This is a genomic window from Streptomyces sparsogenes (assembly GCF_001704635.1).
In the GTDB taxonomy this organism is placed as follows: Bacteria; Actinomycetota; Actinomycetes; order Streptomycetales; family Streptomycetaceae; genus Streptomyces; species Streptomyces sparsogenes.
The window spans coordinates 1-88,984 of the sequence record NZ_MAXF01000156.1 but is presented as its reverse complement, the minus strand read 5'-3'; the positions used below and the strand labels follow the sequence as shown (position 1 = coordinate 88,984).

General features: G+C 70.1%; 81 protein-coding genes and 14 pseudogenes. 49 read left to right on the top strand and 46 right to left on the bottom strand.

Features of this window, described 5'->3' with window-relative positions:
- The first annotated feature begins 395 nt into the window (after positions 1-395).
- Positions 396-1,817, top strand: coding sequence for a non-reducing end alpha-L-arabinofuranosidase family hydrolase (locus tag BBH68_RS31585; protein ID WP_174589117.1), 1,422 nt, complete (start codon positions 396-398; stop codon positions 1,815-1,817).
- 144 nt (positions 1,818-1,961) lie between these two features.
- On the opposite strand, the gene BBH68_RS31580 is transcribed toward BBH68_RS31585, so the two are convergent.
- Both BBH68_RS31580 and BBH68_RS31575 read right to left on the bottom strand, forming a co-directional pair.
- A complete protein-coding gene (locus tag BBH68_RS31580) occupies positions 1,962-2,489 on the bottom strand; it encodes a hypothetical protein (protein WP_065967149.1) in 528 nt (175 codons plus the stop codon).
- On the bottom strand, positions 2,486-3,400 hold the full coding sequence (locus BBH68_RS31575; protein ID WP_065967148.1) for an arginase family protein: 915 nt from the start codon (positions 3,398-3,400) through the stop codon (positions 2,486-2,488). Before BBH68_RS31575 ends, BBH68_RS31580 begins: the two co-directional genes overlap by 4 nt.
- Positions 3,401-3,507: 107 nt before the next feature.
- On the opposite strand from BBH68_RS31575, the gene BBH68_RS31570 reads away from it, so the two are divergent.
- Positions 3,508-4,170, top strand: coding sequence for a CGNR zinc finger domain-containing protein (locus BBH68_RS31570; protein WP_079151322.1), 663 nt, complete (start codon positions 3,508-3,510; stop codon positions 4,168-4,170).
- On the opposite strand, the gene BBH68_RS42300 is transcribed toward BBH68_RS31570, so the two are convergent.
- The 3 genes and pseudogenes from BBH68_RS42300 to folE form a co-directional block, all read right to left on the bottom strand.
- Positions 4,167-4,331 carry a hypothetical protein gene (locus BBH68_RS42300; protein ID WP_170066615.1) on the bottom strand — a complete coding sequence of 55 codons (165 nt, stop codon included), beginning with the start codon at positions 4,329-4,331 and terminating at the stop codon, positions 4,167-4,169. The two genes, BBH68_RS31570 and BBH68_RS42300, sit on opposite strands and share 4 nt — an antisense overlap.
- A gap of 643 nt (positions 4,332-4,974) precedes the next feature.
- A pseudogene (locus BBH68_RS43600) lies at positions 4,975-5,270 on the bottom strand (hydantoinase/oxoprolinase family protein); the annotation flags it as partial.
- Positions 5,271-5,323: 53 nt separating this feature from the next.
- Positions 5,324-5,980: a GTP cyclohydrolase I FolE gene (gene folE, locus BBH68_RS31565; protein ID WP_079151321.1), complete on the bottom strand. Its 657-nt coding sequence runs from the start codon at positions 5,978-5,980 to the stop codon at positions 5,324-5,326.
- Between the two features lie 266 nt (positions 5,981-6,246).
- On the opposite strand from folE, the gene BBH68_RS31560 reads away from it, so the two are divergent.
- A complete protein-coding gene (locus BBH68_RS31560; RefSeq protein ID WP_065967147.1) occupies positions 6,247-7,002 on the top strand; it encodes a helix-turn-helix transcriptional regulator in 756 nt (251 codons plus the stop codon).
- 486 nt (positions 7,003-7,488) lie between these two features.
- On the opposite strand, the gene BBH68_RS31550 is transcribed toward BBH68_RS31560, so the two are convergent.
- Complete coding sequence (locus BBH68_RS31550) at positions 7,489-8,088, bottom strand: TetR/AcrR family transcriptional regulator (RefSeq protein ID WP_065967145.1); 600 nt, start codon at positions 8,086-8,088, stop codon at positions 7,489-7,491.
- A gap of 118 nt (positions 8,089-8,206) precedes the next feature.
- On the opposite strand from BBH68_RS31550, the gene BBH68_RS31545 reads away from it, so the two are divergent.
- From BBH68_RS31545 to BBH68_RS31515, 6 genes are all read left to right on the top strand, one after another.
- Positions 8,207-8,956 carry an SDR family NAD(P)-dependent oxidoreductase gene (locus BBH68_RS31545; protein WP_065967144.1) on the top strand — a complete coding sequence of 250 codons (750 nt, stop codon included), beginning with the start codon at positions 8,207-8,209 and terminating at the stop codon, positions 8,954-8,956.
- Between the two features lie 14 nt (positions 8,957-8,970).
- Positions 8,971-9,720, top strand: a complete 750-nt coding sequence (locus BBH68_RS31540; RefSeq protein WP_065967143.1) for an SDR family oxidoreductase — start codon at positions 8,971-8,973, stop codon at positions 9,718-9,720.
- A 372-nt stretch (positions 9,721-10,092) separates the two neighbouring features.
- Positions 10,093-10,311: a ferredoxin gene (locus tag BBH68_RS31535; RefSeq protein ID WP_065967142.1), complete on the top strand. Its 219-nt coding sequence runs from the start codon at positions 10,093-10,095 to the stop codon at positions 10,309-10,311.
- On the top strand, positions 10,308-11,711 hold the full coding sequence (locus BBH68_RS31530) for an NAD(P)/FAD-dependent oxidoreductase (protein ID WP_065967141.1): 1,404 nt from the start codon (positions 10,308-10,310) through the stop codon (positions 11,709-11,711). The genes BBH68_RS31535 and BBH68_RS31530 overlap by 4 nt, the downstream gene beginning before the upstream one ends.
- 62 nt (positions 11,712-11,773) lie before the next feature.
- Entirely contained in the window at positions 11,774-13,042 is a 1,269-nt protein-coding gene (locus BBH68_RS31525; protein ID WP_065967140.1) for a cytochrome P450, read from the top strand.
- Positions 13,043-13,579: 537 nt separating this feature from the next.
- Positions 13,580-13,792: a hypothetical protein gene (locus tag BBH68_RS31515; protein ID WP_065967138.1), complete on the top strand. Its 213-nt coding sequence runs from the start codon at positions 13,580-13,582 to the stop codon at positions 13,790-13,792.
- Between the two features lie 30 nt (positions 13,793-13,822).
- Here the strand turns inward: BBH68_RS31515 and BBH68_RS44620 are convergent.
- From BBH68_RS44620 to BBH68_RS31500, 4 genes and pseudogenes are all read right to left on the bottom strand, one after another.
- Positions 13,823-13,957, bottom strand: a pseudogene (locus BBH68_RS44620) (SHOCT domain-containing protein); the annotation flags it as partial.
- Between the two features lie 34 nt (positions 13,958-13,991).
- Positions 13,992-14,264 (bottom strand): annotated as a pseudogene (locus BBH68_RS31510) (permease); the annotation flags it as partial.
- 60 nt (positions 14,265-14,324) lie between these two features.
- Complete coding sequence (locus BBH68_RS31505) at positions 14,325-15,263, bottom strand: hypothetical protein (RefSeq protein ID WP_065967136.1); 939 nt, start codon at positions 15,261-15,263, stop codon at positions 14,325-14,327.
- 105 nt (positions 15,264-15,368) lie between these two features.
- Positions 15,369-15,797 carry a hypothetical protein gene (locus BBH68_RS31500; RefSeq protein WP_065967135.1) on the bottom strand — a complete coding sequence of 143 codons (429 nt, stop codon included), beginning with the start codon at positions 15,795-15,797 and terminating at the stop codon, positions 15,369-15,371.
- Positions 15,798-15,980: 183 nt separating this feature from the next.
- Between BBH68_RS31500 and BBH68_RS31495 the strand changes: the two genes are divergently transcribed.
- Together BBH68_RS31495 and BBH68_RS31490 are read left to right on the top strand one after the other, a co-directional pair.
- Positions 15,981-16,316: an ArsR/SmtB family transcription factor gene (locus tag BBH68_RS31495; RefSeq protein WP_065967157.1), complete on the top strand. Its 336-nt coding sequence runs from the start codon at positions 15,981-15,983 to the stop codon at positions 16,314-16,316.
- A gap of 2 nt (positions 16,317-16,318) precedes the next feature.
- Entirely contained in the window at positions 16,319-17,035 is a 717-nt protein-coding gene (locus tag BBH68_RS31490) for a cation efflux transmembrane domain-containing protein (RefSeq protein WP_065967134.1), read from the top strand.
- A 151-nt stretch (positions 17,036-17,186) separates the two neighbouring features.
- On the opposite strand, the gene BBH68_RS31485 is transcribed toward BBH68_RS31490, so the two are convergent.
- Positions 17,187-17,627, bottom strand: a complete 441-nt coding sequence (locus BBH68_RS31485; RefSeq protein ID WP_065967133.1) for a GNAT family N-acetyltransferase — start codon at positions 17,625-17,627, stop codon at positions 17,187-17,189.
- A 254-nt stretch (positions 17,628-17,881) separates the two neighbouring features.
- Here BBH68_RS31485 and BBH68_RS31480 point away from each other — a divergent pair, with 254 nt between their 5' ends.
- Complete coding sequence (locus tag BBH68_RS31480; protein ID WP_245738402.1) at positions 17,882-18,388, top strand: DUF3995 domain-containing protein; 507 nt, start codon at positions 17,882-17,884, stop codon at positions 18,386-18,388.
- 148 nt (positions 18,389-18,536) lie between these two features.
- Here BBH68_RS31480 and BBH68_RS31475 read toward each other — a convergent pair whose 3' ends face one another.
- From BBH68_RS31475 to BBH68_RS31465, 3 genes are all read right to left on the bottom strand, one after another.
- Positions 18,537-19,871, bottom strand: a complete 1,335-nt coding sequence (locus BBH68_RS31475) for an NAD-dependent succinate-semialdehyde dehydrogenase (protein WP_065967132.1) — start codon at positions 19,869-19,871, stop codon at positions 18,537-18,539.
- A gap of 125 nt (positions 19,872-19,996) precedes the next feature.
- On the bottom strand, positions 19,997-21,097 hold the full coding sequence (locus BBH68_RS31470) for an alcohol dehydrogenase catalytic domain-containing protein (protein ID WP_065967131.1): 1,101 nt from the start codon (positions 21,095-21,097) through the stop codon (positions 19,997-19,999).
- On the bottom strand, positions 21,097-22,590 hold the full coding sequence (locus BBH68_RS31465; protein ID WP_065967130.1) for an APC family permease: 1,494 nt from the start codon (positions 22,588-22,590) through the stop codon (positions 21,097-21,099). Before BBH68_RS31465 ends, BBH68_RS31470 begins: the two co-directional genes overlap by 1 nt.
- A 191-nt stretch (positions 22,591-22,781) precedes the next feature.
- Here BBH68_RS31465 and BBH68_RS31460 point away from each other — a divergent pair, with 191 nt between their 5' ends.
- Positions 22,782-23,447, top strand: a complete 666-nt coding sequence (locus BBH68_RS31460; protein WP_065967129.1) for a TetR/AcrR family transcriptional regulator — start codon at positions 22,782-22,784, stop codon at positions 23,445-23,447.
- A gap of 106 nt (positions 23,448-23,553) precedes the next feature.
- Here BBH68_RS31460 and BBH68_RS31455 read toward each other — a convergent pair whose 3' ends face one another.
- The 4 genes from BBH68_RS31455 to hisD all read right to left on the bottom strand — a co-directional run bounded on the left by BBH68_RS31455 (position 23,554) and on the right by hisD (position 29,074).
- Positions 23,554-25,341 (bottom strand): thiamine pyrophosphate-binding protein, encoded by a 1,788-nt coding sequence (locus BBH68_RS31455; RefSeq protein WP_065967128.1) that lies wholly within the window; start codon positions 25,339-25,341, stop codon positions 23,554-23,556.
- Positions 25,342-25,377: 36 nt separating this feature from the next.
- Positions 25,378-26,046, bottom strand: coding sequence for a ThuA domain-containing protein (locus BBH68_RS31450; RefSeq protein ID WP_065967127.1), 669 nt, complete (start codon positions 26,044-26,046; stop codon positions 25,378-25,380).
- Positions 26,043-27,653 (bottom strand): APC family permease, encoded by a 1,611-nt coding sequence (locus tag BBH68_RS31445; RefSeq protein ID WP_079151320.1) that lies wholly within the window; start codon positions 27,651-27,653, stop codon positions 26,043-26,045. Before BBH68_RS31445 ends, BBH68_RS31450 begins: the two co-directional genes overlap by 4 nt.
- 95 nt (positions 27,654-27,748) lie before the next feature.
- Positions 27,749-29,074, bottom strand: coding sequence for a histidinol dehydrogenase (gene hisD / locus BBH68_RS31440; RefSeq protein WP_065967126.1), 1,326 nt, complete (start codon positions 29,072-29,074; stop codon positions 27,749-27,751).
- A gap of 126 nt (positions 29,075-29,200) precedes the next feature.
- On the opposite strand from hisD, the gene BBH68_RS31435 reads away from it, so the two are divergent.
- Positions 29,201-30,808, top strand: a complete 1,608-nt coding sequence (locus tag BBH68_RS31435; protein ID WP_065967125.1) for a PucR family transcriptional regulator — start codon at positions 29,201-29,203, stop codon at positions 30,806-30,808.
- Between the two features lie 20 nt (positions 30,809-30,828).
- Here BBH68_RS31435 and BBH68_RS31430 read toward each other — a convergent pair whose 3' ends face one another.
- Positions 30,829-32,412 carry a GMC oxidoreductase gene (locus tag BBH68_RS31430; protein WP_065967124.1) on the bottom strand — a complete coding sequence of 528 codons (1,584 nt, stop codon included), beginning with the start codon at positions 32,410-32,412 and terminating at the stop codon, positions 30,829-30,831.
- Between the two features lie 196 nt (positions 32,413-32,608).
- Between BBH68_RS31430 and BBH68_RS31425 the strand changes: the two genes are divergently transcribed.
- Positions 32,609-34,189 (top strand): GMC family oxidoreductase, encoded by a 1,581-nt coding sequence (locus BBH68_RS31425; protein WP_065967123.1) that lies wholly within the window; start codon positions 32,609-32,611, stop codon positions 34,187-34,189.
- A 28-nt stretch (positions 34,190-34,217) separates the two neighbouring features.
- Here BBH68_RS31425 and BBH68_RS31420 read toward each other — a convergent pair whose 3' ends face one another.
- On the bottom strand, positions 34,218-34,979 hold the full coding sequence (locus BBH68_RS31420) for a DeoR/GlpR family DNA-binding transcription regulator (RefSeq protein WP_065967122.1): 762 nt from the start codon (positions 34,977-34,979) through the stop codon (positions 34,218-34,220).
- Positions 34,980-35,069: 90 nt separating this feature from the next.
- On the opposite strand from BBH68_RS31420, the gene BBH68_RS31415 reads away from it, so the two are divergent.
- From BBH68_RS31415 to BBH68_RS31405, 3 genes are all read left to right on the top strand, one after another.
- A complete protein-coding gene (locus BBH68_RS31415; RefSeq protein WP_141713100.1) occupies positions 35,070-35,273 on the top strand; it encodes a hypothetical protein in 204 nt (67 codons plus the stop codon).
- A gap of 103 nt (positions 35,274-35,376) precedes the next feature.
- The gene (locus BBH68_RS31410; RefSeq protein WP_065967120.1) at positions 35,377-36,363 is read left to right on the top strand and encodes an LLM class flavin-dependent oxidoreductase; all 987 of its coding nucleotides are present in this window, start codon (positions 35,377-35,379) and stop codon (positions 36,361-36,363) included.
- Positions 36,364-36,398: 35 nt separating this feature from the next.
- The gene (locus tag BBH68_RS31405) at positions 36,399-37,010 is read left to right on the top strand and encodes an HAD family hydrolase (protein WP_065967119.1); all 612 of its coding nucleotides are present in this window, start codon (positions 36,399-36,401) and stop codon (positions 37,008-37,010) included.
- Positions 37,011-37,088: 78 nt separating this feature from the next.
- On the opposite strand, the pseudogene BBH68_RS43590 reads toward BBH68_RS31405, so the two are convergent.
- Positions 37,089-37,270, bottom strand: a pseudogene (locus BBH68_RS43590) (NF041680 family putative transposase); the annotation flags it as partial.
- A 213-nt stretch (positions 37,271-37,483) separates the two neighbouring features.
- Here BBH68_RS43590 and BBH68_RS31400 point away from each other — a divergent pair.
- From BBH68_RS31400 to BBH68_RS44615, 5 genes and pseudogenes are all read left to right on the top strand, one after another.
- Complete coding sequence (locus BBH68_RS31400) at positions 37,484-38,191, top strand: GNAT family N-acetyltransferase (RefSeq protein ID WP_065967118.1); 708 nt, start codon at positions 37,484-37,486, stop codon at positions 38,189-38,191.
- 159 nt (positions 38,192-38,350) lie between these two features.
- Positions 38,351-38,752 (top strand): annotated as a pseudogene (locus BBH68_RS43585) (transposase); the annotation flags it as partial.
- Positions 38,659-38,928: pseudogene (locus tag BBH68_RS43580) on the top strand (hypothetical protein); the annotation flags it as partial. The pseudogenes BBH68_RS43585 and BBH68_RS43580, both read left to right, overlap by 94 nt.
- A gap of 207 nt (positions 38,929-39,135) precedes the next feature.
- Entirely contained in the window at positions 39,136-39,435 is a 300-nt protein-coding gene (locus BBH68_RS43575) for a hypothetical protein (protein WP_065967116.1), read from the top strand.
- A 252-nt stretch (positions 39,436-39,687) separates the two neighbouring features.
- Positions 39,688-40,014, top strand: a pseudogene (locus BBH68_RS44615) (site-specific integrase); the annotation flags it as partial.
- Positions 40,015-40,242: 228 nt separating this feature from the next.
- Here BBH68_RS44615 and BBH68_RS43565 read toward each other — a convergent pair.
- On the bottom strand, positions 40,243-40,968 hold the full coding sequence (locus BBH68_RS43565; RefSeq protein WP_281182504.1) for a DUF6232 family protein: 726 nt from the start codon (positions 40,966-40,968) through the stop codon (positions 40,243-40,245).
- 487 nt (positions 40,969-41,455) lie between these two features.
- Between BBH68_RS43565 and BBH68_RS31375 the strand changes: the two genes are divergently transcribed.
- Positions 41,456-42,487, top strand: coding sequence for a protein kinase family protein (locus BBH68_RS31375; protein ID WP_065967115.1), 1,032 nt, complete (start codon positions 41,456-41,458; stop codon positions 42,485-42,487).
- Positions 42,488-42,513: 26 nt separating this feature from the next.
- Here BBH68_RS31375 and BBH68_RS41640 read toward each other — a convergent pair whose 3' ends face one another.
- Positions 42,514-42,702, bottom strand: a complete 189-nt coding sequence (locus tag BBH68_RS41640) for a hypothetical protein (protein ID WP_141713099.1) — start codon at positions 42,700-42,702, stop codon at positions 42,514-42,516.
- A 356-nt stretch (positions 42,703-43,058) separates the two neighbouring features.
- Between BBH68_RS41640 and BBH68_RS42285 the strand changes: the two genes are divergently transcribed.
- Positions 43,059-43,205: a hypothetical protein gene (locus BBH68_RS42285; protein ID WP_158080354.1), complete on the top strand. Its 147-nt coding sequence runs from the start codon at positions 43,059-43,061 to the stop codon at positions 43,203-43,205.
- 71 nt (positions 43,206-43,276) lie between these two features.
- Here the strand turns inward: BBH68_RS42285 and BBH68_RS31370 are convergent, their stop codons facing one another.
- Complete coding sequence (locus tag BBH68_RS31370; protein ID WP_065967114.1) at positions 43,277-43,645, bottom strand: DoxX family protein; 369 nt, start codon at positions 43,643-43,645, stop codon at positions 43,277-43,279.
- Positions 43,646-43,740: 95 nt separating this feature from the next.
- On the opposite strand from BBH68_RS31370, the gene BBH68_RS31365 reads away from it, so the two are divergent.
- Positions 43,741-44,391: a TetR/AcrR family transcriptional regulator gene (locus tag BBH68_RS31365; protein ID WP_065967113.1), complete on the top strand. Its 651-nt coding sequence runs from the start codon at positions 43,741-43,743 to the stop codon at positions 44,389-44,391.
- A gap of 288 nt (positions 44,392-44,679) precedes the next feature.
- Here BBH68_RS31365 and BBH68_RS31360 read toward each other — a convergent pair whose 3' ends face one another.
- Together BBH68_RS31360 and BBH68_RS31355 are read right to left on the bottom strand one after the other, a co-directional pair.
- Positions 44,680-45,597 carry an amidohydrolase family protein gene (locus BBH68_RS31360; RefSeq protein WP_245738399.1) on the bottom strand — a complete coding sequence of 306 codons (918 nt, stop codon included), beginning with the start codon at positions 45,595-45,597 and terminating at the stop codon, positions 44,680-44,682.
- 134 nt (positions 45,598-45,731) lie between these two features.
- Positions 45,732-46,421, bottom strand: a complete 690-nt coding sequence (locus BBH68_RS31355) for a nitroreductase (protein WP_065967112.1) — start codon at positions 46,419-46,421, stop codon at positions 45,732-45,734.
- A 108-nt stretch (positions 46,422-46,529) separates the two neighbouring features.
- Here BBH68_RS31355 and BBH68_RS31350 point away from each other — a divergent pair, with 108 nt between their 5' ends.
- Together BBH68_RS31350 and BBH68_RS31345 are read left to right on the top strand one after the other, a co-directional pair.
- Positions 46,530-47,117, top strand: coding sequence for a TetR/AcrR family transcriptional regulator (locus tag BBH68_RS31350; protein WP_065967111.1), 588 nt, complete (start codon positions 46,530-46,532; stop codon positions 47,115-47,117).
- On the top strand, positions 47,114-47,431 hold the full coding sequence (locus tag BBH68_RS31345) for a hypothetical protein (RefSeq protein WP_141713098.1): 318 nt from the start codon (positions 47,114-47,116) through the stop codon (positions 47,429-47,431). Before BBH68_RS31350 ends, BBH68_RS31345 begins: the two co-directional genes overlap by 4 nt.
- 265 nt (positions 47,432-47,696) lie before the next feature.
- On the opposite strand, the gene BBH68_RS31340 is transcribed toward BBH68_RS31345, so the two are convergent.
- A complete protein-coding gene (locus tag BBH68_RS31340; protein WP_065967109.1) occupies positions 47,697-49,013 on the bottom strand; it encodes a phytase in 1,317 nt (438 codons plus the stop codon).
- 392 nt (positions 49,014-49,405) lie between these two features.
- Between BBH68_RS31340 and BBH68_RS31335 the strand changes: the two genes are divergently transcribed.
- The 6 genes from BBH68_RS31335 to BBH68_RS31310 all read left to right on the top strand — a co-directional run bounded on the left by BBH68_RS31335 (position 49,406) and on the right by BBH68_RS31310 (position 56,076).
- Positions 49,406-51,163 (top strand): ABC transporter permease, encoded by a 1,758-nt coding sequence (locus BBH68_RS31335; protein WP_211301864.1) that lies wholly within the window; start codon positions 49,406-49,408, stop codon positions 51,161-51,163.
- A gap of 3 nt (positions 51,164-51,166) precedes the next feature.
- Entirely contained in the window at positions 51,167-52,273 is a 1,107-nt protein-coding gene (locus BBH68_RS31330) for an ABC transporter ATP-binding protein (protein WP_065967108.1), read from the top strand.
- Positions 52,257-53,120 (top strand): HAD family hydrolase, encoded by an 864-nt coding sequence (locus BBH68_RS31325; protein WP_342673158.1) that lies wholly within the window; start codon positions 52,257-52,259, stop codon positions 53,118-53,120. Before BBH68_RS31330 ends, BBH68_RS31325 begins: the two co-directional genes overlap by 17 nt.
- Positions 53,121-53,131: 11 nt before the next feature.
- Positions 53,132-53,956, top strand: a complete 825-nt coding sequence (locus tag BBH68_RS31320) for an inositol monophosphatase family protein (protein WP_065967106.1) — start codon at positions 53,132-53,134, stop codon at positions 53,954-53,956.
- Between the two features lie 37 nt (positions 53,957-53,993).
- Positions 53,994-55,184, top strand: coding sequence for an ABC transporter substrate-binding protein (locus BBH68_RS31315; RefSeq protein WP_065967105.1), 1,191 nt, complete (start codon positions 53,994-53,996; stop codon positions 55,182-55,184).
- A 118-nt stretch (positions 55,185-55,302) separates the two neighbouring features.
- Positions 55,303-56,076 carry a GntR family transcriptional regulator gene (locus BBH68_RS31310; protein ID WP_065967104.1) on the top strand — a complete coding sequence of 258 codons (774 nt, stop codon included), beginning with the start codon at positions 55,303-55,305 and terminating at the stop codon, positions 56,074-56,076.
- Between the two features lie 222 nt (positions 56,077-56,298).
- On the opposite strand, the pseudogene BBH68_RS44610 reads toward BBH68_RS31310, so the two are convergent.
- Positions 56,299-56,751, bottom strand: a pseudogene (locus BBH68_RS44610) (FAD-linked oxidase C-terminal domain-containing protein); the annotation flags it as partial.
- Between the two features lie 228 nt (positions 56,752-56,979).
- Positions 56,980-57,357, bottom strand: a pseudogene (locus tag BBH68_RS39945) (FAD-binding oxidoreductase); the annotation flags it as partial.
- Between the two features lie 357 nt (positions 57,358-57,714).
- On the opposite strand from BBH68_RS39945, the gene BBH68_RS31295 reads away from it, so the two are divergent.
- Together BBH68_RS31295 and BBH68_RS31290 are read left to right on the top strand one after the other, a co-directional pair.
- Positions 57,715-58,353 carry a VOC family protein gene (locus BBH68_RS31295; RefSeq protein ID WP_065967152.1) on the top strand — a complete coding sequence of 213 codons (639 nt, stop codon included), beginning with the start codon at positions 57,715-57,717 and terminating at the stop codon, positions 58,351-58,353.
- Positions 58,354-59,010: 657 nt separating this feature from the next.
- Entirely contained in the window at positions 59,011-59,499 is a 489-nt protein-coding gene (locus tag BBH68_RS31290; protein WP_141713097.1) for a DUF5959 family protein, read from the top strand.
- Here BBH68_RS31290 and BBH68_RS43560 read toward each other — a convergent pair.
- Both BBH68_RS43560 and BBH68_RS31280 read right to left on the bottom strand, forming a co-directional pair.
- A pseudogene (locus tag BBH68_RS43560) lies at positions 59,491-60,106 on the bottom strand (IS5 family transposase); the annotation flags it as partial. The gene BBH68_RS31290 and the pseudogene BBH68_RS43560 sit on opposite strands and share 9 nt — an antisense overlap.
- A 189-nt stretch (positions 60,107-60,295) precedes the next feature.
- Positions 60,296-61,234, bottom strand: a complete 939-nt coding sequence (locus BBH68_RS31280) for a LysR family transcriptional regulator (protein WP_079151317.1) — start codon at positions 61,232-61,234, stop codon at positions 60,296-60,298.
- Positions 61,235-61,404: 170 nt separating this feature from the next.
- Here BBH68_RS31280 and BBH68_RS31275 point away from each other — a divergent pair, with 170 nt between their 5' ends.
- The 3 genes from BBH68_RS31275 to BBH68_RS31265 all read left to right on the top strand — a co-directional run bounded on the left by BBH68_RS31275 (position 61,405) and on the right by BBH68_RS31265 (position 64,653).
- Positions 61,405-62,298: an oxidoreductase gene (locus BBH68_RS31275; protein WP_065967100.1), complete on the top strand. Its 894-nt coding sequence runs from the start codon at positions 61,405-61,407 to the stop codon at positions 62,296-62,298.
- A 431-nt stretch (positions 62,299-62,729) separates the two neighbouring features.
- Entirely contained in the window at positions 62,730-63,698 is a 969-nt protein-coding gene (locus BBH68_RS31270) for a type 1 glutamine amidotransferase domain-containing protein (RefSeq protein WP_065967099.1), read from the top strand.
- A gap of 43 nt (positions 63,699-63,741) precedes the next feature.
- A complete protein-coding gene (locus BBH68_RS31265) occupies positions 63,742-64,653 on the top strand; it encodes a phosphotransferase family protein (RefSeq protein ID WP_245738398.1) in 912 nt (303 codons plus the stop codon).
- A 419-nt stretch (positions 64,654-65,072) separates the two neighbouring features.
- On the opposite strand, the pseudogene BBH68_RS43555 reads toward BBH68_RS31265, so the two are convergent.
- Positions 65,073-65,574 (bottom strand): annotated as a pseudogene (locus tag BBH68_RS43555) (hypothetical protein).
- A gap of 841 nt (positions 65,575-66,415) precedes the next feature.
- Here BBH68_RS43555 and BBH68_RS31255 point away from each other — a divergent pair.
- Positions 66,416-67,354 (top strand): MerR family transcriptional regulator, encoded by a 939-nt coding sequence (locus tag BBH68_RS31255; protein ID WP_065967097.1) that lies wholly within the window; start codon positions 66,416-66,418, stop codon positions 67,352-67,354.
- An 812-nt stretch (positions 67,355-68,166) separates the two neighbouring features.
- Here the strand turns inward: BBH68_RS31255 and BBH68_RS31250 are convergent.
- Positions 68,167-69,042, bottom strand: coding sequence for a diacylglycerol kinase family protein (locus BBH68_RS31250; RefSeq protein WP_065967096.1), 876 nt, complete (start codon positions 69,040-69,042; stop codon positions 68,167-68,169).
- Between the two features lie 2 nt (positions 69,043-69,044).
- Positions 69,045-70,658, bottom strand: a complete 1,614-nt coding sequence (locus BBH68_RS31245; protein WP_245738397.1) for an FAD-binding oxidoreductase — start codon at positions 70,656-70,658, stop codon at positions 69,045-69,047.
- 91 nt (positions 70,659-70,749) lie between these two features.
- Between BBH68_RS31245 and BBH68_RS31240 the strand changes: the two genes are divergently transcribed.
- Both BBH68_RS31240 and BBH68_RS31235 read left to right on the top strand, forming a co-directional pair.
- On the top strand, positions 70,750-71,349 hold the full coding sequence (locus tag BBH68_RS31240) for a TetR/AcrR family transcriptional regulator (protein ID WP_065967095.1): 600 nt from the start codon (positions 70,750-70,752) through the stop codon (positions 71,347-71,349).
- On the top strand, positions 71,346-72,908 hold the full coding sequence (locus tag BBH68_RS31235) for a glycerol-3-phosphate dehydrogenase/oxidase (RefSeq protein ID WP_065967094.1): 1,563 nt from the start codon (positions 71,346-71,348) through the stop codon (positions 72,906-72,908). Before BBH68_RS31240 ends, BBH68_RS31235 begins: the two co-directional genes overlap by 4 nt.
- A 51-nt stretch (positions 72,909-72,959) precedes the next feature.
- Here the strand turns inward: BBH68_RS31235 and BBH68_RS31230 are convergent, their stop codons facing one another.
- From BBH68_RS31230 to BBH68_RS31225, 3 genes are all read right to left on the bottom strand, one after another.
- Positions 72,960-73,940, bottom strand: a complete 981-nt coding sequence (locus BBH68_RS31230) for an AMP-binding protein (RefSeq protein ID WP_065967093.1) — start codon at positions 73,938-73,940, stop codon at positions 72,960-72,962.
- Positions 73,934-74,071 carry a hypothetical protein gene (locus BBH68_RS43550; RefSeq protein WP_245738404.1) on the bottom strand — a complete coding sequence of 46 codons (138 nt, stop codon included), beginning with the start codon at positions 74,069-74,071 and terminating at the stop codon, positions 73,934-73,936. Before BBH68_RS43550 ends, BBH68_RS31230 begins: the two co-directional genes overlap by 7 nt.
- 204 nt (positions 74,072-74,275) lie before the next feature.
- Positions 74,276-75,364 (bottom strand): TauD/TfdA family dioxygenase, encoded by a 1,089-nt coding sequence (locus BBH68_RS31225; RefSeq protein WP_065967092.1) that lies wholly within the window; start codon positions 75,362-75,364, stop codon positions 74,276-74,278.
- A gap of 302 nt (positions 75,365-75,666) precedes the next feature.
- Between BBH68_RS31225 and BBH68_RS43545 the strand changes: the two are divergent.
- From BBH68_RS43545 to BBH68_RS31215, 4 genes and pseudogenes are all read left to right on the top strand, one after another.
- Positions 75,667-76,211 (top strand): annotated as a pseudogene (locus tag BBH68_RS43545) (AraC family transcriptional regulator ligand-binding domain-containing protein); the annotation flags it as partial.
- Positions 76,212-76,277: 66 nt separating this feature from the next.
- On the top strand, positions 76,278-76,844 hold the full coding sequence (locus BBH68_RS43535; protein WP_245738405.1) for a hypothetical protein: 567 nt from the start codon (positions 76,278-76,280) through the stop codon (positions 76,842-76,844).
- Positions 76,841-76,969: an alpha/beta hydrolase gene (locus BBH68_RS42610; protein ID WP_174589116.1), complete on the top strand. Its 129-nt coding sequence runs from the start codon at positions 76,841-76,843 to the stop codon at positions 76,967-76,969. The genes BBH68_RS43535 and BBH68_RS42610 overlap by 4 nt, the downstream gene beginning before the upstream one ends.
- Before the next feature lie 192 nt (positions 76,970-77,161).
- Positions 77,162-77,851, top strand: coding sequence for a DUF1963 domain-containing protein (locus BBH68_RS31215; protein WP_245738396.1), 690 nt, complete (start codon positions 77,162-77,164; stop codon positions 77,849-77,851).
- 63 nt (positions 77,852-77,914) lie between these two features.
- On the opposite strand, the pseudogene BBH68_RS31210 reads toward BBH68_RS31215, so the two are convergent.
- The 6 genes and pseudogenes from BBH68_RS31210 to BBH68_RS31190 form a co-directional block, all read right to left on the bottom strand.
- Positions 77,915-78,323 (bottom strand): annotated as a pseudogene (locus BBH68_RS31210) (transposase); the annotation flags it as partial.
- Positions 78,324-78,547: 224 nt separating this feature from the next.
- Entirely contained in the window at positions 78,548-78,844 is a 297-nt protein-coding gene (locus BBH68_RS43530) for a hypothetical protein (RefSeq protein ID WP_245738403.1), read from the bottom strand.
- A gap of 44 nt (positions 78,845-78,888) precedes the next feature.
- Positions 78,889-79,386, bottom strand: coding sequence for a hypothetical protein (locus tag BBH68_RS43525; RefSeq protein WP_245738395.1), 498 nt, complete (start codon positions 79,384-79,386; stop codon positions 78,889-78,891).
- A 9-nt stretch (positions 79,387-79,395) separates the two neighbouring features.
- Positions 79,396-80,384 (bottom strand): annotated as a pseudogene (locus tag BBH68_RS31200) (ABC transporter ATP-binding protein).
- Between the two features lie 51 nt (positions 80,385-80,435).
- Positions 80,436-80,891, bottom strand: a complete 456-nt coding sequence (locus BBH68_RS31195) for a MarR family winged helix-turn-helix transcriptional regulator (protein WP_065967089.1) — start codon at positions 80,889-80,891, stop codon at positions 80,436-80,438.
- Between the two features lie 235 nt (positions 80,892-81,126).
- Complete coding sequence (locus tag BBH68_RS31190) at positions 81,127-81,486, bottom strand: DUF6204 family protein (RefSeq protein WP_065967088.1); 360 nt, start codon at positions 81,484-81,486, stop codon at positions 81,127-81,129.
- 299 nt (positions 81,487-81,785) lie between these two features.
- Here BBH68_RS31190 and yczR point away from each other — a divergent pair, with 299 nt between their 5' ends.
- Entirely contained in the window at positions 81,786-83,243 is a 1,458-nt protein-coding gene (gene yczR / locus BBH68_RS31185) for a MocR-like transcription factor YczR (protein ID WP_065967087.1), read from the top strand.
- A 728-nt stretch (positions 83,244-83,971) separates the two neighbouring features.
- Here yczR and BBH68_RS31180 read toward each other — a convergent pair.
- Positions 83,972-84,511 carry a universal stress protein gene (locus BBH68_RS31180; RefSeq protein ID WP_065967086.1) on the bottom strand — a complete coding sequence of 180 codons (540 nt, stop codon included), beginning with the start codon at positions 84,509-84,511 and terminating at the stop codon, positions 83,972-83,974.
- Between the two features lie 317 nt (positions 84,512-84,828).
- On the opposite strand from BBH68_RS31180, the gene BBH68_RS31175 reads away from it, so the two are divergent.
- Positions 84,829-85,392, top strand: a complete 564-nt coding sequence (locus BBH68_RS31175; protein WP_342673157.1) for a GntR family transcriptional regulator — start codon at positions 84,829-84,831, stop codon at positions 85,390-85,392.
- Here the strand turns inward: BBH68_RS31175 and BBH68_RS31170 are convergent.
- On the bottom strand, positions 85,373-86,176 hold the full coding sequence (locus BBH68_RS31170; protein WP_065967084.1) for an 8-oxoguanine DNA glycosylase OGG fold protein: 804 nt from the start codon (positions 86,174-86,176) through the stop codon (positions 85,373-85,375). The two genes, BBH68_RS31175 and BBH68_RS31170, sit on opposite strands and share 20 nt — an antisense overlap.
- A 242-nt stretch (positions 86,177-86,418) precedes the next feature.
- Positions 86,419-87,273, bottom strand: coding sequence for a DUF4238 domain-containing protein (locus tag BBH68_RS44605; RefSeq protein WP_079151313.1), 855 nt, complete (start codon positions 87,271-87,273; stop codon positions 86,419-86,421).
- Positions 87,274-87,334: 61 nt separating this feature from the next.
- On the opposite strand from BBH68_RS44605, the gene BBH68_RS31165 reads away from it, so the two are divergent.
- Complete coding sequence (locus BBH68_RS31165) at positions 87,335-88,918, top strand: IS1182 family transposase (protein WP_065960697.1); 1,584 nt, start codon at positions 87,335-87,337, stop codon at positions 88,916-88,918.
- Positions 88,919-88,984: the final 66 nt, after the last annotated feature.

Genomic DNA, 88,984 nt, shown 5'->3' with positions numbered 1-88,984 from the left:
TGTCCGCCAGCCGCTCAAGTGAGGGGATCGCCACCCTCATGGCCTCATTGATCGCGTACAGAGCGCGGACGTAACCGAGCACGAGGTCTCGCGTGGCCCCAACCCGTTCCATGTGACGTCATCCCCCTGAGCCCGTGACTCAAGGGATTGTTCCACGGGGCCTCGAGCGCCTCCGCGGAACCTGAAGCCAACTGGTTGAGGCCTGCGAATGTTTCGGCTTGCGAATTATGCGAGAAGTATTGACGCCGTTCGCAGGTTCTCTCATCATCCACTTTGCTCGATACTTCGATCCTCGTTCGGAATAGCGAACGCGCAGAACTGTACTTGCATCGCCAGTCCCTGAAGTCCCCAACGGTTCCTTCCAGAACCGCTTCCTCAAGGATGACGAGGCCCCCATGCGCAGAAGAAGGTTCAGCCGCAGACGTCTGTCTGTGATGCTCGCCGCCGCGGTTGCGGCCCTGGCCTCGCTGGCGGCCACGCTCGTCGCCGGTCCGGCTCAGGCGGCCACCAGCGGCGCCTTACGCGGCCTCGGTTCCGGCCGGTGTCTCGATGTGCCGAACGCCGGCCAGGCCGAAGGCACGAACCTGCAGATCTGGGACTGCCACGGCGGGACCAACCAGCAGTGGACGCTTACGGACAGCAACCAGCTCACGGTGTACGGCAACAAGTGCCTCGATGTCCCGGGCCACGCCAATACGGCCGGCGCCCGGCCGGTGATCTGGGCCTGCAACGGCGGTACGAACCAGCAGTGGCGGATGAACTCCGACGGCACGGTCGTCGCCGTGGAGTCCGGACTGTGCCTGGACGTGTCGGGCGGCGCCACGGCCAACGGCACGGCGGTGCAGCTCTGGAACTGCACCGGCGGCAGCAACCAGAAGTGGACCGGCCTGTCCGGAGGGGGCAGCGCGTGTTCGCTTCCGTCGACCTACCGGTGGACGTCGACCGGTGCGCTGGCCCAGCCCGCGAACGGGTGGAACTCGCTGAAGGACTTCACCAACGTGGTGTACAACGGCAAGCACCTGGTCTACGGCTCGAACGTGTCGGGAGGGACGTCGTACGGCTCGATGGCGTTCAGCCCCTTCACGAACTGGTCGGACATGGCGTCGGCAGGCCAGACCGGGATGAGCCAGTCCGCGGTGGCACCCACGCTGATCTACTTCTCACCCAAGAACACCTGGGTGCTGGCCTCCCAGTGGGGTGCCTCGCCCTTCATCTACCGCACCTCCAGCGACCCCACCAACCCCAACAGCTGGTCCGCGCCGCAGCCGCTGTTCACCGGTGGCATCCCGGGAGGCGGCCCGCTCGACCAGACCCTGATCGCTGACGACAAGAACATGTACATGTTCTTCGCCGGCGACAACGGCAACATCTACCAGGCGAGCATGCCGATCGGGGACTTCCCGGGCAGCTTCGGCTCGTCGTACAAGACGGTCATGACCGACACGAGGAACAACCTGTTCGAGGCGCCGGAGGTCTACAAGGTCCAGGGCCAGAACCAGTACCTCATGATCGTCGAGGCGATCGGCACGAGCGGGCGCTACTTCCGCTCGTTCACCGCCTCCAGCCTGAACGGGCCGTGGACCCCGCAGGCCGCCACCGAGTCCAACCCCTTCGCGGGCAAGGCCAACAGCGGTGCCGCCTGGACCAACGACATCAGCCACGGCGACCTGGTCCGCAACAACCCCGACCAGACCAAGACAATCGACCCCTGCAACCTGCAGTTCCTCTACCAGGGCCTGTCGCCCGCCTCCGTCACCCCGGGCATGCCCTACAACGAGCTGCCCTGGCGGCCGGGCGTGCTTACCCTGCAGCGCTGACCAGCGCGGTCCACGGTGATCGCGACGTGGTGCGGTCCGCCCGACGCGGTTGTCAGGCGGCGCGGGAGGGCCGGGGGCTGTCGCCCGTGCCTGCCCTTTCGCCCGCGAGTCGTGAGAGATCCTCGTCTGGTCGGAGGGCGTCTTTCATCCCGGTTCCTGAGTGGCTTCCCGGCGGCGGGCGTCGGCCTCTTGGTCGAGCCGCCAGGTGTGCCCGCCATCGGTCGATCGTTCGTTTCGCCAGTGGAAGGCGGCTGCGGTGATGTCGGTGAAGGTCCAGCGGACGAGGTCGCCGCCTGCGGCGCGTTCCATGACGATCTCATCATCGATCTGGCGGGCGTACATGTGCACCAGGTCGCCGTGGGCGGTGCCGTGAAAGGTGAAGCGCCACAGTTGCAGGCGCGGATCCCAGATTCGCACACACAGGCCGCACTCCTGGTCCGGAGCGCGACCTGAGGCGAGGAGTTCCTCGCGCCCGGGCCATCGCCAGACGTCCAGGACCGCTCTGCCTTCCAGGGCGTAGCCGAATTCCCATTCGCCGCTGACGTGGCGGGCCGGTGAGCCGTCGGTGGGGTAGTAGGTGATCCGGGTTGCCCAGTGTCCGGCCAGGCGTCCGAACTGCTCCATCTCGGTCGCGTACAGGTTGCTGGGGCCGTTGGCGAGCAGTGTCTTCATGCGCGTGTCGCCTCCATGGTCGCAAGCGGGGCCAGGGCGGAGGCGAGGCAGTCGACGATGGGAGCGGCGTACGCGCCGTCCGGGTCGAGCTCCGGGTCGTAGACGGCGACGTCGAGTCCCGCCACCCGGCCGGTGCCGGCCAGGGTCGAGACGAGTTCGGACAGCTGGGAGAAGTCCAGGCCGGGACGGCCCGGGGAGTCCACCGCGGGCAGGACGCGTTCGTCGAGCACATCGAGGTCGAGGTGGAGCCAGACGCGGTCCAGTCCACGCTGCTCCAGGCGGCTGATGACCCGCTCGCCCAGGCGGGCGATGCCGATCTGCTGGATCTCCTGAGCGGTGAATCGGGTGACCGGCGGTATCTCCTCGTGCTCCCGGTCACCGATCTGGATCACGTCCTCGTCGGCGACCAGCGGCCGGCCCACCTCCGGCCAGTGAGTGAGCAGCAGTTCACCGCGGCCGGTGGCCAGGGCGAGATCCATGCCGGCCACCGAGCCGAGGGTCGAACCGGGGTCGTAGTTTCCGGGGTGCCGGAAGTCGCTGTGCCCGTCGAGGTGAACCAGGCCGCAGCGTCCCTGGCTTCGGGCCCCCAGCAGGCACCCCAGCAGGATGCTGCAGTCGCCGCCCAGTACGACCGGGAACCGGGAGGCGGCGAGTGCGGCCCGGACCGCCTCGCCGAGCCGCAGTGTCTGCTCGCGGATGGTCACCCCGTTGCGGATGCGGGTCGCGGGCTGCGGGTCGAAGTCGTACGGCGGACGGTCGAGCTCCACCGTCCGGGCCGGCCGCAGCCGTGCCTCCAGCCCTGCCGACAGCAGCGCTTGGGGGGCGCGCCAGGTTCCGGGCTCGCGCCCCGGCGCCGGTGGTCGCAGGCCGAGATTCCAGGGGGCCGCGATGAGCTCGACGGCAGCAGTCATGGCGTCGCCTTTCAACCGTGAGGCATTCCAACCGACTAAAATCCAACCGGATAAAATCAGTACACTGGTTGGACGGAGTGAGGCAAGCCCATGAAAGGCGGTCATGCGTGACGGGAACCATCCAGGCTCACGCCTTCAGGCCACGTGACCTGGTCGGCGGGCACATCGTCATCGACCTGGTGAACACGGTCACCGCTCGTGACGCGGAGCCGATCGACTGGCTCGACGGCTACCCGCGCCTGCTGGAGTGGGCCGCCCTCACGGGTCAGTTCGCCCCCGCCGCCCTCGCCGTCTTGCGACGGCTGGCCGAGACCGACCCCGGCGGGGCCGCGTCGGCCCTGGAGCACATCCGCGAGCTGCGCGAGGCGCTGCATAACCTGATCACGGCCCTGCTAGACCAAGACGCCGCAGTTGCTGAAGGCGCGGTCGGTCAGGTTGAGAATCACTGGAAGCAGGCGGTCGCCAGTGCGCGTCTCATCGTCCGCGGGACCACGCCGCAGCCCCAGGTCGGCGTCGAGACATCGGGACTCGAGTACCTCCGTCACGAACTCGCCCTGCAGGCGTTCGACCTGCTGCGGTCGCTGCCGCTGGACCGCACCCGCGTCTGTCCTGGTCTGCGATGCGGCTGGGTGTTCATCGACAGCTCCAGAGGCGGCCGCCGCCGCTGGTGCGACATGGCCACCTGTGGGAACGCGGCCAAAGGCCGAACCCACTACCAGCGGAAACGGCAGACCGCGAGCCCGCAGGGCCACCAGCGGCCGCCCGGCTAACGGTAGATCGAAGCATCCTGTGCGTGGGGAATGCCCCGGACGGCGGTGACGGCGAGTGTGCCGGGCGACAGGTCGAGGGCGTAGCGGGCGACCACGCCGGAGCGGCCGAGGGTCACCGCGTCGGCGTCGGCGTCGGCGTCGGCCAGGCTCGGCGTACCCACCGGACAGGCTGGTGACCCACTCGTCAACGGGCCGCGCCCCGGCCTGGGCAAGCCCGAGGCGCGGCCCGTGGGCGTGGAGCTCAGCCGTCGGCTCCACCGCCGCGCCCCGTCGATCCGCAGCCATTCGCCGGTCGTCTGGTCGGTTCGACCGCTGCCTGAGCGAGACCCCGTCCCACCCGTACGCCCTGCGGTCCCCGATCCGGTCCGCAGGCGGCACGGGCGTAGGCGTGCGCGGTGAGTTCGTCGACGCCCGCCACGTGCGCGTACAGGCGGCGCCCTCCGAGCCGCAGCGCGGTGCGGCCGAGCGACCGCTTGAACTCGGCCCGGGCGGGCGCGTGGTGGAGCCAGGCGTGCGCCCGCTCGTGGGCGAGGGTCGCGGCCAGTACCGACCCCGCCGGGGACCAGCGCCGCCAGCCGCGCTGGACGACGAGCCGTTCGGCGCGTCGACCCTGTCGACGTACACCTCGACCACCAGCGGCCGCGACCGCTGCCGGGCCGGCAGCCCGGTGGCGAGCCCGCCGTCCCACTCGATGGCGCGGACCTGCGCCGGGTCGGGGTTCATGCGGCGCCCGAACTCCTCGGCTGCCTGGGCCCATCGGCGCAGGACCAGGGGATCGCGCCCCTCGCGGGTGGGCGTCTCCGCCAGCAGTCGCACCGCGGGCGCCGGCACCCCGCCGTCGCTGTACGGAGGTGGCGTCCCGCACCAGCGAGGCGAGCGCCTCGCCGGCCGCGCCCACGGTCGTCGTCCTCACCCACGCGTCGGACACCCCGAGCCGCACCACCCCGTCCGCGTCCACGACCCGCACGGGTCGCCGCGGTGCGCGCAGCCGACGCGACGCCGTCGACCGCGGCGCCCTGCGCGACGACCGCGCGCTCGGCCTCGCCACGCACGGCGAGGATCTGTTCCCGGGTGGCGCCGGGGGTGATGCGCTCGACCTGGCCGGGACGGAGCTCGTTCCCCGTGGGGCGCGCGCCTCAGGAGGTTACGCCGGTCAGGAGGTTGCGCCGGTCAGGGCGAGGAATTCGCTGCGGGAGCGGGCGTCCGAACGCAGCAGGCCGAGCAGGGTGGAGGTCATGGTGCTGGAGCCGGTGGCCTGGACGCCGCGCAGGGTCATGCAGGAGTGCTCGGCCTCGATGACCACACCGACGCCCTTGGGCTCCAGATGGGTCTGTAGCCAGTCGGCGACCTGCTTGGTCAGGCGTTCCTGTACCTGGGGTCGGCAGGCGAAGTGCTCGACGACGCGCGCCAGCTTGGACAGGCCCAGGATCCGGGCGCCGGGCAGGTAGCCGACGTGGGCGGTGCCGACGAACGGCAGCAGATGGTGTTCGCAGACGCTCCGGACAGGTATGCGGCGGGCAAGGACGAGTTCGTCGTAGCCCTCGTCGTTGGGGAAGGTGGTCAGGTCGAAGGCGCGCGGGCTGAACAGTTCGGCGTACGCGCGGGCCATCCGGCCCGGTGTGCCGCGCAGACTCTCCGAGTCGGTGGAGATGCCGAGCGCGGTGAGGAACCGGCCGGCCGCTTCTTCCGCGGCTTCCAGATCGATGTCGGCGGGCTGGTGGACGACCCGCAGGGCGGGCCGCGCGGGCACCGTTGTTTCCTCGTCGTGCGGATCGATGCGGGTGGCGGTGCGGTGCGGACGCTCGGTCATGTCAGCGGCCACCGATCCCCGGCGTGGGGAACAGGACCAGGGCGTGCGGCCCTGGACGCCCCGGGCCCCACGCTGAGCGCGGACGGGATGAGCGGGCCGGGCCCGCCCCCGCCCCCGTCGCTTTCGTCTGTGGCTCATCGGCCATCGCAACCTCCCACGAGTTTCGCCAACAAATCTTGGTCTTATTGCGGGAGGGCGTCAAGACACCCTGTTCGGGAGGGCAAGAGAGCCTTTGCGCCCGCCCCCGCGGGATTTACCGTGGTCCGGTGGCTACTGACTCGACTCCGCCGGCCGGTGCGGCCGGCACCGCCATCGACTCCGTCAGCGTCCTGAGCGAGGACTCGCGGCGGCGCATGTTCACCTTCATCCGGCGCACCCGCCGCGCCGTGACCCGCGACGAGGCCGCCGCGAGCGTCGGCATCTCCCGCAAGCTGGCCGCCTTCCACCTCGACAAGCTCGTCGACGCCGGCCTGCTGCGCGCCCGCTACGAGACGCCCGGGGGGATCCGGAAGGTCGGCAGGAGGCCGAAGGTGTACGAGCCCACCGACGCCCAGATCACCGTGAGCATCCCCGACCGGCGCCACGAACTCCTCGCGGACCTCCTCCTGGACGCCGTGCTGACCGAGGGGGCCGACGAAAGCGCCGCTCAGGCAGCCATGCGGACCGCCGAACAGCGGGGCCGACGGATGGGCGAGGCCGCGCGGGACGAAGCCCGTCCGGGCCGCCTGGGCCCCGAGCGCGGACTGACCGTCTGCGAGCACCTGCTGGACGAGTGCGGCTACGAACCCGTCCGGGAGACCCCGACCCGGCTCCGGTTGCGCAACTGCCCCTTCCACCCCCTGGCCGCGAAGGCCCCCGACCTGGTGTGCGGCATGAACCACGCGTTCCTCAGCGGCTACCTCAACGGCCTCGAGGTGAGCGGGGTCCAGGCGGTCCTGGCCCCCGAACCCGGGGAGTGCTGTGTGCGGCTGGGCCCGAGCGTCCCCGCCGCCGGCCGGGGCGCGGGCGAGGAGATCAGGTAGCGGGCGGCGGCGATCACGGGCGTCCGGCGTGCCACCACTCCCGCCCCTCCGGCAGGTCGCCCAGGCCGGGGCGGACAGGCGCAGCACCTCGTGGCGCTCGTTCGCGTCCTGGTCCGGCGCGGAGTGTCCGCCCCCAACTCGAGCCGCAGTAACTGCCAGTGGTGGGGGTCCTGAGGATGACGTCCGCCGACATTCCCGAACCACCTGGCCACCTCACTGGCCCGGGACCCACCGCTCCCGGCTCGGACGAGACGGGACAATTCGTGACGACCTGTTCGTCCGCCGCCACTGGCGCGACTCCGAAGGGCCCGCCGTCCAAGAGGACGGCGGGCCCTGTGCGGTGCTGCCGTCAGGCCTGCCGGCCGTCGTCCACCGCATCGTGGTGTCCGCCGGGAGCTTGACCTCGTCGTCGGTCTCGGCGAGCTCGTCCCTGCCGGGCAGGACGCGGCCGTACACCGGGACCCGCACGGCCTCCGAGCGGTCCGCTCACGCCCGCAACCCGTCCACTGCCGCGTCGATCGCCGCCAGGGCCGCCGTCTTGTCGAGCCCCGCCCTCGATACGAGGGAGAGGCCCTGGACGATATAGAGCAGGAGTTGCGCCTGGGCCTCTGGAGAGCAGGTGTCCGTGACTTCTCCGGCGGCCTGTGCGCGACGGAGTGCGCCGGCGACGATGTCGGTGAACCGGCGGTACGAGCGGGCGACGACCTCCGTGGCTTCGCTGTCCTGGGGGACGAGTTCGGCGGTCGTGTTGCCGACCAGGCAGCCCTGCGGCACGCCCCGGTCGGAGATCAGTTCGTCCAGCCGCACGGGATGGGTCAGGATCTCGCGCAGGCCGGGCAGGAGCGGGCTGGTGTCGAGCGCGCTCACGAGGTGCCGTTCGTACACCTGCCAATAGAGCCTGACGGCTTCGAGGTAGAAGCGGCGCTTGTCGCCGAACGCGCCGTAGAGGCTGCCGCGCTCGACGGCCAGTGCGTCGACCAGGTCCTGGATCGACGTCGCCCCGTATCCCCGGGACCAGAACAGTTCGAGTGCGCGCTCCAGCGTCTGTTCCCTGTCGAACTCGCGGGGGCGTCCGGTTCGTGCCACGGGCTCGATACTACGACTTCTTGACTAGGCGTTCAAGAAGTCGTAGCTTCCGTTGCGGCACTTCTTGAACGGACGCACAGAAGTCGGCCGCTCACCGGCCGGCATGGAGGGCGGAGCAATGGAGTTCGCAGGCAAGACGGCACTCGTCACCGGATCGGGCAGGTTCGGGGGACTCGGGCACACGACGGCCAAGGTGCTGGCCGCGGGCGGAGCCGACCTGATCCTGACCGGCACCGATCCGCAACGGGGCGCCCAGGTCGTGGAAGACCTCCGCGCAGCCGGTGGCGAGTCCGCCGGGACGGTGCGTTTCGTCGCTGCCGATGTGTCCGACCCGGGGGGCGTGCGAGAGCTGGTCGAGGGCGCCGGAGCCGTCGACATCCTGATCAACAACGCGAGCGTGATGACGTTCTCCCCGACCACCGCGCAGGACCTGGCGAGCTACGACGCCGCCTTCGCGGTCAATGTGCGTGGCCCGTTCCTGCTCACCGCCCTGCTCGCGGAGAAGATGGCCGCCAACGGCGGCGGCAGCGTCGTCAACGTCAGCTCCACCGCGGCCGGCCTCGGCATGCCGGGCATGGCCGTCTACGGCGCCACCAAGGCGGCGCTCGAATCGCTGACCCGTACCTGGGCGGCGGAGTTCGCCGAGTGGAACATCAGGGTCAACGCCGTCGCTCCTGGCCCCATGCGCACGTCGAAGGTGGTCGCGGCAATGGGGCCGGACATGGGTGGCATGGGCCTCGACACCGCGCTCAAGCGCACCTCCGACCCGGTCGAGGTGGCCCACGTGATCGCCTTCCTCGCCGGCGACCGGGCCAGTTACATGACCGGGGCCATCGTGGCCGCCGACGGTGGCCGCACCGCAATCTGAAGAGAGACGGAACAATGGATCGCCTTGCGGGAAAGCACGCACTGATCACAGGGGGAACGAGCGGCATCGGCCTGGCAACGGCCCGCGAATTCCTCGCCGAGGGAGCGACTGTCGCCATCACCGGCCGCTCGCGGGAAAAGCTGGACGAGGCAGCGCGGCAGTTGGACGGCCCGCTGCTGACCATCGCCAGTGACGCCGGCGACGTACCCGGCCAGGCGGCGCTCGCCGCGCGGCTCCGGGAGGAATGGCCGAAGCTCGACATCCTGATGAGCAACGCCGCCGACGTCACCCACCTCCCGATCGAGGCATGGACCGAGGAGGCGTTCGACACGCTCCTCGCGACCAATCTCAAGTCGCCGTTCTTCCTGATCAGGGACCTGCTACCGCTCTTCTCGCAGCAGTCCTCGGTCATCCTCGTCGGCTCGGTCTCCGCGTACATCGGACACGAGAACGCGACGGTCTACGGCGCGGCCAAGGCGGGTCTGCTCTCCTACACGCGCGGGCTGACCTATGAGCTGAAGGACCGGGGCATCCGCGTCAACGGACTGAGCCCGGGCCCGACGATCACCGACGTGTTCGCGCCCCTCGGCCCCGAGCGCCAGGCCGCCCTCTACGAGGAACTCCGGCAGACCGTGCCTCTCCACCGCCTGGGAACCGCCACCGAGCTGGCGAAGGCGGCGGTCTACCTCGCCTCGGACGAGTCCGCCTACACCGCAGGGACGGTGCTGCGCGTCGATGGGGGCATCGGGCAGCTCGCGTACTAGGGAGGGCTCTTGGCCCGCTGGGCAGCCGACGGCACCTTCGACCGGCTCCTGGCCGCCGACCGGCTCCTGGCCGCGGCCAGACCGCACCCAGGCCGAAGTGGCCATCGACAAGACGCCGCCCAGGGGTGCCCAGGGGGTTTGCGATCACCGGAAGGCGGGAGGAAAATTCTTGCGGGGGAATGGCCGGAGCAGGCTCGATACCGACGCCATTGATGTGCACCGCGCCGTGTGAACGGTGATGCTCACAGCCCATAGGTTCACCGTCAAGGGCGATGCAGCGAGCAAGAGGGCCTGCCTGACCACCGCCACATGGCTGCGTGACCGCGTCGATGGCCGCCGTGGGGCGGGAGGCAGAGCGGAAGGAGTCTGCCCATGCGGATCGCCGTGGACCTGAATCGATGCCAGGGCTACGCACAATGCGTGTATCTGGCTCACGAGGTGTTCAGGTTGAGTGGTCAGGAGGCCCTCACATATGAGCCGAACCCTGATGACGAACGGCGCCTGCAGGTCGAGCGAGCCGCTGCGGCGTGTCCGGTGCAGGCGATCGTGATCGACCGCTTGGACGGCGCGGAGCGGGACGAGACGTCATGACGTTGCCGGCAACGGTGGCGGGGTTGGTGCGTGAGTTCAGGGCCAACGGCCGGATCGTCATCGTGGGTGCCTCGCTGGCCGGGCTGCGGGCCGCGGAAGCCCTGCGCGAGGGGGGCTTCACCGGTTCTCTGACCATCATCGGGGACGAGCCGTATGAGCCCTACGACCGTCCTCCGCTGTCCAAGCAGGTACTCAAAGGCTGGGTGCCGGCCGACCACACCAAGCTGCCCCGCATGCGGGAAGTGGATGCGGACTGGCGGCTCGGGGTGGCCGCCACCGGGCTGGACCGGGCCACCAAGCAGGTGCGCCTGGCCGACGGTGAGCAGGTGCCGTACGACCGGTTGCTGATCGCCACGGGCAAGCGCGCACGGCAGTGGCCGAACCCGGCCGAGGCCGCCTTGGACGGGGTTCATACGATCCGCTCGCGTGATGATGCCGCGCAGTTGCAGAAGGCGTTGGGCGAGCCGCCGTCCCGGGTGCTGGTCATCGGCGCCGGTTTCATCGGCTCGGAAGTGGCCTCTGTCTGCCGGGAGCTCGACATCCCGGTGACCGTCGTCGAGCGGGGTTCGGCGCCGCTGGTCGGCGCGCTTGGTGGGGTGATCGGGGAGATCGCCGCGCAGATGCAGCGTGATCACGGCGTGGACCTGCGCTGCGGACTGGGGGTGTCGTCGCTGGAGGGCGATTCCGGCGGACACGTGCGGCGTGCGCGTCTGTCGGACGGATCCACCGTCGACGCCGATGTGGTGGTGGCCTCGCTGGGGTCGATCCGCAACGTGGAATGGCTGGAGGGCTCCGGGCTCGCGGCCGGTTTCTGGGGTGTCGGGTGCGACGCCGGTGGCCGTGCCTTCGACATCAACGGCGTGGTCACCGACAGCATCTACGTGGCAGGGGATGTGTCGCGTGCACCGCATGTGCTGTACGAGTACCAGTTTCTCGCGATGGAGCACTGGGACAACGCCGTTTTCGGCGCCGAGGTCGCGGCCCACAACATGGTGAACCTCGAGCCCCACTATCGCCCGCATCTGCTCCTGCCCGGCTTCTGGTCCGGCCAGTTCGGCGTGAACATCAAGTCCGTCGGCGTGCCGTCGTTCGGTGACGAGATCGTCTTCACGCAGGGGCCCGTTGCGGAGCGCCGTTTCGCCGCCGCCTACGGTCACCGAGGTCGCATTGTCGCCGCCGTCACCTTCGATCACGGCAAGTGGCTGGAGTACTACGCGAAAATGATCGAGCGATCTGGTCCGTTCCCGCCTCCGCCGCCGGGCTGGGACCTACCGCCCGTCATGAAGCCGATGCCGGCCGAGTTCCCCGACCCAAGGGTCCCGACGGCGATTCCGGACGTCGTCCTGACCGGCCACTCTCCGAGTGGGCGGACGGCCGAGTTCCGGCCTCGACCTCACTGACGCGCCCGCCGGCTTCGGGCAGGTGAGCGGACCGCACCGACAGGAAGAAGGAGGGGAACCTCGTGGTCGAGGAAACCCCTTGGCAGCAGGCCCTGCGCTACGCCAACCGCGCCAATCCGTACCCCTTCTACGAAGAACTGCGCAAGACGCCGGTGGCACGGCAGCCGGATGGAACGTATGTCGTCAGCACCTACCGGGAGATTGTCACGCTGCTGCATGACCCCCGGGTCAGTTCGGACCCGCGCAAGTGTCCCGTCCCGGTCGCAACCCAGGCGGAGGGCTCGGCGCAGCCGGTGGCCGAACCGATCAGGGAGGCGCTGACCGAGCCGAACATCATCACCTGCGATCCACCCGAGCACGACCGAGACCGCCGGATGATGATGCCGCACTTCGCCGGCCCGCCCCCTTCGCCTCACCTGATCTCCGACCTGGAGCCCGAGATCCGCCGCCTTGTGGACGGCCTGCTGGACGGTATGAGGGGCAGGAACCGGATCGATGCCGTCGACGACTTCGCCTATCCCCTGCCGGTGACGGTGATCTGCGAGGTTCTGGGCGTACCGCTGGAGGACGAGCCACGCTTCCACCATTGGATCGAGACCGCCCTGGACGCTTTGGACTTCGGTCCGGAGGCCGCATCCGAAGAGATCCAAAGCCGGCTGACCGGGGGCCGTCAGGCCGTGCAGCAGTTCGGCCGGTTCGCTGCCGGGCTGCTCGACCGGTACGCCCAGCAGCCCGGCCCGGGCATGCTCTCAGCGATGGTGAACGAGGACGGCCCGGAGGGACGGATGTCCAAGGGCGTGCTCGCGAGCAATGCCCTGCTCCTGATCTTCGCGGGGCATGAGACCACGGTCAATCTCATCGCCCACAGCGTGCTCACCCTGCTGCGGCACCCCGAGGCGCTCGAGAAGTTGCGCCGCCGGCCGGAGCTGATCGTGCCCGGGGTGGAGGAGCTGCTGCGCTACGAGTCGTCGGTGCAGTTCTGGCACACCCGCTCCGCCCTGGAAGACATCGACATCGCGGGCACCACCATTCCGAAAGGGGCGCCGATCTTCCTGGTGTACGGGTCGGCGAACCGCGATCCGGAGCGATTCACCGACCCCGACGAACTCGACCTCGAGCGCCGCGATAATCAGCACCTCGGATTCAGCCAGGGCATCCACTTCTGCTTCGGCGCTCCGCTGGCGCGGCTCGAGGTCCAGAGCGCGGTCGGTGAGTTCGTCCGCCGGGTGCGGAACCCCCGGCTCGTCGAGGACCCGCCGCCGTACCGGCACAACCAGATCTTCCGCGGGCCGCGGCACGTCCTGGTCGATATCGACGGAATCCGCGACTGACCCGGCGTAACGAAGGACCGCTGTGCGGGCTTCTCAACTCTTCGGTTGACGGCAACCGCCCGCCCTACCGGGGCTCCCTCACCTGCGCGACGGCAAGATCCAAGGGCGCGCCGTCGTCAGCCCCACGGTGGATCACTGAGTGGCGCGCGTCGGCACGGTGGCCGTCACCAACGCCGGCCGTCACCATCGCCGTCCAGTCCCTGAGGCCCTGCCCTCCACCACGGCGGAACACGTCGGCGCGGAGCTGGACGGGCGTGGGGGAGCGGCCACCGGACGGGGGCTCGGACATGGCCGCGTATGAGCTGACAGCGGCATCACAGCCCCACCCTTGCCGTTCTCCGCTCGCGTCCCAAGGGCCGTGCGGCCCCCTCCGCCGGGACCTGCCTCCCGGGACGACTCCGCCGACCGACCTATCGACTGGCCAGGCCTTCCCGGACGGCTGGCTTCGTGCGGACTTCGCCGCGCATGCGGGGGCGTCCGTTCCGGCATAGCGTGGAAGGGGCGGCTCGCATCGCGTGCCTGGGAGAGGTGAGGCCCATGCCGAGCCAGCAGACAGAGGCACAGGAACGAGCCCTGGTCGAACGGCTCCGGTCCTCACTGCGCGGTGAGGTGATCGATCGCAGTCACCCCGGCTACGACGAGGCGCGGGCCGTATGGAACGGGCTGATCGAGCGCCGACCCTCGGTGATCGCCCGGTGCGCCGGGACGGCCGACGTCGTCGAGGCGGTGGCGGCCGCGACCCGGCGATGATCAACCGTGTGCTGCGCCGGCGGTCCGGGTTCACCGGTGCTCCCGCAGCAGCGCGAGCCGTCGTTTGTACTCGTCTTCGTCGATTTCCCCGCGGGCGAACCGCTCGGCCAGCAGGTCCTCGGCCCGTCTGCTTCCCCATCCCGGCTCACCGGACGAGGGAGGCCGTCCGGACTGGCGGGCGTGAGGGGCGCCACTGCAGTGTGGAGGCGATCTCGAATGCCATCGCCGCGGTGAAGTTCGCACCCTTGCGGAACAGCGAGCGGGCCAGCGCGACGGCCGCATACGAGCAGGACGAGGACGCCGCGCCCAGGCCGGCGGCGACGGCGAGGGTACGGGGTCGGTCATCGCCCAGGAGCGAGACGACAGTGGACTTGCGGACCACGGCCTGGACGAGCGCGGACAGGGCGAAGCCCAGAATCAGGGCCCAGGTGATCTCCCAGGTCATGGCCCCGGCGATCGACAGCGCGTGCAGGGGTGCGCGTCCGGCGGGCCGGGCTGCGGGACGCCGCCAGGGGCGGCGCCCCGCCGGGGTTCAGCCGACGCGCAGGGTCAGGGCGGCGGTGTGGAGCTTGCCGCCCGTCTGGAACTGCAGGAAGAGCCGCCAGTTGCCGGAGGTGGGCAGCTCGGCGTGGAAGGACAGGTCCGGGCCGCCGTTGTCGCCGGTCACCTTGGTGGTCGGGTGGAGGTGCGCGAACGCGGCGTCGCCTTCGTGGAAGGCGGTCAGGTGGGCATAGGTGTCCAAGTAGGGCTCGAGGTCGGTGACAGGCTTTCCTTCTCTGGTGATGGAGACGGTCAGCGGGTGCGCCATGCCTGCCATGGGCTCGCCCTTGACGGTGAGGGTGTACCCGTCGGCCTCCGTGCTGGTGGCCGGTGCGGGCAGCGGGGTCTTCGCCGCGTTGCCGGGCACCGTGACGGCGCGGGAGAGCACGAAGTCCTCGCCCCTGCCCGTGCCCGTGTTCGGGGTGAAGGAGGCGAACACACGCCAGGAGCCCGGGGCGAGGGCGGACAGATCCGCACTCCAGGTGCCGTCGGCGGCCATGGTCGGGTGGATGTGCTGGAATCCGGTCAGGTCGGAGCGGATCGCGTAGAAGTGCATCCGCTTGGTCTGGTCGACAGCGAACTCGGTGACCGGCTTGCCGTCCGGGCCGGTCACCGCGAACCGGTACGCGGCCGGTTTGCCGGACGGCAGCGTGGTGTCCTTCGAGGTGAGGCGGTAGCCGTCCTGGCTGTCGGACAGGCCGTTGCCGGAAGCCATGTGGTCCTTCCCGGGCATGTCACCCATCGAGGGCGACGCGCTGGACGAGGACGCCGCGGAGGACGTGCTGCCGTGGTCCATGCCCGGCATGGACGAGGAGCCGCTGGAGGAACCACAGGCGGCCAGGGCCAGCGCGAGAGCGGCCGTGGCGCCGGCCGTGGCGCCGGACGCGGCGATCGCGCGGCGGCGCGCGATGAGACGGGAAGAGGGGATCATCGAAGTGGGGATCTTTCCGGGTGGGCGCACCACACCGGTGGCGCGCGGAGAGGGACAGGGCACAGGGCCGGTCCCGGCCGGTGGCCGGGTCTCGGCGCGTTCCTGTCACGTCCGCGCGATGCATGCCTGAAGCAGGTGATCTCGTCCGCCGGCCGGCGGGCCGCGCAGCCCGCTCCCGCCCGGTGCCCGCGGCCCGGCGGGCGTCCATGCGGCCGGCACCGTGACGGCGGCCACGGCGAGGAGGCCGGGCACCGGCAGAGGGATCCGCTCGGGGACCGGGATCGCCGCACACAGCGCCCCACGCATCCCGGTGGCCTGGAGGGCGGGGCCCGGGTGACGCGAGGCGGCCGCGTGAGCCGTGGTCATCGAGGAGGCGCCGTGGCCGGCCGCCATCGGTGCGGATGCAGGCATGGAGCTGTGGCAGCCCTCGGCGGCACTCGCCGGGGAGCCGTGCATGAGGAACAGGCCGAACAGCACCGCGCACACCGCAGGCAGCCGGGCGATGCCCCGCCTGCCCGCATGCCCGCCACCCATGTCGCGTCCCTCTCGCCCTCGCCGTTCGGCGCGTCGCCTGTGATCGTCCACCTCACCATACCGGGGCGGGGTATCGACTGCCTCGGATGCGTTCGCCAGAGACGCCGGGTGTATCGCTCACCGCCTCTCGCGAGGGACGATCCACGTTTCCGTGAATTCAGGACGCCGTGTACTGTCGTGTGCGTGCTGACTGTTGCCCCCGACATCGAGGTACTGGCCCGCTTCGGCCGTGCGCTCGCCGACCCGATCCGGTGCCGCATCCTGCTCGCCCTGCGCGACGCCCCCGCCTACCCGGCCGACCTCGCCGACACCCTCGGCATCTCGCGGACCCGGCTGTCGAACCACCTGGCGTGTCTGCGCGACTGCGGCCTGGTCGTCACCGTGCCCGACGGTCGCCGCACCCGCTACGAGCTGGCCGACGAACGTCTGGGCCACGCGCTGGACGACCTGCGTACCGCTGTGGTCGCGGTCGAGACCGACCGCACCTGCCCGGACGCCGGCGAGAAGGGCTGCTGCTGACCGTGACCGCCGAGATATCGCTGTCCGCGGGCCCCCGCCCTGCCCGCCGTGACGCGCTCACCCGCCGGATACGTCTGCTCGTCGCCGCGACCATCACCTATAACGTCATCGAGGCGATCATCGCCATCACCGCCGGCACGATCGCCTCCTCCACCGCCCTCATCGGATTCGGCCTGGATTCCGTCATCGAGGTCTCCTCCGCCGCCGCGGTCGCCTGGCAGTTCTCCGCCCGCGATCACGCGGTGCGCGAGGCACGGGAGAAGACCACCCTGCGGATCATCGCCGTCTCCTTCTTCGCGCTCGCCGCCTACGTCGCCGTCGACGCCGTCCGCGCCCTGGCCGGCACCGGCGAGGCCGAGCGGTCGATCCCCGGCATCGTGCTCGCCGCCGTATCCCTGGTCGTAATGCCGTTCCTGTCCGCCGCTCAGCGCGCGGCCGGCCGCGAACTCGGCTCCGCCAGCGCGGTCGCCGACTCCAAGCAGACCCTGCTGTGCACCTACCTGTCCGCCGTGCTGCTGCTGGGCCTGCTCCTCAACGCCACGCTCGGCTGGTCCTGGGCCGACCCGATCGCCGCCCTCGTCATCTCCGCCGTCGCGGTGAAGGAGGGCCGCGACGCCTGGCAGGGCAAAGGCTGCTGCGGACCCACGACCACGGCGGCGCCCGCCGTCGCCGAGACGGACTCCTGTGCCTGCCGCCCCGGCTGCGACTGCTGCGCCTGACCCCACGCAACGCACAAAGTGGGCCCCGGCGCCACCCAGGACCCACTGCGCGTTCAAGATCATGCGCGCGGAGCGGCTGCCCCGCTGCTCCGCAAGCACCGGGCCCAGCTACCTGCACGGGTTCCTCAGGGCGATAGTTTCACCTATCGGGTCACAGGGCGATGAGTCCGGCGTTCGTCGGCTGAAATCCGCAGGCGTCAAAGTAGAACGGCCGGTGTTCGTCGTCGAAATCTACGTGCAGCCACTCGCACCCGGCTGCCCGAGCACCGCGTACGGCTTCCGCGACGAGGCTTGTGCCGACGCCCCGGCGCTGGAACTCCTTGTCGACCAGCGTGTCCAGGACGAAGGCGTGCACGCCACCGTCCCAGGCGACGTTTACGAATCCGACAAGCCGCCCGCCCGCCTTGGCCTCCCCCGGCGCACCGCCCGTGCCGGCTCCCCCGGTTTCCCTGGCCACGACCCACCCGAGGCTGTGCCGCTGCACCTGCTCCCACCAGCCAATGGGCAGCGTCGAATGACCGAACCCTTGACTGTGCAGGGCGTTGAGGGTGCCGTCGTCGAAGTCGCCGCGCCATTCGTATGTGACCTGCATGCGCCGATCGTAGTGGTCTCTCCCAGACCACCCGGCGCGGTCAACACGCTCGCGGGCCGAGGCGTACGAGAGGTAGCTCTCGTGGTGGAGGCGGATCCCCCGTGTGGATGACGCACCGCCTTCGCGGTGCGGACCATGCTCGAGTCATGTCAGTCATGCGTTCCTTGGACGCGACAGAGTGTTCCGTCCCGTGCCGGAAGGTCCGCCTCTGCCTGAGCAGGTGGCCTGGCTACGCCGCTGCGGCATGGGGGTTCTTGTTCGCGGTACCCAGTTTCTTCTGGGCGACGGGCCATACCTTCGGCGCGCAGTCGACGGTGTCGCCATCGTTGGTGAAACTCGCTCGCGACGGAGTGCCGTGGTTCCTGACCGTCCTGATGGTCACAGGCTTCCTGAAGCTCTTTGGGGCACTGATCGGCATCGGCTTGACGCGGCCGCGGGGCTCGCGGATCAGCCGACTCATGGTGTTCTGCGGCGGTGGCGCGGCGATCCTGCTCACGTGGCATGGCGGCCTCTTCGTCGTCCACGGTGTGCTGGTCGAGGCTGGTGCCATCTCTGTTGAGCCAGATCTGGCTGCGCTGACTGGTTGGTACCTCTACCTGTGGGGACCGTGGTTCATCATCGGCGGTCTGGCCTTCGCCGGGGCTACCGCACTGTATGTCCGCCCACGCGATGACCGGCGCAAGCTGCGGCTCTGCGGCGCCGTGGGCGCGCTGGGTGCCCTGGTCCTGTCCGTGGCCTCGACGGCTACCGGCATCGGTTGAGAGCCGCCACGCAACTGCTGGTCACGGGTGAGATGAGCTCGTGGTGGCTGGTGTGATCATGGCATCGGAGCAGGCCTGGACAACTCCGTACACACCCATACGGTGATGTACGGACGCTGTCCGGCCCGCATCGCCGACGCGTCGCCGTCTACGCGACCGTGCGGATGAGCTTTTTGTTGACGAACTCCTCGATGCCGGGGCGGCCCAGTTCCCGGCCGAAGCCGGAGCGCTTGATGCCGCCGAAGGGCAACTCGGCACCCTCGGCACCGACACCATTGACGAAGACCATGCCCGCCTCGATGCCGTCGGCCACGCGCGCGGCCTGGGTGGGGTCCGTGGTGAAGACGTACGAACCGAGGCCGTAGGGGGTGTCGTTGGCGATCCGCAGCGCTTCCGCCTCGTCGGCCGCGCGGAAGACCATGGCGACCGGCCCGAACAGCTCCTGGCGTGCCGTGGTGTGCTCGGTGGTGAGGCCGGTGAGGACTCCGGCCGGGACGTGGGCGCCGTGGCGTTCGCCTCGGGTGTGCAGCGTCGCGCCCTCCGCGACGGCGGCGGCCACCTGACGCTCGAGGGTGTCGGCGGCGGCGACCGAGGACAGCGGGGCCCCCGACTGACGGTCGAGGAGGGCGGCGGTGAACTTCTCCACGAAGCTGTCGTACAGCCCGTCGATGACGATGAACCGCTTGGCCGCGTTGCAGGCCTGTCCGGTGTTGTCCAGGCGGGCGCTGACGGCGGCGTCGACGACGGAGTCGAGGTCGTCGGTGGACAGCACGATGAACGGGTCGGAGCCGCCGAGCTCGAGGACGACCTTCTTCAGGTGCCGTCCGGCCATCTCGGCGACCGCGGCACCGGCCCGCTCAGAGCCGGTCAGGGACACGCCGTGGACGCGCGGGTCGGCGATGACCTCGGCGATCTGCTCGTTCGTGGCGTACACGTTGACGTACGCGCCGACGGGGAAGCCGGCCTCGGCGACCAGCCGCTCGAGCAGCGCCGCGGTGGCCGGGCACTGCGGGGCGTGCTTGAGGACGATGGTGTTGCCCAGGGCGAGGTTGGGGGCGGCGAACCGGGCGACCTGGTAGGCTGGGAAGTTCCACGGCATGATGCCCAGCAGGACCCCCACGGGGCTGCGCCGGATGACGGCGCGGCCAGGGCCGGAGGTCAGGGGCAGTTCCTCGTCGGCGAGGAACTCCTCGGCGTGGTCGGCATAGTAGTGGTAGATGTCGATGCAGAAGTCGATCTCTCCCTCTGCCTCGGCGAGCGGCTTGCCCATCTCGCGCACGATGCCGACGGCCAGATCGGCACGGTGCTCGGCGTGCAGATCCCCGAGCCGGCGCAGCAGCGCGGCGCGCTCGGACACGGAGCTGCCGCGGCCCCATGCGGTGGCGGCGTGAGCGGCGGCCACGGCCGCGGACACCTCGGCGTCGGTGGCGGTCGGGTAGGTCCGGACGGTCTGTCCGGTGGCCGGGTCGGTGACGGCGTACATCGGATTCTCCAGGCAGTGCGGGGGAGGGGAAGGGCTTCGGGCAGGCCCCGGCCGCGCACCTGCAGGGCGTGGTGGGCCCCGACGGTCCGTGGCGGGACAGTGCGTGGCGGGCCGCGGTGGCGGTGCTACGGCTCGAGGATGGTGCGGGCCCCGACGGCCGACCTGAGGTCCTCGAAGGCGGCGGCTGCCTCGTGCAGCGGGCGGACGTTGCCGATCAGCTCGTCCAGTGGCAGCCGGCCGGCCAGGTAGAGGCGGGCCAGTTTGGGGATGTCGATCGCGCCGACGCTGGAGCCGTAGTTGCAGCCGAGGATGCGCTTGCCCTGGTCGGCGAGGTCGAAGAGGTTGAACGCTCCTGTGGCGTCGGCCGGGGCCATGCCGACCAGGACGGCCGCCCCGCCGGAGGTGAGCATGCCGGGGAGGGTCTCGATGACCTTGGCGCTGCCGATGGCCTCGAAGGCGTAGTCGACTCCGCCGAGTTCCTCCTGGCACCAGGCGGCCACGTCGGTCGTGGCGGCGTCGAGCGTGCGGGTCGCGCCGAAGCGCTCGGCGGCGACGAGGCGCTCCGCCGACAGGTCGACGGCGATGACGGGGTCGGCGCCCACCAGACGCAGCCCCATCACCACGGACAGGCCGACCCCGCCGGCGCCGACGACGACCGCGGACTCACCGGGCCGGACGCCGGCGGTGTTCATGACCGCGCCGATGCCGGTGGAGATGGAGCAGCCCAGCAGCGCCCCGATCCCGAACGGCAGCTCGTCGGGCACCTTCACCGCGGCCGACTCGGGTACGACGACCCGGCTGGTGAACGCGCCGAGCCCCAGATACGGCCAGACCTCCTCGCCCTGCGCGTCCGTGATGGGCGTCGTGCCGTCGGGCAGGGTGTTCGCCACGGCCTGGGTGCCGGTGCACAGCCAGGCCATGCCGGCCAGACACTTGCGGCAGCGGCGGCAGGGCGCGAACCAGGAGAGAACGACGTGGTCGCCCGGTTTCACCGCGCTGACGCCCTCGCCCGCGTGCGTGACCACGCCGGCGGCCTCGTGACCCAGGACGAGAGGGCGGTCGCTGGGCCAGTCGCCCGTCAGGATGTGCAGATCGGAGTGACACACCCCGGCCGCGCGGACGTCGATCTCCACCTCGCCCGGCCCGGCGGGCCGGTGCGAGATCTCGCGGATGTGCAGCCCCGCGACGGGGTCGTAGGCGATGGCGGGGGACAGGTGCGCGGACATCAGTGAGCCTTGACTTCCTCGGTCGAGGGGACGGTCGGCAGGTCGGCGGCGAGCCGGGTGTGGGGCCTGGCGGCGACGACGTAGGCCAGGCCGAGGACGAGCAGCGCGGAGAAGACCAGGACCACCGCCCAGACCTGGATCCAGCTGCCCGAGGGCGGGGCGAGCTCAGCGCGCGGCCAGGCGATGTTGACCGCCTCGAACAACAGCCACGCCACGGCGAGGACATTGATCACCGGACCGGTCCGGCCGAGCCGGAAATCGCCCTCGGAGGGATTCCAGCGGCCACGCAGGCGCGCGATCAGCGCGACGAGCGCGACGGTGAGGAAGACGAAGTAGAAGCCGCCGGACCCGAAGGAGATCAGCGTGGCGGCCGCGTTGCCGTTGAACCCGAGCAGCAGGCCGAGGCCGGCGAGCACGGCGGTCACGGTCAGCGAGACCCAGGGGATCTGGCGGTCGCCGACCTTGGCCAGCTGCGTGGAACAGGGCAGCTGCCGGTCCCGCGCGAAGGCGTAGACGGCCCGCCCGATGTAAGTCTGGATCGAGATCGCGCAGGCGAAGAACGCGATCAGCACGACGACGATGAACGGCTTCTCACTCCAGCCGCCCAGGCCCTGCGTCACCGCCTCGAAGACGGGGTCCACGGTTTTCCCGGACACGGCGTCCTCGGGGCGCCGCAGCGCGAACGTCACGGCGATCGACGTCAGCAGGACCGTGAACGCCACGAACACGTACGAGCGCAGCAGCGCCCTGGGCACGCTGCGCCGCGGCTGCTCGGCCTCCTCGGCGACCTGCGTGGTCGCGTCGAACCCGAGGAATGCCCAACCGGCCACGGCCAGACATGTCACGAACCCCGCCGCGGCGGAACCGCCCGACGCGGATGCCGAGCCCAGGGTGTCGAACAGGATGCTGAAGCCGTGGTGGCGCGCGAAGAGCAGCAGGAACACACTGACGGCGATGGAGGCGACACCCTCGGCGACGATGCCCGCGTTGAGGAAATGCTTGACCGGGTTGACGCCCAGCAGGTTGATGCCCAGGGCCACGGCGATGAAGACCACTCCGAGCAGCACATGGGCCGCCGGGGACAGCTCCGAGTCGCTGACGAGCATGTGCAGCCAGCTCGCACCGAGATACGCCACGGTGGTCAGGGAGGCGACGGCCGAGGCGAGGTAGATCCAGCCCACCAGCCAGCCGAGCCGTGGCCCGCCGAGTCGGCGCACCCATTGGTAGACGCCGCCGGTGATCGGAAACTGCGAGGACAGCTCGGCGTATACCGTGGCGACGAGCAACTGCCCCAGGAAGGCGACGACGACCGCCCAGATCCAGGCGGGGCCGGCGAAGACGAACCCGAGCTGGACGACGGCGTAGATGCCGACCACGGGCGAGATCGTCGCGAAGCCGAGGGCGAACACGGCCCACGCGGACAGGGTGCGTCTCAGCTCCTGCTCGTAGCCGTATTCCGCCAGCTCACCGGCATCGGTGCGGTTGTGGTCCACGTTCTTCTCCTGGCATGTGCTACGGGCGCAGCGCCCGCCCGGTGGCGGCGCTCGCACGGTGGAGGCCGGCCGCCCACCCCGCTGTTCCGGCCGGCTGAGGGACCGGCGCGACGGCAGCCGGGCGGGCTGCGACCCAGAATTGGCTGTAGAGCCAATTGGTATTTGGCTGCACAGCCAATAGCATCCTTCGCATGACGTCAAGGGGTCCTGGGAAGCAAGTCCGCAAATCGGCGGCGGAGCGCCGCCGCGAGATCGTGGCGGAAGCCGCGCGGATAGGGCTCGAGGAGGGCCTGGAATGCGTCACCCGGCAACGGATCGCCGACCGCCTCGGAGTCCAGTCCGGACTCATCCACCACTACTTCCCGGTGATCGAGGAACTCGTGGCCGAGGCGTTCACCAGCGCCACCACGGAGGAGCTGGACGGACTGCTCCCGGAGGCGGACACGGCGGCGGCCGAGCCCGGCGCCGACAGCCCCCTCCGCGTCTTCCAGCGCTTCTTCACCCTCATCTCGGGTACCGAGTTCGACAACATCAGCAAGCTCTGGCTCAACGCTCGGCATCTGTCGCGGTACCGCCCAGCGCTCCGCGACCGGGTCGTCAGCCAGGAGCTGCGCTGGTGCCACCGCATCGAACAGATCATCGCGCAAGGGGTGCGGGAGGGGGCATTCCGCTGCGCCGACCCGTGGAGCGCCGCCGTACGGGTCCTGGCCGTGGTCGACGGAGCCGGCGCGTACATCAACACCAGCGCCGACCGCCGCGTGGAGCCGCTGGCCGATCTGGCCCGCACACTCGCGGAAGCGGAACTGGGCCTGACGCCCGGCGGTCTGAAGCAACCTCCCCGACGCCCGCCGGAGTGAGCACCCGCGGCTACGCCGACACGTCCACTCACCCCGGATGAGATGAGGACCGCCCGTGCGGCCAGGTCTCGGCTGCACGGGCGGTGTTGGCGGGCGCGGGGCCGTCTCAGAGGTGCTGTTCGGTGGCGCGGGTGCGGTGGTACTCGTCCTGGCGTTCATCGGTGATGTACGCCGGGATCGGGAAGTCCCACCAGCCGGGGACCCAGGGACCCGCGGCGTCGCGGTCCGTGGGGACCTCGATCACGGCGGGGGCCCCGGACTGGACCGCCTTGCGCAGGGTCGGCTCCAGGGACGCGGCGTCGTTGATCTTCCACGACTCGATCCCGAAGGCCCGGCCCATGGCCGCGAAGTCAGGGCTGTACGGCGAGCCGTCGGGGTACGAGAACTCGGTGCCGATGTGGCGGGAGGTCTGCTTGCGCTGGCCGCCTCGGATCGACATGTAGCCCGCGTTGTTCTGGACGACGAAGATCACCGGTGCGTCGGCGGTGACGCTGAGGGCGATCTCCTGGGCGGTCATGAGGAAGTCGCCGTCGCCGAGGACGCACACCACGGGGCTGTCGGGCCGGGCCAGCTTGGCGCCGACGGCGGCCGGGACGGCCCAGCCCATGGACGAGAAGCCGCCGGAGGTGAGGTGGGTGCGCGGGGAGTAGACGGGGAAGGTCTGCTTGACCGCCCCCTGAGTGTTCCCCGAGCCGGCGACGATGATCGCGTCACGCGGCAGGACGGAGCGCAGGGCGCCGAGCGGGCGCTGGGAGGTGAACGGGAAGCGGTCGCTGTCGCGGCGGCCGGCGAGCTTCTCCTCCCAGTCCTGCTTGAGCCGGGCGAGTTCGGCGAGGTACTCGGAGCGGTCGACGCCCTGGGAGGGCAGGGAGTCGACGATGGCGGCCACGGCGCGCTGCGCGTCCGCGACGATGCCCACCTCGGCGGGGTAGTTCTTGCCGATCTCGTGGGGGTCGATGTCGATGTGGATGAGCTTCGCGGGCGGGATGGAGAAGCTGATGCCCTTGGCGTAGCTGGATGCGGACCAGTCGGTGAAGCGGCAGCCGACCGAGATGACGACGTCGGCGGAGCTGGCGATCGCGTTGCCGGTCATCGTGCCGGTCTGGCCGACGCTGCCGGCGAACAGCTCGTGGTCCTCGGGGAAGGCACTCTTGCCGTTCCACGTGGTGACGACCGGGATCTGCCACCGCTCGGCGAGCGCGAGGACCTGGTCGGACGCCTCGGAGGTGATCGCACCGCCACCGACCACGATGACCGGCCGAGTGGCCGCGCGCAGCACGTCGACCGCACGCTCCACGGCTTCCGGGTCGGGGTGCTGGCGGCCGACGGGGATGCGCCGTTCGAGGTCGTGGAGTTCCACGTTCGCGGCCTCGGCCTGTACATCCATGGGGACTTCGAGGTGCACCGGGCCCGGGCGGCCGGTCAGCATGGAGTTGAAACAGCGGTGCAGGACGAAGGGGAGTTCCTCGACCCGGGTGACGACCCAGTGCCGCTTGCTGACGGCTTCGGCCACCTTGGGGAAGTCGTTGGCCGTGTAGCGGTCGAGTTCCTGGAGCAGTCCGTGGCCGCGCATGTGGGTCGGCGGGCCGCCCGTGACGACGAGGACACTGGTGGAGTCCGTGAACGCGGTGCCCATGCCGATGACGGTGTTGCTGGCGCCGGCGCCGATGGAGGTCACCGCGGCCTGCGGGCGGCCGGTGGCGCGGTAGTAACCGTCCGCGAGGTGGACGGCGCTCTGCTCGTGGAAGGTCTGTATGAAGGGGATCTTGGATTCGTCGTCGAGGAACGCGTCGGTCAGTGACCAGATGCCGTGGCCGGGGATGCCGGCGACGACGTCGACCCCGTAGTTGCGCAGAGTTCGCGCGACGATCTGGCCTCCGGTGAGGACAGGCATGGTGTGCTCCCGATCAAGCTTGGTTCGGATGGGGGATCAGGCGTTCCGACGGGCGGCCCAGGCGAAGCCCTGGGTGCACAGGCGGGTGACGTCCGGGTTCTGGAGGTCGTCGAGGTCGTGTCCGACCGCGCTGTAGAAGACGCGGCCCTGTCCCCAGGTGCGGGTCCAGGCCTGCGGGACGGTCCGGTCCTCCAGCCAGGGCAGGTGCTCGCCGGTGAAGGTGGTCTCCGCCAGGACGTGGTTATTGGGGTCGACGGACATGTAGTACTGCTCGGAGGCGACCCGAAAGTTTTTCACGCCGTCGGTGATCGGGTGGCCGGTGTCCGTGACGGTGACCTGGTAGGGGTACTTCACGCCTTCGCCCGCGGGGTGTTCGAGAAAGCTGCCGCCGATCAGCCAGTGGTACTTCAGGCTCATCCGGAACGCGGCGGCGGCGCCGTGCCAGGCGGCGATCCCGGTGCCGGCCTCCACCGCCCCCAGCAGACTCGCCTCCTGGGCGGCGGTCAGCCCCTCGGACAGCAGGGCGTTGTTCCAGTTGAGTGCGATGAGGTCGTAGCCGGTGAGGTCGGCGTCGAGCGCGAAGATGTCGTTGGCCTCGTCGACGTCGAAGCCCAGGTCCCTGAAGATCGGCAGGGCCCATTCCTGGGCGACCTGGTAGGGCTTGTGCCCCGGCCAGCCTCCGTACAGGTACAGGACGCGGGTCATGCGGTTTTCCCTCCGGCCGTGGATGCGAGGGCAGCGGCGCGGGCGCGCAGTTGCTCGGCGATCTCCAGGGCGTCGCCTTCCGGCGCGGTGGACTTGCGCTCCGGCTTCGCGGCCAGCAAGTAGACGAGACCCACGGCCGAGACGACGAGGAAGCCGATCAGCGCGATCCACCGGTCCAGGAGCGGGGTTCCGGCGTCGCCGGCGGGCCAGGCCAGCAGAACCATTCCCAGGATGCCGTAGGCCAGGGCCGCCACGTTGACCACGAGTCCCCAGCGGCCGAGGGTCCAGGCTCCGGCAGGACGCCAGCCCTTCAGGCGCATCCGCAGCGCGGCGAGTACGACCATCAGGAAGGCCGCGTATCCGGCCAGCACCTGGAAGGCCACGATCTTGGTAAGCGAATCGGGCGAGTAGAACACGAACACGAAGATCAGCAGCGGAACGACGTTCACGGCCAGCAGTGCGTTCAGGGGGACACGGTGCTTGCGGGAGATCTGCGAGAAGACCCGGGAGCCCGGGAACATGTCGTCGCGGGCGAAGGAGAAGACGATCCGGCTCGCGGCGGCCTGCTGGCTCATGACGCCCGCGATGAAGGACGTGATGGTGACCATGAGCACCGCTTTCGTGCCCACGGTGCCGACCGAGCTCTGCAGGATCGACGGGATCGGGTTGGCGTCCTTGCCCGAGAGGATCGAGGGCAGGTCGGGGGCGGCGAGCGCGTAGCCGACGAACGCGAAGAGCGCGGCCGCTCCGCCGACCGCCACGGTCAGCTGCATGGCGCGGGGGATGCTGCGGGAGGGGTTGGGGACCTCTTCGGCGATCTCGCCGCATGCCTCGAAGCCGTAGAAGAGGAACAGCCCGACGAGTGAGGCGGCGATGAAGGCCATGAAGTAGTTGTCGTGGTTGGAGCTGCTGGTCTCGAAGAAGATCGAGAAGGAGTTGTGCCGCTCGAAGATCAGCAGGTACAGGCCCACGAGAACGATGCCGATCAGCTCCGCGGCGAGCCCGATCTTGGAGATCAGGGCCAGTGTCCTGGTGCCGAAGCAGTTGCAGACCAGACAGAGGACGGTCATGCCGATCGCGATCCAAAGGCGCTCGGCGGGGGTGGAGGTGATGCCAGGCTCGTCAGCGGTACCGGCGAAGAGGCTGGCCACGAAGTCCGAGCTGAACAGCGCGGTACTGGTGATGCCGATGGTGATGCAGCAGATGTAGGTCCACGCGTTGAACCAGGCGTAGCGCCCGTTCCAGAGCCTTCGGACCCACTGGTAGAGCCCGCCGGCGAGCGGGAACTGCGAGACGACCTCCCCGAAGACCAGAGCGACGAGGAACTGTCCCGCTCCGACAATGGCTATCCAGAAGATGGACGGCCCGCCGGCGGTCGCCAGACCGACCGCGAAGAGGGACACGACGCCCACGAGGGGCGAGAGGTACACGAAGCCGAGGGCGAAGTTCGCCCACAGACTGACCTTGCGGTCGAAGCGCTGCTCGTAGCCCAGCGCGGCGAGCAGTTCCGCGTCCTCGGCCGATGAGTCAAGGCCTGGGGTCCCGCCCGGGGGAGGGACGCGGTGGGATCCGGGCGCCGTGGGCGCCTCGTTCTCTGTTGCTGACATGACGATCTCCGTGGGTCGAGGGGGAGGTGCTCCTTGTCGAACGGATGCCGCGCCGCGCCTGCGGTCCGGCGTAAGCCCTGGTCCGTCATCGCGGGTCAGGCCTGGTCGAAGGCGTAATCGGCCCAGCCCAGCGGGGCCGATCCGAAGCGTGCGGCGCGGACGTCTCCCGAGCGCGCGTGTCCCTCGAAGTTCTCGATGCGGGATGCCCTGCCGCAGATCTCACCGAGCCGGGCACTGGCCCCGGCGTCCCTGATCTCCTGGTAGGTCACCGTCTTGAGGTACTTGCCGACCCAGAGGCCGCCGGTGTAGCGGGCCGCCCCCAGGGTGGGAAGTACGTGATTGGTGCCGATGACTTTGTCGCCGTATGCGACACATGTCTTGTCACCAAGGAAGAGGGCGCCGTAATTGCGCATTCGGTGCAGGGCCTCGCGGGGCTCGGCAGTGAGGATCTGGACGTGCTCACTGGCGTACCGGTCGGCGAGTTCGTAGGCAGTGGTGAGGGTGGGAACCACGATCACCTCGCCGTGGTCGCGCCAGGCCCGCCCGGCGACGTCTCCGGTGGGCAGGTCGGGCAGCAGCCTGTCCACCCAGGCGATGGTCCGCGTGCCCACCTCCTCGGACGTCGTGATGAGGACCGTCGGGGAGTCGGGTCCGTGCTCGGCCTGGGACAGCAGGTCCGTCGCCACCACGAACGGGTCCGCGGTGTCGTCCGCGACGATCAGCACCTCCGTCGGTCCGGCGAAGAGGTCGATCCCGACCTCGCCGAACAGCTGGCGCTTGGCCTCCGCTACGTAGGCGTTGCCGGGGCCGGCGAGCATGTCGACCGCGTCGATCGTCTCGGTGCCCAGCGCCAGGGCGGCCACGGCCTGGACACCGCCCATGACGTAGATCTCGTCGGCCCCGGCCAGGTGCATCGCGGCGATGCTGACGGGCGGCGGGGCGCCCCGGTCCGGCGGCGTCGTCGCGGCGACCCGTTCGACGCCCGCGACCTTGGCCGTCAGGACGGTCATGTGGGCCGACGCGGTGAGGGGGTAGCGGCCACCGGGGACGTAGGCGCCGGCCGCGCCGATGGGGATGTTGCGCTGCCCCAGGAACACTCCGGGCAGTGTCTCCACCTCGAAGTCGGTGAGCGAGTCCCGCTGCGCCTGGGCGAAGCCGCGGACCTGCTGCTGGACGAACCGCAGATCATCCAGGACCGTCTCCGGGACGGAGGAGACGACGGAGGCGAGCTGGTCGGGACCGAGCCGGTAGGACTCCGGGCTCCAGTTGTCGAACTTCCGCGACCAGCGGCGCACGGCGGCGTCGCCGTTGGTCCGTACGTCGGCGATCACCTCCGCGACGGTCTCGACGATTTCCGGACGGCTGGTCCGTGCCGTCTTCACGGCGGCCGGAGCCTTGATGGTCTTGTGTTGTGCTGACACTCTGCACTCCTTGCAGGGGTTGTGCCTGCGGGCTTGACCTGAAGTCTGGGGAAACAAGGAGTGGGATGACAGGCACAGGGTGTGCAATATTGGCCGTGGATCCTGCACACACCGAGGTAGTGGATCATGGCTGAAGTGCTGACGGTTCGCGCTGCCCTGGAGCTCGAGGTGTTCACGCGCACCAGCGTGCGCGTGTACGCCGGGGACAGGAATCTCAACCGTCCTGTGCGCTGGGTGCACACCGGTGAGATCCCGGACATCTATCGCTTTCTCACGGGTCAGGAGATGCTGCTGACCGCCGGCCTCGGCATGGGCGCGACAGCGCTCGAGCAGCGGGCTTTCATCCGACGGCTCGCGGACGCCCACGCGGCCGTCCTCGTCGTCGAACTGGCCGGGCGCATGTTCGACTCCATGCCGGAGGCCGTGATCGAGGAGGCCGAGGCGGTCGGCCTGCCCCTGGTAGGACTCGCCGACGAGATCCCCTTCGTCGAGACCTCGGCCCAGGTCCACGAGGTCCTGGTCGGGATGCGCGTCAAGCAGCTGATCGCCGAGGAGGCCACCAGCCAGGCGTTCATGGACCTGCTGCTGGCGGACGAGGACTACCTCGGAGTGGTCAGGGAACTGGCCCGCCGCACCGGGCACCCTGTGGTGCTGGAGAACGTCGCTCATCAGATGCTGGCGTACGGGGGCGCGACGCCGGAGGCCGACCAGGTCGTGGACCAGTGGAGTGCGCACTCCCGGGCGATCCACGAACGCCACCCCTCGCTCTCGGCGCAGGACCCCGGGGTCCCCACCGCCCCGGCGGCCTCGTTCCGCGAGGTCGCGCCATGCGCCCGCCAGGCCGTGGTGCTCCGGGGCGAGTCATGGGGCTGGCTGCACCTTCTGCACGGCGGACAGCGGCCGAGCCCGCCCGAACTGCGCACGCTGGAGCGGGCCGCCGCGGCCGTGGCGATCTCGCTGCTGAGCGAGCGGGAGAGCGGCGCCCGTGCCTCCCAGCGTCAGACGGCACTGCTCAACCGGCTTCTGCTCGGCGACATCACCGGAGAGCGGTTCGTGACTCTCGGCCTGGCGCTCGGCCAGGACCTGCGCGGACGGGACCTGATCGTCGTCACGGCCTGGGCGGGGGACGAGGAGCCCACCAAGGACCACCTCCTCGCCCGTCTGCTGCAGGAGGCCGGCTGGCCCGCCGTCGTGGGCGACACCGGGGACTTCGACGTGGCGGTCGTGGGCCTGCCCACCCGCGCCGACGCCACCCGGGTGCGGACCCTGCTGGCCGATCACGGGATACGGGGTGGCATCAGCCGGATCGTGGAGCCGGCGGTCCTTCCGCTGGCGCTGTCCCAGAGCCGCAGCGCGGCGTCCGTCGCGGCCGCGGCCTCGACCGCGGAGGTGCGTCATTTCGACGATCTGGGCGCGCTGCGCCTCCTCGTCGCGCTCTCCGAAGGTCCCGAGCTCAGACGGTACGTCGAGGATGAACTCGGTCCGCTCCTCGAGCACGACGCCCTGGTGAAGAACCCCCTGTTGCCCACCCTGCGCACCTTCCTCGACTGCGGTGGCAACAAGGCCCGGGCGGCGGAGGAGCTCTTCATCCAGCGACGCACGCTCTACCACCGCCTCGACAAGCTCTCCGAGATCCTCGGCCTCGACCTCACACAGGTCGGCAACCAGCAGCGGCTGCTACTGGCCGTACGCGGACACGATCTGCTGCGCAAGCCGACGCTGCGGCGGACCTGACCGCCCTCACCGCCACGACGTCAGCCCTTCGTCGCCCTGGCGAGGGACGGGGCGATGCGCAGGGCGTTCGCCCCGATCGTCAAGGCCGGGTTGAGCGCCGCGGAGGACGGGAAGAACGACGAGTCGGTCACCCAGAGGTTGTCGACGTCATGGCTGCGGCAGAGGGGATCGAGCACGCTCTCCGCCGGGTCGTGACCCGCCACGGCCGTTCCGCACATGTGGGAGTTGGTCTCGATCCCCATGCGCTGGGTGAAGATCAGCGGATAGCCGGCCTTGCGGACCGCCCGGGTCACCCGGCGCACGAGTTCGTGGTGGGGCGCGAGGTTGGTCGGCGTCCAGTCGATGAGGATGCGGTCCCCGTCCACGCGGACCCGATTGTCCCGGGACGGGAGGTCCTCGGTGGTCAGGTAGATGTCGAGGCTTCTGGCCGCCATGAACTTCAGGGCCCAGGTCGGTGCCCACGGGCGCGCGGGCTTGAGCATGGGGGCCTGCAGCTTGCCCAGCATCTGGAGATTCCCGAGCGGGAAGCGTGTTCCCGGTCCGGCTTCGTAGAAGTCGTTCAGGCCGAGTGTCTTCTGCCACTTCGTGGGGTTGGTCCGCAGCGGGTTGACCCCGACGAAGAACGTGCTGTTGTGGACCATGTAGTTGCGGCCCAGCAGTCCGGACGAGTTGGCGAGCCCTTGAGGGTGCGCGTCGTCGGCCGAACGCAGCAGCAGCGCGGCCGAGTTGACGGCACCTCCGGCGAGGGCGAAGGTTTTGGCGTTGACACGGATGATCCGGCCCGCGTGCCGTGCCTCGGCGGCGACGACCTTCCGGCCGTCGGGCGAGGTGATCAGCCGGGTGACCTCCGCACCCGTGAGGATCCTGACGCCGTCGCGCAGCGCGGGGAGAAGGAGCCGGTTCTCGGCGTCGGACTTCATGCCCGTCTCGTCCGGACAGCCGTCGGCGGTCGTCACGGCGGCGCGGTCGGCCTGCGTGCTGATGTTCAGGGCGTTCGGTGTGTGGAACGGATGCAGGCCCTGCCCGCGCAGCGACCGGGCGAACCGCTCGATCTCCGGTTCGTGCTGGAGCGCAGGATACGGGTAGGGCTTGGAGCGCGGCGGCTCGGTCGGGTCCTCGCCGGTCTGCCCGTGCACCTGGAGCAGCTGCTCCATGGCGGTGTAGAAGGGCTCCAGGTCGTCGTAAGCGAAGGGCCAGGCGCGCGAGACACCCTCGTGGTGTTGCACCTCGGTGAAGTCGCTGCGCCGGAAACGGGGCAGCATGGCGCCGTAGAAACGGGTGTTCCCGCCCACCCAGTAATAGACACCCGGCGCGAACGGCTTGCCGGTGCTGCCGTCGTACCAATAGCCCGCGTTCTTGTAACGGCCCTTGATATACATCTCGACCGGCTGCGAGTTCTCGGGTTCACGTGGAAGGAAGTGACCCCGTTCCACGACGAGTACGTCGAGACCGGAGTCCTTCAGCGCCCAGGCCAGCGAGGACCCGCCCATGCCGGAGCCGATGACCAGGACATCGGTGCTGATCTCCTCGGCGGTACCGACTGAGACGAGGGCGTCGGGCCGAAGCTCCGGAGGCGTGTAATTCTGACGGACCGGGTCGGACATGAGTCGGGATCCCCTCTTCGCCGCAATAGTTCCAAGAGAGCCTAAGCAGCGGCATGGATACAGAACATGCACGGAATGGGTAACGACTGGCGCCATAAGCGCTCACTTCGTGCATGTGCTGAGCATGTCCGGCGTCCCTAGCCTCTCCAGGAACGGCACGCGCCGACCAGGGCGACCAGAGTTCCACGGAGGCGAAATGGACAGGGAATCGTACGACTACGTCGTCGTCGGGGCCGGATCGGCCGGCTGCGCGGTGGCGGCCCGGCTGTCCGAGGATCCGGATGTCACGGTCGCGCTGATCGAGGCAGGACCGCCGGCCCGGGGCCGCCTCTTCGAGATCCCCGCGCTCTTCTCGCAGCAGATGAAGACAGCGTTTGACTGGGACTTCGAGACGGAACCCGAGCCGCAGCTCGCGGGTCGCCGCGCCTACCTGCCCCGCGGCCGCGCGATCGGCGGCACCAGCTCGATGAACACCATGCTGTACGTGCGCGGGCACCGCTACGACTACGACACGTGGGAGCGGCTCGGCAACCCGGGCTGGGGGTACGACGACGTCCTGCCGTTCTTCAAGAAGTCCGAGGACAACGAGCGCGGGGCCGACGACTTTCACGGCGTCGGCGGCCCCCTCACCGTCAGCAACCCCCGCTCCGTCCACCCGCTGCTGACGGCATGGGTCGAGGCGGCTCAGGACGCGGGATACAAGTACAACTCGGACTTCAACGGGGCCGAGCAGGAGGGTGTGGGCTACCATCAGGTCACGCAGCGTAACGGCCTGAGGTGCAGCAGCGCGATCGCGTTCCTGGAGCCGGCCGCGGGTCGTCCGAACCTCACCGTGCTTCCCTCGACGACCGCCCTGCGCCTGAGCTTCGACGACTCGCGGGCCGCCGGCCTGGAGGTCGACCACCTCGGAACCGTCCGGACGATCCATGTCGACCGTGAGATCGTGCTGTCCCTCGGGGCCTACAACTCGCCCCACCTGCTTCTCCAGTCCGGTGTCGGGCCGGCCGACGAACTCTCCGCGGGCGGGATCACCCCCCTGCACGATCTGCCGGACGTCGGCAGGAACATGCAGGACCACACCGGGTGCTTCATCAGCTTCTTCAGCGACACCGAGCCGCTCCTGGGACCGGACACCTCCGCGCAGGAACAGCTGCTGCGCCGGCAGGGCACCGGCCCGATGGCCTGGAACGAGACCGGCGGCTTCTTCAGCTCCAGCGACGACGTCCCTGCCCCGGACATCCAGGTCCACGCCGCGCTGGGGATCGTCCGCGAGGAAGGTCTCGCCGCGCCTCTCGAGCCCGGAATGTCGTTCGGGCCCTACGTCGCCCGGCCCGCGAGCCGTGGCTCGGTGCGGCTGCGGCACTCCCACCCGTACGCCAAGCCGCGCATCTTCCACAACTACCTCGACGACCCCGACGACCGGCGGCGGCTGCGGGAGGGCGTCCGTCTGTGCATGCGCATCGCCCGTGAACAGCGGTTGACGGCCCTGCTGCGGTCGGACCTGCGCGGGGCCGCTGACGCCGGACTCGCCCCGCTGTCGGACAGCGACCAGGACATCGACGACTTCATCCGCACGCAGTCGTTCTCCTTCTACCACCCGTCGGGCACCTGCATGATGGGCAAGGTCGTCGACCACGAACTCCGGGTGCGCGGGCTGGAGAACGTCCGCGTGGCGGACACGTCGATCATGCCGACCCTCGTCACCGGGAACACCAACGCCCCCGCCATCATGATTGGCGAGAGGGCCGCCTCGTTCATACGGACGTCGGCAGGGTGAACCCTTCTGAGCGAGCCGTGCCGGTCTCTCACACGGTCCGGACGACGGTTCCGCCGGCTTCGAGTGCGGTGACCTCGTCGGCGGCCGCGGAGGCGTCGGTGACGAGAGTGTGCACGAGGGCGGCGGGGCCGACGTAGGCGTAGGCGGTGTGGCCGAGCTTGCTGCCGTCGGCGGCGGCGATGACACGGCGGGCGGAGGCGATGCCCGCCTTCTTCACCGCGGCGTCGTCGAGGTCGTAGGCGGTCAGGCCGTCGGCCGCGGTCAGCCCGCAGCAGCCGACGACGGCGGTGTCGAAGCGCAGAGCGGCCAGGGAGGCGAGGGTGAGGGGGCCGGTGAGGGCCCCCTCGGCGACGCGGGGCTGGCCGCCGGGCACGACCAGGGTGGCCGGGCCGGGAGTCTCGGCGAGCAGGTGGATGGCCTGCAGGGACAGGGGCATCACGGTGACGGGCCGCTCGCGCAGGAGCCGGGCCACCTCCAGACAGGTGGTGCCGCTGTCCAGCAGGACGGTCTCGCCGTCGGCGACGAGTGCGGAGACGGCGGCGGCGATCCGGTGTTTGGCGTCGATCGCCTCGCGGGCGCGCAGCGCGAACGGGGGCTCCTCGCCCCGGAGCAGCAAGGTGCGCGCCCCGCCGCGGACGCGTTCGAGGACGCCCTGGGCGGCGAGGGTGTCGAGGTCGCGCCGGATGGTCATCTCCGAGGCGCCGGTCAGCTCCGCGAGTTCCTGGACCGTGGCACCCCCGGAGTCCCTGACGACCTTCGCGATCAGCCCGTGCCGGTCTGCGTTGCTCATACCGCGATTGAACACCACCGTGAAATGAACAACGAATCTGTTCGTTTGCGTAGTCTCCAAACGCTCGAAATGTTCGTTACGCTGGTCGGTGTGGAACGTGCCCTGCGAGCCGCCCGCGTGGCGACCTATGTCTCCTTCGTCCTGTACGGCACCTTGCCGGGGACGTGGGTGGTGCGCACCGGACCCGACCTCATCCGCCAGGCGGAGACGGAGACAACGGCCGACCGCACCCGCCGGGCCGAGACGGCCGCCAACCACCCCCGCCCGTGCGAGATGGCGGCCCGCGACCACTGACCGCTTGTGCGGCACGGTCCGTGACAACCGTGCCGCACCACCTCTCTCCTCCCCGGTCATCAGGGCCGGGAGGAAAGCCCTCAGCCGACCGAAGGAGCCCCCGATGTCCGAGTCCCTCGCCCTGCCCGCCCGTGGCCGGGTCGGTGTCATGCTGCCCCGCGATCTCCCCGTCGGCGATGTACTGCCCTTCGCCCGGCGTGCCGAGGAACTGGGGTTCGACCAGGTCTGGGTAGTGGAGGACCTCGGCTGGCGCGGCGGTGTCGCCCAGGCCGCCACCGTCCTGGCCACCACCACGAACCTCACCGTCGGGATCGGCATCATGCCCGCCGGCGCCCGCAACGTGGGCTTCGCCGCGATGGAACTGGCCACCCTCGCCCAGCTCCACCCCGGCCGGCTCATCGCGGGCGTCGGCCATGGCATGCCCGGCTGGATGCGGCAGGCCGGATCCTGGCCCGCCAGCCCCCTGACGCTGATCAAGGAGTACGCGAGAGCGCTGCGACTGCTCATCGCGGGTGAGCCTGGCCCGGCGAACGGCCGGTACGTGCGCTGCGAAGGCGTCGTCCTCACCGAGATCCCGGACATCGTGCCCCCGGTCGTCCTGGGCGTCCGCGGCCCCAAGTCGCAGGAAGCCGCGGGTGAGGTCGCCGACGGACTCCTCTTGGCCGAGCCCGCCGCACCCGCTTACATCACCGCCTCCCTGCGCAACCTGGGCGCCTCCGCGAAGCCTCGGGAGATCGTCGTCTACGACGCCGCGGCCGTCGACGACGACGAGGAAGCCGCCCTGGCCCGCGTCCGCGCCGTCCTGGAGTCGGTCGGCGAGCCGGAGTGGGCCGCGCACATCGCGCCCCTGCCCTTCGCCGAGGACCTGCGCACACACCGCGCCGCCAGCCCCGACGCCGGGCACTTCGCCCGGACGATGCCCGCCGCCTGGGTCCGCGAGCTGAGCATCGCCGGCACCCCCGCCCAGGTCCGCGCCGCGATCGACGCCCGCCATGCGGCCGGCGCGACCAGCGTCGTGCTCGCCCCGGCGGGCCCCGACACCCTGGCCGCCCTCACCTCCCTCGCCCGCGCCCTGCCCGACCGGCACTGAACCCGACGCCCCGAGACCCAAGGGAACCGAGCCTCATGGCCCCCGACCGCCGCCGCATCGTGCTCTTCGACCTCTTCGGGGTCATCGCCCGCCACCAGCGCCCGGGCGCGCTGGAGAAGATGGCCGCCCGCTGCCACACCTCCCTCGACGCCTTCACCACGGCCTACTGGACCCATCGCCCGCCCTACGACGCCGGCCGGCACACCGCGTCCGCGTACTGGACCCACGTACTGCACGCGCTGTCCCGCCCCGCCGACGCCGGCACGATCGAGGAGCTGCGGCTCACTGACATCGACAGCTGGTCCCGCGTCGACGACCGCATGGTCGCCTACGTGTGGACCCTGCGGGACCGCGCCCGGGTCGCCCTGCTGTCCAACATCCCGGCGGACCACACGGACGCCTTCCTCGCCGCCCAGTCCTGGCTGCACGACCTCGACCACGTGGCGTTCTCCGGGAAGATCGGCGCGGCCAAGCCCGACCCGGCCGGCTTCCAGCACTGCGTCGTCGCCCTGCGCGCCGCGCCCGCCGACTTCCTCTTCGTCGACGATCGCGAGGAGAACGTCCGCGCGGCGCGGGCCATCGGCATGAACGGGCACGTCTTCGACGGCCAGGACGACCTCGCAGCCGCCGTCGACGCGTGGCTGTGAACCCGAGGAGCGGCGCTCCCCGACGCTCCCCGACAGGACGGAGACTCCTTCGTCTTCATCAAGGTGATGGAGGGAGGCGGCTGTCGGACGGATGTTCCTGAACCCCCGCCGGACTCGGGCTGGGGTGAGCCGGTCCGGCGGGGCCGGGTTCTCCCAGGGGTGTCTTAAGTCCTGGACCAGCGGGCGGGCGAGTCGGAGCTGGTGTGGGCGGCGACGACGAGCCGGGTCCACCGGTCGGCGGCCTCGGGGCTGCGGAGCCTGATTCAGGCCCGCATGGAACGCACCGTGCCCACGGCGGTGTTCTGGGGCCAAGAGCCGGCCCGACCAGGGACCTCACCGGCCCGTCGGCACTCTCACGGCCTTGGTCGATCATCAGCGTCTCGACAGCACACATCATCACACCAGGGCCGCACCGCTGTCTCCTTCGAGGAAACTCTTCTGCCCGGACCGTCCAGCGAAGCTAGCCTCTTGCCATGAGTTGGGACGAAGGACGCCTGCTGGCCCTGGAGATCGACGCGAACTACGGCCTCGCGCCGGACCCGGACACCCCGCACGCAGCCCTCAGAGATCCTTCCCTGCTCGCGGTGTGGGCATGGTCCCCTCACGCACGTCTCCTGGCACTCTCGCCCGGACTCGCGCTCCCCGACTCCCTCGACGGCATGGAGCAGGAGTACAGCCCCGGTCGTCCACCCGATGCACTTCACTGCCTGGTCGCATCCCTTGACGACCGGACGGTGTCCGTCGAGGGCGGCCCGTGTTTCGTCTTCCCGGACCGTCTCGCCGTCCCAGACCCAGCCCCGCTGCCGATCATCGTCTCCACCGCCGACGGCCAGCGCACCGCCCAACACCTGATCCGGCCGGACAACTGGCAGCCCGACGAGTGGAACGAACTGATCAACGGGCGCATGGGTGAGTGGGCCATGGCCGTCCACGAACGAGAGCCGGTGTCGATCTGCTTCACACCCGCGTCGAACGCCACCGCCGCAGAGGCGGGCATCTGGACCCGCCCCGACTTCCGCGGCAAGCGCCTCGCACCGACCGTCGTAGCCGCCTGGTCCCGGCGTGAGCACCGCAACAAGACCGTGCTCTTCTACAGCACCACCGCAGACAACCACGCCTCCCAATCCGTCGCCCGGGCACTCGGCCTCACCCCACTGGGCTGGATCTGGACCGCACGTTGAAAGACAAGCTCAGCTCGACGTTTCACGCCCCGGTCCGAAATCGGACTCGAACTTGGTCGCTCACCTGGGCATTCGCCGGACGGTGCGGTGGACCCGGCCTGATCCCGTGCTCCGACCAAGGATGCGCGTGATCAGACCGGGGCCCATGAGACGAGTGTGCTGCGACAGCCGGATGCGCGTGAGGCGTTCGCGACGCTGTCACGCTTCCGCGCGGAGTTCTACGAGTGCCTGAGCGGACGGGGGGATGCGCTGCTCGAGCTGGTGGACGCATTGCTGTGCACGGACGGCCCGGTGAAGACGCTGGTGGACCTGGCGCTGGCGCCCGAACCCCGCCGCGGTCACGGATCTCTCCATGGCGCGCTGAACCATGGCCGCATTGAGGTGGACCGGCTGCGCCGGACTCCAGCGAGCCTGGTGCTGCCGAAGGCAGCGGACGACCGACTCGTCCAGGCCGTGGACGTCTCCCCATGGCTGCGGCCGGATGCCGCCACCTGCCCGGACCGCTCGTTCTGCCACACCTACGGCCGCGGCGACGCCAAGCACCAGATGATGCCAGGCTGGGCGCCGCCCGACACCGCCACGGGTCTACGACCCCAAGGGCGGTCGACCGCCCGAACACGGCAGCGAGTTCGTCACCGGCCGCCTGGATAGGCCACCGCCGTCTGGAACGCTGCCGCCTCGACCTGGCCAATCCCCTCCTGAACGCCCGCCCGATCCAGGCCATCGCCGAACTCTGGGGCTTCCACAACCCCACCCACTTCAGCCGCCTCTTCCGCGCCACCTACGGGATCCCTCCGCCGGGACTACAGACACCTCCCGCCCAAGGCGTGCGCGAATCGGCAACCACCCTGCGCGGAATGACAAGGCCGAGTGCCATCGCTCTCGGACATCCTGAAGGCCGCGAAGCCCTGACCTCAGGAATCGGATCGATCAGGAGGCACTACATGAACATCCGACGTGCACTCGCCGTCGGCGCGGCCACCGCCGCGCTCGCCGGCGGATTCGCTGCCAGCCCGGCACAGGCAGCAGGGGGGACCGCGCCCGCCTGCGTCATCCGCAGCGTCAGCGGCACCATCGAGGGCTTCAGCGTCTACCTCGAGAACACCTGCCGCAACACGATGCGGGTCCAGGTCATCGTCAGCCTGGCGCCCGACAGCCGCTGCTACACCCTCGCGCCCGGGGACTGGGACGTCTACACCTACGAGGGCATCACCGGGAACTACGACAGGACTGCGGTCTGCTGAATGGTCTCGGAGATACCTTGGTACTTCCGCCCAAGATCGATCCGTGATGCATGAGGTGTGATCGGGACGGTCACGACGGAGTCGGCGGCGGAGCCGGTGGGGTGACCGGGTCGGAAAAGTGCCGCGGCAAGGGCGGTTGGGCCGCGCGGGACGCGGCTCAAGAATCGACTCGGCTCCCCCTGGCACGGGGAGGGCCCGCGGCCTGTTGGCGGCGGGCCCTCGGCCGTGCAGCTGTCCTCCGCCGGGAAGGGGTTGACCGTCCGTACAGCGGCGGACGTGTTCCTCGACTCGCTCGACAACCCGCACACCCTCCGTTCGTACGGCATCGGCGTCGGCAAGACCGCCGAACGCCTCGACGAGGCCCGTCCGCTCGCCACGGTCGCGGACGACGAGATCGACGAGACTCTCGAACTGCTGTGAGGCACCTCCGCGGTCAACGCGTGGAACGCCCGCCGGGCCTCCGTGCTGTCGTGGCTGGGCTGGTGTGCCGAGCGCGGCTATGACGGCCCGGCGGTCCCGGCCTGGGTGAAGCGGCTCACAGCAGGGCCCGTGCCCTGCTCGACGCCCACACCGCGGTCGGCGGGGCGCCGGGCACGGGCCGGGACCTTCACGAGTACCGGCATTCGAGCCTCACGCACCTCGGCGGAGGCGATCGCCGAGGTCACGAGTCTGCTCGCGCCGGGGGACAGCAGACGGTGAGGCTCTACAGGCCGGGGACGCCGTGGGAACTCGGCCGCTGTCTCAAGGCCCGGGTTCGCTGCTTTGCCTACGGCGTAGGCCATGACCGTACCCACCAGGGCAGGCCCGTCAGCCCAGCAGCGCGAGCAGCCGCCCCAGCGCCTCCACGACGGGCCTGCCCACCTCGCCCACGGTCGCCGCGATCTGTGAGACGGACGCCAGGATCATGCCGCGCTCACGGAGGGCGGCCCGGTCGGGGGTGAGCGCGGGCAGCGCGTCCTCCAGGGTCTGGGCCTGGTCCGGGGTGAGCTCCGGGCGCAGGTCCTGGAGGAGGCGGGTGAGGTCTGTCACGGCGGCCCGCAGCTCGGTGTCCTGAGCGGTGCCGTCGTTGTGGACGACGGTGCCGTGGTTGATCCCCGTGTTTCCCTTGCCGCCGTTCATGTTGACGACGGAACCGAAGTTGTTCGTGGTGTTGTACAGGACGGCGAAGAACTCGTATTCCGGGTGGTCGATCGCGTACACGATCTGCCCGGCGACCGACCCAACGACCAGCACCGGCTTTCTCGACCGGAGCAGGACGGCGCAGACAACGACCAGGTTGAACAGGGTCAGGACGCTCAGGACAGGGCCACCGACCCAGCCGCCCCCGTCCGTGAGGTCGAGCCGGGCGGAGACCAAGAAGGCGAAGACCACCAACGGCAGGAAGTAGACGCCGGCCTTGCCCCAGTCGGGCTTCGACTTGAACACTTCGACCCAGCTGATATTGCGCACCGGAACCGCCGCCCAACCCACCCACAGGATTCCCCGCTGGACCCGGAGTTCCACCGGCTTTCCCCTGCGGGGAGGCGGCGGCATCTGAGGAGGCGGCTGCGGCGGCTGAGACGGGGGCCGGGGCGGAATCTGTGGCGGAGGCCCGGGAGGTGTCCCGGGAGGTGGTACGCCGATGCCGTCTGTGTGATCCATGGTCCCTCGTGCTGTTGTCACAACCATCCGCGCAGTGCGTGGCGCGGGAGCATCATTAAGCCTTTGTGGGGTCGTGGGACGGCAGACGAGATACGGCCAATGTCATCGTCACTCGTCGTCGGCAACGTCCGGGTCCCCCAGCGGCCGCAGACCGCCGGGAAGGTCGGGAAGTTGGAACGAGTACCGGCCCAGCATGTGGAGGTGCTGCCGCACGAACGGGGAGAGGCGGGCGACTTCGCGTACCTGCTCCTTCGACAGCCCCGGCGGATAGGCTCGACCGGGTCCGCGAGATCGCCGAAGCCCTGGTTCTGGGCACCGAGGAGTCGTTGATGCACCGTCCGGACCGCCTTATGCCGAGCGGCTCGCCACGTATGGGACCGTGGCCACGCGCCTGTCCCTTCTGAGTGACCGTCGGCTTGGTGAGGTCGTGGCCGCCGCCGACCCGCTCGGGTCCGGCATCGGCGGAAGGTCGGCGGAGCTGGACATCGGTGGCACGCGGGTGTTCGTCAAGCGGGTGCCCCTGACGGACACCGAGTTGCGGGCGGAGAACGTGCGGTCGACGGCGAACCTACTCGGACTGCCGCTGTTCTACCAGTACGGGGTGGGCTCAGCGGGGTTCGGGGCCTGGCGAGAGCTGGCCGTGCACGTCATGACCACCAACTGGGTCCTCGGGAACGAGTACGAGGGCTTTCCACTGATGTACCACTGTCGCATCCTGCCCGACGCCCCTCCCGAAGGGTTCGCCGACGAGTTCGGGGGCATCGACGGGGCGGTCTTGCACTGGGAGGGTTCATCGGCCGTGCGCGAGCGTCTGGAGGCCATCGGCCGGTCTTCGTCCAGTCTGGTGCTTTTCTTGGAACACGTCCCGCAGACACTCGCCGACTGGCTGCACGAGTACCGGACCGCCGCGCCGAAGGGCGGGGAGGGCTCGCCGTACCTGTGGGTGGAGGAAGCCCTGGCGCGCGGCACCGCCTTCATGAGCTCGCACGGACTCGTCCACTTCGACGCCCACTTCGCCAGTGTTCTGACCGACGGTCGGCTGCTGTACTTCGCGGACTTCGGACTCGCCCTGAGTTCCGGCTTCGAACTGTCAGCAACTGAGGAGGAGTTCCTCTCCAACCATCTCGCGTATGACCGCTGCCACACTGCGAGCCATTTGCTCCGCCACCATCTGCCCGACGGTCTGCGCGGCGATATGGAACACGAGGTGTTCCTGAGCGAGTGGATCGCCGGCCACCGGCCCGATGGTGTCCCGCGCGAGATCGCCGCGATCACCGACCGGCATTCCCGAGCTGCCGTGGTCTTCGGTGAATTCGCCCGTCGTCTGCTCACCGAGAGCAAGCGGACGCCATTCCCGGCCGCCGAGGTCGCGCAGGCCTGGCGCACCACTGCGGTCGCGACGCCCCATTGAGGCCGGACTTCGGCAGAAGGTCGCCGTCAGGACGTCGCGCCCGCCTGCTCGATCTTCGTCTGCTGGTAACGCAGCCTGGCGACGGAGGCGCCGTCGACGGCGTCCTGCTCGGCGGGCCGGGTGAGCTGGTTCAGCGCGGACAGCGGGTCACGGTCGAGCATCCGGACCTCGCTGATCCGCCGTCCGAGGCGGGCCTGGAGCATCACGATTCTCATGAGCTGCTCGTCGCCGAACCCGCCCTCCTCGACCGGTTCGCCGAGCAGGTGCAGGTTGGTCGTGGTCTGGGAGGACGCGGTACCACCCGCGTCCCGAAGGGCCGGGGCAGGAGCGGGGGACTGCCGGGATGGTGGCCTGTGAGCTGCGGGCGGCCGGGCTGGGACATGGACGTGGTGCCGCCGGGGGACATCGTCGGGGGCGGTTCGGCGATCGCCCGTCTGTGCGTGGCGGTGGCGCCGGGCGGGGGTGTCGGCGGGGGAGGGGCGGGCGGGGTCGCCGACGCCCGGGGGTGCGATCGTCTGGCCTGCCGGCCGGACCGCCGGTCTCCGTTGTCTGGTCGTCGGACACGGTGAGGGTGTCCGGCGCGGGGTACGGCTCGCCGCCGGTGCGCAGGTGGCGGGAGCGGTTGCGCACCGCCGCCGCACGGTCCGGCGGCGTACTCACGTGGTCGGCCGGGCAGCTGACCACCAGGCTGACTCTGGTGGCCGAACTCGTCCTGTGAGTGTTGCCGCTCATGCGGCCACTCCAGCGGACGTGACTCGGCCATCCCGGTGTCCTGAGGGATGTGAGGGATCAGGGGAGGGAGCGAAGTGTTCCCCAGGCGGTCAGCGCAGCCATCAGGAGCACGGTGATGTTGCCGATGCCGTGGGGGTATTCACCTCGGGTGACGTGCACGACCGCGCCGCCGGCCATGATGACGGCGAGGCCGGCCGCGGCGGCTGGTGTGAGTGCCGGGGCGATGTTCGTGGCGCGGGGGAGGATGAGCCCCACCGCGCCGAGTACTTCCAGTGCTCCGATCGCTTTGATTGTTGCGGGGCGGAAGTCCACGACCCACGGCATGAGGGGGGCCATGGCGTCCGGGGACATGGCCAGCTTCATCCCGCCCGCGGCGGTGAACAGTGCGGCGAGGAGGGCCTGGGCGACCCACAGAACGACGGGCACGGCACACTCGTTTCATAAGTGAAGGGAACCCTGCGGTTTGTTGGGCTCAAGCTACCAGAAACCGCAGCACCACCTTCACTTGTAGAATCCAGGCCATGGGATCCGAGCAGGGCCGAAGGCTGCGCAGGGACGCTGAGGCCAACCGGCAGCGCATCATGGCGGCTGCCCGTACCGTGTTCGCCGAGCGGGGACTGGGCGCGCCCCTGGAGGACGTCGCGCGGCAGGCGGAAGTCAACATCGCCACGCTCTACCGGCGTTTCCCCGACCGGGAGGCCCTGATCGAGGCGGTGCTGACCGACCGCATGACCGACCTGGCCCGCCTCGCCGAGGAGGCGATGCTCAACCCCGACCCTTGGGAAGGCTTCAAGGGCTTCGTTGAGCGGATCTGCGCCATGCAGGCCGCCGACCGCGCCGTCACCGAGGCCTTTACCGCCTGCTTTCCCGACTCACCGGCCATGGAAGAGCCACGCTCCCGCGCCATAGAGGCCCTGGATGCCCTGATCCGCCGCGCGCAGCAACAACACCGCCTGCGCCCCGAGATCACCAGCAGTGACGTCATCCTGTTCCTGATGGCCAACACCGGTGTTCTGTCCTCCACCCGCCACGTCGCCCCCGGCGCCTGGCAGCGCCTGGTCGCCCTGCTGCTCGACTCCTGCCGCCCTGAGGCGCCGGCGTCGCCGCTGCCGCCCGTTCCCGGCCCCGAAGAGCTTCACGACGCGATGCTCGCGGCGCGGCCGCGTCGCTGATCGAAGCCCCTGCGAGCAGGCGTTTTCCGGGGCAGCTCCTGACCCGGGAGGAACCGCGGGCCTGGGAGACGCCGACCGCGGGGCGGTCCAGCCGTGGACGCGCCGGCCTCCGCCGTCGGGGATGCGACCGAGTGCTCGATCAGCAGCCGCCTGCCGTGAACGGTCAGCCGGGCATTTACGGTGGGACGCGAGGACCTGCGTGCGGTGTGCGGTGTGTTCCTGGACGGCTCCACGGCACCGGAGGCCTACGCCATGATCAAGCCCGGCCGGCGTTGACAGGGCCCGTGATCAGTACACCTGGCGCTTGTCGATGACGAGTTCGCCGTTGAGGATCACCGTGTTGAGGTCGCGGAGGTTGCCGATGTCCGCTGTGGGGTCGGTGTTCAGTACGAGCAGGTCGGCGCGTTTGCCGGGGGCCACCGTGCCGAGGTGGGGGCGGACGCACTGCCGTGACGCGCCGCTGGTGCCCGCGGCCAGGACCTGGGTGGGTGTCATCCCGGCCGCCACCATGAGTCGGGCCTCTTCCAGGGTGTTGGCTCCGAACAGGCCCCGACCGCTGAACGTGTCGCTGCCCAGCGCGATGTGCACGCCGGCGTCGGCGACCTTTTTGAGATTGTGACGGGCGTCCGGGTGGGCATCGTCGATCCACAGGGTGGGTGTGTAGGTGATGTCGTGTTCGAGCATCAGGTCGATGAGCGAGTGGTCGGTGAGGGGCTCGATGGTGACACCGTGCTCCAGGCCGTCCGCTCCGGCCTCGATCGCCTCGCGTGCCGCGGCTTGCTGGGTGGTGTGGACGGTCACCCGAAGGCCCCGGTCGTGCGCCGTCTCGATACCCGCCCTGAGGAGAGGGAGGGGAAGCCGTTCCAACTCGACACCATCCGGAAAGGCGGGATTACGCCAGAGGTACTTCGGCCCGCCGGATTGTGCGCACGCGCCTTCCGACAGGAGTTTGATCGCGTCCACCTTGCGGTCAGCGAGGTGGTGCACCAGGTCGCGGATCTGCTGCACGCTGTCGACCTCTCCCGTGAAGCGTTCGCGCGCCCAGGGGTTGTCGCTGAAGACCGTCGAGCCCGGCCCGCCGAAGAACGAGCCGTTGGCTGCGGTGTCCGGTACGCCGAAGACAGTGCCGAAGGCTCCGGCCCCAGCCTGCGCCGGCCCCAGCCTGCGCCGGGCCCGGCCGATCGCCGCCGTCGTCGGCACCGCCACGGCTTCTCCCACCGTCGCACCCGCTCCAGCCCCTGCGTCGGCAACCGGGCCACTTCCTCGTAGCCCTGCCCCGAGAACAGGCACATGGCCGGCGCGAAGTAGGCCACCACCCAGCGAAGTCACCGGCATTGACCTCAGTCGTGGAAGGTGGTGACTTCTTCGAGTGGAGCCCGTTCGGTTGTGATGTGGTTCACGGGCGCGGCCTCGTCGGCGTAGCCGAAGGAGATGCCGACGAGCAGTCGCCCTGTGCTGACTGCGAGTTCGGTGCGGACGGTGTCGGCGTGGAAGCTCAGCAGTCCCTGCGGGCAGCTCGCCACGCCGTATGCGGTCATCGCCAGGAGCAGTGTCTGCATGTAGGCGCCGACGTCGGCGGCGAGCCGGGGCCCGCCGTCTCCGGTGACGAACAGGAACGCGGCGTGCGGCGCGCCGTAGAAGCGCAGGCTCTGCGCGTCGTAGGCCGCCCGTGCCTGGTGATCGTGGGGGCTGATGCCCAGTGCTCCGTACAGGCGGGCGCCGAACGCCGCCCGGCGGGCCTTGTGCACCTGCGTGTACATGTCCTCGGAATACGGGAAGTCCACCGAGGTGCGGTGTGCGGCGTGTGCCGCCTGCAAGGCGTCCGCCAGTCGCTCCCGCGCGGTGCCGCTGACCACCTCCACCCGCCACGGCTGCGCGTTGGAGTTGGACGGCGCGGCGCCGGCCAGCGAGAAGATCGCGCGCATCGTGTCCTCGGGCACGGCGTCCGGACGGAACGCTCGGGTCGCATGACGGCCGCGTATTAGCTTCTCCGCGCAGCCGCTCAGTTCGGTGGGGGCCGGCAGGCTCATGGATCACTCCTCGACAGCAACGATGTAAACGAATCCGTTTACCTTGCGGATGTGGCGGACCCTAGCAGACGCCGCCCGCCGAGGTAAACGCAGGTGTATACTTGGTGCATGAGCGCGACGACTACGGCCTCCGGGGGGCGCGGGCGTGGCGGGCGGGAGCGCATCCTGGCCGCCGCCGCCCGGCTGTTCGCGGTCCAGGGGATCAACGCGACCGGTATGGAGCAGGTCGCGGAGGCGGCACCGGTGTCCAAGCGGACGCTCTACGTGCATTTCCGGACCAAGAGCGACCTGGTGATCGCCCACCTCCAGGACCTCGCCTCGTCGGGGGCGACCCTGGAGAGCGTGCTGACCCGCGAGGACATCCCTCCGCGGGAGCGGATCCTCGGGCTGTTCGACCAGCCCGTGCCGGAGGCGGCACCGGTGCGCGGGTGCCCGTTCATCGATGCGGCGGCGGAGTTCCCCGACCCGGACAGCGCGGTCCACTCCTACGCCCGCGAGCAGAAACTGCGGATGGTGGAGCTGGTCACCGCACTGGTGACGGAGCTGGGCTGCCGCGAGCCGGCCGCACTCGCCGAACAGCTGGTCACCCTCGCGGACGGGGCGGCCAGCCGGGCCATGGTGCTGGGCGAAGCGGACTACGGCCGGCACGCACGGACAGCAGCGGAGACCCTTCTCGCGCACGCCCTCGCGGGGTGACCCGTCTGCCTCCGGCCGCACCCCGCCGCGGGGGAGTGGGCGGCGGGAAGGAGGCCGAGACCAGGCAGATCGCGTCCTCGGTCCTGGACGCGGACGAGGGCGTCAAGTTCACCCTGACCGCCATCCGCTCCACCGCCGCCCCGCTGAGAGCCACCGTCCGGCTGAAGGTCTTCGTCGGGCAGCACGGGCGGCTTGTGCTGTCGGACCAGGTACGGGTCGGCGCGGTGGACAGTTGGTTCTGGTTCCCGGTCACCGGGCGGGGGCCATCTGCGAGTTCTCGACGGCGAGCACCGACCCCGCACCCGTCGCGGTAAGCCTGCTGGTCACCCCGGCGATCGGCTGCTCGCTGCCCGAGTGCTTCGAACTACGGGACGGGAAGTTCGAAACCGACCGCTCCGGCGCGCGGTCCCCGCACGGCGGAGGGCGCACCGGTGGTGGCGGCACGGCCGAACGGACCGCTGCCCGGGAAGCGTCGGCCGCCTCCTAGGACGTGGGGTTCGCGCGCCGGAGCCAAGTCCATTGATTGCGTCCGGCTCGGTGGCCTCGCCACCGAGCCGGATCCCGCCGGAGGTCAGGCGGTCAGTTCGCGTCGCGGGGATCGAAGGACTCGGTGTCGACGGTCAGCGGTTCGGGGAAGGCGCTCGCGAGGGCGTCCCACCGGACGAACTTGAAGCCGGTACCGGCCCGGTCGCCGTCGGCGGGGGTGGCCTCACCGTCGTGGGCGATCAGCAGGCCCTTGGGAAACGCGCGGCCCAGGGGGACGTTGACCACGGTGGAGCCGTCCGAGTGCTGCACGCCGTCGACCGCGCCGTCGCCGATGCGGAAGGAGCCGACGTAGTCGTTGTCGCCGTCGCGCTCGTACACGGCGAAGGTGTTGTCGCCCTGGCTGGAGGCCAGGACGTACCCGGTGCCGTCCTCGGCGTGGTAGACGGTGACGCCCTCGGCGTCGGCTCGCAGGTTCTCACCGCCGAAACCGGGGTCGTGGGCCGTGTCGAGGACGCACTCCTCCTCTTCGGTGTCGTACGTCCACGGCGTTCCGTACTCACGTACGCGGTCGACCAGTTCCGGGTCCTCGAACTCCCCGTCGTCCAGGTCGACGCGCCACAGGCCGACCCGCTCCTGGGCGGCGTACAGAACGTGCTGTTCCTGGTCGACGGCCATGCCCTCGACCTGGGGGTGCTCACCGGGGTCCGCACACGGGGTCCACGCCTTGCCGTTGGGCAGGGTGAAGGTGCCAGGGAGGTCGAGGGTGTCCTCGGTCTCGTAGCCGACGCGCCCGTCGCGGTCCTTCAGCCGCAGCAGGCGCAGGCGGGTCTCCTCGCGCTGTGACACCACCACGTAGGCGTGGTCGTCCTTGCTGAAGGCGGACAGGCCGTAGGAGGTGCGCTGGTCGTCCACCTCGGCCTCGTCCGCGGCGAACACGGGAGCGGCGTCGCCGGAGGTGACGTCCTTCAGCGGCGGCTTGCCGGCCGCGACGGCGGCCGGGTCGATGGCGAAGGCGCGGACGCGGTCCCGACCCCGGTCGCTGACGAGCGCCAGATCGGTCTTCCGGCCGTCCAACTCGAAGCCGTAGACGATGTCGACGTTGTTGAAACGGCCGGGCTTGGCGTCCTCGCCCGGTGCCAGGGGCGCCGCAATGTGCTGCAGGCGCCGGCCGTCGAGTCCGTAGACGTCGAGGCCGGCCTCCTTCAGTGTGCCGATGACGATGCTGCGGCCCGGGGCGTCGGGGTCGACCCACACGGCCGGATCGTCGGCGTCGGCGTGGCCACCGGCCTCGTCGTCGTACACCGCGGGAGTCTCCACGGCGGCTGTGACGGTCACCGGTGCCACGGGCCCGGTCGCCAGGGTGAACGCGGTGGTGAGTGCGGTCAGGGCGCTGAGAGCTGAGGCGCTCACATTACTCCTTGGTAGGAATGGGGACGCCGAGCAGATATTGGGGATTGCGCGCAGGAATCGTATTGAAGCGATCACGAATGCCGCAATATCCCTCAGTTGTGCCGGGTGGGCGCCGGGTCGGGGCGGGCCCGGGTCCCCATCGCCCTGCCGGGTGGCCGCAGGTGCGCGTTCTCTTTGCCCGAGCAGGTATTGACACGCCAGGGGGCCTCTGCGACGGTACGGGACATCTCTAAAAAGAGATGTCCTGACAAGTGCAGTGAGACGAGGACGTCGCTGTGAACAGACAGGCCCAGGCGCCACCGCGCGCCGCCACGGCAGAGACGACTACGCCGGTCGTCCCTCCCCTTCCGCCGCCCGGGCGTGGCGGACGCGCTCTGCGCTATGGATTGCGGGTGGGGCTTCGCCGGCCCACCACGGCGATCGGGGTGCTCGCCCTGATCCTCTTCGGCTATCTGATCGCGGTGCCGATCGTCACCATGCTGGTGCAGGGCTTCACCGTGAGCCCGAAGGACACGGTCGTCGTGCAGCAGCAGGAGGGGTCACCGACCTCCTACTACCTGTGGCGGGTGTTCCTGTCGCCGGTGGCCGCCGACCTGTTCTGGCGTCCGCTGGTGCACACGCTCCTGGTGAGCACCTGCTCGGTGGTGTTCTCGCTGATCCTGGGCGGGGTGTTGGCGTGGCTGATCACGCGCACCGACCTGTGGGGCAGGCGCTGGTTCAGCACCGCGCTCATCGTGCCCTACATGCTGCCGACGTGGGCGTTCGCGCTCGCCTGGACGACCATCTTCAAGAACCGCACTGCGGGCGGCCAGCCCGGATGGCTGGAGTCCATCGGGGTCACTCCGCCGGACTGGCTGGCATACGGCGGCGTGCCGATCACGATCATCTTCACGCTGTACTTCACGCCGTTCGTCATCCTGCTGCTGGGCAATGCCCTCAAACGCCTGGACCCGCAGCTCGAGGACTCCGCCCGGATGCTCGGCGCGGGCTACGGCACGGTGGTGCGCACCGTGGTGGTGCCGCTGATGCGCCCAGCCCTCGTGTCGGCCGCGACGCTGATCCTGGCCAAGGTGCTCGGTGAGTTCGGCGTGACCTACATCCTGGGTCTGCCCACGGACTTCAACGTCCTGGCGACCTCGCTGTACCGCAGCATATCCACCCGGGAGGACGGCGCCGCCGCCGTCATCGCCGGTGCGATCATCCTGATCGGGCTGCTCTCGCTCTGGGTTGACGTGCACTTCCTGAAGGAGGCCCGGCGCTTCGTCACCATCGGGGGGAAGGGGGCGATGGACCGCACCCGCGCACTGGGCCGGTGGCGGGTACCCGCCACCGCGTTGTGCGGCCTGGCGTTCGTACTGAGTGTCGTGGTGCCCCTGGGGGTGCTGGCGCTCTCCACGGTCATGCGCCGGCCGGCGGACTTCTCCGCGGACAACTTCACCCTCGACTACTGGGTCGGCCACGGGCTGGACACGCCGGCCTTCACCGACGGCGTTCTGGTCAGTGGGGCCGTGTGGTCGGCGGTCTGGAACACCTTCTGGATCGTCGGACTCGCCGCGGTAGCCGCCGGTGTGCTCGGCCAGCTCGTCGGCTACGTGGTCGTCCGTTCCCCCAGCCGGCTGCTCGGTACCACACTGCGGCAACTGACCTTCCTGCCCTACCTCGTGCCCGGCATCGCCTTCGCGGTGGCGTACCTGTCGCTGTTCGCGGTGGACCGCGGACCGATCCCGGCCCTGTACGGCACCAGCACCCTCCTGGTGCTGATCTACATGGTCGAGCAGATGCCGTTCGCCACCCGGGCCGGAATCTCGTCGATGATGCAGCTCGGTCCCGAGCCGGAGGAGGCCGCCCAGGTCGCGGGAGCCGGCTGGTGGCGACGCATGGCCCATGTCGTGCTGCCGATCCAGAAACGCGCTCTGGCGACCGGTGTGCTGATGCCGTTCATCGCCGGTGTCCGCAGCCTGAGCCTGGTGGTGATCCTCGCGGTCCCCGGCATGGACGTGCTCACCACCTTCGCGATCAGGCTTGTCGAGTACGGCTACACACAGGCGGCCAACGGCGTGGTCCTCGTCGTCTCCGCCGTCGCCTTCGGCGGCACCTATGCCATCCAGAAAACGATGAAGACCGACCTCGGTCGGGGACTAGGTGGGTGACAGATGCCGACGATCCGGCTCCAGGGCATCAGCAAGCGCTACCCGGGCAGCACCGCCAGCGCGGTCGACAGCCTTGATCTCACCGTGAACGACGGCGACTTCATGTGCATGCTCGGCCCGTCCGGCTGCGGCAAGACGACCACGCTGCGGATGATCGCCGGCCTGGAACAGCCCACCGGCGGCTCCATCTCGGTCGGCGACCGTGTGCTCGACTCGGTCGAGCAGGGCGTGTTCGTCGCCCCCGAACGGCGCGAGATGGGCCTGGTCTTCCAGAGCTACGCGCTGTGGCCGCACATGACCATCCGGCAGAACACCGAGTACGGCCTGCGGCTGCGCAAGGTCGGCCGGGCCGAGCGCAGCAGCCGCGCCGACGAGGTCATGAACGTGATGGGCATCGGCCGCTTCGCCGACCGCTACCCCTCCCAGCTCTCCGGCGGCCAGCAGCAGCGGGTCGCGTTGGCCCGCATGCTGGCCGTCAACCCCGGTGTGATGCTGCTGGACGAACCGCTGTCCAACCTCGACTCGCGGCTGCGCCTGGAGATGCGCACCGAACTCAAGCGCATCCACCAGGACTTCCGCTCGACCATCGTGTTCGTCACCCACGACCAGTGGGAGGCGATGACGCTGGCCACCCGCATCGCGGTGCTGGCCGACGGTCGGCTCCAGCAGATCGGAACCCCTACGGACATCTACGACCGGCCCCGCAACCGTTTCGTCGCCGGTTTCCTCGGCAACCCCCCGATCAACATCATCGAGTTCACCGACGACGAGCCCGCCCCGCACATCGCCGCGGCCCACCGTTTCGCGGAAACCCGCCTGCACGGCGCCACGGCTGTCCCCGGCTCGATCGGCATCCGCCCCGAATCCATCCGGATCGAGCCGCCCTCCCAGGCCCCGGCCCCCGACGCCCTGACGATCGACGCCTCCATCTTCGCCATCCTGCCGACCGGAGGCAGCTGGACCATCGAAGCTGTCGCGGACGGCCGGCATCTGTTCGCCACCACATCCGTCCCGCCGACCTGCCGACCCGGGGACGACGTACGGTTGCGCGTGGCGGCGCACGAGGTCCACGTCTTCGACACGGAGGGCGAACGTGTCGGTCTCTCCTGAGCCGCGCCCGCGACCGCGACCACAAACGCAGCCGCGACCGGGACTGCCGCAGCCGCGACTGCTCGCCCTCGACATGGGGGGCGTGATCGTCGAGACCCTTCCCGCTCCCGGATGGGCGGCGCGCTTCGCCACCCGCCTGCTCGGCCACGCGCGCCACAGCCTGCCCCCCGGCACCGCCCTGCCCACCGTCGAGCAGGTCGCCACCGATCTCGCCGAAGGCCGCGCCCGCCACGACTCCTGGAAGGACAGCACCCTCGGCGGCGCCGAACTCAGCCAAAGCGAGCTGTGGGCCGAGCTGTCCCGTCCCACATGGGGCAGACCACTGCTCGACCACATCACCCGGAACCGCGCCGACCTCACCGCCGAACTCTGCCTGGTATGGGAGGAGCGCGCAGTACGCGACGGCATCCGCGAGCTGCTCGTCGAGTGCACCCGCGCCGGGATCGCCGTCGGCGTCGTCAGCAACACCATCTCCGGACCGGCCTACCGCAGCGTCCTGGACCGGGCCGGCCTGACCGGCTACTTCCGTGCCCTGTCGTTCAGCGACGAAGTCGGCATCCGCAAGCCCGACCCACGGTTGCTCCTCGACGCCATCGGCGTCGCCGGTGTCCCCCCGGGCGCCACCTGGTACGTCGGGGACACCTATCGGCGCGACGTCGTCTGCGGCCGCCGCGCCGGTGCCGGGACCACCATCCTGATGCGCTCACGTCGCACTGAGCCGGCACCGGGCGGCGGGCCCGAACCCGACCACACCGTCGGCGACCCCGCCGGTCTGCACGCCCTGTTGTGCGCCGCTCTGCACGCCCCCACCACATCACGTGGCGGGGGACTCCATACGACCCGATGAGGATCGCCCTTATGCCCTCGCTGTCCGCCCGCTGCTCCGCCACCGCGCGGCGCGCCGCCCTGGATGTGGCTCCGATGCTGCTCAGCGGGTTCCGGCACGACATGAACATCGACCTCAAGGCCGACTTCCACGACGTCGTGACCAAGTACGACCGGGCCGCCGAAGCCCGTATCCGCGAGATCATCGAAGAGGACTTCCCCGGCTCCGCCGTCGTCGGCGAGGAAGATGGGCTCCGTGCCGGAGCCGATCCCACCTGGTACATCGACCCGATCGACGGCACCTCCAACTTCGCCCGGGGCATCGCGTTCTGGTGTGTGTCCATCGCCGCTGTCGTCGACGGCGAGGTGATCGCCGGAGTCATCTACGACCCCGTACAGGACAACCTGTTCACCGCGGACGACACCGGCGCCCGCCTCGGCGGGAAACCCATCCACGCCCGCGGGTTCGGCGTCAGTGACCAGGCCACCGTCCTCGCCCACTATCCGATGCCCGCCGACCTCGCCGCCGACGAGGAGTTCAGCCTGCGCCGCTACGGTGCGCTGGTGCGCGGTTTCTCCGCTGTGCGCAACACCAGCAGCGGCGCCCTGTGCCTGGCCCATGTCGCCGCCGGCTGGGCCGACGCCACCTTCAACTTCGGTACCAACGCCTGGGACGTCGCCGCGGGCAGCCTCCTGCTGAAACTCGCCGGCGGCAGCTACCACGCCTACATCGACGGAGTGGAGCAACCCGCCCACGGAGACTTCCTGGCCCCCGACTATTTCGGCCACGTCGCCGACGCCGACTTCCCGCTGATCACCCGCACCATGCACGAAGGATCCCGGCTGCGCTCCGCCTGAGCCCAGCCACCGGGTCGCTCCAGAACAAGGAGATTCCATGCACACGCCCAGATCAAGAGTCGGACGCCTCGCCGCCGCCGTGACCGGCGCGGCGCTGTTCACCGCGCTCGCCGCCTGCGCCCCACCCCCGGCCACCGGTACCGAGTCCTCCGCCACCCCCCTGGCGCAGAAGAGCACCCAGCCCGACGAGACCGCCGAGGGCTTCGACCTCGACGCGCTGATCGCGGCCGCGAGGACCGAGCCCGGCATCACCGTCTACGACCAGACGGGCAAGGTCGTCGACACCGCCAAGGCGTTCTCCAAGAAGTACGGCCTCAAGGCCACGGGCGTGAAGGTCGAACTCGGGGCCATCGACAAAGTCCTGCGCGAGAACCAGTCCGGCAACGTCATCGGAGACGTCGTCATCAACGAAGACCTGCCCACCTACGCCGTGGAACTGCTCCAGCGTGGCGTGCTGGTCAACTGGGTGCCCGGCGACCTCAAGGACTCGATCAAACCCGAGGACCGGTACCCCCTGACCGTCCACTACGGGCCCATGGGCTGGGTCTACAACAACAAGACCTACTCCCACTGCCCGGTGTCCAACATCTGGCAGCTCACCGACCCCGACTTCGCCGGTCGCGTCGCCATCGCGGACCCGCTCAGCAACCCCAAGTACCCGTACTGGTTCAACTCCCTCGCCCGCAACGACGACGACGCGCTGCGCGCCGCCTACAAGCAGCAGTACGGCACCGACCTGTCCACCGACCAGCCGGACGCGGCGCACGAATGGCTCAAGCGATTCGCAGCGAACCAACCAAAGATCACGCAGACCGACGAGGAGGTCTCCGAGGCCGTCGGCGCGCCGGGTCAGAAGACCCCGAGCTTCGGCCCGATATCGATGGCAAAGTTCCGCAACGTCGCCCAGAAGGGCTACCACCTGGCCATCTGCGACGGCATGAAACCCAACGCCCTCCAGGCATTCCCGTCGGCGATCGCCTACGCGGCCAAGACCAAGAGCCCCAACACCGCCAAGCTCTACATCCACTACATGCTCACCCAGGAGGGCTTCGCCCTCCAGCTCGCCGACGGCAAGCCCTCCACCAACGCGAAGGTCCCACCACCCAACGACCCCTCACACATCAAGAACTACCTCAAGCAGATGGCCCCGTTGCGCGCCACCGACCTGCTCAGTGACTACCGGACCAAGTCCGACTGGGAGGACTTCTGGCGCACCTCCCACCACTGACGCACATCACCCGTCCCGCAGGCTGTGAGCACCGCCGACCCGGTGCTCACTGCCTGCTACCATCCAACCCGGCGCCGGGTACCACCCAGTGACGCCCCGGGGAAGGACGAGACTCAGCGTGGCCGACGAACGCATCGAATTCTCCCAGTGCTTCCGTCCTGTCATCCACAGCAGCGGAATACCGCTCTACACCCAGGTCGTGCACCAGATCGAAGACGCGCTACGGCGCAACGTCATTCATCCCGGCCAGTTCCTGCCACCGGAACCGGAACTCTGCCACGCCTTCGGCGTCGGCCGCACCACCGTCCGCCGTGCCGCCGAGCAGCTCATCGACAGGGGCATCCTCAGCCGCGTCCCCGGCGTCGGAACTCGAATCAGCAAGGCCCCCACACTCGACTACTCCTCGCTGACGAGCCCCAGCCTGTACGCCGATCTGAAGTCGGCGCACCGGGACCCCGCCACCCGCCTCATCTCCTGGCAGACGGTCACCGCCGACAAAGCCCTCTCCGAGCGCACCGGCTTCCCCGTCGGTACGGAGCTGGTGGCCCTGGACCGGCTCCGCCTGGCCGGCGACACACCGATCGCGCTCCTCGGCAATCACCTGCCCCGGGCCCTCGCCGACTTCGACGCCGAGCGTCTGCGCGACTCCAGCCTGGACGCCGTCATGAGAGGCCGCGGCCACCACACCCGCCGCATCGAGTACGAGGTCAGCGCCTGGCTCGCCACACCCCACGAAGCCGAACTCCTCGACATCGCCGAAGGCACACCGCTGCTGCGGGAACACCGCTGGGCCTACGACATCGACGACAACTACATCAACTTCTCCGAGAACTACTACCACCCCACCCACTTCCACATGCGCGGCGTGCTGCTCGCGGAGGTACCCGAGTAGCGCAGCGGCGCCCTCCGCACTTCGTGGCGGCAGAGCGCCGTCCGGCATCCCCCAAGGCTCAGGCGGGGTCCGTCGAGGAGAGCACGCCCGGGTGGAGCAGCGCGTCCGGACTCCAAGCACGTTTGGTGACGGCGGCCGGGTCCAGGTCGACCGCGGCGCGGGTGAGGGCAGCCACCGTGCCTTGGCGATCCCGATTCCGTGTTCGGCGGAGATGGTGCCGCCCCGGCGGGCCACGGCCCGCAGCACGGCATCGCTCAACCGAGCGTCGCTGTCCCCGGCGCCGAGGATGTTGACGTGGTAGTCGCCCTCCGCGAGGTGGCCGAAGAGCACCAGCCGGGCCCCGGGCGCGTGGTGGGCCGTCAGCCCGCGCACCTCCTGCCCGAAGCTCGCCAGCTCGTCCAGCGGGACCGCGACGTCCAGCTTCAGCAGCACGCCTTCGGCGTTGGCGGCGTCGGTATGGCCCTCGCGGTACGCCCACAGGGCGTGCCGGGCCGACTCGTCGGTGGCGATGGCGGAGTCCAGCAAGTCGGGGCTGCGCTCCAGGGCCTCGATCAGGCCGTCGGGGGTCCCGCTGGGCCGCGCACTCCAGCAGCAGGTGGACCGGGTAGGAAGCCCGGGTTCGGAACGGCGCGAGGAGCCGGAGGTGCTTGTGGACCAGCTCCAAGCCGTCCGCATAGGTGATCCCGGCCGAATCCAGCGAGGGCACCCTGCCGCGTACCAGGGCCAGCACCCGCAGGGCAGCGGCGGTGTCCTGAAGGGCGAGCAGGACGGTGACCAGGTCGGTGAACAGCGAGATCAGCCGCAGCCTCACCCGGGTGATCACCGCGAGTGTTCCCTCGCTGCCCACCAGCAACTGCGTCAGGTCATAGCCGGAGCTGTCCTTGGGCAGCCCGGAGAGCCGATTCAGCACCCGCCGTCAGCGAGGACCGCCTCGAGCCCCACGGCCTGACCGCGGATCGGCTCCCAGCGCAGCACCAGCAGCGGGCTCGCGTTGGTGGCCACCATCCCGCCGATGGTGACGCTGTCGCGGGCGGCCAGGTCCACGGCGACGTCGTAGCCGGCCTCCCGCACACGCCGCTGCACGGCGGCCAAGGTGGCGCCGGTGCTCACCGTCACCTGGCCCGAGAGCTGGTCCACCGGCTCCAGGTCGGCGAAGCCGGGTCGTGCTGAGCACGGCCTCACCGTGCCGGGGGACGCCGCCACCGACCAGGCCGGGATTGCCGCCCTGGGGACCACCGGGACGCCGCACTGGGCGCAGGCCCGCAGCGCCGCCACCTCGTACGCATGGCGGGGGCGGGGAGCTCGCCCCTGACTGACCGGCTTTGGCGTTGTCGGCCATCGGAGTGCCCGTCAGCGCCATCAGCGGTGTGCCGGCGGACAGCAGTAGACCGGGGAGCTGCAGCGCAGTGGGGCTGTGCCGGTCCGAGTGCCGTCCATCGAGCCATCGCGCCGGCGAGGCGAGTTGGTGTGGTCGTGTGGCTGTGTGAAGGTGGCGGGCTGAGCGGTGAGGGCCGTTGTGGCGAGGGCGGGTGTGGCTGGTGTGGGGGTGGTGTGTGGTGGGGCGGTGACGCGATCCCGGTGGTGACTGGTCAGTTTTCGAGAAGCGCTGGTCATCCGGTCGCTTCTACCGTGGGCGTCATGAACGCTTTCGACTCTGTTGTTGTTGAGGTGGCCGACATCGAGGCTGCCGCCTGTTTCTACTCCGCTGTTCTTGGGTCTGATTCGCCTCACGTGTGTCTGCGGGCTTCTCAGGACCCTACGTCCGGTTTCCGTGGTTTCGCGTTGTCGCTGGTGGTGTCTCAGCCGGGGAACGCTGACGCTGTCATCGATGCTGCTGTGGATGCCGGTGGCAGGGTTGTGAAGTCCGCGTCGAAGTCGTTGTGGGGCTATGGGGGTGTGGTTCAGGCCCCGGACGGGACGGTCGTGAAGGTTGCGACGTCGGCGAAGAAGGACACAGTGCCGGTCAGCCGTGATGTCGGGGAGTTGGTGCTCTTGCTGGGTGTGGAGGATGTCAAGGCCAGTAAGGAGTTCTATGCCGGTCGGGGGCTGAGTGTGGGGAAGAGTTACGGCAGCAAGTACGTCGAGTTCGCTGCGGATCCCGGCCACATCAAGCTCGCTTTGTACAAGCGCCGGGCTCTGGCGAAGGATGTGGGTGTCTCCGAGGAGGGGACGGGTTCGCACCGGCTCGTACTTTCCGGCGCTGCCGGTCCCTTCCGGGATCCGGACGGCTTCGTCTGGGAGGCCAGTGCGAGTGCCCCGCTGACCGCCACGGCTTGAGCTGCGCCAACACGTCCTGTCTGTGGGACAGGGCGTGATCAGCATCGCCGACGTCCCTCAACCCACCAGCACCCAGGGACTTGAGCGGCGGGCTGGGGCCGGTCGGCACCGGGACTTTGGGCGAGTGGGCCGTTGCCGCGTCCGCGCTCTTTGAGGAAGGCGCATGGTCGAGGTGCGCGAGACGCTGCCGTTGTCTTCCGTCGGGAGCACCATCACCCCTGGGGGTGCTGGTGCTCGCGACGTGGGCCGGTTGTGGGTGTTTGATCGCGGTAGGGGGTTGGGGTTTTGGGTGTCTGCCGTCTGCTGGCCGGCGCGTGGCGGGCCGGGGCCGTTGTTGTGGGGTTGGCGCGCGCGTAGGGGCAGAGGGCGGTGGGTCGGCTGGCTGGTGGCGTTTTTTCCTGGCGGGGTGGCAGGGCGGGGAGTGGACGCACCTTGGCCGTCCGCTCTTATCTCGTGGCGGGGCCTGCACTGTTCCTGGGCAGATGTGTCCTGTCCGCTTCGCGTGTTCGGCTGTCGCCCCGCACGTGGCTGCCCGCGACTGTCTGCCCGCCCCGGCTCAGCGCCCTCCGCCGTCCCCGTTCCGGTTCCTGTTCGCGTCCCCGGTTCAGTTTGCTGCGCTGTCCCTGTCTCCGGCTTGGAACTGCTAACGAAAATGGGGTGGAAGATGTCCTCCGGCCAGGCGAGGATCTTTCACGACTCGCGGGCGAAAGGGCAGGTATGGGTGTCGGTCCTCCGAGGGAGCTCATCTCCCTTGCTGATGACGAGGGGAACAGTGTCACGGTCAGCGTGCTGGGACGTAACCCCAGGTGGGCTGCCGGACTGAACGCCGAGATCGTCGTCAAGACGCCCTTCGTGTCCGGCCGTATTGACCTCGCGCTGTCGGCTTCGGAGCTGGAAGATTGGGCCGACGCGCTGGACCGGCTTGACGTCGGCGTAGACGTGGCCTGGATGGAGATGAGCAGGGGGCCGTCCATCTTCATCCAGCTCAACGGCGAACGTGGCTGTCCTGAGGTTGTTGTGGAAGACGAGTCGGGGTCCATGGTCACCGTGCGGGTCCCCCTCGTCCCGCCGGACAACTGGATCGCCGGCCACCGGCAGCGCCTGCGCCACGTGATGGATCACTGGGTTCCGATGCTGTCAGGTTAGGGAGACAAGCCGTCGCCGGCAGATGAGCGCGCAGCCCAGCGTGAGGAAGGCTTCGTGGATGTCGTCGCGGATCTTCCAGCGGATCCGCAGGTGACGGAACCCGTGCAGGGGGGCGGATGCGCGCTCCAGGGTTCAGTGTTGGGTGCCCGGCCCAGAGTCGTGTCAGGGGCCGCGGCGGGCGATCAGCGGCTTCACGCCGAGCCCCACCAGGCGGCGGTACTTGTCGTGGTCGTAGCCGGGGTCGGCCGGCGCCATGTCTGGGCGGTGCCGGGGTCGGCCATGCTTGCCATGCACCGGCGGCATGGCTAGCAGGAGGGGGATCGGTTGGGTGACGTCGTTGCGGTTGCCACCGGTCAGGACAGCGGCGAGCGGGAGGCCGGTGGCATCGGTGATCAGGTGGTGTTTGCTGCCTGCCCTACCCCGGCCGACAGGACTTCGTCCGGTCGTGGGTCCCCTTTCCATGCGCGGATGTGGGAGCCGTCGGTGACCGCTCTGGAAAGTTGAGGGTGTTCGCGCTGCGAAGCTCGGCGAGGAGAGCCTCATGCAGCCGAGGCCAGACCCCGGCCTCGGTCCATTCAGCCAGGCGGCGCCAGCAGGTCATGCCGGAACCGAAGCCGGTCATCGTCGACTTCCCACGGCTTCGGCCGCGCCACCCCGTACCTCCGGCTCATCAGTCCCGGAGTGATCCAACCACCTCGGAGATCATTTTGTTGGGAGTTCTTAGCGCTGTCCGCGGGTGTCTGCTGGCCGCGGTTCGGGCTGCGGCGTTGTCGTTGTTCCTGTTCGTGTCCTTGGTTCAGCCTGCAGCGCTGTCCATGTTTTCTGTGTCTGGGTTGTCGGTTTGGTTTTCCTGCAGGGTGGTGGTGAGTTCGTGTACGACGTGGGTGAAGCCTGTTACGTGGGGGTTGTGGGTGTCTTTGTGCCAGGCGAGGGCGACTTGGAGTGGTTCGATGTCGGTGAGGGGGACCCAGGACAGGTCGGGGCGGGCGTAGTAGAGGGCCATGCTGGCGGGGGCGAAGCAGATGGCGGTGCCTTCGGCGACTTGTTCGAGCATTTCTTCGACGTTGTCGTTTTTGGGGCCCCAGTGGGGTGTGGAGCCGTCGGGTCTGGGGTTTACTGCCCACCAGTCGACCCATTCGCGTGGTGCTTTTTCGGTCCACAGGAGGGGTTCGTCTTTGACGTCCAGGATGCTGATGCCCTCGCGCCCGGCCAGGGGGTGGGTGGTGGGCAGGCCGGCGACGCGGGGTTCGGTGTGGACGATTTGGGTGTGCAGGCCGGTGAGGTCGGCGGGCAGCCAGACGAAGGCGACGTCTATGCGGCCGTCGCGTAGGGCGGTGGCTTCCTGGCCCCAGTCGAAGCGTTTGGGTTCGACCCGCACGTCGGGGTTGCGCCGGGCGAACTCGGCACGGGCCCGGGTGGTCAGTTCGCCGGCGCCGCTTGCTTCGAAGCCGACTCTGAGTACCGCCTTCTCCTGTCGCTGGTGGCGTTTGGCGGTGGCGAGGAGGCGGTCGGCCTGGCGTATGGTGCGGCGTGCTTCGGCCACGATGTCGTGTCCGGCGGGGGTGGGGGTGACGCCGCCGGGGTGTCTGTCGAAGAGGGGGACGCCGAGTTCTGCCTCGAGTTTCCGCAGGGCGTAGGAGAGGGCGGGCTGGCTCACGTACAGGCGGGCTGCCGCCCGGCCGAGGTTTCCTTCCTCGGCGATCGCTACGAGGTAGGTCAGCTGTCTGAGTTCCATGGGGGGAGCTTAACCAGCGGCGATAAACGTTCTTTATGGAGTGTGTTGATCTGTGTCTTGGACGGCGGGGCGGGGTGGGGGCCGTAATGGACACACGCGCCGGGATGCCGTCCCGGCGGTGTCCGCCGGCCGCTGCCTGGCCGGCTTTTGGAACCACCCTGGAGATCCCCGTGAGTGACAACGCCCGCACCGCCCCCGCCCCCACTACCGCTCCCACCCGTTCCGCCACTGGCAAGGTCTGGTTGATCACTGGCGCGAACTCCGGGTTCGGGCAGGCGATCACCCGGGCGGCCCTGGCTGCCGGTGACACGGTGGTGGCCGCCGTCCGCCGCCCCGGATCCCTCGACGAACTCGCCGCCGCGCACCCCGGCCGCCTCGTCCCTGTCGCTCTGGATGTCACCGACCCGGCCCGTATCAGTCCCGTCGTCGCGGAGGTGATTCTCTGGTACGGGCGGATCGATGTGCTGGTCAACAATGCCGGCCGGGGGCAGGTCGGCGCCGTGGAGGAGACGACTGACCGGGAGTTGCGTGACTTGATGGACCTGCATTTCTTCGGCCCCGCCGCGCTCACCCGTGCTGTGCTCCCGCACATGCGCCGCCGGGGCGCGGGGGCCATCGTGCAGATGAGCAGTATGGGTGGCCGGTTCTCTTTCCCCGGGGTGGGGGCCTACTCGGCCACCAAGTTCGCGCTTGAGGGGCTGTCCGAGGCGCTGGCGCTGGAAGTGGCCCCGCACGGGATCAAGGTGCTGATTGTGGAGCCGGGGGCGTTCCGGACGGGGTTCGCCGGCGGTGGCGCGCTGCGGCAGTCGGCGCCCCTGGACGCGTACGAGGAGACGGTCGGTCCGGTCCGTGCGGGGCTTCCGGGCAGTGACGGCAAGCAGCCGGGGGACCCGGAGAAGGCTGCCGCGGCGATTCTTGCCGCGTTGGCTGCCGAGCGGACCCCGCTGCGGCTGGCCCTGGGCAACGACGCGGCGGATGCCATCGCCGCCCAGTTGAAGTCCGCCGGCGAGGAGGCGGCCGCCTGGGAGGCGGTCAGCCGGGGCACCGACTTCGACGCGGAGTAAGACGGGCGGGGCCCGGCGCCGGCCCCGAGCACTGAGGCGGGACGGGGGAGTGCCCCCTGCTCCAGGAACGTCCCCCAAGGATCCGGGGCATCCCCGGGGGCATCCCCGAGGGGCATTCCCGGTCTGCTCGGCCTGCGTGCCCCGCCTACCTCCGGTATCCCGCCGGCTCCGCCAGCTGCCCTGCGGGGCGGACACGGTGCAAAGCAGGGAATGTCGTGGGGCGTTCCCCCGGTGAGCTGGACGGGGCTGCACGGTGTCGTGAGGGTGGCAGGCCTCCGTCCTACGTCGGACGCTGGATGATCGGAAGATCCGCGATGGACGCCGGCGTTGTCCGGACCACCACGCTGGCGTTGTCCGGATCACCGCGGTGTTCCCTCCACGGCTCTTGTGGCCTCAGACGGTTCACACTCCCGAGAAAGCAGGAACTTCCGATGTCGAAGATTCTCATGGTCCTCTCCGCAGCCGACAGCCTGACGCTGGCCGACGGATCGACCCACCCCACTGGATTCTGGGCTGAAGAGGTCGCCGCCTCCCACCAGGCACTGTGCCGCGCCGGAGCACAGGTGGACCTCGCGACCCCCGGCGCCGCCCGGCCGATCGTCGATGCCCTCAGCCTCGACGCGCGCGGTGGAGTGTCAGAGGCCGACGCCCAGGAGTTCCGTTCCTACCTCGACTTCATCGCCGGTGAACTCGCCGCCCCGCTCTCCCCGGCCGACGTGCGCATGAGGGACTACGACGCCCTCTACATTCCGGGCGGCCACGCCCCCATGGCCGACCTCGCACACGATGCAGACCTGGGCCGCCTGCTCAACGAGGCCTACGCGGAAGGCACGACGATCACGGCCCTGTGCCATGGCGTCGCCGCACTGCTCAGCGCCACCGCGAAGGACGGAAGCTTCGCCTTCGCCGGCCGCACCCTCACCTCCTTCAGCGATGAAGAAGAGCGTCAGGGCGGCCTCGGCGAGAACACTCCCTTCTTCGTTGAGAGCCGCTTGCGTGAGCGCGGCGCACAGGTCACGACCGGCGCGCCGTGGAGCAGCACGGTCGTCGAAGACGGGATTCTGATCACCCGGTCAGAATCCTCAGGCCAGCGTTGCCACCGCCGAGGCCACCCTGAAGGCCCTGGCCGACAGGGGAGGCACCCTTCAGCGCAGGCGCGGGCCGCATTGTCGCGGCCCGCGCCCTGCCCCCAGCAAGGGCCCCGCCCCCCATCACCTGCCGCTGCATCCCCTCCGGAGGCACCGTTTGTCAGGAAAACCGCCCGCAGCCGAGGCCGGCCTTCGCCGGCGGCCGGTGCCGGCACGATGGGTGATCACCGGCCGGTGTTCAGCACGGCCATCGCCGTCAATAAAGCCGTCGCGCGTGCCGCCGTCCAGATGGTGAGGTGGCACGGTGACTAACCACGATGATGCGGATGCTGGCCGACCGTTGACACTGGCTTGGGTGAGCCGACACCTGGATGTCGGCGAACGGATCGTCAGGACCGAGTCGCTGCACGGCGGCATCACTGCCGAAATGCGGAGGCTGACCGTCGGCACGCCCTCCGGAGGCACCCGTGACCTGGTGCTGCGGAGCTTCGTTGACCCGTTCTACGTGGGGCACGCCGAGGACTCGCTGAACAGGGAGGCTGACGCCCTGACCCTGCTCACGGGGGCCGGGGTGTCGGCTCCTGGACTGGTCGCGGTCGATCCGACCGCCGCGCACTGCGAGTATCCGTCGCTCCTGATGACGCATCTGGCGGGCCGGACGGTCCTCGATGATGAGGATTTGGAGACGCGCGTCCCGCTGCTGGCCCGTCAACTCGTCGCGATCCACGCGTTGCGACCCGCCGAGCGGCCCCGGGAGTATGTGGCGTTGACGACCGCCGACACCGTCGTGACTCCGAAGCGCGCCGACGCGGCGGTATGGGGCGCGGCGACCGACGTGATCCGCAACCCCGCGCCGCCCTATGAGGGGCGGTTCCTGCACCGGGACTTCCAGCCCGGCAACGTGCTGTTCGACGTGGAGCCCTCAAGGCCGGCAGGTACCCGGATCACCGGCGTCGTCGACTGGGCAGCGGCCTCCTGGGGCCCGGCGGATCTCGATGTGGCGCACTGCTCCGTCAATCTCGCGCTGCTGCACGGCCCGGCATGGGGTCTGCGGTTCGCCGAGGCGTATGAGGAGGCCGGCGGGGTCCTGGCCGCGACCGCGAGCGAGCGGCTGTACTGGCAGGTGCGGGACGCACTGGCGTCCTCAGAAGAAGTGCAGTTGGTGGCGCAGCCATGGCGGGAGGCAGGGAGGGCAGAGCTGACGACGAGAGCCGTGGAGGAGCGGCTGGATGCCTACGTCATCGCTCTGATGGACGCGCTGGACTGAGCCAGGGCGGTCCGGGGAGGCAGACCCTGGGGAATTTGGTGGCCCTGGCCGAGCATGTGTGAACCTTCGCTCGCATGGTTGCGGGCCTGCAGGGCTGACCGGCTGCCGGAGTGGATGGCATTGCCGGTACCGCTACGGACCCGCCCCGTGCCAGCCGGTTCGCCCGCCACCGTGCAAGCGGCTTTGACGCCGTCGCTGCTGGCCTGACCCGGCCCTGGAACTGTGGTGTTGCGGAAGGCCATGCCGGTCCGCGTCGCGGCCGCCCATCCGCTCCACCGTGTCACGTTGTTCAAGTGCTGTATGTCCGGTCCGGTCGCGTAGGCGAGTCGGGGTCCCTCTGTGCAACGTGTCCTGCTGGTGTGGCCGGGTGCGGCTGGGTGTCACCACTCTCGCGGACCGGGGCAGGGCTCGGAGATCAGTTACGAATCAGCGAAGGACGAGTCGGCGCGTGACTGAGCATTGGGGTATGACTGCCGGGCGAGGAACTTCTCGAACGCTGCCTTCTGCTTCGGGTCCATGAGGCTTTGGCGCACGTGGTGGGCCTTCTCCTGGAGCCAGTGTGCTTCGCCGGGGTCCAGGAGTTCGGCAATCACCACGCCTTTGCGAGCAACCGCCGTGCGCCTCCCTGCACGCCGGCGAAAAAGCGTGAACGCGCCGTATTCCGCTGGGTGGGCCAGTTCCGGCTCGTCCGCCGCAGCCTGGTTCTTCTCCGGCGCTACTCGTGGGGTAGGGGGTGGGGGCCCAGTGCTCCCAGAGCGCCAGCGTGGCCGCGGGTACCAGCACCACGCGTTCCGCCTCTTCACGCCCCTCCCACATGAATGTGACAGTGACGGGCCCGCCTACCGCCTCCGCCAGCCCGAGCACCCTCTCCACCTCATCGTTGATCGGGTAACCCACCACTACATCGATCTCAATGCCCATGACGCCCGAGGCTACTGGCCGCTTCCGACATGCCGGCCTGAAGCTCCTGCCTTTCGTCGGCCACGGGGCACCGGGCGGACCGTCCGGAACCGCTGTGGTCCGGCACGCGCAGGTGTCCGCCGCCGCGCAGGACTACTACGCCCCTTCCCTGCCGGCCTCGCCCAGCCGACCGCTGCCAGCACTTTGCCCTGCAAAGCACGTAAAGCCCGTTACTTCACACCGTCCAGCGATGGTCCCCGGGTCGCCGGAAGGGGCGTGCGGCCCGGTGCGTGGAGCGGTCCTGTGTCCGCCAGCTGTTGCGGTCTTACACCGCGCACGGCTGCGTGCGCGGCCTCTGCCAGGACCGTTTGTGGCAGCCGGGAGAGCAGTAGCTCGCCGGGGCAGGGGCCAGATGTTCGATCCTGGCCGTCCATGACGTCCCCGCACTCCGGACGGACGTCAGGTCACCAGATGCCGCTGCGGCGGGCCTCGGCAGTCGGTGTCCGGTGGCGTGAGTGGTCGGCTGGGTGCGGCTATCACCGCCTGGGTTCCCGCCCGTGCCTGCTGCATCCGCCACTCAGGGCTGTGACCGGCAGGCTGGCGAATCAGAACACGCCGCTGTCGTCCTCGCTGCCGGCATCAGTCAGCCACTGCGCCCGCGGCGCAACGGGAGGCGCCGCGTCTCCTTTCTCGGCGCCCGGTACCGGCCTCAGCCGGGGTGACCTCCGTCCTGTTGCCATGGTGGTCACCGTAGGGCAGCACCAGGGGTGTTCGCGCTTTCCATAAACAACGGGCGGGCAGGGGGTGGAGGCGTAGGGCGCAGACTTGAGTCTCCTGCAGGGGGAGACGTGAAGGTGGGCTCATGGACGGCGGCACTCTCTACTCGATCGGTGAACTGGCGCAGCGCACGGGGCTGACGGTCAAGACGATCCGGTTCTACTCGGATCGCGGCATCGTGACGCCTGCGGGCCGCACTCACGCCGGCTACCGGCGCTACGCCCCGCAGGCCGTCGCTCGCCTTGCCCTCGTGCGGACGCTGCGCGAGCTGGGTCTTGGCCTCGAGATGATCCGGCGGGTCGTGGATCAGGAACTCACGCTCAGCGAGGTTGCCGCGCAACACGCCGCCGCGCTGGACGCACAGATCGGCGTCCTGCGTCTGCGGCGGGCGGTGCTGGCGGCCGCCGCCACCTGTGAGCCCACCCCAAAGGAGATGGAACGCATGCACCACCTGGCCACCTTGTCCGCAGCCGAGCGCCGGCAGTTGATCGACGGCTTCCTCGACACTGTCTTCGGCGGTCCGCCCAGTAACTCCCACCATGCCGCAGCCAGGCGCTCCATGACCCCCGAGCTCCCCGAAAACCCCACCGACGAGCAGGTCAGGGCATGGGTGGAGCTGGCCGGACTGTCCATGGATCCGGACTTCCGCGCCCATGTGGCGCGCCTGGCCGAAGACCATGTGAGCGCCCTGCCCGGCGGCATCCCCACCCTCCCGCGCCCGGACGTGGTCGCCATCGCCCGTGATCTCGCGGGACCCGCCCTGATGTCCGGCATCAGCCCTGATTCGCCCCGGGCCGACTCTGTCGTCACAGCGCTCACCGCCCAGTGCGCGCTCGCCTACGGCCGCCCCGATGACACCGGGCTGCACCGGTGGCTGCTGCACCGTCTGGAAGCCGCGAGCGATCCCCGCCGGGACCAGTACTTCCAGCTGCTCGCGCTGATCAACGGCTGGCCGGCACCGGAACGCCTCGCCCCGGTGATCGACTGGACCGCCACGGCCCTGCGCCTGCGGGCGGCTCGATGACCCCCAGCCCAGGCCGGGGGCCGACAAGAATTTTTCGCGAGCCCGGTCCGCACGACAACGAACCCTCACAGCCGGCCTGATTCCGACGGCAGCGGACGCCACCTGGCCCCGCAGGGTCCGTGCGAGAAGTGCCGGGGCAGCGGCCCCCGTCCGACGCTGAGGACCGCCCAGGGCGTCCGACAGCCCCGCCCCGTCGCGGAACGCCGGCCCGCCACCGGGCCGGCCGGGCGTCAGAAAGCAGACGGTAACCACCGCGACACACGCCCACCGCCCCCGGCCGGCTCTCTCGCAGGCGCGCTCCCGCGCACCCTCAAACCGTCCCATCCGCCGGTCCCCGTGAAGGACTTTCGTTGCGGGACTCGCTCCGCTACTGCAGCCATACGCCACACTCCTGTGGCCGCAGCATCGAAGGCGCCTGTGCGCCCTGGCGTCTTGGAAACGAAGCCAGAATGCGGCAAGCGCCATGGAAAGGCGCCCGCGCCCCGCGGGGGAGCCAGCCCAGGAGGGCGCGCCGCCCGCCACGGGCCCCACGAAGAGTCCATCGGAAAACCCGGCCGGGCGATTCTCCAGCCCGAACCCGGCAGCTCACCAAGGAGGCGTTGCGGAGTACGGACCCACTGACGTCTGCAGTTGGACGCTGCCGTGCCTCACTCCGCCGCGCCTCCGGGGTGCCCTGCCCGGGAAGCCGTTCCACCGGTCCTCGCAACCGGTGCTGTGTCCCTCCTGTCCCGCGCGGGGTGAGGGAACGGTATGCGGATGTCCGGCCGGCGTGTTGTGTCTTGTTGTCGTCGCTGTCGTTCAGCACAGCGGGTTCAGCACAGCAGGTTCAGCGCCTGGGGCAGGACCCGCGCGGTGACCGGCAGGTCCGCTTCGACCTCGCCGTCGGCGCCGTAGGGCAGGTGCCGGTCGGCCTCGATGCGCACCTGGTGTCCGTGCAGGATCTCCACTTGCGGCCGCCGGATGTGCTGTCCGGTTTTGAGGTCGTTCATCATGGCGAAGAACAGCAGCCTGGACGCGTGGTGGATGACGATGACGTCGAGTACGCCGTCGTGTACGGAGGCGTTCGGAGCGATCTGCCGGCCGAAGCCGTAGTAGCCGGAGTTGGCCGCCACCACGGTGAATCCGGTGCGCTCGTGCACCGTGCCGTCGATGGTGATGCGGTATCGTGCGGGCTTCCAGGTGGTGATGGCCCGCAGCGCGCCCGCGTAGTACGAGGCGGCGCCCAGGGCGCGGCAGGTGTTGGCGTGGCGGTTGGCCAGGGCGTCGACACCGGTGTACACACTGCCGAGGACCGTCGTCCGCTGGTGGATGGCGGACTCGATCTCGATGGCGTCGGTCTTCACGGGGTGGGCCCGCAGCAGCAGTTCGGCGAGGTCCGGGACTTCTCCGGGCAGCCCGAGCGCACGGGCGAAGTCGTTGCCGCGGCCCGCGGGCACGATGCCCGCGACGGCATCGGTCCCGGCCAGGGCGCCGACGACCCGGCCCGCCAGCCCGTCGCCGCCCACGCCCAGGACGACCCGGCCCCGTCCGGCCGCGCGCAGGGCCAGGTCCCGGGCATGTCCGAGACTGCGGCTGTACTCGACTTCGAGGTCCGCGCCCGCCTCGCGGAGCCTGCGGGCCAAAGGGATCAGGGTCTGGCTGCCCGGGCCGCCCGGGGCGGGCTTGACGACGGCGGTGAAGTGGCGCATGGCTACGCTCCGGGAGACGTCAAGGGCGGCAGAAGGATGCCGGGGTTGAGGATGCCGGACGGGTCGAGCCGGTCCTTGACGGCATGCAGGACCTCCACGCCCAGGGGGCCGATTTCTCGTGCGTACCAGGGGCGGTGGTCGGTGCCCACCCCGTGGTGGTGGCTGATGGTGCCGCCGGAGGCGAGGATCGCCTCGCAGGCCGCCTGCTTGGCACCCGCCCAGTGGGCTTCGGGGTTGTCACCCTGGGCGCTGAGGACGGTGAAGTACAGTGAGGCGCCGGCCGGATAGACGTGGGAGATGTGGCACATCACCACGGGCGGGGTACCCGCGCCGGACAGGGCGGTGGTGATCGCGGTGCGCACGTTCTCGTACAGGGCGGGGATCTGTGACCAGTACGCGGCGGTCTCCAGCGTCTCGGCGAACGCCCCCGCGTCGAGCAGGGCGTCGCGCAGATACGGAGCGAAGAAGCGGCCCTTGTCCCACGTGTCGCCGGGCTCCTCGCCGAGGAACGTGCCCGCATGGGCCCGCAGCGCGGCGTGGGCGCGCTCCCGGCGGACGGTCACCTCCTCCGTGCTGCCCTCGTATCCGGCGATGGCCAGGCAGCCGGTGTCCGAGCCGGCGCCTGCCCCGATGGCGGCGGGGTCGGCCAGGCCGACCAGGGTCTCCGTCTCGTCGGACAGCCGCAGCACGGTGGGCAGGGGGCCGTCCTGGGCCAGGGCGCGCAGCGCGTTGCGGCCCTCCGCGAAGGAGGCGAAGCGCCAGCCCTCGTGGACGCGGGTGGCGGGGCGCGGGCGCACCCGCACGGTCACGGAGGTGATCACGCCGAAGGCGCCCTCGGACCCCAGCACCAGCTGCCGCAGATCCGGTCCGGCCGCCGAGCGCGGGGCGCGGCCGGTGTCCCAGGTGCCCTCGGGGGTGGCCACGCGCAGGGCGGTCACCATGTCGTCGAAGCGGCCGTAGCCCGCCGACGCCTGGCCGCTGGAGCGCGTGGCGGCGAAACCGCCGATCGTGGCCCACTCGAAGGACTGAGGGAAGTGGCCCAGGGTGTAGCCGTGTTGGGCGAGCAGCGCCTCGGCCTCGGGGCCGCGCAGACCCGGTTCCAGCACGGCGGTGCGGGAGACGGTGTCCAGGTCCCTCAGCCGGTTCATCCGGCGCAGATCCAGCGAGATGAAGCCGTCGTGGCCGCGGGGGGCCAGACCCCCGACCACGCTGGTGCCGCCGCCGAAGGGGACGACCGCGATCCGGTGTGCGGCGCAGGCCCGCAGGACGGCCACCACCTCCTCGTGGCTGCCGGGCCGCACGACCGCATCAGGCGCGTCACCGGCGGCGCCGGACCGGATGCGCAGCAGGTCGGGTGTGGACTTCCCGCGGGTACGGCGGATCCGGCTCTCGCGGTCGGTACGCACGTGTTCCGCCCCGACGATCCCGGCGAACGCCTGGCGGGCGTCCTCGGCCAGCCGCGAGGCGGGCGGCTCCACAGCCTTCAGGGTGACGGAGCGGCCGTCCCCCGGCCGCACACCGAGCAGTTCGCCCAGCAGGCCGAGGACCGGCTCGGGCAGGGGCGCCGCCCGGTCCGGATCGCCCCAGCCATTCCACAGCATCTGCGCAAACTCCATCTGACTCCTCGCTTCCGCCGCGCGGGTCACGTGACGCCGGTGGCGCGCTGCGACCTTCGCCTGCCACGTCATCGCCGTTACACTGTGACAGATGACGTCCAAACGCAACACCGTTCGGGGTGACGACGCCGTACTCGACGCCGCACGCGACTGCGTGCTCGCCGTCGGCGTCCGGCGGACGACCCTGACCGACGTGGCCCGCCGCGCGGGCGTGTCCCGGATGACGCTCTACCGACGCTGGCCCGACGTCCGGGCGCTGGTCGGCGACCTCATGACCCGTGAATGGCTGGCCGTCACCGTGGGCGCGATGCCCCACCCCGGCCCCACGGCAACGACGAACCCCCCGCTGGCCGAAGCCTTGATCAGCGGGCTCCGGGCACTGCGCGCCCACCCGCTGCTGCGCAAAATCCTCGACGTCGACCCCGAGCTGATGCTCCCGTACCTCTTCGACCGCCGCGGCGCCAGCCAGGACCGGGTACTGGAGTTCATCGAGGAGGCCCTGCGGCACGGACACGCGGACGGCTCAGTCCGGCAGGACCACCCGGTGCGGCAGGCCCGTGCCCTGCTGCTCATCCTCCAGTCCTTCGCGCTGTCGATGCAGATCATGACCGACGACACCGATCCCGAACTGAACGAGGCCGCCTTCTACGCGGAAGCCCGCCACATCCTGGAAAGGATCCTCGTCCCATGAACGCCGCCGCCCCCCACCCCGGCTGCTCCCTCTCCGCCGCCCGCCGCTTGCGGGAACTGGAGGAGCTGGCCGCGGGCACCACCGTCGACGTCCTGGTGGTGGGCCTCGGCGCCACCGGCGCCGGAGCCGCCCTGGACGCCGCCTCACGTGGCCTGTCGGTCGCCGCGGTGGACGCCCACGACCTGGCCTTCGGCACCTCCCGGTGGAGCTCCAAGCTGATCCACGGCGGACTGCGCTACCTGGCCACCGGCGAGGTGGGCGTCGCCTACGAGAGCGCGGTGGAACGCGGCACGCTGATGGAGCGCACCGCCCCGCACCTGGTGCGCGCCCAGCCCTTCGTGGCGCCGCTGACCGGCCTCACCCCGCACCGCAACGCCGCCCTGGTCCAGGCCGCACTGCGCGCCGGCGATGTGCTGCGGCGCTCCGCGGGCACCGCCCGCAGCACCCTGCCCGCCCCCCGGCGGCTGTCCGCCGTCGAGACCCTGGCCGCCGCGCCCGCCCTGCACAGGCAGAGCCTGCGCGGCGGACTGCTGTCATGGGACGGCCGAGTGGCCGACGACGCACGGCTGGTGACCGCCATCGCCCGCACCGCCGCCGGATACGGCGCCCGGGTGCTCACCCGCACCCGCGCGCTGTCGCTCACTGGCCGCGAAGCCCTCGTCCGCGACGAGAGGACCGGGCAGGAGATCCGGATACGGGCCCGGACCGTCATCAACGCCACCGGTGTGTGGGCCGGTGAGCTGACCGACGGGATCCGGCTGCGCCCCTCCCGCGGCACCCACCTGGTGCTCCGCGCCGAGAGCCTGAGCGGGCTGCGCACCGGACTGCACATCCCCGTCCCCGGGGAGACCAACCGCTTCGTCCTGGTGATCCCCCAGGACGACGGCCGGGTGTACGTGGGCCTGACGGACGAGCCCGTGGACGGCGCGCTGCCGGAGGTACCCCAGGCGCCGGAGCCCGACATCGGCTTCCTGCTGGACATCCTGGGCTCCGTCCTCGACGTGCCGGTCCGCCGCGAGGACGTGGCGGGCGCCTTCGCCGGCCTGCGGCCCCTGCTGGACACCGGCCGCGCCACCCGCACCTCCGACATCTCCCGCCGCCATGCCGTCATCACCTCCCCTGAGGGCGTCGTCACCGTCGTCGGCGGCAAGCTCACCACCTACCGCCGGATGGCCCAGGACGCGGTGGACGCCGCGCTGACCGCCGGCCTGCTGGACGCGCCCCGGCGCTGCCGCACCTCCCGCCTCCCCCTGGTCGGCGCCGCCCCGCGGGCCGTCCTGGCCGCGTTGGCCGCGCCCCGCAGGCTCGTCGACCGCTACGGCACCGAGGCCCCCGCAATCCAGGCGCTGGCCGACACGGACCCGCGTCTGGCGCAGCCGGTGGCCAAGGGCGTTGCGACCACCCGGGCGGAACTGCTGTGGGCGGTCCGGCACGAAGGCGCGCTCGACGAGTCCGACCTCCTGGACCGCCGTACCCGGATCGGTCTCGTCCCCGAGGACCGGACTGCCGCCCTGGACGCGGCCCACGAGGCGCTGGCGGCCATCCCCGACCGGGTGTGATCGCGTATCACCCCCTCGAACTCCTCCGGCCTGTCAGACCGGCGGACGCCCTCACGCCGACGACAGCGGCCTCGGCGACGGCGGGTGTGCATGGAGCACCTCCTCGACCTCGCGCGGATAGACGTTGTATCCGCTGCGGACGATGAGGTCCTTCTTCCGGCCGGCGATGAAGTCGTAGCCCTCCTCGTCGACACGGGCCAGATCGCCCCTGTGGAACCACCCGTCCCAGATGGCCTCCGCAGTCGCACCCGGACGGTTCCAGTAGCCCCCCATCACGTTTTCGCCGCGGATCGCCATCTCACCGATTCCGCCCGGCCCGACCGCCATGCCATCGTCCGCGACCAGCTTCATTTCGACCCCGCGGACGGGCAGACCGATCGAACCAGCCTTGCGTGGCCGATCCGGAGGGGTGAACGAAGCGACCGGCGACCGTTCCGAGAGACCATAGCCCTCCAGCACGGTCACCCCGAATTCCCGTCCGATGCCGCGCAGTACCTCGACCGGCAAGCAAGCACCGCCGGAAACGGCCAGCCGCATCCGCGAGAGGTAGCCGTCGGGGATCCCGGCGTCAAGCAGGGCCGTGTACATCGTGGGGACGCCCAGGAAGACGGTGACCTTGTCCCGGCGCATGATCTCCAGTGCCTTCGCCGGCTCGAACCGCGGCAGCAAGGTCAGCGCAGCCCCGGCGGCTACGGCGGCGTTGAGCGCACAGGTCTGTCCGAAGACGTGGAACAAGGGCAGGCCACCGAACAGTACGTCGTTCGGCCCGACATGGAGCACTGTCCCGGCCACGGTGACCGCGTTGGCCATCAGGCTGCGGTGGGTCAGCTCGGTGCCCTTGGGCGTTCCTGTCGTGCCCGAGGTGTACAGCATCACGGCAGTGTCGTCCTCCGCCCGGCCGACGATCCCGGGCACCGGTGCGGTAGCCCGTATCAGAGCGCCGAACCCCACAGGGCCGGTGACCAGACACCCGGCGCCGGCCTCTGCCGCGGCCGTCGCGGCCTCGTCCGTGAACAGCGGGAACGTCACCACGACGCGGGCCCAGAATCCCGGAGGGTCAACGCTATGTCGCGGGCCCTCAGCAGCGGGTTCATCGGAACCACTACGCCGCCTGCGCGAAAGGATGCCGCAGTACACGATGAGGAAAAGGTGATGTCGGGCATGATCAGCGCGATGCGATCGCCCGGCCGCACGTCCCTGGCCTGCAGCAGCACGGCGGACCCGGGCGCTGGTGTCGTCAAGCTGGGAACAGGTGAGCCCTCTCCCGTCCCGGCGAATAGCGACCCGGTTCCCCGCGGACCAAGCGGATTCCGCCAGGAGCGTGGCGAGGCTGTGCCCATGGCCCCTCACCTCCGGGATGGCGGCGGTCACCGCAGACGCCTCGAGCCGGTGAGGCCGGCTGAGTTCTGTTTCACGACCACCTCCCGCGGGGTGATCCCGCCGCGTGCGGGACCCTCGGTGCAGTGAAGACCGCCCCCAAAGCCCGGCGGCAAGCCGCGTCCCTGCCCGGGGGCCGACCACAGCCGCAGCACGTCGCGCCTGGGCCCGGCCTCGGCGAAGTCCTCGTACGCCGTGCGGCAGTGAAACATCGCGCGGTTGCCCAGCAGCAGGCCGCCGACCTCGAAGCCGACGTCACGCCTGAGCTCCGGGGACACCGCCGGTCCGCCGATGAGGCCGAACAGCTCCCCGTCCGCCGGCTGCGGACGGACAACCCCGGGAAAACGCTGTGCGGACTCCGGGCAAGAGCGGTTGCAGCGGATGCCGAGCTTGCCTCCGTGCCAGGACACGAGCCAAACCGCGTCATACGGTCGTCCGCCAGGGGCCTGCTCCTCCCGGCGATCCAGGAAAGGCCCGCGATACAGCCGCTCGACCAGGTCCGGCCCCCGCGCCGGCACGACACTGCAGACCGCGGCCGAGCTGACGACCGCGGCGCATGCACCTGAGCGGGCTGTTCGCAGGCAGAGCAGCCCGACCAGCCCGACCAGCCCGAGAACATCAGACCCATCGGTGTCGAACAGCAACCCCTCCCCGGTCCGGCAACCCCGCGTCGCGGGGTCAGCCATGCGTCTGCCGGCGCCCCGGGCGTGGCCGAGCACGCGGCCCGCCGCGTTCTGCCACCACGGGGTACCCAGGCGCTGACCCAGCCCCCAGAACCTGGTGCTTGCCGCCGCCCGGCTGCATCGCCCGACGGGAACCCGCGTGATGAGCACCACGCCACGCCCGTCGCCCCATACGCCGGCGACGCGTTCCAGCTCGCCGGCCGGGGCCGGCAGCAGACAATCGCGAGCACTCACCTTCAACAGCGGAACACCTCGCTCGCGCACCACGCGCAGGGCCGCCTCGATCCCGTCGATCCGCGCCGGTGCGAGCCGCAAGGCCCACTCGTCCAAGTCCGCCGGATCCGGGCCGCTCCACACGGCCGGCCCGGCGCAGGGCCGGCGCAGCACGCTGGTCACGGTGGCCTCCCTCGGATTGTGTGTCCGTCCAGTCGCAGTCACGGGCAGCTCCGGTCAGCCCGGGGACCGGAAAACCGTGCAGGCGCCCCTTCCTGCACGGAATTCCGTACTGTCTTCCAGGAGCTGGTAAACGGTCTGATCATTTGCGAGGGTGTTCTCCGTCGGATTTCCCCGGCTGGGATGCCGAATGCCGGGTGGCGGGCTCCGTCGCAGTGGTGCAACGCCAGGTCACGATCCATCGCACCGCTTGACCTGCCGCCTCATGTGACTCACCACATAGGGACACGCCCTGGAGTACGCCCATGAAGCCCCTCGTCCGCAACGCGGCGCTGAACAGCTACGCCGAACTCGGCCGGTCGCTCGGCACCGACCCGAGGGGTCTGATGAAGCAGGTGGGTCTGGACCCCGTCGGCCTCGCGTTCCATGACAGATGGATCTCCGGTGTGGCCGCGACCCGGCTGCTCGAGCTCCCGGCGGCCTCGCACCGCGAGGACTTCGGCTTGCTCCTGGCTGAGCGCCGCCGTCTCTCCAACCTCGGCCCCATCAGCCTGGTCGTACGTGAAGAGCCGGATGCCCGGAGCGCGGTCGAGCTTCGCGTCTGCTACGAGCACATGTACAACGAGATGCTCCACAGCCGGCTCTCCGAGGCAAGCGGCCTGGCCACCCTCAAAGTGGCCCTCGAGCCGGGTGAGGCCATGCCGGCCCGCCAGGCCACAGAGCTGGCTGCGGGCGGTTCTACCAAGTCCTCCGCGGTTTCCTCGGCGCTCGGTGGCAGCCGGTGTCCGTGTGCATCACACACAGCGCACCAGCGGATACACCGACACATCGGCGCGCTTTCGGTCCCACAGCGGAATTCCACCAGGAATGCAACGGGATTGTCTTCCACGCCAGTGACCCCAACGCTCCCAACCCCATGTCGGACCCGCTGCTCCACCCCTACGCGCGGCAGTATTTCGGCTCCATCGCGCTCTCGAGGGATACGACCGTACCGGACCGGGTGCGCGAGCTGATCGAAGTCCTGCTGCCGACCGGGCGCTGTTCGATCGAGCAGGTCGCCCGCAGCCTCGGCGTCGACCGGAGAACCGTCCACCGGCACCTGTCGGCCTCGGGCGAGTCGTTCTCCGCCCCTCCTGAACGCTACGCGCATCCAGCTCGCGGAGCGGCTCGTGGCGAACCGGCGCCGCTCGCTGACAGAGATCTCCGGGCTGCTGGGGTTCTGCGCACCGAGCGGCCATCGCAGCGACGGCCATGGCCACGCTCACCCTGGCCAACAGCCTGCTCGGGGCACGCCCCAGGGCCCGCAACAGCAGGCGTCCTCGCGGACCGCATGGGCCTGCTCGGCGCGCTGCGGGCGGTCCCGCTCGTCGCGGTCGCGGCCGGCGCGGCCTTCATCATCGGCAAACTGCGCTACGAGAAGGATCTGCGCCACCTGGGCCTGCTGCCCGACGTGGCGCTCAGGAACCTGGAGCCGCAGTCATGAACTCCAGCACACCACCGACGGTCGTGATCGTCCCCGGCCCGCGCGACCACGTGCCGGACCACTGGCAAACCATCATCGCCAACAAGCTCAGCGACGCCCGTACCGTACCGCCCTTGCAAAACTGACCGGCTGAACTGCGACGCTCTGGCCGCCGCTCTGGAGGCATCGTGACAGCGGGTTGTCACAGGCGGTTCTGTACTGCCCTCTTTGGTGCGGAGCTCGCCACCCGCGTCGTCAGCCTTGCCAGGCCTGGGTTCGAACTGACCAGAGCCGCGCCAAAGGACGCGGCTGGGAACAGTCGATTCGGTGGTCATCCCATGCTCGAGCCGGGAACGCCTTGGCCTACCTGTGAAGGCGTTCCATTGAGTCTCTTCGCGGTCCTCGACACCGATGCCCTGACTCCCTGGCTCGATGGTCTCATTCCGGCTGGAGCGGGCTTACTCAACTTCTTCTACCTCGATTCCGAATCCGAGCTGTGTGACCCTGCTGCAGTCGAGGTGGCGAGCGGGTCCTTCTGTGATGACCAGGAGTTGGGAGCGGTGATCGCCGCCCGTTCCGGACACGCCGTGGAGACGGATCCCCCCGCCCGCTCCAGCGTATTCACACCGATACCCTGGGCGGCCTCACCCGGATTTGCCTTCCCTGACACTTATGACCCGGCATGGGGAACACTCTGGGCGGAACCGGACGTCTACGACGAGGATATCGAGTGCGTCCGTGACTATGCGAGCATCTCGAACCTCGATCCGGACAACGACTGGGTGTCACGGCCGGGACACATCATCGCGGAGAACCTCGCCTTCGGTTGGCCAATCTTCCCGACAGGAGGCTCTCCGACCCGCCGCAACGGTGAGGACCCGAACCTCTACCATCACTTGCTTCAGCTGTCTGATCAGGACGAGTGGCGTATCGGCGGAGACGGCGGCTGGATGCACTGGTCGATTCCTACCGAAGCCCTCAGGTCCGGTGACTTCAGCCAAGCAATCCCGACACCGGACATCTGGTGATGGTCTGGATCGGCAGTGGCCCCATCGACGGCATGATCGATGCGGTCAGGTGTTGGCTGGTGCCGGTTTCCTTGGCCAGCTGGAGGTGGCGCCTTTCCGGACGAGTCTCCTGGCCATGAGGTGATCGCGGCCACGTGATGAGGGTCTCCTCGTGCTGGACAAGCCGCTCGTAGTCTCGCGCGTGGCGGCGGGCGTGCCTGAGCCACGCAAGCGACCTCTCGACGACCCAACGACGTGACAGCACGATGAAGCCGGAGGCGTCCATGGGACGGCTGACGGGCTTGACGGTGAGGTTGAGGTGCTGTTCCGCCCAGTCCACGAGTTTTCCGGCGTAGGCCGTGTCGGCCCAGACGATGGTGATCTGGGGGTGCAGCAGGCGGAGCCGGAAGAGGACTTCATTGATCGCAGCCGAATCGTGCAGGTCGGCCGGGGTGACCATGATCAGGTGCCTTTTGCGCCTGTGGATCTTTTCCCGGCTGTGAAGTGCCGTTGCAGTGCCACTGAGGGGATGTCGTCACTGAGCCAGCGTCAAGTGTCGGAGATCGGTCGTCTGACCTGCGGTTGAGTGGATGCTTGTGGTGGCGGCTGCTGACATCAGTCGATGGCGTCAAGTGACGATGGTGCTGGACGGGTCGATGGCACTTCCTATGCCGCAGTACTGAGCCCTGAGGCGAAGCGGGTGAGGAGCGCAGCCCCTCAGGTCTGCACCCGCCGGGCGAAACGGCGCAGGGCGAGGTAGCCCAGAGCGGCGGTGCCGGGGGCGAGGGCGGTGCGATAGGCCCAGGTGGGTATGTGGCCGGTGGAGGGCGTGAGGTTGGCGCGTAGGCCCTCGCTCATGTAGACGAGCGGGTTGGCCAGGGTCAGGACCTGGACCCAGCGGATGGGGTGCAGAGCGGTCCACGGGTAGTAGACGCAGCCCAGCATGGTGGCGGCGGCCAGGAGCAGGCCGAGCAGCGGCCCGAAGGCGGAGGCGTCGACCGCGGTTCCGAGCAGCAGCCCGAGGGCGGAAGCGAGCAGCGCGCTGAGGACCAGTGTGGTCAGCAGCAGGGGCCAGTTGTCGATGTGCGCCCGGGGCGCGTTGCCGGGGCGTGGACGAGCCAGACGATCGGGACGACGACGAGGGTCGAGACGAGGCCGAAGATCGCGGATGAGGTGATCTTCTGCAGGCCCAGGGCCCAGACGGGCAGGGGCGCCAGGGCGCGGTCGGTGATCTCGCGGTCGGGGCCGAGTTCGGCGGCCAGCGGCCCGGTGACGGACATGATGCTCTGCAGGGTGAGGGTGCTGGCGATCAGGCCGGGCAGCAGGATCGTGGAGAACGAGGTCGCGCTGCCCAGTCCGCTGCCGATGCTGGGCATGACGTAGGCGAAGGCGAAGGTGAACAGCAGCGGCTGGAGGCCGACCTGGATGAGCAGTGCGGGCAGGTTGCGGCCCAGGACGTGCAGCTCGCGCATGGTCAGCGCAAGGTAGGCGTGCCGGGCGGCCCGGCGGAATGACAGCGGGCTAGGGGTGGCGGCGATGGGGTTCGCGGTGGTCATGGCGTGTAGTCACGTCCGGTCAGGGTGAGGAAGGCGGTCTGCCGGCTGGGTGGTGGCGTCGTGGACGGTGAGCCCGGCCGCGCTGCCGATTCGCAGCAGGTGGCCCAGGACGCCGTCGGAATGCGTGGTGCGGACCCGTACGGTCGGGCCGTCGACGGCCACGTCGTGGGGGCCGCCGGGGATGCTGTGCAGGGCTTCGGCGGCCGGGGTGGCATCGGCGTCGTAGTGGACGGTGATGACTGTCTGCGCTCCGCTGGACGCCTTGATCGCCTCGGGGGTGTCGCAGGCGAGCAGGTGCCCGTGGTCGATGACGGCCAGGCGTTGGCACAGGGCCTCGGCCTCGTCGAGGTAGTGGGTGGTCAGCACCACGGTCTGGCCGGTCTCATGCAGGCTTGCGATGATCTGCCAGAGGTCGTCGCGTGCCTGCGGGTCGACGCCCGCGGTGGGTTCGTCGTGGAAGAGCACCTCCGGCAGGTGCATCAGGGCCCGGCCGATCATGACGCGGTGGGCCTGGCCGCCGGAGAGCTTGTGAGCTTTGGCGTCGGCCTTGTCCGCGAGGCCGAACTGTTCCAGCAGTTCGAGCGCGCGGCGGCGGGCGGCTGGGGCAGGCATCCGAAGTAGCGGCCGCAGAAGGCCAGGTTGTCCGCGACTGCGAGCGCGCGGTCCAGGGTGTTGGCCTGGGAGACCACGCCGATGCGGGACTTCACGCCGACCGGGTCGGCACTCACCTCGCGCCCGGCGACCCACGCCTTTCCGGCGCTGGGCGCGACCAGGGTGGTGAGCATGCCGATGGTGGTGGACTTGCCGGCGCCGTTGGTGCCGAGCAGGCCGAAGAACTCGCCCTGGTGGACTGTCAGGTCCAGGCCGTCCACGGCGACAAGGTCGCCCTGCGCGCGCGGATATATCTTGCGCAGGCCCTCCGTGCGGATGGCCGCCGGGGCGTGGGCCGTGTCGGCGGCCGGGGCGAGGGGCGGTGCAGGGGCGGGGGTTGGTTTCATGTGGGTGCTCCAAGGTGCGGATGAGGTATCCGTCAGCAGGCGTGCCTGGAGTTATGGGGTGGAGGTGTGGCCGGGCAGGCCGGTGCCGCCCAGGCGCGTCAGCAGCGCGGACATCTGGCCGATGTCCTCCTTGCTCCACGGGGGCGCGGCGAAGATCTCGGCGGCGATCTGCTCGGCCGTGGCGAGCATGTCCGTCAGGCGTGCGCGGCCGGTGTCGGTCAGTGCCGCGTAGGCCACCCGGCCGTCACGGGCGTCCGTCTCGCGTGTCACCAGCCCGATCCGCTCCAGTGGCGCCAGCCCCCGGGTCACCCCGGAGGCAGTCAGACCCAGGGCCTCGGCCAGGTCCACCCGGCGCATCCGGCTGCCGGGCGCCTGCCCCAGACGCAGCAGCGTCGTGAAGTCGGCCAGGCTCACCCCGTGCAGCCCTCCCAGGCTCGCGTCGAACCGCTTCACCAGGGCCGTCTGGGCCCTCGCGAGACGCAGCGACGCGTCCAGCGCATCACTCATTGCCACCTCCTTGACTGCTCAAGCATATCAGAAGCTTGCACAGTCAAGGATTTGTTTAGTTGATGGCCGGACGGAGCCCCTGGACAGGAGCTTGAGGTACCAGGGCCTCGCGACCGAGGCGTGGGCCTGAGCGCCGTCTCCCCGCTGCGATGCTCACCGGGACGAGCACTGCCCGGCCAGGATCGCGTGGCGAGGAACGCTCGACGGCTGGGCGAAGACCGTGCAGTTGGAGGATTCAGAGGTTCTTCTGGGCTGCGGCGCGGCGCTGCCGTTTGCTCAGTGGCGCTTGAGAGAGGTCCTCGGCCTGCGACCTGAGGTTCTTGTAGCCGTAGCCGCGCTCGGTCAGCCACGCCTTCGCCGCCTCTTCGGCGCGTTCGGACGCCTCCAGGATGTCCTCCTCTTCCTCTCCGAAATCCAGGAAACGGAAGGTGAAGGCGGATCGCGCTGCCAGGTCGTAACTGAGGTGCCCCTCGGGTGTGAAGGCCGCCCGCAGAACATCGTGTTCTGCGGCGCGGGCCAGGAGTGCGGCACGCTGGTCGGTGCTGAGTCCGTCGAAGACACCGCGGACGGTGATACGGAAGGTGCGAGTACTCATCCCCCGACCCTAACCAGCAAGATCGGCGGACTCCACCGGTGTTTCCTGCAAAAGCGACGGCACTGCGTGACGCCGACGACGGTCCGGCAGGGGCGGTGCGGGATGGTCGTCCGGCGGGGGCGGCGCGGGCCGCCTGCGGGGTGCGGCGCCGCGGCATGCGCTCGGTCCGGTCGCTGAAGTCACTCCTGTCGTGCTGCATGGCGTGTCTCCTTGTGTCCGTCCAGGCCACTGTTCGGCGGTCTTGTGTGAGTCTGTAGATTGATTGGCCTGGTGTGCAGGGCCAATGACGGGGATGAGGCATGGCAGCGAGGAGCGGGGTCCAGCGTCTGGGCGGCAGGCGGCTCGCCGCGCTGGTGACCGGGGTCGCCGGGGAACGGGCCGGCTACCGGGCGCTCGCGCAGGGCGTACGGACCCTGCTGCTCGACGGCCGGATCGCGCTGCACACCCGGCTGCCCGCGGAGCGCGAGTTCGCGGTGGCGCTCGGCATCAGCCGGGCCACCGTGACCGCCGCGTACGACCTGCTCAGGGAGAGCGGTTACGCGGTCAGCCGGCGCGGCGCGGGGACGTGGACGGAGCTGCCGGAGGGCGCGCAGCTGACCAGTGTTCGCCCCCCGCTCGCCGGGGAGGACGTGATCGACCTGGCCATCGCGGCGCCCGGCGCCCTGGCCGACGAACTGTCCGCCGCGTACGCGGCCGCCGCCGACGACCTGGCCCGGCACGCGACGACGCCGGGCTACCACCCTTACGGTCTGCCACAGCTGCGGGCGGCGATCGCCGCGCGGTACACGGGGCGTGGGCTGCCGACGCTGCCCGGGCAGATCCTTGTCACGTCGGGCGCGCAGCAGGCGGTGGCGCTCACGCTCTCCCTGCTGGGGCGGCCCGGCGACCGGATTGCGGTGGAGAACCCGTCGTACGCTAACGCCCTGTCCGTCATAAGGCAGTTGGGACTTCGCACCGTGCCGGTGCCGGTGACGGAGGACGGCTGGGATGCGGAGCTGTTCGGGGTGACGCTGCGGCAGTCGGCGCCCCGGCTCGCGTATCTGATCCCGGACTTCCAGAATCCGACGGGCCGGCTCATGCCGCGTGAGCAGCGGCAGCGGATCATCGCGGACGCGCGGGCGACCGGCACGTGGCTGGTTGTCGACGAGACGATCGCGGACATAGCGCTCGACGCGGCCACGCCCCCGCCGTTCGCGTCGCTGGTGGCGGGGCGCGGCGCCGAGCAGATCGTCACCGTCGGCTCGCTCAGCAAGGGGCACTGGTCGGGTCTGCGGGTGGGCTGGGTGCGGGCGGGCACGCGGCTGATCACGGAGCTGACGGCGCAGCGGGTCACGGCGGACATGTCGGGGTCGGTCCTCGACCAGCTGGTGGCGCTGCGGCTGATCGACCGGGAGCCACAGATCCTGCGGCGGCGGCTGCCGCTCCTGCGCGCGCTGCGCGACCACCTGGCCGCGCAGCTGCGCCGCGAGTTCCCCGACTGGCGCTGGCAGACGCCGCAGGGCGGCATGTGCCTGTGGATCGACCTGGGCCGCCCGATCGCCGGTCCGCTGACGCGGGCCGCGCTGCGGCACGGCGTGCGGATCGAGGGCGGGTCCCGGTTCGGCGCGGACCCCGGCACGTTCGAGCACCGGCTGCGCTGGCCCTACACGCAGCCCGCCGAGGTCGCCGACGAGGCGGTACGCCGGATCGCCGAGGCCCTCGACGCGGGCCTCGACGGCACGGACGAGGAGCCGGGACGGCCGTACTGGGTGGCCTAGGTTCTGTCGTCACAAGTCTTTCCCACATCAGCAGGGCTGCGAGGGTGACGGCTGCTTGGCAGGACTCGGTGGTCGGCGCACCCCGCCTGGCCTTTCTTTCGCAGGACCTGCCACTTCCTGCTCGGCATGCGTACTCGGGGTGCCGGCGCTGGCCGGATCGGACACGGCGCCGGGCGGGTCCGGCAGCATGGCTGACAGGACCTGACCGACAGCGCTGAACGACCGGCACCTAACCACCCTGACCCTCGCCGCCTGCGGGCTCCTCGCATTCGCCGGCACCGTCCTCGCCGCCTCCTGGCCACCTCGGCGTCCTGGCCCGTCCAGGTGCCGCCGCGATCTGGGGCTTCGGCTTCGGCCGTGCCGCCACCCTGCTGCAGACCGCTGTCGCCGACGCTGCGGGCGCGGCCGCCGATCTTGCCCAGTCCCTCCTGGTCGCCTGCGGGAACCTCAGCATCGCCGTCGCCGCATCTGGCTGCGTTCTCCTTCTCGACCACACCGACCCGTACTCGCTGCCCTGACCGTCACGGTCACTGCCCGCCACCGCGGCTTCCCGACCCGCCGATGACCTCGTTCGCGTGACGACCGCAGCGCGGCCAGGTAGCCGACGCCACGGGTACTGCAGCATCACCTGCCCCGGCGATACCGGACGGCATGATGAACGATCAGCCAGGCTGATCCGTCGGAGCGGGGCGCTTCACCCAGGGGTGACAGAGAGGGATCCGGCCTGCTCATGGCGCCGTTTCGTGTCGGCCGGCCGTGTCCGGCGCGAAGCTCGGGGACGGAACCAGGCGCAGTGTCCGGGCCTCACCCCGCAGCAGGCGTGGTCCGGGGACGGTCAGAACGGCGCAGCGCGCTGTGGTCAGGACGTACCGGCGCACCGGGTTGCGGTGGGCCCGCGCCCGGAGACCGTGGGGGCGCGCCGCCCCGACGATCAGCAGGTCCTCGGGGCGGCGCGCGACGGCGCACAGGGCCGGTCCGGGAGCGTCTCTGATGACCAGACATGTGACATGAAGATCCGTCGGGAGCCCGCCGAGGGCCTCGTCGAAGGCGCGGTTCAGCCGCAGCCGGGCCTCGTCCTCCCACATCCTGGCCCATGCACGGTCGGGCTGTTTGGCGTAGAGGGTCTTGCCCTCCGGCGGCTCCCAGGCCGCCACCGCTACGAGTGTCCTGCCATCGCGGCGAGCCTCCAGGACTCCGCGCCGCAGCGCGGCGAGGCTGGCCAGCGAGCCGCTGACTCCGACGACGACACGTCCTGACTCCGTCGTCATGCGGGCCTCCCGCCCCGCTGCGGCGCATGGTGTCGCGCACCTTCCGGATGCCGGCGGCGAAGGTGCCGCCCTGTGGCTGAGAGCAGGCTCCGGATCCACACGCCTACGGGTAGGGGATCCGCGATGCGTTGTTCGTGGCGTCGCTGTATCTCGCGCTCCTCGCGATCGGTCATACCTCCAGCCATGCCAATCTTCCATCCCTCCGGGGATATCTCCCAGGCCAATGCCTATTGGTGCAGAGTCTGTACGCTCATTGGCTCGTAGGGCAGCGCCAATGGGGAGAGATTGGTATGGCAGGCGGGCGAACAGTCCACGCTGTGGACCGAACCCTGGCCGGCCGGCAGCTCGCTGCTGTGATCTCCAGCCCGCCCGGCATCCGGCTCGACTACCGCAAACTGGCCCGGTCGGTGCGCTCCCTGGGGCTGGACGGCCGGATCACCCTGCACATGCGACTGCCGGCAGAGCATGAACTCGCTTCGGCGCTCGGCGTCCGCCGGGCCACCGTGACGGCCGCGTACGACCTGCTGCGGGAGAGCGGCTACGCGCACAGCCGCCGAGGCGCCGGCACCTGGACCGCGCTCCCCGACGGGCGGAGCCCCACCAGCGTCGCCTCAATGATGTCCGGCGAACAGGCCGTCATCGACCTGGCGCTCGCAGCCCTTGCGCCCCCGGAGGACGCGGTCGCTGAAGCGCTCGCCAAAGCCACCGCGCGGGCCGGCACGCCTGGACCGCCACCCCGGGCGGGCGTGCCAGTGAACGAGCCAGGCCGCACCGGCGGGTGCTGCTCAGGAGGACGGGGACACGAGGCCGCTGTCGGCAGCGAAGGTTCATCGCCGGCCCGGCTGGCTCATGTCGGCGGTCTCACGTCCATGAGGTGCTGAACAGCGCGTATTCAAGTAGGTCGGGCGTGGCGTCGGACGGCCAGAACGGCGTTGCCGAGGCCTGGCAGGAGGCCGCCTGCATGAAGGAGAGGTAGACCGCGTAGCGGTGCGGTGACCAGTTCGTGTCCCGCCAGACCCAGCCGGCGATCAAGCCGTCGGGGTCGCGGCCGGTCTCCCGGCCGACTGCCTGGGCCAGGGACCGCATTTGCCGGGCCAGAGCCCTGTCAAGGATGAGCGGCTGGGGGCCAGCTGCCGACCGAACCGACTTACCGGCGAAGTACAGGAACTTGGTGTAGAACGACGGACCGAACTCGGGAACGACGCCCTGGAGTCCCGCGTAGGCAGCTACTGCGCCCTGCTCGCTCAACGTGGTAACCGCTCGACCCAGTGCGGTATCCAGGCCCCCGGCGGTCAGGATCTTGGCCAGGGTGACGGGGCCGCTGCCTCTGCGGGAGCCGCGTTTCCCCTTCCCCCACACATAGGTGGCGACCAGAGCCTCCCGGTAGGCCTCGCGCCGCAGCGCCTCCGCGACGATCGACACCACCTGCGCCCGGCTGACTACGGCATCACCGGCGTGGGACGCTGAAGCCAGCGCCGAGGGCCAAGGGGTGATGTGCGCCCACCGGCTCGGGGTGTAGCGGACCGCGTGCGCGCCCGGCGTCCCGTCCGCGAACTCTGCCCTGTTCCGGTCCCACCAGCGCCCCAACGCCTGCAAGGCTGCATCAGGCAGACGACGCGCGGCCATCTCCCGGTCGACCGCATCCGCCTGGTCCTGTTTGTTCATAGTCGCCCCCTGAAGTCCTGACCGCGGCCAGGGCCTGCGTCCCGCGTTCGTATGCAGCCGGCATCTTCGCCCGGACGCGCCGTACCGGCGAGGTCAGTATGGCGGCCCGCTACCCCTTCCGGGGTCGGAGGCTGATCAGCGGGTGCGAGGGTGAGCTGTTCCAGGATGGCGCGCAGCTTGCTTGGGGCGGATCTCGGGATGGGCCGGTGCGGGGCCGGGCTGGTGCGGGGTGGGTACCGCTGTCAGCCGCGGCGGCCGGACTTCCAGCGGGGTGCCGGCGAGCCGCAGCCGGGAGGGCCAGGGCATGGACGGGAGCCGGTAGACGGCGTCCTGGCACCAGGCTGCTGCCCCGGCGTTGGCCTTGGCGGCGATTTTGCGGGTGAGCCCCTGATGCGGGCGGTAGTGCGCGCGGGGTGTGGAGATGAGCAGACACGTCGGTGACAGCGGAGCAAAGACCTCGACCGTCTCGGGCAGCAGCGGGGGAGTGAGGCAGAAGCTGCCATCCTTTGCGGCGCAAGGCAACTCCACTGTCGGCCAGGACCAGCAACGGCTCCGCCGGGCGCAACACCACCAGTCGACGGCCCGGGACGGTGAGGATGTCGCGGGTGCGCTCGAAAGCGCGGATCATGGTGCGCAGCGCCGCGCGCGGGTCGGCGACCACGGAAGGGCTCCATCCGCTCCGCGTCCGACAGCGGTCGCCCCAGCCGTTCCTCGCAGTAACCCACTGCCTCCGAAGCCCATAAAGCTGGGAAGAGCTGCCGGCCGACCTGCTCGTCGAAGGACCTGAACGCCTGCGTGCGCACCACCTGCCAGGCCAGCGCGTCCAGCGCAAGGGCATGTTGTACCTCGTCCAGCGGCCACCGTCCCTCACGCAAGGCGCGCAGAACCGGCGCACACGGGCCGTCGACGTGGCGGTCCAGGTAGGTCTCCAACGCCACGCGCCGTTCGCCATCTGCGAGGGGGTCGGTGTTGAACTCCCGCGCCACCGCCGCGCGCCGCACGGGAGTGCGATGCTCCGCGCCGCCCCGCCACCGCCCGAGCACGTGCCCGTCCTCGGCGAAGGCCCGCAGCCAGTACTTCGGCACTAGAAGATTCATGAAGATCTTGGGGTTCTGGCCCCGCCGTGTGAGCGGCGGGGCCAGACTCGTTGTTGTGGTGATGGGTGAATGGTCCGGAGAGACGGTCGGGCCGGATGTGTGGGAGACCTGCCGGGAGTTGATTCCGGCGGGGAGTGTGTTCGCGTTCCTGGCCGAGCATCGTGGTGCGCTGTTTCCGGTGGAGATGTTCGCGGACATGTATCCATCGGCGAACGGGCGGCCGAGCATGCCCCCGCAGATCCTGGCCGCTGCGATCACCCTGCAGGCCCTGCACGGGCTATCGGACTTCGAGACGGTCCAGGAACTGCGCTGCGACCTGCGGTGGAAGGCCGCCTGCGGGCTGGGCCTCAACGACATGGCCTTCGACCCGTCGCTCCTGGCCTACTTCCGCCGTCGTCTGGGCCGTTCCACCCGCCCGAACCGGGTCTTTGAGGCCGTGCGTGAAGTCGTGAAGGCCACCGGTGTCCTCAAGGGCAAGCACCGCCGGGCACTGGACTCCACCGTCCTCGATGACGCGGTGGCCACCCAGGACACCGTCACCCAGATCATCTCCGCGATCCGCCGGGTGATCCGCGAGGTCCCCGGAGGCGAGGAGACGGCGGCGCAGTGGTGCCGCGCGCACGACTACACCGACCCGGGCAAGCCGAGGATCGCCTGGGCCGACGAGCAAGCACGCGCCACGCTGATCGACGCGCTGGTCACCGACGCGATCAACCTGCTCGGACACCTGCCCGAGCGGGAACTCGGCGAGAAGGCGGCGAACGCGGTGGGCCTGCTGGCCCTGGTCGCGGGCCAGGACGTGGAGCCGGCCGAAGACTCCGACGGGCGTGACGGACGCTGGCGCATCGCCCGGCGCACAGTCGCGGACCGGACCGTGTCCACCGTCGATGCGGACGCACGCCACATCCACAAAAACCGCACCCGCCACCAGGACGGCTTCAAAGGACATGCGTCCTTCGAGCCGGAGACCGGGCTGTTCACCGCCGTCGCGCTCACCAGCGGCCACGGCTCCGACAACCACGAGGCCGCCGTCGCCACCCGCCTGCTCGCCGACGAGGAACCGGACACGCGGTTAACCGTGCTCGGCGATTCCGCCTACGGCACCGGCGACCTGCGTGCACACCTGCAGGCCGACGGCCATACCCCGGTCATCAAGCCGCCGCCGCTGCGGCAGGCCGTCCCCGGCGGTTTCACCATCGACGACTTCCACATCGACCTGGCGGCCGGCACCGCGACCTGCCCGGCCGGACACACCGCCAACCTCGGACAGGTCAAAGCCGACGGTGCCCGCACCGCTCAGTTCAAGCACCTGTGCACCAACTGTCCCCTGCGCGGGCGCTGCACCAGGTCCAAGACCGGGCGCACCCTCAACGTCCACCCCCAGCGCGAACTGCTGTCCGCGGCCCGCCACCAGGCGGCCACCGACCCCGCCTGGCAGGACGAATACCGCAGATGGCGGCCCCCGGTCGAACGCGCCATCGCCTGGCTGGTCGCCAAGGGAAACCGTCGAGTCCGCTACCGCGGCGTCATCGCCAACAACATCTGGCTCCACCACCGCGCCGCCGCCCTCAACCTCCGCCGGCTGATCAACCTCGGACTCACCCGAACCAGCGGCACCTGGCACCTCACCCCAGCCACCCCATAGCCAAGAGGGGGCCACCCGGCCTCCGGCCGGATGGCCCCCTCTTCAAGATCTTCATGAGCCTTCTAG

What these genes read in the sequence shown, in the direction of transcription:
- BBH68_RS31585 (WP_174589117.1), top strand. Translation starts at nt 396, where the DNA reads ATGCGCAGAAGAAGGTTCAGCCGCAGACGTCTGTCTGTGATGCTCGCC.
- BBH68_RS31580 (WP_065967149.1), bottom strand. Translation starts at nt 2,489, where the DNA reads ATGAAGACACTGCTCGCCAACGGCCCCAGCAACCTGTACGCGACCGAG.
- BBH68_RS31575 (WP_065967148.1), bottom strand. Translation starts at nt 3,400, where the DNA reads ATGACTGCTGCCGTCGAGCTCATCGCGGCCCCCTGGAATCTCGGCCTG.
- folE (WP_079151321.1), bottom strand. Translation starts at nt 5,980, where the DNA reads ATGACCGAGCGTCCGCACCGCACCGCCACCCGCATCGATCCGCACGAC.
- BBH68_RS31545 (WP_065967144.1), top strand. Translation starts at nt 8,207, where the DNA reads ATGGAGTTCGCAGGCAAGACGGCACTCGTCACCGGATCGGGCAGGTTC.
- BBH68_RS31540 (WP_065967143.1), top strand. Translation starts at nt 8,971, where the DNA reads ATGGATCGCCTTGCGGGAAAGCACGCACTGATCACAGGGGGAACGAGC.
- BBH68_RS31535 (WP_065967142.1), top strand. Translation starts at nt 10,093, where the DNA reads ATGCGGATCGCCGTGGACCTGAATCGATGCCAGGGCTACGCACAATGC.
- BBH68_RS31530 (WP_065967141.1), top strand. Translation starts at nt 10,308, where the DNA reads ATGACGTTGCCGGCAACGGTGGCGGGGTTGGTGCGTGAGTTCAGGGCC.
- BBH68_RS31515 (WP_065967138.1), top strand. Translation starts at nt 13,580, where the DNA reads ATGCCGAGCCAGCAGACAGAGGCACAGGAACGAGCCCTGGTCGAACGG.
- BBH68_RS31505 (WP_065967136.1), bottom strand. Translation starts at nt 15,263, where the DNA reads ATGATCCCCTCTTCCCGTCTCATCGCGCGCCGCCGCGCGATCGCCGCG.
- BBH68_RS31500 (WP_065967135.1), bottom strand. Translation starts at nt 15,797, where the DNA reads ATGGGTGGCGGGCATGCGGGCAGGCGGGGCATCGCCCGGCTGCCTGCG.
- BBH68_RS31485 (WP_065967133.1), bottom strand. Translation starts at nt 17,627, where the DNA reads ATGCAGGTCACATACGAATGGCGCGGCGACTTCGACGACGGCACCCTC.
- BBH68_RS31475 (WP_065967132.1), bottom strand. Translation starts at nt 19,871, where the DNA reads ATGTACGCCGTCACCGACCCGGCCACCGGACAGACCGTCCGGACCTAC.
- BBH68_RS31470 (WP_065967131.1), bottom strand. Translation starts at nt 21,097, where the DNA reads ATGTCCGCGCACCTGTCCCCCGCCATCGCCTACGACCCCGTCGCGGGG.
- BBH68_RS31460 (WP_065967129.1), top strand. Translation starts at nt 22,782, where the DNA reads ATGACGTCAAGGGGTCCTGGGAAGCAAGTCCGCAAATCGGCGGCGGAG.
- BBH68_RS31455 (WP_065967128.1), bottom strand. Translation starts at nt 25,341, where the DNA reads ATGCCTGTCCTCACCGGAGGCCAGATCGTCGCGCGAACTCTGCGCAAC.
- BBH68_RS31450 (WP_065967127.1), bottom strand. Translation starts at nt 26,046, where the DNA reads ATGACCCGCGTCCTGTACCTGTACGGAGGCTGGCCGGGGCACAAGCCC.
- BBH68_RS31445 (WP_079151320.1), bottom strand. Translation starts at nt 27,653, where the DNA reads ATGTCAGCAACAGAGAACGAGGCGCCCACGGCGCCCGGATCCCACCGC.
- BBH68_RS31435 (WP_065967125.1), top strand. Translation starts at nt 29,201, where the DNA reads ATGGCTGAAGTGCTGACGGTTCGCGCTGCCCTGGAGCTCGAGGTGTTC.
- BBH68_RS31430 (WP_065967124.1), bottom strand. Translation starts at nt 32,412, where the DNA reads ATGTCCGACCCGGTCCGTCAGAATTACACGCCTCCGGAGCTTCGGCCC.
- BBH68_RS31425 (WP_065967123.1), top strand. Translation starts at nt 32,609, where the DNA reads ATGGACAGGGAATCGTACGACTACGTCGTCGTCGGGGCCGGATCGGCC.
- BBH68_RS31420 (WP_065967122.1), bottom strand. Translation starts at nt 34,979, where the DNA reads ATGAGCAACGCAGACCGGCACGGGCTGATCGCGAAGGTCGTCAGGGAC.
- BBH68_RS31410 (WP_065967120.1), top strand. Translation starts at nt 35,377, where the DNA reads ATGTCCGAGTCCCTCGCCCTGCCCGCCCGTGGCCGGGTCGGTGTCATG.
- BBH68_RS31405 (WP_065967119.1), top strand. Translation starts at nt 36,399, where the DNA reads ATGGCCCCCGACCGCCGCCGCATCGTGCTCTTCGACCTCTTCGGGGTC.
- BBH68_RS31400 (WP_065967118.1), top strand. Translation starts at nt 37,484, where the DNA reads ATGAGTTGGGACGAAGGACGCCTGCTGGCCCTGGAGATCGACGCGAAC.
- BBH68_RS43575 (WP_065967116.1), top strand. Translation starts at nt 39,136, where the DNA reads ATGAACATCCGACGTGCACTCGCCGTCGGCGCGGCCACCGCCGCGCTC.
- BBH68_RS43565 (WP_281182504.1), bottom strand. Translation starts at nt 40,968, where the DNA reads ATGCCGCCGCCTCCCCGCAGGGGAAAGCCGGTGGAACTCCGGGTCCAG.
- BBH68_RS41640 (WP_141713099.1), bottom strand. Translation starts at nt 42,702, where the DNA reads ATGAGAATCGTGATGCTCCAGGCCCGCCTCGGACGGCGGATCAGCGAG.
- BBH68_RS31365 (WP_065967113.1), top strand. Translation starts at nt 43,741, where the DNA reads ATGGGATCCGAGCAGGGCCGAAGGCTGCGCAGGGACGCTGAGGCCAAC.
- BBH68_RS31355 (WP_065967112.1), bottom strand. Translation starts at nt 46,421, where the DNA reads ATGAGCCTGCCGGCCCCCACCGAACTGAGCGGCTGCGCGGAGAAGCTA.
- BBH68_RS31350 (WP_065967111.1), top strand. Translation starts at nt 46,530, where the DNA reads ATGAGCGCGACGACTACGGCCTCCGGGGGGCGCGGGCGTGGCGGGCGG.
- BBH68_RS31330 (WP_065967108.1), top strand. Translation starts at nt 51,167, where the DNA reads ATGCCGACGATCCGGCTCCAGGGCATCAGCAAGCGCTACCCGGGCAGC.
- BBH68_RS31320 (WP_065967106.1), top strand. Translation starts at nt 53,132, where the DNA reads ATGCCCTCGCTGTCCGCCCGCTGCTCCGCCACCGCGCGGCGCGCCGCC.
- BBH68_RS31315 (WP_065967105.1), top strand. Translation starts at nt 53,994, where the DNA reads ATGCACACGCCCAGATCAAGAGTCGGACGCCTCGCCGCCGCCGTGACC.
- BBH68_RS31295 (WP_065967152.1), top strand. Translation starts at nt 57,715, where the DNA reads ATGAACGCTTTCGACTCTGTTGTTGTTGAGGTGGCCGACATCGAGGCT.
- BBH68_RS31280 (WP_079151317.1), bottom strand. Translation starts at nt 61,234, where the DNA reads ATGGAACTCAGACAGCTGACCTACCTCGTAGCGATCGCCGAGGAAGGA.
- BBH68_RS31270 (WP_065967099.1), top strand. Translation starts at nt 62,730, where the DNA reads ATGTCGAAGATTCTCATGGTCCTCTCCGCAGCCGACAGCCTGACGCTG.
- BBH68_RS31255 (WP_065967097.1), top strand. Translation starts at nt 66,416, where the DNA reads ATGGACGGCGGCACTCTCTACTCGATCGGTGAACTGGCGCAGCGCACG.
- BBH68_RS31250 (WP_065967096.1), bottom strand. Translation starts at nt 69,042, where the DNA reads ATGCGCCACTTCACCGCCGTCGTCAAGCCCGCCCCGGGCGGCCCGGGC.
- BBH68_RS31245 (WP_245738397.1), bottom strand. Translation starts at nt 70,658, where the DNA reads ATGGAGTTTGCGCAGATGCTGTGGAATGGCTGGGGCGATCCGGACCGG.
- BBH68_RS31240 (WP_065967095.1), top strand. Translation starts at nt 70,750, where the DNA reads ATGACGTCCAAACGCAACACCGTTCGGGGTGACGACGCCGTACTCGAC.
- BBH68_RS31235 (WP_065967094.1), top strand. Translation starts at nt 71,346, where the DNA reads ATGAACGCCGCCGCCCCCCACCCCGGCTGCTCCCTCTCCGCCGCCCGC.
- BBH68_RS43550 (WP_245738404.1), bottom strand. Translation starts at nt 74,071, where the DNA reads ATGCCCGACATCACCTTTTCCTCATCGTGTACTGCGGCATCCTTTCGC.
- BBH68_RS43535 (WP_245738405.1), top strand. Translation starts at nt 76,278, where the DNA reads ATGTCGGACCCGCTGCTCCACCCCTACGCGCGGCAGTATTTCGGCTCC.
- BBH68_RS42610 (WP_174589116.1), top strand. Translation starts at nt 76,841, where the DNA reads ATGAACTCCAGCACACCACCGACGGTCGTGATCGTCCCCGGCCCGCGC.
- BBH68_RS31215 (WP_245738396.1), top strand. Translation starts at nt 77,162, where the DNA reads ATGCTCGAGCCGGGAACGCCTTGGCCTACCTGTGAAGGCGTTCCATTG.
- BBH68_RS43525 (WP_245738395.1), bottom strand. Translation starts at nt 79,386, where the DNA reads ATGACCACCGCGAACCCCATCGCCGCCACCCCTAGCCCGCTGTCATTC.
- BBH68_RS31195 (WP_065967089.1), bottom strand. Translation starts at nt 80,891, where the DNA reads ATGAGTGATGCGCTGGACGCGTCGCTGCGTCTCGCGAGGGCCCAGACG.
- BBH68_RS31190 (WP_065967088.1), bottom strand. Translation starts at nt 81,486, where the DNA reads ATGAGTACTCGCACCTTCCGTATCACCGTCCGCGGTGTCTTCGACGGA.
- yczR (WP_065967087.1), top strand. Translation starts at nt 81,786, where the DNA reads ATGGCAGCGAGGAGCGGGGTCCAGCGTCTGGGCGGCAGGCGGCTCGCC.
- BBH68_RS31180 (WP_065967086.1), bottom strand. Translation starts at nt 84,511, where the DNA reads ATGACGACGGAGTCAGGACGTGTCGTCGTCGGAGTCAGCGGCTCGCTG.
- BBH68_RS31170 (WP_065967084.1), bottom strand. Translation starts at nt 86,176, where the DNA reads ATGAACAAACAGGACCAGGCGGATGCGGTCGACCGGGAGATGGCCGCG.
- BBH68_RS44605 (WP_079151313.1), bottom strand. Translation starts at nt 87,273, where the DNA reads ATGAATCTTCTAGTGCCGAAGTACTGGCTGCGGGCCTTCGCCGAGGAC.
- BBH68_RS31165 (WP_065960697.1), top strand. Translation starts at nt 87,335, where the DNA reads ATGGGTGAATGGTCCGGAGAGACGGTCGGGCCGGATGTGTGGGAGACC.